This is a genomic window from Kitasatospora sp. NPDC088548 (assembly GCF_044753005.1).
In the GTDB taxonomy this organism is placed as follows: domain Bacteria; phylum Actinomycetota; class Actinomycetes; order Streptomycetales; family Streptomycetaceae; genus Kitasatospora.
Map to the genome: position 1 here is coordinate 1 of NZ_JBIVMI010000023.1, position 89406 is coordinate 89406.

An 89406-nucleotide genomic window follows, 5' to 3' on the forward strand; every position below is an offset into this window, starting at 1 on the left:
CCGCCCCCCCGGGCCCCGCCGCCGTGGGCCGCCTACCCGGGCCAATTTGCGCCTGGGGGCCGGGCCCCCCCCCCCCGGGTGTCATATGGCGGCGGGGCCGACTTCTCACTCCGGGGCAGGAGGGTGGGGCAGGTGGTCTGGTGTGCCGTGCGGCGGAGGCGGGCTGGTCCAGCCTCCGCCGCACGGCGGCTTGGGGCCCGTGGCACGTCCGGTTCCGAGCGGACGGGCCACGGGCGGTCCGGTGGGGCGCACCCGGCGAGGGGCGCCCGGGCGCCAAGCCGAGCCGAGCGGAGCCGCCCCAGGGGGCTACTCCCCCAGGGCCGCCCGGGCGTCGATGAAGGCGGCGACGGCGCGCTCGACGTCCTCGGTGGAGTGGGCGGCGGACAGCTGCACCCGGATCCGGGCCTGGCCGTGCGGGACGACCGGGAACGAGAACCCGATCACGTACACGCCGCGCTCCAGCAGCAGCTCGGCGAGCCGGCCGGCCCTGGCGGCGTCGCCGATCATCACCGGGGCGATCGGGTGGTCGCCGGGCAGGATCTCGAAGCCGGCCTCGGTCATCCTGGACCGGAACAGCGCCGTGTTGGCGGCCAGCTGCTCGCGCAGCTCCGTCGAACGCTCGACCAGGTCGAGCACCTTCAGCGAGGCGGCGGCGATCACCGGGGCGAGCGAGTTCGAGAACAGGTACGGCCGCGAACGCTGGCGCAGCAGGGCGACGATCTCCCGGCGGGCGGCGACGTAGCCGCCGGAGGCACCGCCGAGGGCCTTGCCGAGGGTGCCGGTGATGATGTCGACGCGGTCCAGCACGCCGTGCAGCTCGGGGGTGCCGCGCCCGTTGGGGCCGACGAAGCCGACGGCGTGCGAGTCGTCCACCATGACCATGGCGTCGTAGCGCTCGGCCAGGTCGCAGATCTCGCGCAGCGGGGCGACGTAGCCGTCCATCGAGAAGACGCCGTCGGTGACGATCAGCCGGCGCCGGGCGTCGGCGGTCTCCTTGAGCTGCTGTTCGAGGTCGGCCAGGTCGCGGTTGGCGTAGCGGTGGCGGCGGGCCTTGCAGAGGCGGATGCCGTCGATGATGCTCGCGTGGTTGAGCGCGTCGGAGATGACGGCGTCCCGTTCGTCGAGCAGGGTCTCGAAGACGCCGCCGTTGGCGTCGAAGCAGGAGGAGTACAGGATGGTGTCCTCCTGGCCGAGGAAGGCCGAGAGGCGGTCCTCCAGCTCCTTGTGGACGTCCTGGGTGCCGCAGATGAAGCGCACCGAGGCCATGCCGTAGCCCCAGCGGTCCAGCGCCTCCTTGGCAGCGCCGATCACCTCGGGGTGGTCGGCCAGGCCGAGGTAGTTGTTGGCGCAGAAGTTGAGCACCTCCCCGGGGCGCCCGCCGGTGGTGACGGTGACGGCGGCGCTCTGCGGGCTGCCGATCACCCGCTCGGGCTTGAAGAGGCCGGCCTCGCGGATCTCGTCGAGGGTGGCGGCCAGGTCGTCGCGCACGTTGTCGAACACGGTGTCTCCCTACAGAGTGTCAGACGGTCCAGTCGAGGATGACCTTGCCGCAGCGGCCGCCGGCGGCGTCGTCGAAGGCGGCTTCGAAGTCGGTGGCGGCGTACCGGCCGGTGATCACGGGGTTGAGGTCGAGGCCGCCCTCCAGCAGGACGGACATCGCGTACCAGGTCTCGAACATCTCGCGGCCGTAGATGCCCTTGATGGTGATCATCGAGGTGACGATCGAGGCCCAGTCCACCGGGAACTGCTCGGCGGGCAGGCCGAGCATGGCGATCTTCCCGCCGTGCGTCATGTTGGCGATCATCGACTGCATCGCCTCGGGGCGGCCGGACATCTCCAGGCCGACGTCGAAGCCCTCGCGCAGGCCGAGCTGCCGCTGGCCCTCCTCGATGGTGTGCTCGGCGACGTTCAGCGCCAGCGTGACGCCGACCTTGCGGGCGAGGTCGAGGCGGTACGGGGAGACGTCGGTGATCATCACATTGCGGGCGCCGGCGTGCTTGGCAACGGCGGCGGCCATGATGCCGATCGGGCCCGCGCCGGTGATCAGCACGTCCTCGCCGACCAGCGGGAACGTCAGCGCGGTGTGCACGGCGTTGCCGAACGGGTCGAAGATCGCGGCGACGTCGAGGTCCACCGGCACCCGGTGCACCCAGACGTTGGCGGCGGGCAGGGCGACGTACTCGGCGAACGCGCCGTCCCGGCCGACGCCCAGGCCGACGGTGTTGCGGCACAGGTGGCGGCGGCCGGCCAGGCAGTTGCGGCACTTGCCGCAGACCAGGTGGCCCTCGCCGCTGACCAGGTCGCCGACGGCGATGTCCGCGACGGCCGCGCCGACCTCGGCGACCTCGCCGACGAACTCGTGGCCGAGGACGAGCGGGGTGGTGATGGTCTGCTGCGCCCAGCCGTCCCAGTTGCGGATGTGCAGATCGGTGCCGCAGATGCCGGTGCGCAGCACCTTGATCAGCACCTCGCCGGGGCCGATGGCAGGCGTGGGTACGTCCATCAGCCAGAGCCCGGGCTCGGCCTTCTGCTTGACGAGTGCCTTCACTGCGGCGGCTCCTGACGCACGAGGGGGCGGCCTGGTGTGGGCAGGCCGGCGGGGCCCGGCGGGGTGGCTGCTCCTGCCTCCGTCGCACCGGGCATGGAGCAATCTGCCTGGTGGGAGGGGGTGCGGTCCATCGAGGAATTCTTAAGGGCCGCCACAGCTGGGCTAAACGATCGTGCCCGAGCCCGGCCCGGTGGGCGGTGCGGCGTGCCGGGCGGCACCCGTTCGGCGGAGCGCCCGACGGCGCGCCCAAGGGAGCGCCCAATGGGCGAGCGACGAGTGGGCGGCGGGCGCCCGGAACCGTCCGGGGGCGAACTTCCTTGGCCGTGAAGATCCTTGACGATGTGTAGTGAGGTGTAGCGCACGGCTTCACGGCTCCGCTACGGTCTGGACCAGTCGGCGACCCGGGAGGCCCGCGGTCGCACCGCCCCGCAGCCGGCCATCCCGGGAGTCGTCATCAACGCCCAGAGCACCGCCCGCACCGCGCACCCGCCGCTCACCCTCCCCGATCTGCTGGACCACCGGGCAGCCCGGCATCCCGAGCGGGTGGCCCTGCTGGTGCCGGGCGGCGGCTCCCTCACCTACGGGCGGTGGCGGGAGCGGGCGGTACGGACGGCACACGGGCTGGCCCGGGCCGGGGTGCGGCCGGGCGACCGGATCGCCCTGCTGTTCGCCAACCGGGAGTGGGACGGGTACGCCGTCGCGTTCCTGGCCGCCCACTACGCCGGGGCGGCGGCGCTGGTGATCCGCGAGGACCTGTCGCAGGGCGACACCGACCGGCTGGTCGCGGCCGCCGGGGCGCGCTGGGCGATATCCGGCGACTCGCCCGGGGAGGGCCGCGGCGCCGCCGCCGGGCTCGCCTCGTTCCGGCTGGACGCGCTGACGGCCGCCGGTGGTCCCGGCGGGGAGCCGCCGCACCGGCCGGCGCCCGGGGACGTCGCCCAGGTGATCGGCACCTCCGGCACGACCGGCGCGCCCAAGGGCGTGCGTGCCGCGCACGCCAGCCTCACCGCCGGGCTGGTGGCCGACCCGCGGCCGCGCCCGTACGCCCACTCCCGGTTCGCGGTGCACGCCTTTCCGATCGGGACCAACGCCGCCCAGGTGGTGCTGGTGAACGCGCTCACCGCGCAGCCGGCCACGATCTGCCTGCCCCGCTTCGACGCGGAGGAGTTCGGACGGGTGGTGGAGGAGTACCGGGCGGGCACCGTCTTCCTGGTTCCGTCGATGGCCGTGGAGCTGCTGAACTCGGGTGTCGCCGGGCGGCGCGACCTGGGCGGCGTGCTGCTGGTCAGCTGTTCTGCCGCGGCGCTGCCGGGGGCGGTGGCCGCCGGGCTGGCCGCCGCGCTGCCGAAGGCCACCCTGGTCAACACCTACACCTCCGCCGAGGCCTCGCCCGCCCAGATCTCGGCCATCGTCGACACCCGCAGGCCCGGCTCGGTGGGCCGCCCGGCCGATCCGGCCGACCTGCGCGTCCTCGGCGCCGACGGCGAGCCGGTGCCACCGGGCGGCACCGGGGAGATCTGGCTGCGCCAGCCAGGACCGCCGCGCGGGTACGTGGGCGCGGCCGAGCGGTCGGAGGCGGTCTTCCGGGACGGCTGGGTGCGGATGGGCGATCTCGGCCGGCTGGACCAGGACGGTTTCCTGTACCTGGTGGACCGGGAGAGCGACATCATCAAGTCGGGTGCGCTGAAGGTCTCCACGCTGCGGATCGAGGAGGCGCTGCACGAGCACCCTCAGGTCGCGGACGCGGCGGCGCTGGGCGTACCGCACCCGGTGATGGGCAGTGTGCCGGTGGCCGCCGTGGTACCGGCGGCGGGCGGGCTGGACGTGGACGCGCTGCGGCTCTTCCTGGGGGCCCGGCTGGCCCGGCCCGAGCTGCCGGTGCGGATCCTGGTGACGGACGGGCTGCCGCGCAACCCCAGCGGCAAGGTGGTGAAGCACGAGCTGCGGGCCCGGTTCACGGAGCCCGCGGCGGACGACGGCGCCGGAACCGCGCCCGCGACGGACCGGGAGGTGGCGCTGGCCGCGCTCTGGCGGCGGGTGCTGGGGCGGCCGGTGCGCGCGGTCGAGGAGGAGTTCTTCGCGCTCGGCGGCGACTCCTTCCGGGCGGTGCAGCTGGCCGCCGCGATCTCCGCCGAGTTCGGCGTGACGGCCGGCACGGCGCTGGTCTTCGAGCGGCCCTCGCTGCGGGCCCAGGCCGCCTGGCTCGGCGAGGCGGGGGCGGCCGGACCGGTGGAGCCGGTACGGGAGCACACCGAGGTGTCACCGTTCCTGCGCGCGCTGCGGGCGCGGCCCCACGAGGTGCCGCTCACCGCGCAGCAGGAGAACTTCCTGCGCTGGATGGCCGAGGCGCAGGGCCGCAACGTCGGCTCGGTGGCCGTGGTGTTCCGGGTGACGGAGGCGCTGCGGACGGATGTGCTGGCCGAGGCGCTGCGCGAGGCGGTCCGGCGGCATCCGGCGCTGCGTACCCGGTTCGTGCCGGTGCCGGACGCCGGGGAGGGCGTGGTGCGGACGGTGGTGGACGAGGAGCCGCGGGCGGACGTGCTGCTGGTGGAGGCGCCCGGGGAGAGCGACGAGCAGGTCTCGGCGCGGCTGATCGCCGAGCGGGACCGGCTGACGGACCTGGCCGAGGGGGCGATGACCCGGCTGGCGGTGGTGAGCCGGGGACCGGAGGAGCACATCGTGCTCCTCGCGGTGCACCACATCGTCGCCGACGGCTGGTCGGTGGGGGTGCTGCTGCGCGAGCTGGGTGTGCTGTACTCGGCGCTGCGGCGGGGCCGTCCGGTGCCGGCGCCCCGGCCGGGCCCGGCGTACCGCGAGCTGGTGGAGTGGTCGAACGGGCACTGGCCGGTCTCGCGGGCGTACTTCGGGCGGACGCTGGCGGGGGCGCCGGAGGCGATCGACCCGTTCCCGGGCCGTCGGGTGACCGAGACGGTGCTCAGTGACGCGCACCGGTTCACGGTGCCGGCCGACCGGGCGGAGGCGCTGCGGGCGCGGGCGGCGGAGCTGGGCGCGACGCCGTTCCTGGCGGTGGCGGCGGTGTGGAGCGGGCTGCTGGCGGCGCGCAGCGGGCAGCCGGACCTGGTGCTGATGACGCCGGTGCCGGGGCGGCCGCGGCCGGAGGCCGAGCGGGCGGTGGGGTGCTTCGTGCAGTCGCTGCTGGTGCGGGTGGACGCGAGCGGTTCCCCCGGTTTCGCCGAGCTGCTGGACCGGGTGCGGGCGGCCTCGACGGGCGCGCTGGACCACCAGCTGTACCCGTTCGCCGAGTTCAGCCCGCGGGCCCCGTTCGCCGCCTGGCTGCGGTACGAGAGCTGGAACGCGCCGGCGCAGCTGCCGGGGGTGGCGTGCGAGGAGTGGGAGCTGCCGCGCAACACGACGGTGCCGTGGCCGCTGCCCGGCGGGGACCTGCACGTGCCGGAGCTGATGGCGGCCGAGCAGCCGGACGGGAGCCTGCGGTGCTGGCTGCGGTACAACGAGTACGCGTTCCCGGCGGCGGCGATCGCGGAGCTGGCCGGGGAGTTCGAGGCGGCGCTGGCCTCGGCGGCGGGCTGCTGACCGGCGGTCCGGGCGGGGTGCGGCGGGGCCCGCCCGGGGGTGGGACAGGGGACTCTGGGGGAGAACGGCGCGGGGCGCCAGCGGGGTTGGGGCACTCGGCTGAGCGGTGGGTCCGTTCGGGCCAGCGGGTCGGCGGCCGCCGCGCGGGGCGGTCGTGGCGCGCATACGGTGGCGATCGCTCCCCCACGGCCTCGTGGAGCGCCGCTCCGGGGCCGTCCGGCCAGAGAGGCGCCTCGAACATGACGACGAAGAAACGACGGCCGCACTCCGCCGCTCCCCGCCCCGGCGGGCGGGTGACCGCCGCCGCGCTGGCCCTGACCGGGCTGCTGGCGGGTGCCGGCTGCTCCGGTGACCCGCAGGCGGCCGCCCCGGGCGGGCCGGTGGTGACGGCCGTTCCGGCGGCGGTCAGCCCGACGGCGCCGAGTCCGACGGCGGTGAGCCCGTCGGTGTCGTACCCCGCCGGCTCCCCCGGTTCCCCCGGCAGCGGTTCCCCCGGTGGCACGGGCTCTCCCGGTGCCACCGGCTCCCCCAGTGCCACGGGTTCGGCGAGCCCGTCCGGTTCTGCCAGCCCGTCCGGCAGCGCCGGCCCGTCCGGTTCGGCCTCCGCGTCGGGCGGCGGCGTGGTGGCGCTCACCCCCGACGTCACCGCGAAACTGGACGACGCGGTCAAGCAGGTGCTCAGCCAGGCGTCCGTGCCCGGTGTGATCGTCGGTCTCACCACCCCCGGCGGCAGCTATCAGCGGGCCTTCGGGGTCTCCGACAAGGTCGCGGGCACGCCGATGGTCACCGGGCTGAACATGCGGATCGGCAGTGTGACCAAGACGTTCACGGTGACCGGCCTGCTGCGGCTGGTGGACGCGGGCAAGGCGGGGCTGGACGACCCGGTCTCCGCGTACGTCCCGGACGTGCCGAACGGGGACGCCATCACCCTGCGGCAGCTGGCCGGGATGCGCAGCGGCCTCTTCCCGTACACCTCGGACCCGGACTTCACGCAGGCCGTGATCGGCGATCCGAACCGGGTCTTCACGCCACAGCAGTTGCTGGCGTACAGCTTCAAGCACCCGGCGAACTTCGCGCCGGGCGCGCGGTTCGAGTACTCCAACACCAATACGGTGCTGCTCGGCCTGGTGGTGGAGAAGCTCAGCGGGCAGTCGCTCGGCGACTACCTGAAGCAGCAGGTGTTCGACCCGGCCGGGCTGAACCGGACGGTGTTCCCGACGGACGCGTCGTTCCCGCAGCCGCACGCGCGCGGCTACACCAACCAGACGCCGGACGGGTCGGTCACGGACGCCACGGACTGGAACCCGTCCTGGGCGTGGGCGGCGGGGGCGGTCATCTCCGACCTGTCCGATCTGCAGGCCTGGGCGAAGGAGTTGGCCACCGGTTCGCTGCTGAGCCCGGCGACGCAGGCCGAGCGGCTGAAGTCGCTGCCGACCTCGTCGGCGGACATCGGGTACGGCCTGGGCGTGTTCTCCAACCACGGGTGGATCGGGCACAACGGCTCGCTGCCGGGGTACCAGAGCCTGACGGTGTATCTGCCGCAGGCGCAGGCCACGCTGGTGGTCCTGCTGAACACCGACATCTCGTACCAGGGCGAGGAGCCGTCGACCCTGTTCGGGCAGGCGATCACGAAGATCGTCTCACCGGGGAACGTCTACTCCTTCCCGCCGGCCACCGCCTCCAACTCGCCGTCGCCCGAGGTGGATTGAGTCTGGTCGTGAAACTTCGGCCCGGCCCCCCGGTACCGAGGGGCCGGGCCGCAGTACGCCGGGCCGGCTACCCGGCGAGCCGGCCGGCCGCCTCGGCCTCGGTGAGGGCGTCGATCTCGGCGATCAGCAGGGCCTCGATCCGGGCGGCGAGGGCCGCCGCGACGGGGCTCTCGAAGACGTCGCGGATCGGCACGTCCAGGCCGACCCCGGCCCGGATGCGGGCGGCGACCCGGGTGACCAGCAGCGAGTCGCCGCCGAGTTCGAAGAAGTCGTCCAGCACGCCTACCCTGGGCACCCCGAGCACCTCCTGCCACAGCTCGGTGACCAGTTGCTCGGCGTCGGTGCGCGGTGCCAGGTACTCGCGGCCCGTCCCGGCGGCCGGGTCGGGCTCGGGCAGTGCGGCGGTGTCGAGTTTGCCGTTGGCGGTCAGCGGCAGCCGGTCGAGCGGGACGACGGTGTCGGGGACCATGTAGGCGGGCAGCCGCAGGGCGAGGTGCTCGCGCAGTTCGGCGGGCCGGAGCGCGGCACCCGGGCGGGGGACGGCGTAGCCGAGCAGCCGGCGCCCGTCGCGGACCACGACGGCGGCGCGGGCGACCGCCGGGTGGGCGGTCAGGGCGGCCTCGATCTCGGCGGGTTCGATCCGGTAGCCGCGGATCTTCAGCTGGTCGTCGGCGCGGCCGAGGTACTCCAGCTGCCCGTCGGCCCGCCAGCGGGCCCGGTCGCCGGTGCGGTACATGCGGGCGCCGGGCGCCGGGTCGGGGGCGTAGCGGTCCGGCGGGAACGAGGCCGCGGTCAGCTCGGGCCGGTTCAGGTAGCCGCGGGCGAGGCCGGTGCCGGCGATGTACAGCTCGCCCTCGGAGCCGGCCGGGAGCAGGGCGCCGCGCTCGTCGAGCACGTAAAGGCGGACGCCGGGCAGCGGGCGGCCGAGCGGGGGCCGGCGGGTCTCGTCGGGTGCGCCGAGTTCGGCGGCGGTGACGATGACGGTGGCCTCGGTGGGGCCGTAGGTGTTGACCAGCCGGACGGTGTCGCCGTGCCGGTCGCGCCAGCGGGCGACGGTGTCGGCGCGGGCCTCGGAGCCGCCGAGCACCAGCAGGCGCAGGGCGGCCGGCCAGGGTGCCTGGTCGTCGAGCGAGACCAGCTCCTGCCAGTAGGCGGTGGGCAGGTCGAGCACGGTGACGGAGGCGCCCTGGGGGCCGCGCAGCAGGTCGGGCAGGGTCCGGCCGCCGCCGGGGAGCAGCACGACGCAGGCGCCGGCGGAGAGGGCGGGCCAGAGTTCCTCGGCGTGGGTGTCGAAGCCGATGGAAGCGAACTGGACGATCCGGTCGGCGGGTTGGAGCGCGTAGCCGTCCGGGCCCGCCATCCAGTCGACGCGGGCGGCGAGCGCGGCGTGTTCGACGGCGACGCCCTTGGGGGTGCCGGTGGAGCCCGAGGTGTAGAGGACGTAGGCGAGGCCGGCCGGGTCGGACGGGGCGAACGGCGCGGGCGGCCCGGCGGTCCCGTGGGCGGTCCAGTCGGCGGGCGGCGCGAGGGTCGGCACGCCCAGGTCCGGCCGCGGTCCGCCGGTGGTGAGGAGGAGGGCGGCGTCCGCCTCGTGGAGCATCAGGCGCTGCCGCTCCTCGGGGTGGGCGGGGTCGAGCGGGAGGTAGCCGGCGCCGGCCTTCCAGATCGCCAGCAGCGCGGTGACCAAGTCGAAGGAGGGCGCCATCCGGACCGCCACCGCCCGGCCGGCCACCGGTCCGAGCAGGCCGGCCAGCACGGTGGAGCGGTGGTCGAGTTCGGCGTACGTAAGGTGCTCTCCCTCGCACTCCAGGGCGGGCGCCGAGGGCCGGGCCGCGACCTGCTCGGCGAACCGCGTCAGCACCGGCCGGGCCGCGTCGGGTGCCTCGGGCGCCGCCGGCACGGTGGGCCCGGCGCCGAGGGCGAGCAGGGTGGCACGCTCCTCCGAACCGATCAGCCAGTCGCCGTGCAGCGGGAGTTCCGGATCGCCGACGACCCGCGACAACAGGGTGCGGCAGCGCCGGCCGAGCGCCTCGACGGTGTCGCGTTCGAAGACCTCCCGGTCGAAGCAGAAGGAGAGCGCCATCCCGCCGTCGGCGGTGCGCCAGCTGTCCAGCAGCAGATCGGTCTTGGCCTGCTCGAAGCCCGAGTCCATGCTCGCCGTGCGGACGCCGGCGGGCAGCGACGGCTCGCCGCTGCCGTCGGCCAGTTCGTACTGGCTCTGGTGGACGAAGACGGCCTGGTAGAGCGGCCCGGCGCCGGCCTCGGCGGGCAGGCCGAGGTGGGCCGCGACCCGCTCGACGGGCACGTCCTGGTGGCCGAGCGCGGCGAGCGTGGCGGAGCGGACGCGGCGCAGGACGGTCCGGAAGTCCGGCTCGCCGGTGAGATCGGCGCGGATCACCGCGGTCCTGCTGAAGTAGCCGAGCAGCGGCTCGTACGCGGTCTCGTTGCGGCCGGCCAGCGGGGTGCCGACGACGAAGTCGTGGCTGCCGGTCCAGCGGGCCAGCACGCTCTGGTAGGCGGCGAGCAGCACCATGAACGGGGTGCAGCGCTGTTCGCGGGCCAGCCGGTCGAGTCCGGCGGTGAGCGCGGGGTCGAGGTCCACGGTGAGGAACCCGGCCGGGTGGGCCGGTTCGGCGGGCCTGGGGTGGTCGAGCGGCATCCGCAGGGTGCCGGTGCCGGCCAGCCGCTCGGTCCAGTAGCGGAACGCCTCCTCGGCGGCCCCGCCGTCCGCCCGGGCCCGTTCGGCGCGGGCGAAGTCGCCGTACTGGAGGTCGAGTGGCGGCAGGCCGGCGGGCGCCTCGCCGATCGCCTCGCGGTAGAGGGCGAGCAGCTCGCGCCACATGGTGCGGAAGGACCAGCCGTCGGAGACGATGTGGTGCAGGACCACGCAGAGGGCGTGCTGCCGCTCTCCGGCGCTGATCAGCGCGGCCCGCAGCGGCGGCCGGGCGGCGAGGTCGAACGGCGCGTTGACGAACGGGCGGCAGGCCTCGGTGAAGTCCTGCTCGGTGGCGCCGTCCGGGAGTTCGACCCGGACGAGGTCGATCTCGGCCGGGGGCTGGACGAGTTGGGCGGGCTCCTCACCGTCGAGCGCGAAGCGGGTACGCAGGATCTCGTGCCGGGTGGTCAGCCGGTGGAGCGCGGTACGCAGGGCGGCCGGGTCGATCGGGCCGGTCCAGCGCCGGTTGAGGTACATGTTGAACCCGGCGTCGTCCGGGTGGAGTTGCTGGAGGAACCAGAGTCGGCGCTGCTCGTCCGTCAGCGGGTGGGTGGCGACGGGGCTCGGCGCGCGGTCGGCGCCGTTGCGGTCAGGGCCGGTCATCGGGCGACCTCGTTCTCGGGGTGGTGCACGGCCGCGACGGTGGCGGCGGCCATGGCGACGGGCTCGGCGGCGGACCGGCCGACGGGCTGGACGGCAGGCTGGGTGGTGGGCTCGACGGTGGGCTGGAGAGTGGACCGGGCGGCGGACTGGGCGGCGGGCCGGGTGGTCTGCCGGACGCGGGCCTGGACGGCCTCCAGGCCCACCAGGTCGTCGGACTCGGCGTCCGGCACCTCCTGGTCGAACCGGGCGAGCACCGGGATGCAGAGGCAGATCAGCGCCAGGGCGGCCATGGCCAGGCCGAACACCAGGTAGAGCAGGCCGATGCCGCGGCCCTCGCCGGTACCGATGACCTGGCCGACGGTGGAGGCGAGCGCGCCGTCCTCGTCCATCAGCGGCTGGAGCAGCTTCGGCCCGAACGGCGCCACCAGCGCGAACCCGACCGGCAGGGTGGACCAGGCGACCATGGTGTTGACGGCGATCACGCGGCCGTGGAAGCGCAGCGGCACCTTGGTCTGGATGATCGTCGCGTAGACGCCGTTCACCAGCGCCAGCCCGTACGTCATGCCGAACGCCCCGAGGGCGACCACCAGGATCGACGGGTGCAGGCCGGTGACCAGGCAGGCGGCGGCCAGCGCGAGGGTGGAGAGGAGCACGCCGCGCAGCCGCAGGTGGCGCGGGCCGCCCCAGACCAGCAGGGTGATGCCGCCGAGCACGGCGCCGGCGCCGGCCGCCGTCGAGACCCAGCCGGCCGCCGAGAGCGGGGCGAAGGAGAGCACCAGCGGGGTGGTGAGCAGGAACAGCGGCGAGAGGAAGATGTTCAGCACCGCGAAGAAGAACAGCATCGCCCGGAAGTGGCGGCTGCCGAGGGCCCGGTGGAAGCCGGCCCGGATCTCGGCGCCCACGCTCTCCCGCCGGCTGAAGGCCATCACGTCCGGGAAGCGGACCGCGAGGGTGATGCCGGTGGCGACGACATAGCTGGTCACGTCGAGGGTGAGGATGCCGCCGAGGCCGATCGCGGAGAGCAGGCCGACGGCGAACAGCGGGACGAGGAACTGGGCGAAGCCGAACGCCATCTGGACCACGCCGTTGGCCCGGCCGAGGAAGCGCTTGGGGACGAGTTGCGGCACCGCCGAACCCCAGGCGAGGCGTTGGAAGGTCAGCGCGGTGGAGAGCACGCCGATCAGGACGTAGGAGTGCCAGACCTCCAGGCCTCCGGAGAGGTAGAGCGCGAGCATCACCGCCTGGGTGGCGCCGGCCGCGATGTCGCCGTAGAGCATGATCCGGCGGCGGTCGCCCCGGTCCACGATGGCGCCCGCGATCGGCGCGGCGAGGATGCCGGGGACCAGGCCGAAGGCGGCCAGCAGTCCGAACTGGGCGAGGGAGCCGGTCTTGAGGTAGATCCAGATCGGCAGGGCGAACTCGGTGAGCGCCGAGCCGATCATCGACACCTGCTGCCCGGAGGCGACGGTGAGGAAGCGCCGCATGGTCGGGCGGATCGGCGCGGCCTTCGGTTCGGCCTCGGTCTCGGCCTCGGGCGCCGGGGCCTCGGCGTCCCGCGAGACGCCGGCCAGCCACCAGGTGGAGTCGTCGGCGCGGCGGTGGGCGTCCTCGGTGCCGGCGGCGACGGAGCGGTGGACGGTCGTGATGATGTCGGCCAGCTCGGCCGCGCGGTACTTGAGGTAGAAGTGCCCGGCCTCGTCCAGCACCACCACGGCGGTGGTGCCGGTGATCCGGTGCCACTCGCGGAACCGCTCCTGGTAGAAGTCGGTCGCCGGGTCGCGGTCACCGCAGACGGCGATGACGGGCGCCTTGATGGTGCCGCCCTCGCTCTCGAACAGGCGGGTGAAGTACCGTTCCGCCTCCTTGGTCCCGACCCGGCGGTTGCGCACGATCAGCCGCAGCTGCTCGGCCTCCACCTCGTCGGTGTCCAGACCGGCGGCGGCCAGCGCGTTGATCATGCCCTGGTCGCTGCGCCACTTGTCGGCGAGTTCCGCGAACCACTCGCCCACGGCCGCGCCGCGCCCCTGGGGGCGGGCGAAGGGGAAGATCCCGCCCAGGTGGACGGCCTCGATCTCGCGCCCGGCCGCCTCCACCTGGCGCGCGATCTCCACCGCCAGCCGCACGCCGACGCCGCAGTGGCCGTAGAGGACGACCCTGCCCTCGACGTTCTCGATGATCTCCTGCGCGCAGAGGGCGGCGACCTCGTCGGTGTCCATCGCCTCCTCGCCCAGTTCGTGGCCGGGCACGGCGATCGAGTGCAGCGCCCAGTCCTCGGGCAGCGCGTCCGCCAGCGGCTTGTAGATCAGCGCGCTGCCACCGCCGTACGGTGCGCAGACGACGCTGCCCGCCGTGCGGCGGCGCTCCGGGGTGAGGCGGTGCAGGAGCCGGCGCGGGCCGCGGTCGGCCTGCGGATCGCTCACCAGTGCGGCGAGCTGACGGACCGTCGGGTACTTGAAGAGGTCCATCACGCCGACCGGTGTCGGCAGCTCCGGGAACGCCCGTCTCAGCCGCGCGACCACCTGGGTGGCGAGCAGGGAGTGGCCGCCCAGCTCGAAGAAGTCGTCCAGCGCGCCGACCCGTTCCACGTCCAGCAGGTCGGCCCACATGGCGGCGATCAGCGTCTCGGCCTCGCCGTCCGGCTCGACGAACGCGCCGCTCACCGGGCCGTCCTCGGGTTCGGGCAGCGCCTTGCGGTCCACCTTGCCGTGCGCCTGGAGCGGGAAGCCCTCCAGCGACACGTACCGGGCCGGGACCATGTAGTCCGGCAGCACGTCCAGCAGGCGGGCCCGCAGTTCGGCGGGCACCAGCGGCTCGGGGTCGCCGGGCCGCTCCAGGTAGGCGACCAGGTTCTGCTTGACGCCCTCGCCGCGGGCCAGGACGACGGCCTGGGTGACGCCGGGCAGTTCGGTCAGCGCCGCCTCGATCTCCCCGGGCTCGACCCGGTAGCCGCGCACCTTGATCTGGTCGTCGCTGCGGCCCAGGTAGTCCAGCGCGCCGTCCGCGCGCCAGCGCGCCAGGTCACCGGTGCGGTACATCCGCCCGCCGGGCGGGCCGAACGGGTCGTCGACGAAGCGCTCCCCGGTCAGCTCCGGGCGGCCCAGATACCCGCGCGCCAGCCGGTCACCGCCCAGGAACAGCTCCCCGGTCACCCCCGGCGGCACCGGCTGGAGCGCCTGGTCGAGGACGTAGCAGCGGGCGCCGGCGAGCGGCGTGCCGATCGGCGTGCTCCCGTGCCCGGCCGCCGCGCCGGCCACCACCTCGTGCACGGTGATCCCGACCGTCGCCTCGGTCGGACCGTAGTGGTTGAACACCGCGCACCGGCCGGGCTGCGCCAGTTCCGCGGCCCACGCCCAGGACGACGCCTCCCCGCCCAGCACCAGCGCCCGGCGCGGCAGCAGCCGCTCCACCGGCACGTCCGCCGTCAGCGCCGCCAGGTGCGAGGGCGTCATCTTGAGATAGTCGATCCCCAGCGTCTCGACGGCGTCGGCGAGTTCGACCCCGGCGATCCGGCGCGGCAGCAGATGCACCCGTCCTCCGGTGGACAGCGCCAGGTAGAGCATCGTGATGCTGAAGTCGAACGACAGGGACTGCAGCAGTCCGTAGGAGGCGTCCGGCTCGACCCGCAACCGCTCCCGCACACCCGCCAGGTAGTTCAGGATCTGCCGGTGCTGCACCGCCACGCCCTTGGGCGTCCCGGTCGAGCCCGAGGTGTAGATCACGTACGCCAGGTCGTCCGGCCCCGAGACCTCCGCCAGCGGCCCGTCGTCGCCGGTGAGGTCGTCGACGTCGGTCAGCACCTGGGCACCGGAGTGGTCGCCGAAGCGCTCACGCAGCACCGAGTCCGTGACCAGCACCCGCACACCCGCGTCCGCCACCAGGTGCGCCAGCCGGGCCGGCGGCTGCTCCGGGTCCAGGGGCAGATAGCCGCCACCGGCCTTCAGCACCGCGACCAGCGCCACCGCCAGCTCCGGCGACTGCTCCAGGCAGACCGCCACCCGGTCGTCCCGGCCCACCCCCAGCGACCGCAGCCGCCGGGCCAGCCCGTTGGCCCTGGCCTCCAGCTCCCCGTACGTCACCACCCGGTCCTCGAAGACCAGGGCCGGCGCCGCCGGTGTCCGCGCCGCCGTCCCGGCCAGCAGGGCCGTCAGCGTCGCCGGACCGCCCTCCGGCAGCTCCGGGCCGACGGCCCACCGCTCCAGCACGTCCCGCCGCTCCCCCGCCGTCAGCAGCGGGAGCCGGGAGACCGGCAGGTCGGGGTCGGCGACGGCGGCGGTGACCAGCAGCTCGAAGCGCTCGGCGAGCCGCTGGACGGTGACGTCGTCGAAGAGGTCGGTCCGGTAGGTGAGGAGGCCGTAGAGCCCGCCGTCCTTCTTCTCCCGCATGTAGAGGGCGAGGTCGCCGTGGGTGGTGGTGGCCTCGTACCCGAAGCCCTCGGAGTCGAGCGCCGGGGCGGCGCCTGCGGCCGCGCGGTCGCCGTAGTTCTGGAACGCGAACGTCACCTGGAAGACCGCCGAGCGGCTGACGTCCCGCTCGACCTCCAGGTCCGCCACCATCTGCTCGAACGGCACCTCCTGGTGCGCGTACGCGTTCAGCGTCGTCTCGCGCACCCGGCCGACCAGCCGTCCGAAGCCCAGCTCCTCGTCCAGCCGGGCCCGGATCGGCAGCATGTTGACGAAGGCCCCGACCACGCCTTCCAGTTCGCGGTGGAGCCGGCCGGCCACGGCCGAGCCGATCGCGAAGTCCCGCTGGCCGGAGTGTCTGCCGAGCAGGACCTGGAGCGCGGCCATCAGCACCATGTACGGGGAGGCCCCGTACGCGCGCGACAACTCCCGGACGCCGTTGGCCAGTTCCTCGCCCCAGTGGAACTCCAGCGCGGCGCCGTCGAAGGTGAGCAGCGGCGGGCGGGGCCGGTCGGTGGGCAGTTCCAGCGCGGGGACGCCGTCGAGTTCGGCCCGCCAGTAGTCCCGGGAGGCGGCGAGCGGGCCGTTCTCCAGCCGGTCCCGCTGCCAGCGGGCGTAGTCACCGAACTGGACCTCGAGGGCGGGGAGTTCCGCCAGGGTGCCGTGCGCGTGCTGGGCGTACAGGGCGTCGATCTCGCGGTTCAGGATGTCGATCGACCAGCCGTCGCAGATGATGTGGTGCATCACCAGGGCGAGGACGTGGTCCTCCTCGGCGATCCGCACCAGCAGGACGCGCAGCAGCGGCCCGGCGGCGAGGTCGAAGGGTTCGGTGACCAGGGCGCCGATCTCGTCGGCCGCGCGCCGTTCGGGGGCCGGGTCGGCGGAGGCGTCCAGGAAGCGGGCGGGGAAGGGCGCGGGGTCGGCGATGCGCACCTCGGCGGTGCCGTCCTCGGTGGTCGGGAAGGCCATCCGCAGGCCCTCGTGCCGGGCCGCCAGCCCGGTCAGCGCCGCGTCCAGCGCGGCCCGGTCGAGGGGGCCGCGCAGCCGCCGGGCCGGCGCCAGCGCGTACGCCGTGCTGCCGGGCGCGAACTGCTCCATGAACCAGAGCCGTTCCTGGCCGCTGGAGAGCGGCGGAACCGTCCCGGCGGGCCGGGGGTCGACCGCTCTGGCGGGCGCGGCGGAACCGCGCAGGCGCTGGGCGAGCAGGGCGCGCTTGGTCGCGGACCAGTCGGCAGGCAGGTCCTGGGTATCGGTCATCGGTATTCCATTCGGGCGCACGGCGGGGAAGCGGACCGTGTGAGGCGGGCGGAACGTGCGTCGGGCAGGGGCGGGCGCCCGGGTGGGCGACGGCGGGCCGCGGGGCCGGCCGTCGCCCACCCGGGCCGCCCCGGGATCAGAGGTGCTCGCGGACGGCGGCGGCGATGCCGGCCGGGGTCGGGACGTCGAAGAAGACGTCGAAGGCGAGCTCCACGCCGAGCGCGGCGCGGATCCGGGCGCTGATCTGGATGATCGTCAGTGAGTGGCCGCCGAGGTCGAACAGGTCCTCGTCCGGGCCGAGGTCGGGCAGGTCCAGCACCTCGGACCAGATCCGCAGGACGGTCGCGGTCACCTCGTCGAGGGCGTCGCCCGGGGCCTGCCCGGGGTCGGTGGCGGCCGGTGTCTCGCGGGGCGGGACGGGCAGGGCGCGGCGGTCGAGCTTGCCGTTGGGGGTGAGGGGCAGCCGTTCGAGGGTCAGGAAGCGCTGCGGGATCATGTAGCCGGGCAGGGTGCGGAGCAGGTGCTCGCGCAGTTCGGCGGGGGCCGGCGCGGCGGTGCCGGGGGCGGGGACGAGGTAGCCGGCGAGGAAGGGCTCGCCGGGGTTCTCCTCGTGCACGGCGGTGGCGGCCTCGGCGACGGCCGGGTGTTCCAGCAGCGCCGCCTCGATCTCGCCGAGTTCGATCCGGTGGCCGCGGATCTTCACCTGGTCGTCGATCCGCCCCAGGAAGGCGAGTTCACCCCCGGCCGTCCAGGCCGCCAGGTCGCCCGTCCGGTACAGCCGGTCCCCCGGCCCGCCGAACGGATCCGTCACGAAGCGCTCCGCGGTCAGCTCCGGGCGCCCGAGATAGCCCTCCGCGACGCCGTCACCGCCCAGATACAGCTCACCCGCCACGCCCACCGGCACCGGGCGGCGCCGCCCGTCCAGCACATACGCCCGGGTGTTGGCGATCGGCCGCCCGATCCCCACCGATTCCGGCTCCGCCGCGACCTCCGCGCACGTCGACCACACCGTCGTCTCGGTCGGCCCGTACACATTGAACAACCGGCCCACGGCCGCCCGCAGCTCCCGCGCCAGCGGCAACGGCAGCGCCTCGCCGCCCACCAGGGCCGTCACACCCCCCGGCACCGGCCCGCCCGCCAGCAGCACCCGCCAGCCCGACGGCGTCGCCTGCACATGCGTCACCCCCTCCCCGGCCACCAGCGCCCGCAGCCCCGCACCGTCCACCGCCAGCCCCCCGGCCGCCACCACCAGCCGGCCGCCCGTCACCAGCGGAAGCCACAGCTCCAGACCCGAGATGTCGAACGACAACGACGTCAGACCCAGCCACACGTCCCCCGCCCCCGACCCCAGCCGGTCCGCGAACGACGTCAGCAGGTTCACCAACGCCCGGTGCCCCACCGCCACCCCCTTCGGCCGCCCCGTCGACCCCGAGGTGTACAGCACATAGGCGACGTTCCCCGGCTCGGTGCGTACGGCCTCGCCGCCGCCCCGGGCGTCCGCGAGGCGCAGCACGGCCGGGGCGGCGGCGGCCACCTCGGGTGCGGGCTCGCCGTCGGTGAGCAGCAGGGCGGCGCCGGAGTCGGCGAGGACGAACGCCAGCCGCTCGGCGGGGTAGCCGGGGTCGAGCGGCAGGTAGGCGGCGCCCGCGGCGTGGACGGCGAGCAGCGCGGCCGGCAGGTCGGCGGTGCGGTCGAGGTGCAGGCCGACCAGGTCGCCGGGCCGGATCCCGGCGGCGGTCAGCGCCTGCGCCAGGTCGTCGGCGCGGGCGATCAGCCGGCGGTAGGTGAGGTGGGTCCCGCCGGCGGTGACGGCGACGGCCTCCGGGGTGGCGGCGGCCTGGGCGCGTACCAGGTCGAGGGCGGTGCGGTCGGCCGGGTAGGCCCGGGCGGTGTCGTTCCAGGCCTCGGTGACCAGGTGGTGCTCGGCGGCGTCCAGCAGCGGCAGCGCGTCGACCGCGGTGTCCGGGTCGGCGACGGCGGCGGCCAGCAGGGTGGTGTAGTGGCCGGCGATGCGCTGAGCGGTCTCGGGGGCGAGCACCGACGGGTCGTACTGGAGGGAGAAGTCGATGCCGTCGGTGGTTTCGACGGCCTGGAGGTGCAGGGTGTTGCGGGCGGTGCGGTTGTACACGGCCCAGTCGGTCCGCGCGTCGGTGCCGGCGAACCGGGGCTCCCGGTCGGTCCTTCTCCGGTAGCCGAGGGAGACGGGGGCCAGGCCGATCCGGGGGGTGAGCCCGCCTACGGCCGTACCGAACGGCACGGTGCGGAAGGGGTAGCCGCCGCGCAGTTCGGCGCGGACGGCCCGGGCGTGGTCGGCGAAGGGTGCTTCGGCGGGCAGGCCGGTCGGGGCGTGCACGGGCAGCTCGTTGACGAACGGCCCCAGCTCACCGGCCTGTTCGGGGGTGCGGGTGGAGAGCGGGACGGAGACCGGCACGGCCTCGCCGCCGTACCGGCGCAGCAGGGCGTGCAGGGCGGCGAGGACGAACTCGAAGACGGTGACGCCGGTTTCCCGGGCGGCCGCGTCCAGGGCCGCGCGCCCGGCGGCGTCCAGCCGGTGGCCGACGGCCTCGCCCGGGCCGGCGGCGGTGGTCGCGCGCGGGGCTCCGGGGAGCACGGGTTCGGTGGCGGCGGCCCAGCGCGGGCCGTACCGGTCGGCGGCGCGCCGGACGAGGTCCGGTGCGGCCGGTGCCGGTATCAGTGCTGGTGCCGGTGGGCCGGGGAGGGTGGGGGTGGCGCCGGACAGGGCCTCGCCGTAGGCGGTCGCGAGGTCGGCGACCAGGATGTCCTTGGAGTTGCCGTCGAAGACCGCGTGGTGGGCGACGACCAGCAACTCGGCGGCCCCGCCGGGCCCGTGGTAGAGGGTGAACCGCGCGAGCGGGCCGGTCTCCAGGCCGAAGGGGCGGGCGGTCTCCTCGGCCAGGCGCTTCTCCAGGCCGCCGATGGCGTCCGCGGAGGCGTCCACCAGCTCCAACCGGGCTTCCCGGTCGGCCGGTTCGAGCACGACCTGTCCATCGCGCTCCACCAGCCGGGCCGAAAGCGTCCGGTGACGTCGCGTCACGGCGTCGACCGCGCGGGCGAGCGCCTCGGCGTCGATCCGGTCGAAGGAGATCCGGACGGGCATGTGGAACGCCTCGCGGGCGAGGCCCAGCCGCTCGGTCAGCCAGATCCCCTGCTGGGCGGGCGAAGCCGGCACAGCGGGCGATACGGGCGGTGCCGGAGCGACAGGGTCGGACGCGGGGAGGAGTTCAGGCATCTGCGGCTCGCTTCGACAGTCGGAGAACGGTGCGGGGCGCGCACCCGGACGGCGACAACGATGGCGACCCCGGGCTTGTTGACGGCACGGCCGCCGGGTGGTGTCCGGCCCGCCCCCGGGACCGGCCGACAGGCCGCTGCGGCCCGGCCCGCCCGGCATCCCAGGATCACCCCCCTGATGCGCCGAAACGGATCCGGTCTTCCCCCCGTGAAAGACCAATGGCCCAGACCTGCCGAGAGATTCGCATAGACCCCATGCCCCGTCAAGGGTTGTCCACGCACCCGCCACAGGCCGTCATGTACGCGCCCAACCTGCGGGGATGCCCGTTCGGGCCACCCGAACGGGCGGCTTCACTGACAAGCCGTCAACTCCTCAGCACCTGGGCGAGATCGTAGGAAACCGGCTCCTCCAGCTGCTCGTAGGTGCAGCTCTCCGGCCGCCGGTCCGGGCGCCATCGGCGGAACTGCGCGGTATGCCGGAAACGTGCCCCCTCCATGTGGTCGTACGCCACCTCGACCACCCGCTCGGGCCGCAGCGCCACCCAGGAGAGGTCCTTGCCGCCGGTCCAGCGGCTCTGCGCACCCGGCAGCCGGGCGCCGGCGTGCGCCGCCTCCTCCGCCCAGGCTCCCCAGGGGTGGGCGGAGACATCGGTCATCCGCAGCGGTGCCAGCTCCTCGGCCAGCTCCCGGCGGCGCGCCATCGGGAACGCCGCACAGACGCCGACGTGCTGCAGGCGCCCCTGCGCGTCGTTGATGCCGAGCAGCAGCGAGCCGACCACCGGGCCGCTCTTGTGCTCTCGGTAACCGGCCACCACGCAGTCGGCGGTGCGCTCGTGCTTGATCTTGAACATGGTCCGCTCCCCCGGCCGGTACGGCTGGTCCAGCGGCTTGGCCACCACCCCGTCCAGCCCGGCCCCCTCGTACTGCGCGAACCAGGTCCGCGCCACCTCGCGGTCCAGGGAGGCGGGCGCGGTGAACACCGGGTCGGTGGCGCCGGCCAGCGCCGCCTCCAGCGCCGGACGCCGCCGCGACAACGGCTCGTCCAGCAGCGCGGCATCACCGAGCGCGAGCAGGTCGAAGGCGACGAAGGAGGCCGGCGTCCGCTCGGCCAGCAGCCGCACCCGGCTCGCCGCCGGGTGGATGCGCTCCAGCAGCTCCTCGAACCGCAACCGCCCCTCCCGGGCGATCACCACCTCGCCGTCCAGCACGCAGCGCGGCGGCAGCTCCCGCCGCAGCGCCTCCACCAGTTCGGGAAAGTACCTGGTCAGCGGCTTTCCGGTACGGCTGCCGAGCTCCACCTCGTCGCCGTCGCGGAACACGACGGTGCGGAAGCCGTCCCATTTGGCCTCGTACTGCATCCCCGGCGGGATCTCGGCCACGGACTTGGCGAGCATCGGCGCCACCGGCGGCATCACGGGCAGGTCCATGGCTCCGATCCTCGCGCGCACGGCCACCGGGCGCGCGTCGGGCGGACCCCGCCTAGCGTGAGAGGCATGGGCTCAGCCGTGGAACTGGATGTCGCCGGGCGCAGCGTCCGGCTGTCGAACCCGGACAAGGTGTACTACCCGGAGCGCGGGTTCACCAAGCTGGACGTCGCGGAGTACTACCTGGCGGTCGCCGACGGCGTGCTGCGCGGGCTGCGCGACCGGCCGACCACGCTGCAGCGGTTCCCGGACGGTGTGGAGGGCGAGTTCTTCTACCAGAAGCGCGCGCCCAAGAGCCTGCCCGAGTGGCTGCCGACGGCCCGGATCAGCTTCCCGAGCGGGCGGTCGGCCGACGAGATCTGCCCGACCGAGCCGGCCGCCGTCCTCTGGGCGGCCAACCTGGGCTGTCTCACCTTCCACCCCTGGCCGGTGCGGCGCTCCGACACCGACCACCCGGACGAGCTGCGGATCGACCTCGACCCGCAGCCCGGCACCGACTTCCGCGACGCCGTCCGGGCCGCGCACGAGCTGCGCGCGCTGCTGGAGGAGTACGGGCTGCGCGGCTGGCCGAAGACGTCCGGCGGCCGCGGCCTGCACGTGTACGTGCCGCTGGAGCCGCGGTGGACGTTCACCGACGGCCGGCACGCGGTGATCGCGCTCGGCCGGGTGCTGGAGCAGCGGATGCCGGGGCGGGTGACCACCGCGTGGTGGAAGGAGGAGCGCGGCGAGCGGATCTTCGTGGACTACAACCAGATGGCCCGGGACCGGACCATCGCGTCCGCGTACTCGCTGCGCGCCCGGCCGCGTGCGACGGCCTCCACGCCGTTGCGCTGGGAGGAGCTGGACGACGCCGTACCGGAGGACTTCGACCTGCGGACGGTGCCCGCCCGGTTCGCCGAGGCCGGCGATCCGCAGGCCGGGATGGACGGCGAGGCGTACCGGCTGGACGCGCTGCTGGAGCTTTACGAGCGGCAGCTGCGGGACGACGGCCTCGGCGAGCTGCCGTATCCGCCGGACCACCCCAAGGCGGCCGGGGAGCCGCCCCGGGTGCAGCCGAGCCGGGCCAGGAAGCGGTGAGCCCGGCGCCGGCCCGGCGGTGATCACGTAGGCTGACGCCCTTCGGGGGCCGGTGGTGGCGGAGGGGTGCGGGAATGGGCGGGCGCGGGCTGCGGGAGATCCTGGCCGACGCGGCGAACGGGGCGTTCCCGCCGCCGGACGGCGGGGTGACGGTGGTGCCGCAGCCGTCGCCGCGCGAGGCCGGGGTGCTGTCGTTCTCCGCCCATGCGGTGGTGTTCACCGACGAGGACCCGGCCTGGGTGCGGGGCGTGCTCGCCGCCGTGCCGGGCGATCCGCTGGCCGCCCCGCTCTGTCCGCCCTTTCTGACGGCGTTCACCGAGCGCACCGGCCGGGTGGCGGGCAGCATCGACCTGCTGACGGTGGCCGGCCGGCTGCCCGGTGTGCCGCCGCTGCCGCTGGAGCCGGTCACGGACCGGGAGCACCCCAGGGTGGTGCGCGCCCTGCGCTACCGGGAGGACGTGCGGGTGTTCACGGTGGACGGCGGGGTGCTGGTCCTGGGGCGCGGGGTGGCCGGGCGGTGGGAGGGCGCGATCGAGGTCGGGCCGCGGGCGCGCGGCCGGGGTCTCGGGCGGGCGCTGGCGCTGAGCGCCCGGCACCTGCTGCCGGAGGGCGAGTGGATCTGGGCGCAGCAGGCGCCCGGCAACGCGGCGAGCGTCCGGGCGTTCCAGGCGGCCGGCTACCGCCCGGTCGGCGCGGAGACGCTGCTGGTGGCGGGGCGCCCGTGAGCGCGGAGCGGTTGTCCGTGGTCCCGGACGGGGTGCGGGCCCGGCTGGCGGTCCGGTTCGGGCCGTCCGCCGAGGCGTGGTGCGAGGCGCTGCCGGCGCTGGTGGACGGGCTGGCCCGGCGCTGGGGCCTGACGGTCCGGGCGGCCGGCGGGGGCGGGACGGCCCGGGTCTTCCGCTGCGGGCGGGCGGCCGGGGACACCGTCTGGCTGAAGCTCACCCCCGACCCCTCGGTGGCCGCGCAGGAGGCCGCCGCGCTGCGGGCGTGGGCGGGGCTGCCCTCGGTGGTGCGGCTGCTGGAGTACGACGCGGCGTCGAGCGCGCTGCTGCTGGCGGACGTCAGGCCGGGTTCGACGCTGCGGGAGCGCGCCTGGCGGCCGGCGGAGGTCGCGCCGCTGCTGGCCGCGCTGCGGTCGGTTCCCGTGGCGGGACCGGCGGGCGGGTCGGTGCTGTCGCCGTTGGCCGGGCGGGTGGACTTCCTGTTCGACCTCACCGAGCGGCGGGCCCCGGGCGCGGTGCCGGCCCGGGCGCGGGCGTCGGCGCTGGACCTGGCGGCGGGCGGTCCGCTCGCGCTGGTCCACGGCGATCTGCACCCGGGCAACGTCCTGGACGGCCCGGCCGGCCCGGTGGCGATCGACCCGCGGCCGTCCCTCGGGGATCCGGACTTCGACCTGGTGGACTGGGTGATCGACGGTGTCACCGACCGGCCCGCCCTGGAGGAACGGATCACCGGCCTGACCGCCCTCGTCCCCGGCTCCGACCCGGAGCGGGTGCTCGCCTGGTGCCGCGCCACCGCCGTGCTCATCGCCGCTCCGCGGGCGGCGGCGGGCCGGCGCGACGCGGGGACGGCGTTCCTGCTGGAGCTGGCCGGGGTCTGACCGGGCCGGCGGGCTACCGGGTGGGTGCGGTGGCCGCGACGATCCGCACCGCGTCGGCGATCTGGGCGTCCGTCAGATCGCCCCGCGCGGTGAGGCGCAGCCGGGAGACGCCGTCCGGGACGGAGGGCGGGCGGAAGCACCCGACGGCGAGTCCGGCCCGGCGGCAGTCGGCGGCCCAGGTGACGGCGGCCTCGGGGCCGGGGGCGCGGACCGACACGACGGCGGCGTCCGGGGTGGAGGCGTGCAGGCCCGCGGCGGCGAGCCGGGTGGCGAGCGTGCGGGCGACCTCGCGGGCGCGGTCGGCCCGGTGCGGTTCGGCGCGCAGCAGGCGCAGCGCGCCGAGGGCGGCGCCGGCGGCGGCCGGGGCGAGGCCGGTGTCGAAGATGAAGGTGCGGGCCGTCTCGGTGAGATGGCGGATCACCCGGCGCGGGCCGAGCACCGCGCCGCCCTGCGCGCCGAGCGACTTGGAGAGGGTGACGGTGGCGACGGTGTCCGGCTCCCCCGCGAGGCCGGCGGCCGCCAGCGCCCCGGCGCCGCCGGGGCCGAGAACGCCGAGCCCGTGCGCGTCGTCCACCAGCAGCGCGGCGCCGTGCGCGCGGGCGGCGGCGGAGAGTTCGGGCAGCGGGGCGGCGTTGCCGTCCACGGAGAACACGGAGTCGGTGACCACCAGGGCCCGCCGCCGGGCGCGTCCGGCGAGGACGGCGCGGACGGCGTCCGGGTCGCTGTGCGGGGCGCGGTGGACGTCGCCGCGGGCGAGCCGGCAGCCGTCGATCAGCGAGGCGTGGTTGTAGGCGTCCGAGACGATCAGGGTGTCGGGGTCGGTGAGCGCGGTGAGCGCGGCGAGGTTGGCGGTGTAGCCGGAGGAGAACACCAGCGCGGCCTCCGCCCCGCAGAACTCGGCCAGCTCGGTTTCGAGTTCGGTGTGCAGGGCGGTGGTGCCGGTGACCAGCCGGGAGCCGGTGGCGCCGCCGCCCCAGCGCAGGGCGGCGTCGGCGGCGGCCCGGGTGACGGCCGGGTGGCGGGTCAGCCCGAGGTAGTCGTTGCCCGCGAGGTCGAGCACCCGGTCCTCGGCCGGCCGGCTGCGCAGGGTGCGGGTGAGGCCCGCCGCGGCGCGCAGGCCGGCCGCCTCGTCGAGCCAGTCGAAGACGGCGGCGGGGGCGGCGAGGTGCGGTTCGGACACGGTGCGGTGAGCCATGGCGGCACTCTGGCACGCGCGCCACGGGCCGGGCAACGTGCGCCGGGGTACACGCCGGACCGGCCGTTCCGTCCGCGGGTGGGGGGGTCCTGGCCGCCGTCGGCCGGCGGACCGTACGGAGGGCGATCGCCGGTGAGCGCCGCGAGGGCCTCGGTCCGGTGGACGCCCCGCCCGCCGTTCCCGCCCGGTGAGCGGCGCCGGGCTTTGCCGGGGACTACGGCGACCAGGCAAGATAGCGGGGTGACCCTCCTTGATCTGATGCCGAAGCCCGCCACACCCGACGCGCTGTACGAGACGTTCGCCGTCTGGGCGCAGGAGCGGGGGATCGCGCTGTACCCGGCCCAGGAGGAGGCGCTGATCGAGCTGGTGTCGGGGAACAACGTGATCCTCGCGACGCCGACCGGGTCGGGCAAGAGCCTGGTCGCGGCCGGGGCGCACTTCGCGGCGCTGGCCGAGGGCAAGCGGACCTTCTACACGGCGCCGATCAAGGCGCTGGTGTCGGAGAAGTTCTTCGACCTGTGCAAGATCTTCGGCACCGAGCAGGTCGGCATGATGACCGGCGACGCGAGCGTGAACCCGACCGCGCCGATCATCTGCTGCACGGCCGAGGTGCTGGCGCAGATCGCGCTGCGCGACGGGCGGCGGGCCGACGTCGGCCAGGTGGTCATGGACGAGTTCCACTTCTACGCCGAGCCGGACCGCGGCTGGGCCTGGCAGATCCCGATCCTCGAACTCCCGCAGGCGCAGTTCCTGCTGATGTCCGCGACGCTCGGTGACGTGCGCCGCTTCGAGGAGGACCTGACCCGCCGCACCGGCCGGCCGACCACCGTGGTCCGCTCCGTCACCCGGCCCGTCCCGCTGTTCTACGAGTACCGCCGCACCACCCTGCACGACACCCTGGAGGATTTGCTGAAGACCGGTCAGGCCCCGGTCTACGTCGTGCACTTCACCCAGAAGGAGGCCGTCGACCGGGCGCAGTCGCTGATGAGCATCAACATGTGCTCGAAGGCGGAGAAGGACGCCATCGCCTCCCTCATCGGCAACTTCCGCTTCACCACCAAGTTCGGCCGCAACCTGTCCCGGTTCGTGCGCCACGGCATCGGCGTGCACCACGCGGGGATGCTGCCCAAGTACCGCCGGCTGGTCGAACGGCTCGCGCAGGCGGGCCTGTTGAAGGTGATCTGCGGAACGGACACCCTCGGTGTGGGCGTCAACGTGCCGATCCGCACGGTGCTGTTCACCGCGCTCTCCAAGTACGACGGTGTGCGGGTCCGGATGCTGCGCGCCCGGGAGTTCCACCAGATCGCGGGCCGCGCCGGACGGGCCGGGTTCGACACCGTCGGACAGGTGGTCGCCCAGGCGCCGGAGCACGTGATCGAGAACGACAAGGCGATCGCCAAGGCGGGCGACGACCCCAAGAAGAAGCGCAAGGTCGTCCGGAAGAAGGCCCCCGAGGGCTTCGTCGGCTGGACCGAGGAGACCTTCGACCGGCTGATCGGCGCCGATCCCGAGCCGCTGGTCTCCCGCTTCAAGGTGAGCCACGCGATGCTGCTGTCGGTGATCGGCCGGCCCGGCAACGCCTTCGAGGCGATGCGCCACCTGCTCACCGACAACCACGAGGACCGCACCGCCCAGCGCCGACACATCCGCACCGCGATCGCCATCTACCGCTCGCTGCTGGAGGGCGGCGTGGTCGAGCGGCTGCCGGAGCCGGACGCCGAGGGCCGGATCGTCCGCCTCACCCTGGACCTCCAGGAGAACTTCGCGCTCAACCAGCCGCTCTCCACCTTCGCGCTGGCCGCCTTCGAACTGCTCGACCCGACCTCGCCCTCGTACGCGATGGACGTCGTCTCGGTCGTCGAGGCGACCCTCGACGACCCGCGCCAGATCCTCGCCTCGCAGCAGAACAAGGCGCGCGGCGAGGCCATCGGCGAGATGAAGCGCGACGGCATCGAGTACGAGGAGCGGATGGAGCGCCTCCAGGAGATCACCTACCCGAAGCCGCTGGAGGAGCTGCTCACCCACGCCTACGAGGTGTACCGGCGGGCGCACCCGTGGATCGGCGACCACCAGCTCCAGCCGAAGTCGGTGGTCCGCGACCTGTACGAGCGGGCGATGACCTTCACCGACTACGTCGGCCACTACGAGCTGGCCCGTACCGAGGGCATCGTGCTGCGCTACCTCGCCGGCGCGTACAAGGCGCTGGAGCAGACCGTCCCCGACGACCTCAAGACGGACGACCTCAAGGACGTCATCGCCTGGCTCGGCGAGCTGGTCCGCCAGGTCGACTCCAGCCTGCTGGACGAGTGGGAGCAGCTGGCCAACCCGACCGAGCCGCAGGCGGCGGAGGTCACCCTGGACGACAAGCCGGCGCCGGTGACGGCGAACGCGCGGGCGTTCCGGGTGCTGGTGCGCAACGAGATGTTCCGCCGGGTGGAGCTGGCGGCGCTGGAGCACTACGACGCGCTCGGCGAGCTGGACGGCGAGAACGGCTGGGACGGGGACCGCTGGGCGGACGCCATGGACGGGTACTGGGAGGAGTACGACGACCTCGGCACCGGACCGGACGCGCGTGGCCCGAAGATGCTGCTGATCGAGGAGGAGGACTCCGCCTGGCGGGTCCGGCAGATCTTCGACGACCCGGAGGACGACCACGACTGGGGCATCAGCGCCGAGGTCGACCTGTACGGCTCGGACGAGGAGGGCCGGGCGGTGGTCCGGATCACCGCCGTGGACCGGCTGGGCGGCTGACGCCCGGAGGACGGAACGGAAGCGGGGGCTCGCGCACAGGCGCGGCCCCCGCTGTTGTCGGATCATCAGCCCTGTTCATCGGCGCCGCTCATCGGCGCTGCCCGGATCACGGCCCCAGGACGCGGCCACCGTCACATCCAGATGAACGGCAGGCCCACCGAGTAGGAGATCGCCCGGGTCGCCTCTTCCAGCGCCTGCTCCGAGCCGGCCGCGGCGGTGGACGCCGCACCGGACGGGGTGGCGCCGCCGGAGGCGGTGGCCGTCGCGGTGCGGCCCTCGCCGGGGCGCGAACTGGTGACGGTCACGTAGTGCCCGACGGCCTCGACGCGGGGCTCCGAGCCGGGCTTGGCGGTACCGGCCGGCTGCGCGGGGGCGGTGGTGGCGTCCTGCAGGATGAAGGCGAGCGCGCCCGGCTTGGCCCGCAGGGCCTCGGTGGCCCTGGTGGCGGTGGCCTGGTCGGGGAAGCGCAGCACGGTGACGCTGCTGAGCACCGCCTTCTCCTGGCCGACGAAGCTGACGGTGAGATAGCCCTGGCAGCCGCTGTCGCGCAGCGGGTCCTGGGTCCGGTCCTGGAGCGCCTCGGCGCAGTCGACACCCTGCCGGACGCCGGAGCGCTTGCCCTTGTAGGCGCCGACCTCGACCAGCCGCTGGGCGGGGAAGTAGGTGTCGACGTTGAGGCCCTCGGGGTCGGTCACGGTGCGCGGCGGCGGTGCGCCGACCACCCGCGGCGTCTTGCTCGCGTCCTTGCTGGACGGGCCGAGGCCGGGTATGAAGTCGCCGGGCGTCGGGCGGGTGATGATCCAGCCGCCGGCCGCCACCACACCGACCACGACGATCCAGCCCACGGCCCGGCGGGCACTGATCCTTCTCCCCCGGTACGCTCCGGCCGGCGTGCCGGATCCGTGCTCTTCCTGCTCTCCCGATGACGGGGTGCGCTCCCCCTGCGTGGTCATGGCGCAGATTCTAAGCAGTGCGCGGGTGGCGCAGATCACGGGGGCGGCCGTTGACGATCATCATCCGCTACCGACGGGTAACGGGCCGCACCGGCCGCGGCTCGCCGACGTGACCAGCGCCACTACCGTGAGCTGCGACACTGTGACAACTCGCACATCCTCCCCTGGATCTTCTGGTGGGTTTGCTCTGGCGTCGCTCACGGACCAGCAGGCAGGATCAGGCCCATGGATCTGCTCGATACCCTCACCGCCAAGGGCCTGCGCGGCGAAACCCCCACCCGGGAAGAGGCCCTGGCCGTCCTCGCCACCACCGACGACGAGCTGCTCGACGTGGTCGCGGCCGCCGGCCGGGTGCGCCGGCGGTGGTTCGGCCGCCGGGTGAAGCTCAACTACCTGGTGAACCTGAAGAGCGGGCTCTGCCCGGAGGACTGCTCGTACTGTTCCCAGCGTCTGGGCTCCAAGGCCGAGATCCTCAAGTACACCTGGCTGAAGCCGGACCAGGCCGCCGACGCGGCCAGGGCCGGGGTCTCCGGCGGCGCCAAGCGGGTCTGCCTGGTGGCCAGCGGCCGCGGCCCGACGGACCGTGACATCGACCGGGTCACCGACACCATCGCCGCCATCAAGGGCGCCGACCCGGCGGTCGAGATCTGCGCCTGCCTGGGCCTGCTCTCCGACAACCAGGCCGAGCGGCTCAAGGCGGCCGGCGCCGACGCCTACAACCACAACCTCAACACCTCCGAGGGCACCTACGGCGACATCGCCACCACCCACACCTACGCGGACCGGGTGGACACCGTGCGGAAGGCGCACGGCGCGGGCCTGTCCGCCTGCTCCGGCCTGATCGCGGGCATGGGCGAGACGGACGCGGACCTGGTGGACGTGGTCTTCGCGCTGCGCGAGCTGGGCTCGGACTCGGTGCCGGTCAACTTCCTGATCCCGTTCGAGGGCACCCCGCTGGCCAAGGAGTGGAACCTCACCCCGCAGCGCTGCCTGCGCATCCTGGCGATGGTCCGCTTCGTCTGCCCGGACGTCGAGGTCCGGATCGCCGGCGGGCGCGAGGTGCACCTGCGCTCGATGCAGCCGCTGGGCCTGCACATCGCCAACTCGATCTTCCTCGGCGACTACCTGACCAGCGAGGGCCAGGCCGGGCAGGCCGACCTCGACATGATCAAGGACGCGGGCTTCGAGGTCGAGGGCGCCGGCGAGGCCACCCTGCCCCGGCACCGCGCGGACGTCACGGCCCCGGCCGGCTCCTGCGGCACCGCCCCCGGCGCCGCCGTCTCCCCCTGCGGCACCGGCGGCGGCTGCGGGCCCTGCGGCGGCCACGGCGACGAGCCCGCCGCCGAGGAGGACCAGAACGACGAGCCGCGCAACGGCCTCGTCCGGGTCCGCCGACGCGGCGCCGGCACCGAACTCGCGCCCAACGCCTGACGATCCGGGGGAACCCTCATCATGACCCAGCTGTCCGCGGACACCCTCCTCGCGCTCGACCGGGCGCACGTCTGGCACCCGTACGGGCCGATGCCAGGCACCGCCACCCCGTACGTGGTCGAGTCCGCGTCCGGCGTCCGGCTGCGGCTCGCCGAGCCCGTCGCGGGCGGCCGGCGCGAGCTGATCGACGGGATGTCGTCCTGGTGGGCGGCGATCCACGGCTACGGACACCCGGTGCTGGACGAGGCGGTGCGCGAGCAGCTGGGCCGGATGAGCCATGTGATGTTCGGCGGGCTCACCCACGAGCCCGCCGTCCGGCTGGCCGCCCGGCTGGTGGAGATCACGCCGGAGCCGCTGCGGCACGTCTTCCTGGCCGACTCCGGGTCGGTGGCCGTCGAGGTCGCGATGAAGATGTGCCTGCAGTACTGGCAGTCCGTCGGCCGCCCGGAGAAGCGGCGGCTGCTCACCTGGCGCGGCGGCTACCACGGGGACACCTTCCACCCGATGTCGGTCTGCGACCCGCAGGGCGGCATGCACCACCTGTGGGGCGGCGTACTGCCCGACCAGCTCTTCGCGCCGCAGCCGCCGGCCGGCTTCGACGCCCCGCTGGACACCGAATACGCCGACCGGTTCGACGAACTGATGGAGCGTCACGCCGGTGAGCTGGCCGCGGTGATCGTCGAACCGGTGGTGCAGGGCGCCGGCGGGATGCGGTTCCACTCCCCGGCCTATCTGCGGATGCTCCGCGAACTCTGCGACCGCCACGGCGTGCTGCTCGTCTTCGACGAGATCGCCACCGGGTTCGGGCGCAGCGGCGCCCTGTTCGCCGCCGACCACGCGGGCGTCTCGCCGGACGTGATGTGCCTGGGCAAGGCGCTGACCGGCGGCTATCTGACCATGGCCGCGGCTCTGTGCACGAGCGAGGTCGCGGACGGGATCAGCCGGGGCGAGATGCCGGTGCTGGCGCACGGCCCGACGTTCATGGGCAATCCGCTGGCCGCCGCCGTCGCCAACGCGTCGATCGACCTGCTGCTCGGGCAGGACTGGCAGCTGGAGGTGAAGCGGATCGAAGTCGCCCTGCGGGACGGCCTGGCGGGCGCGGCGGACGCGCCCGGGGTGCGGGACGTCCGGGTGCGGGGGGCGATCGGCGTCGTACAGCTGGACCACCCGGTGGACGTGGCGGCGGCCACCGAGGCGGCGGCGCGGGAGGGCGTCTGGCTGCGCCCCTTCCGGGACCTGATCTACACCATGCCGCCCTATGTGACGGGGGACGAGGACGTGGCGCGGATCTGCGCCGCCGTGACGGCCGCGGCGGTGGCCGGATGAGCGCCCGGATCCTGTTCGTCACGGGCACCAACACCGAGGTCGGCAAGACGGTGGCCACGGCCGCCGTCGCCTCCGCCGCCCTCCAGGCGGGCCTGCGGGTCGCGGTGCTCAAGCCCGGGCAGACCGGCGTCGGCCCGGGCGAGCCCGGGGACGCCGAGGAGGTGGCCCGGCTGGCCGGCCGGCTGACCACCCGCGAACTCGGCCGCTACCCGGAGCCGTTGGCCCCGGACACGGCGGCCCGCCGGGCCGGGCTGCCCCGCGTCTCGCCCGAGCGGGTGGCGGCCACCGTCGCGGAGCTCGCCGAGGGCCACGACCTCGTCCTGGTCGAGGGCGCGGGCGGCCTGCTGGTCCGCTACGACGACGAGGGCCGCACCCTGGCCGACCAGGCCCGGGCCACCCGCGACCGCGGCCTGCCGGTGGCGGTGCTGCTGGTGGCCACGGCCGGTCTGGGCACGCTCAACATCGTCGCCCTCTCGGCCGAGGCGCTGGCCGCCCGCGGCCTCGACCTGCTCGGGGTGGTCATCGGCGCCTGGCCGGACGCGCCCGGCCTCGCCGACCGGTGCAACCTCGCCGACCTGCCGCGCTCGGCGGGCGCGCCCCTGCTCGGCGCGCTGCCCGAACGGGCCGCCGGCGCCGGGGACTTCGCCGCCCTGGCGCTCGCCTCGCTGGCCCCGGAGCTGGGCGGCCGGTGGGACGCCGAGGAGTTCGGCCGGGCGCACCGGCCGGCCTAGGGCTTGTCCGACAGTTCCCGCCGCGCGGGCCACCGGCGGCGCGCGGCAGCCTTCGGGGTTCGAGTGCGCTCGAACCCCGAGGCTTCTCACCTGCGATGCAACTGCCTCCGTACGCCCGGGAGATGATCCTTCGTCAGCGCGCAGGAGGACGCCGGGCTCCCCCTGTGAGGCGATGCCGGGCCCGGTCCGGCCGCCTAGCGTGATCGTCATGACCAGAATCCGCCGTACCGCCCTGGCCGTCGTCGTCGCGCTCGCCCTCCCCCTGCCGCTGATCGGCGCGAGCGCCGCCTTCGCCGCCCCCGCGCCCGCCGCCCCGGTCACGTCCGCCACCGTGTCCGCTGCCTCGGAGGTGTCCGGCCCCTCCGCCGCGCAGGCCCGGCTGCCCCGCCCGACAGGCCCGCACGCCGTCGGCCGCGGCACCCTGCACCTCGTCGACGAGCAGCGCCAGGACCCGTGGGTGCCCGCGGCCGGGGCCCGGGAGCTGATGGTGTCGATGTACTACCCGGCCCGGCCCGGCACCGGCGGGCCGCCCGCCCCCTATCTGACCACCGAGGAGGCGCGGCTCCTGCTCCAGGAGAAGGTCCCCGGCTCGGCCTTCCCGCCCGAGCGGCTCGCCGCCGTCCGCACCTGGGCGCACCCCGACGCCCGCCCGGCGCCGGGCAGGTTCCCGCTGGTGGTGCTCTCCCCCGGCTTCACCCTGCCCCGGGCCACGCTCACCGGCCTCGCCGAGGATCTGGCCAGCCGCGGGTACGTCGTGGCGCTGGTCGACCACACCTACGAGGCCGCCGGCATCAGCTTCCCGGACGGGCGGACGCTCACCTGCGCGATCTGCGAACAGCCGCCGGCCGGCGGAGAGGCCGCCATCACCGGGAGCCGGGCCAAGGACGTCTCCTTCGTGCTCGACCGGCTCACCGGCCGCCACCCGGGCTGGCAGTACGCGCGGATGATCGACACCACCCGGATCGGCATGGCCGGCCACTCGGCCGGCGGGGCCGCCACGCTCACCACCATGGCGGCCGACAACCGGGTGCGGGCCGGGGTGAACATGGACGGCACCTTCTGGGACGAGGTCCCCGCCCAGGGCCTGAACGGCCGCCCCTTCCTGATGCTCGGCGAGGAGACCAGCGGCCAGGACCAGTCCTGGCAGCACACCTGGACGAGCCTGGACGGCTGGCGGCGCTGGCTCTCCGTCAACGGCACCAACCACGGCAGCTTCACCGACCTGCCGGTCCTCGCCGCGCTGGTGGGCGTGGGCGACCCGGACGAGATCTCCCCGGAGCGTGCGGAGCAGCTCACCCGGACCTGTGTCGCGGCCTTCTTCGACCAGTCCCTGAAGGGCATCGCCCAGCCGCTCCTCGACGGCCCGTCCCCGGCCAACCCGGAGGTCGTCGTCCGGCTGCCCTGACCGCCCCCGTGGAGGCGGGGCCCCGCCGCGAGCCGCCGCCGCGCGGCGGGGCCCGCACACAACATCATGTCCGTCCGTGAACAGTTGATTTCATCGGTTGCCCCGCCCCTCCCCCGCTTGCAGGATTGGCGAGTCCTCACAGCCCTGCTGACAGGAGGCGCTCAACCGTCATGCCCGGCAAGCAGATTCACCTCGCCGCGTTCTTTCCCGGGATCGGCACCACCACCGTCTGGTCCGATCCACGCTCGCGGAGCCAGATCGAGTTCGACTCCTTCCTGCACCTGGCACGCACCGCCGAGCGGGGGAAGTTCGACTTCTTCTTCCTCGCCGAGGGGCTGCGGCTGCGCGAGCACAAGGGCGCGATCTACGACCTCGACGTGGCCGGCCGGCCGGAGTCGCTGACCGTGCTGAGCGCGCTGGCGGCCGTCACCACCCGGCTCGGGCTCGCCGCGACCGTCAACTCCACCTTCAACGAGCCGTACGAGGTGGCGCGGCGGCTGGCCAGCCTGGACCACCTCAGCGACGGGCGGGCCGCGTGGAACGTGGTGACCAGCTTCGACACCTTCACCGGCGAGAACTTCCGCCGGGGCGGCTTCCTCGCGGAGTCGGACCGGTACACCCGGGCCGCGGAGTTCCTGCACACCGCACGCGAGTTGTGGGACAGCTGGGCGGCGGACGACCTCCGGGCGGACGCCGCGGCCGGCCGGTTCGTCGTTCCGGGCGCCGGCGAATTCTCCCACCGGGGAAAGCACTTCGACATCGCCGGGCGGTTCAACACGCCGCGCCCGCCACAGGGCCACCCGGTGATCATCCAGGCCGGCGACTCCCCGGAGGGCCGGGAGTTCGCCGCCGCCGACGCCGACGTCATCTTCAGCCGGTACAGCAGGCCCGAGGAGTCCCGCGCCTTCTACCGGGACGTCAAGGGCCGGCTCGCCGCTCACGGCCGCGCACCGGAGGACCTGACGATCCTGCCCGCCGTGACGTACGTGCTCGGCGACACCACGGAGGAGGCGCACGAGCGCGCCGCCGAACTGCGCCGGGCCCAGATCGGCCCGCAGACGGCGCTGGCCTATCTGGAGGCGGTCTGGGGCCGCGATCTCTCCTCCTACGATCCGGACGGGCCGCTGCCCGCCGTCGAGCCCGACCCGGAGAGCCTCCTCCTCAAGGGCCACGCGCTGTTCCGCACCGACCGCGTCGCGACCGCCAGGCAGTGGCGGGAGCTGGCCGAGTCCCGCGGGCTGAGCATCCGGGAGCTGGTCACCGAGGTCACCGGGCGTCAGACGTTCATCGGCACGGCCCGCGAAGTCGCCGACGCGATGGACGAGTTCGTACAGAACGACGGCTCCGACGGCTTCGTCTTCACCCCGCACCTCACCCCGGGCGGGCTGGACGAACTCGTCGACCGGGTCGTCCCGCTGCTCCAGGAGAAGGGCGTGTACCGCACCGACTACACCGGCACCACGCTCCGCGACCACCTCGGGCTGAAGCCGCCGCGCACCGCCGACACCCGGGAGACGACCTCGTGACCCCGCCCCCGCACCTCGCCGTGGCCCTGGACGGCGCCGGCTGGCACCCGGCCGCGTGGCGCGCACCGGACGCCGACCCGGGCGGGCTGTTCACCGCCCGGTACTGGGCCGGTCTGGCCGCCGAGGCCGAGCACGGCCTGCTCGACTTCGTCACCTTCGAGGACACCCTCGCCCTGCAGTCCGGCAGCCCGATCGGCCCGGACGACCGGACCGACCAGGTCCGGGGCCGGCTGGACGCCGTGCTCGTGGCGGCCCGGGTCGCCCCGCTCACCTCGCGGATCGGGCTGGTCCCGACCACCAACGTCACCCACACCGAGCCGTTCCACCTCTCCGCCGGCATCGCCACCCTCGACTTCGCCAGCCGGGGCCGGGCCGGGTGGCGGCCGCAGCTCTCCTCCCGCGCGGACGACGCCGCGCACTTCGGCCGCCGGACCCTGCCGCAGCTCACCGCCGACGACGTCCGTGACCCGGAGCTGATCGCGGCACGCCTGCGCCCGCTGTTCGACGAGGCGGCGGACGTGGTCGAGGTGGTACGGCGGCTCTGGGACAGCTGGGAGGACGACGCGGAGATCCGGTCCGCCGCCACCGGCCGGTTCCTCGACCGCGACAGGCTGCACTACATCGACTTCACCGGCGAGCACTTCGACGTCCGCGGCCCGTCCGTCACCCCGCGCCCGCCGCAGGGCCAGCCCGTGGTCGCCGTCCTCGCGCACGCGGGGGTGCCGTACCGGCTGGCGGCGACCGGCGCCGACGTCGTCTTCGTCACGCCGCACTCGCGGGCGGGCACGGCGGCGGTCCTCGGCGAGGTCGAGGCGGCGAAGGCCGCCGTCCGGCGGCCCGCCGACCTGCCCCTCAAGGTCTTCGCCGACCTCGTCGTGTTCCTGGACGAGCGGCCGGGCGCCGCCGCCCTGCGCAAGGAGCGGCTGGACGACCTGGACGGCGCGCCGTTCACCTCCGACGCCGAGGTCTTCACCGGCACCCCGTCCGAACTCGCCGACCTGCTCCTCGACCGGCACGAGGCCGGGCTGGACGGCTTCCGGCTCCGCCCGGGCGCGCTCCCCCACGACCTCACCGGCGTCACCCGCGCCCTCGTCCCGGAACTCCGCCGCCGCCGGGCCTTCCGCACCGCCTACGGGACCGACACCCTCCGCGCCCACCTCGGCCTCCCCCGCCCCACCAGCCGCTACGCGAAGCGGGGGTAGGGGGTGCCGGGAGGACGGGCGCCGACCGCACCCCGGTCCTGGCGGCGGGCGGCGGGGGCGGCCGGGGCGTACGCCGACGGCCCGGTCAGCGCTTGACGGCCACTCCGCCGTACATCGCGATGTCCTGGTCCCGCACCGGCGGGGCGTCCTGGTCGGGCCGCCAGTGGTGGACCAGCGTCACCCCGGGGTCGAGCAGGTCGTACCCGTCGAAGAAGGCGAGGGCCTCCTTCTTGTCGCGGATCTGCAGGGGGATGCCGCGCGCGTTGTACTCACGGCCGACGCCGCCGACGCCCACCGGGTCGGTGTCACCGGTGAAGACGGTCAGCGCCAGGACGCTGCCGGGGGCCAGTTGGTCCATGAACCGCCGCACGATGCCCTGCGGGTCGTCCTCGTCGAGCACGAAGTGCACGATCGCGATCAGGGAGAGCGCCACCGGCTGCGTCAGGTCCAGCACCTCGCGCAGCCGAGGCGAGCCGATGATCGAGTCGACGTCGCGGAGGTCGGCGTCGATGTAACAGGTCCTGCCCTGGGGGTTGCTCGACATCAGGGCCCGCGCGTGGGTCAGCACGATCGGGTCGTTGTCGACGTAGGCGACCCGCGACTCGGGGGCGATGCCCTGGGCGATCTCGTGCACGTTGGGCGAGGTGGGGATGCCGGTGCCGATGTCCAGGAACTGGCGGATCCCGTGCTGCTCGGTGAGGTGGCGGACCACGCGCTGCATGAAGGTGCGGGTGGTCCGCATCGAGACCGGGAGGGCCGGCCACGCCTGCACGGAGGCGTGGGCGGCCACCCGGTCCGCCTCGAAGTTGGTCTTGCCGCCGATGAGGTAGTCGTAGACCCGGGCCGAGTGCGGAACATCCATCCGCAGATCGACGGCCGGCCAGTGGTCGTCCTTCGGCGGCTGTGCTGTCGAGCCCGTGTCCGGCATCTTCACGCTCCTGTGTTCCCGGTTGATCCCACAACCAACTGCCGCATCGGCAAGCCGTGCTGGGCATGCTAACGGTCCTTCGGAAACGGTGGTGGAACCACCCCCGACCCAGGACCGAACCAAGGCCGAACCGGGGCGGAACCAGGGCCGGACCGGAGCCGGGACCGGGCTACCGCCCCTTGGCCTCGAACCGCGCGAAGTCCCGCCCGGCGGGCCCCGCCTGGGCGAACAGCGACTGCCCGACCACCGTCTCCGGCGCCCCGACCAGCGCGCAGAGCCGACGCAGAACGTCCTCGGTGCTGGGCCGGGTGCCGTCCGGGCCCGGGTCGTTGCGGACCTCGGCGAGCACGCCGGGCTCGGCCAGACCGGCCTTGCGGGCGATCTTGTCGCACTCCTTGGTCCAGGCGTCCCGGTGGGCGGCGAGCTCCGCCGGGTCGGTGGGCGGGGTCCAGTCGGCGGCCCAGCCGATCTGCTCGAAGCCCCCGCCGGGGAAGCACACCGTGGCGCAGGCGCCCCAGTCGGTCCCTTCCAGCAACCAGACCGCGGTCTTCGTGTCGACCGCGAGCGCCCAGGGGGCGTCGCGCAGACGTCCGCGCGAGATCCGGCCGAACCGGGGCTTCGGCGGGTCGAACAGGACGGCGGTACCCGGGGTACCGGCGTAGAGGTAGCCGCCGGACTTGGAGCGCTTCAGCGCGGTCAGGACCTGGTCGGCGGGAGCGGAGGTGATGGCTGCGTACGTGGGCATGGAGGTTCTCTCGACAAGGGATGCGCGGGCCGCGCGGTAAAGGCCGGCCGGTCGGTCAGTCAGTCGGCGGGACGGAACGCGGACGCGGCGTAGATCAGGTGCGCGGGGACCCGGGCGTCGATGGCCCGGACGGCCGGGCCGAGGTTCGCGAACAGCTCCGGCACCACGGGGACGAAGCAGGTGCTGCGCCCGAAGACCACCCGGCCCGGGCCCCGCATCTCCACCCCCACGACCTCGTCGAACGGCACATGGTGGACCTCACCGTCCGGCTGACGCACCCAGACCCCGGCGTCGTCGACCACCAGCCGGGCCTTGCGCGCCCCGGAGTACCGCAGCCGGTCGGCCAGCGGCGGCCTGAACACCTGGCCGCCGGCGGGGAGTTCGACACCCTGCCCGCAGAGGTACCGCGGCAGCCCGGTGCCGTCCGGCTGCACCAGGTCCACCTCGGTGTCGCACGGGACCACCAGCAGCGCCGTACGCAGCGCGTCCGCCAGCGCCTGCCGCACCTGTCCCGGGGTCACCCCGGCCAGGGTGTCGAGCCTGGCCGCGGCGTCCTGGTAGTCGTCGCCGAGCAGGAGGTCGGCGGCGGCCTCACCGAGTTCGTACGCGGTGGAGCGGGGGTCGTTCCAGGCCTCGCGCGCGCCTTCCAGCTCCTCCGCGAGCTCGTCCTCGGTCACGCCGTCACGGGCGAGGCGCAGCGCCTCCCGCCAGAGCAGTTCGGTGACCCGCTGCTCCTGGCCCTCGCGGGCGTCGAGGCAGATGGTGCGCTCGCCGTGGCCGGGGCCGGCGAAGACGGCGGAGCTGTCGACGTCGTAGGAGAGGCCGTGCTGGTGACGGACGGTCTCCCGCAGGCGGTGGGCGAGGACCTTGACGGCCAGCAGCAGCGCGGGGTCGTTGAGGTCCCCGTGCAGGGCGAGTCCGGGGCCGGGGACGTCCTCCTGACGCCACGAGGGGCCGGTGTGCAGCGCGGTCTGGGCGGGGCCGCGGTCGGGGCGCTCCCCGGCGGGCAGCGGCAGCCTGAGCCCGGCCGGCGGGGGGCCGGTGAGTACGAGGGCCGCGTTTCCGGCGTGGAAGTAGCGGGTGACGGTCTCCCGGACGGCGTCGAGGGGGATCCGGTCGGCACCGGGGCCGCGGTAGGCGGCCAGGCCCAGGCCCTGCACGCCGTAGCGGTGGGAGAGCAGTTCGCCGGTCTGCGGGTCGGCGACCCGGCCGTCCTCGGCCGCCAGGACGCCGGACTCCTGCTCGATCCGTTCCACCGGCAGGGCGGTGAGCGCCTCGCAGACCCGGGCCAGGAACTCGACCACCTGTTCCGGCCGTCCGGAGCAGGTGAACTGGGTGAGCGCCAGGTCGACCGAGGCGTTGTGGTCGTGGTGCAGTCTGGGCAGGGTGCTCATCGCGAGGTGCTCGACCAGGTGGGTCACACCGAGGGTGCGCATGGTCTCGTCCCGCGCGCCGCAGCCGAACATCAGGATGGCCTCGAGCGGCCCGGGGGCTTCCGTCCAGAAGACGGGAATGGTGTCAATGACCTCGCGATTCACCGGTCGATCATATGCGCGATTCAGGCCATTCCCGCCAAGGTTTTCCGCCACGGGCCGGCCCGCTTCCTCCCTCGCCCGCGGAGGCCGCTCCCGGAGGAGAGGTCCACGTCTGACGGGTGTCGGCCGCGCTCCCCTGTTCCGTGCTGCGCACCGCCTGGGCGAGGAAGGCCTCGGTGGCGGGGTGTGTCGGGGTGCGGGGCCGGACCAGGTAGACCGTCACGGGATCCGCGTCGGTGAGCGGGAGATAGCGGATGCCGGGGTGCGGATGGCTGTGCCCGGTGCCCTCCGCGGTGACTCCGACGGCCTCGCCCGTGGCAATGGCGGTGAGCCATTCGGCGACGCCCGGGACCGCGAAGGTGTACGGGCGCCGGGCGGTGGGCCACAGATCCGCGCCGGTGGTCGCGGCCGTGGCGCACAGCACCACCGGCTGGTCCGCGAGGTCGGCCAGCCGCACGCCGTCCCGGCCGGCGAGCGGGTGTCCGTCGTGCACCGCGGCCAGGCGGGCCTCGCGCACCAGCGCCAGAACGGCCAGCCCGGTGTCGGCCGCCGGTTTCGTCCGGAGGAAGGCCGCGTCGGCCTCTCCCCGGCGCAGGGCGGCCTCGGGATCGTCGTGGCTCAGGACCTGGACGGGGGTGTCGGGGTGCTGCTCGCGCCAGGCGCGCAGCAGGGGGACGGTGTGGCGGCCGAGCGCCGCCCAGGCGAACGCGACCCGCAGCGGGCGCGGCCGCGCGGTGGCCTCGGCCAGCGCGTCGTCCAGCTGGTTGAGGATGCGGTGGGCGTGTTCCCACAGGCGCGTTCCGGCCTCGGTGAGAGCCAGCCGGCGGGTGGTGCGTTCGACCAGGCGGGTGCCGAGGCGCCGCTCCAGCTGGTCCAGGGTGCGGGACAGCGCGGGCTGACTGATCCCCAGGGCGATCGCGGCGTCGGTGATGGTCCCCTCGTCACCGATCGCGGCGAGGGCCCGCAGATGGCGCAGCTCCACGTTCGCCACCGCCGCGCCCTTCACCTCCGGCAAGCCGTTCATAACCGCCAAGCATAAGTACCGCGCGGCGGGTATTTCCCTCCCGGGACCGGTGGGACCTAGCGTCACGGGCATGAAGATTCTGCTCATCGGCGCCACCGGAAAGCTCGGCACGGCCGTCCGCGAGACCCTGTCCGGCCGCGGCCACGAGGTCGTCACCGTCGGCCGCACCGGCGGCGATCTGCGCCACGACATCACCGACCCGGCGCAGGTCACGGCCCTGTACCAGGCGGTCGGCCGGGTGGACGCGGTGGTCAGCGCCGCCGGCGAGGTCCCCTACAAGCCCGTCACCGAGATGACGCCCGCCGACTACCAGGCCGCGTTCCGGGGCAAGGTGCTCAGCCAGATCGAGCTGGTCCGCCAGGGCACCTCCCGGATCGCCGAACGGGGCTCCTTCACCCTGATCGCCGGGGTGCTGTCCCGCGAGCCCGTCCCCACGGCGAGCGCCGCATCGATGGCCAACGGCGCGGTGGAGGCGTTCGTCCGGGCGGCCGCCATCGAGATCGCCCCGCAGCGCGTCAACGCCGTCAGCCCGACGGTCTTCACCGAGAGCCTCGCGGACTACGAGTCCTTCTTCCCCGGCATGCCGTCGGTCGATCTCGCCCTGGTCGCCCAGGCGTACGTCCGCTCCGTCGAGGGCGCCCAGACCGGCCAGGTCTACACCCTGCCGTAGCGGGCGGCCCCCGGACACGGCCCCCGGGGTGCGGGCGCGGCGGTGGGGACGTCGCCGTCCGCCCGCCTCCCGGGATCAGCCGGTGAAGGGGGCGATGACGGCCAGGATCTCGGCGAGCCGTTCCCGCAGGGCCTCCCGGTGCGGCAGGGTCACCACCGCCGCCTCCCGGTCCGCGCCGGGTCCACCTCGGCGCACAGCCCGAACGCGCCGAGCGGGTCCGCACCGTGCGCGACGGCGTGCAGCCGGCCGAGAGCCGGTCGGGCAGGCTCGGAACCCACTCGGGCAGCACGGTGAACGCCTTCCCGTCACGCACGAGTCGATCGGGCGACCGCGGCATCCCGGCCAGTTCCCGGCCGAGCCCCTCGACCGCCGGCCCGTCCGCGCCGCCCGGAACCGGGCATCCGTCGTCGGCCATCATCCGCTGCCGGTTCGTCATGGCCGGTCGCGTGGCGCACGCCCGGGCCCGTCCCGTCACCGGTTCGACGGGCCAACCCCCGGGAGGCGTACCGGCGATGGCGGCCGCCGTTATCCTGCGGCCGTGACCGGTTCCACGCGCTCTTCGCAGCCGCTGCTCTTCCTCGATGTCGACGGCCCCCTCATCCCCTTCGGCGCGACGCCGGAGCAACTGCCGGACGGGTACCCCACCTGGCCGACGGAGCCCGACACGCCGCAGCCCAATCCACTGCTGGCCCGGATCAATCCCGCCCACGGCCCCCGGCTCGCGGCGCTGCCCTGCCGATTGATCTGGGCAACGACCTGGCTCGACGACGCGAACGAGTGCGTCGCACCGCGGCTCGGTCTGCCCCGGCTGCCGGTGGTGGAGTGGCCGGAGCCGTCCGCAGCCGACGACCTGGACGAACGGACCGGGCTGCACTGGAAGACCCGCGCCCTCGTCACCCGGGCCGCGGGGCGCCCCTTCGCCTGGGTCGACGACGAGATCACCGACACCGACCGCGCCTGGGTCCGCGCCCACCACCGGGGAGACGCCCTGCTCCACCGCGTCGACCCCCACCGGGGCCTCACCGACGCCGACTTCACCGCTCTCGCCGAGTGGTTGCGCCCCCACGCGGTCCCGATCGGCACCTCGCTCTGACCGCTCCGGACGGAGCCGGGATCCAGCCGACCCGATCCGGGTCGACGACGTGGACTTCCGCGTCGCCCGTTCCCTCCTGCCCTGAGCCCGGACCCTCACCCCGTGAGGGCGTCAGGCGCGAGGGCATCACGCCGGGGCGAGCTGCCAGACGGTCGTGGTCTTGAGGTCGGTGTCCTCCAGATCCGCGACGACCGGTACGTCGTAGGCGGCCAGGGCGGTGAAGCGGTCGCGCGGGAAGCCAGCGGGGGTGCGAGGTGGTCAGTGGCGGTCGAACACACGGATGTCGAGGGTCAGCCGGCGCCGCCAGACCTCGAACCCGGTCGATTCCGGGCTGTAGATGCGTTGGAGGGCGGTGGCGTCGTCCGGGGTCAGCTCCCGCAGTTCGATCACGCGTCCACCGCTTGAACGAGGTCGGCCAGTTGGGCGGCGGTCGGCCTGTCGTCGGGCTCGGCCAGCAGGACGTACCGCAGCCGGGCCTGGAGGGCGGGCCAGGGCATCACGGCGGACATCGGGACGGCTCTGGTGGCGATGGCCTTGCGCATCTCCTCCACCGGCGCCCTCTGGCCGAGTCCGGCGGCCTCGTAGTCCAGCGGCCACTTGCCCGTGACACACGTCCACAGGGTGCCGGCGAGGGCGTACACGTCGGCGGCCTGTGTCGTGTCGACCGGCTGGGGGCCGGTGATGATCCGGGCGGCCAGCTCGGGGGCGGTGAGGTGGACCATCGTCCCGTCGAACGTCGTCCACGGAGTGATGCCGACCCGCCGGGACCAGGCGAAGTCGAGGAGGCGCACCGTCCCGTCCTCGCTGTGGATGCCGTGCTGGGGCTGGAGGTCGCCGTGCACCCACCCCTCGGCGTGGAGGGCGGCCACGGCTCGGCAAAGCCCTACCGCAGCGGCAAGGGCCTCGGGCCGCCCGCCATCGCCCTTGCGCATGGGGCGGAAGACGTCCCAGGTGGACGGCCCGGCCAGCCACGGGGTGACGTACCAGACGCCGTTGTCGAAGCGACCGGCGGTCACGGTGTAACCGGGAAGCCGGTCCAGCACGGAGGCTTCGCGCGCCGTGACCTCGGCGGCCTCGCCAGTGCCGAGCTTGATGCTCGCCACGCCCTGCGGACCGGTCGCCTTCCAGACCGCTGAGCCCCGCCGGTTGCTGATCTCCTCCAACTCCAGCGGCCCGTAGACGGCCTCCGCGGCCTTCAGCGCTTCAGCGGCCTCGGAAGTGAACTCGCCCATTCTCTCACTGCCTTCCAATCGCAAGGGATGTGCTCGAACACGTCGCGGCCATCGTCCACGGGCCCCGGCCACCGCCGCCGCGAGGTCGGGTGTGTTCGTCAGGAACTTCGGGTCCAGGGGCCGGACGGCCGCTCGTACGGGGAGAAACGAGAACGGGGCCGCCGGGATGTCGTGCCCGACACGGCTGGTCTCGACAGCCCCCTTGACGAACTTGCCGAACATCACGCCGACCGGCCCGTAGAGGTTCTTCAACGCCCAATGGGGCCACGCCGGCAACTCGCGGTGGTCGGCGTCCGCGCACTGCCCGAGCAGCACCACGTTCTCGCACGGAGCCGGGATCCAGCCGACCCGATAGGATCACCTGCTCATGAGCGCGCGCGCAGAAGCCGAGATGATCTCCGTCCCACCGGGGCGGGTGACACTGTCCGACCGGCGGACGGAACGCAGTTGGAGCGTCGACCTCGCACCCTACGAGCTCTCGGCGGTCCAGGTCACCCAGGCCCGGTACGCCGAGATCACCGGCCTGCGGCCGGGCACCGCCCGGGGCGACCGGCTGCCCGTCGAGGGTGTCTCCTGGTGGGACGCGCTCCGGTTCTGCAACGCCCTGTCCCGGCGCGACGCGCTGACGCCCGCCTACCTCCTGGGCCCCGACGGCGGGGGCGGCGAGAGCGACGGCAGCGGTGACGTTGTCGAATGGGACGCGTCCGCCGACGGCTACCGGCTGCCGACCGAGGCCGAATGGGAGCACGCCTGCCGCGCCGGTACGGCGGGACCGCGCTACGGGCCGCTCGACGACATCGCCTGGTACCGCGGCAACTCGGACGAGCGGATCCACGACGTGGGCGGCAAGCGGCCCAACCCGTGGGGCTTCCACGACATGCTCGGCAACGCCTGGGACTGGTGCTGGGACGTCTACGACGCCGAGGTCTACGGCGCCTACCGGGTGCTGCGCGGCGGCGGCTGGTTCGACGAGCACTGGAGCTGCCGGGCCTCCGTGCGGCGCCGCAGCCACCCCACCTTCCGGGTCGACGACGTGGGATTCCGCGTCGCCCGTTCCCTCCTGCCCTGAGCCCGGCCCTCACCCCCGCGAGGGCGTCAGGCGCGCGGGCATCACACCGGGGCGAGCTGCCAGACGGTCGTGGTCTTGAGGTCGGCGTCCTCCAGGTCCGCGACGACCGGTACGTCGTAGGCGGCCAGGGCGGTGAAGCGGTCGCGCGGGAGGTACGCCCGGCCCGGGTCGCCGACGATGACGCGGGCGCCCCTGGCCCGGGCCCGTTCCAGGAACGGAAGGAAGCGCGCGGCCATCGCCCGCTCGTAGAAGACGTCCCCCGCGAGGACCACCTCGGCCGGGCCGCCGTCACCGTCGAGGAGGTCCTCGACCGCCGCGTCGATCCGGACGCCGTTCGCCTCGGCGTTGATCCCGATGGCGGCCACCGCGTAGGCGTCGATCTCGGCGGCCCGGACGGCCGTCGCGCCGCGCATCGCGGCCGCGATGCCGACCAGACCGGACCCCGCCGCCAGGTCGAGCACCGTCTTCCCGGCCACCGATTCGGGATGGTCCAGGACATACCGGGCGACGGCCACGCCGCCGGCCCACGCGAACGCCCAGAACGGCGGCGGCAGGCCGATCTCACCTCGCGCAGCCTCCGTCGTCTCCCAGAGGGCGATGGCGTCGTCGGCCATGTGCAGACGGACCTCGGGAACGAAGGGAACGGCCGTCAGACCGGTCTCCCGTCGCACGAAGCCGCTGTCCGACTCCAGGGTCGTGCCTGGCTGGAGGGTGCGGATCTCGTTCGGCATGCCCGCAGCATAGGACCTCGCCGGGCCACCCGAGGTGACGGAGTGCCAGCTCCCGGAGCCCGCCTCCCGCTCGGGCACCCGGCGGGAATCGTCAGACACGCCCTAGGATCGACCCCATGCCGCAACTCCCCAAGCTCTCCGAGCTCTCCGCGTTCTCCGCCTGCTCCGGAACCTCGTCGGCGCCGTGCGCCACGGACTCCTTGCTGTCGATCGGTTCGATCGGCTCGGCCCTCTCGATCGGTTCGGTCGGCTCGACCCTCTCGATCGGATCGGTCGGGTCCGTCCTGTCGGTGGGCTCGGTCGGCAGCGTGCTGTCGGTCGGCTCCGTCGGTTCGGCGCTCTCCCTGCTGTCGGCCGGGTCCTGGCTCAGCCTCGGCTCGCTGCTGTCCGCCCGGTCCCGGTGGTCGGTGCTGTCCTGCGGCTCCCGGCGCGGCGTGCTGGCCGGCGGTGTGCTGACGGCGGTGGCCGCCGCCGCTCTGCTCGGCGGGGCCGGCCGCAGCACCCGGTAGCCGTCCCGCCGGGCCTCAGCCCCCCGGGGCCAGCAGACGCGGGTCGGTGATCCCGCCCGGGCAGGCCAGGGCGGCGACGTCCCAGCCCGCGCGGCGGGCCCCGGCCTGGTACGCGCTCTCGTAGAAGGCGAGCACCGCCGCCCTCGGATCGCGTTCGGCGCGGGCGTCCTCGTAGCTCAGGACGGCCAGATGGCTGCCGTTGCGCGGTACCCAGCGGGCGGCCGGGGGGCTGAGCGGCTCGGCGTCCAGCCCGGGCGGCTCGGGCGCGGTGTACGCGTAGAAGGCGGGCTCGGCGAAGCTGTCGTCCCCGAACCAGAACCCGAAGCTGATCACCTCCCGCGAGTACGCCTCGCGGGTCACCGGGTCGGCCTGCGGCGGCGGCTCGACGTGGCGCTCGGAGAACCGGGTGTGGGCGACGTCGAAGGTGTGCCAGAAGTGGTGCACCGGGCTGGACTTCCCGGAGAAGCCCGCCGCGAACTCCTCCAGGACCAGCGCCACCTGACTGAGCACCCGCCAGTAGCGGTTGGCGTGCGTCGGGTCGTACGTCGCGTGCTCGGTGTCCTCGGCGAACGGCCGGCCCGCGTCGGGCAGGCCGAAGGGCCGGGGCCGCGCGATCTCCACCCGGGCGCCCAGCGCGTCGAGGGCCGCCAGCGTGTTCCGGTGGAACGAGGCCACGGACTGGCCCGGCAGCGGGAAGGACACCTCCCGCCCGTCCGGCGCGGTGGCCACCAGCCGGTGGCCGACGAAGTCGAAGTCGAGCGTGAAGACCGGGCCGCCGTCGGCCCGCCCGGTCGGCCGGGTGGTGAGCCCCCGGCCGGTCAGATGGAACGGTACGTTCCACCAGTGGTTGCGGCGCACACTGGCGGCCAGCCGGATCTTGCCCACCACTTGCGCGAAGCGGTGCAAGGTCTCCTTGGTGTCCTGCCACTCGGCCAGCGGAATCGGCGGGAACAGCTCCATCGCACAGCCCTTTCCTGTCCGCCCCGTCCCATGATGGCCCCGGCGTCCCGCCCACGCGCCGCGGGGCTCACCCGCCCGGGTCCTGCCCGGGTGCCGCCCGCCTCCCGGTGGGCCTGGTCCTGGTTGAAAGCTGGATTACGCGCTGCCACCCGATGCGTACCATTTCGATACCGAAGCCCGGGTGAGCTGCGAAGATGCTCGCCCACCCGGCCCGGGCCCGGGTAGCATCCGGCACATGCCCTCCGGCCCTGGCGCAGGCGGCCCAGCGCTGTCGTGCCCGCGTTCCGGGCGGCGGACTCACGCGGGCCATCAGGGTGGTCACCGCGCACTCGACAACGCGCGCCAGGGCTGTCGCGCGCACGGCGAAGGGCATCGTCTTGGCGGATCGGCTCACCGGAGGAGACTCCTCACTGCTGCGACGGATCAACGCGGCGGTCACGCTCCGGGCGTTGCGGACCGGCCACGCGGTGACCCTCACTCAGCTGGTCGGGGACACCGGACTGTCCCGGCCGACGGTGGAGGGAGTGATCGAGGGACTGGTCGAGACCGGCCTGGTGGCCGAGGTCGACCAGCCGCAGAACGGCGGCCAGCCCGGCGGCGGCCGCCGGGGGCGGCCGGCCCGCTGGTTCCGGTTCCGCGCCGAGGCCGGGCACATCCTCGGCATCGAGATCGGTGTCCACGACATCCGCGTCATCCTCGCCGACCTCACCGGCGAGGTGGTGGGCAGCCATTTCAGACCCGTCGACGAGACCCTGGAGGCGGAGGACCGGCTGACCGCCGTCCGCAGCGTGGTCGCCGAGGTGCTGCGCAAGGCCGGGATCTCCCGGGACAACCTGTGGGCCGTCGGTGTCGGCACCCCGGGCATCCTCGACCGGGACGGCACCGTCCGGCTGGGCACCGCGATGCCGGGCTGGACCGGCCTGGACCTGGGCGCGCGGCTGCGCCGCTCGTTCCGCTGCCCGGTCCTCATCGAGAACGACGCCAACCTGGCCGCCATCGCCGAGCACTGGCAGGGCGCCGCGGTCGGCATGGGTGACGTCGTCTTCGTGATGGCCGGGCTGAGCCCGGGCGCCGGCTCGCTGATCAACGGCAAGCTGCACCGCGGTTTCGGCGGCGCCGCGGGCGAGATCGGCGCGCTGCACCTGCTCGGACAGGAGGTCACGCCCGAACGGCTGCTCTCCACCACCGGCAAGCCGCTCAACCCGCTGGACGAGGCGGCCGTCGCCCGGGTGCTGCGGCTGGCCCGGGAGGGCGACGAGGTCGCGCAGGTCGCGATGGACCGCTTCCTGACCAGGCTGGTGCAGAGCGTCGCGGCCCTGGTGCTGGCGATCGACCCGCAGCTGGTGGTGGTCGGCGGCTGGGCCGCCGGTCTGGACGGCGTCCTGGAGCCCCTGCGCGAACGCCTCGCCCAGTTCACCCTGCGCGCCCCCGAGGTGGCCCTGGCCGCCCTGGGCTCCGAGGTGGTCGCCATGGGCGCCCTCCGGGTGGGCCTGGACCACGTCGAGGAACAGCTCTTCGCCGTGGACCCGCCCAGCAGCGGCGGCGGCCGGAGCTGATCAGCGGCCCACCGCATGGTCGGGGCCGGTGAGGTCGATGGTGATCGAGTTGCCCAGATTGTTGGTGAAGCTCGCCACCGGCCAGTCGACGGTGATCCGGACGAACTCGTTGGACTCGCCGAGGTGCAGCAGCCAGACCAGCTTCTGGTCCACATCGAACCGGGCGAAGAGGCCCTCCGACCCGTGCGACCCCCCTCCACCGCAGAGGGAGCCCGAGCCGTCCGGCAACACAGCCTCGACGAAGACACTGACCGAGGTCAGGGCTTCGGGGTCTTCCTCCATCAGCTCCTCCAGGTCGACCTCCTCGCCGAGTTGGAAGCCGTCCAGGTCCGGGCCTGCGACGTCGGCGTCCCTCGACCGCCCGTCCGCCCGGAACAACCCCTCCCAGGCCGGTGCCCAACCCTCGGCCCACAGGTCGTCAAGTCGGCTCATCGCCACCCCCTCTCCCCGCGGCCATTGTCGTCCCGGCGCCTTCGCCCGCACAAACGGCCCAGGCCCGGGCGCTCGAGGAGCGTCCGGGCCTGGGCCTGAGGGTGTTCGGAAAAGTGGTTCAGGAAGCGGTGCGGACCTCGGCGGTCGCACCGACGGGGGTGACCTCGACGAGGCCGGTCTCGCCGAAGGTCAGCTTGCAGGTGTCTGCGCGGTAGGTGGAGACCGCGAGCGCCACCAGCCGGCCGGCCGAGGCGTACTGGGTGGTCATCACCAGGACCGGCGAGCCCGGCGGGCGCTCCAGCAGGGCGGCCTGCTCGGCCTCGGCGACGCCGAGCTCGACCGAGCGGGACTCGCCGTCCACCTCCAGGCGCTCCAGCTGGCGCAGCACCGAGCGGGCGCGGTCGCTCTCGGCACGGAAACCGGGCAGGTGCGGCAGCACGGCGGCGGGGACGTGCAGCGACTCGGTGGCCATGTTCTGGCCCTGGACGATGCGCACCCGGCGGACGGTGTGCACGGTGGCGCCCTCGGCGATACCCAGGCTCCTGGCGAGCTGGGCGGAGGCGGGGGCGGTGGTGCAGTCCACGCTGCGCCAGGCCTGGCTGCGGGCGGTGCCGGGCCAGCCCTCCTCGTGCCGGTTGACCGGGACGCCGACCCGGGGGGCGGCGATCAGGGTGCCGATGCCGCGGCGGCGGACCAGCCGGCCCTCCAGCTCCAGCTGGTCGAGCGCCTGGCGCAGGGTGGCCCGGGCCACGCCGAAGCGGGCGGAGAGCTCACGCTCGTTGGGAAGGACCTGGCCGGTGGAGAACTCCGTGCCGATGGCGCGGAGCAGCACCGTGCGCAGGTGCCAGTACTTCGGTTCCGGAACTGCCGTGAGCTGCCCTGTCGTCCCCACCGTGTCCTCCACCCTGATTCTTTCGCCCTGCCGCAGGAGGGCGGACCCGACCCGCTGTCCGCTGTTGCGGCAGGTGGGAGAGCGGGCTTTATCCGTCCTTCTTTATTAAAGGTCCTTGCAGTAAGCGACCCTAGGGGCTGCGTCCGGAGATGGTCAAGACCAATGGCCGGGTTGGTGCCGTTGTCGCGCAGATTCATGCCGCGTTCACGACAGCTCCACATCCGACGCGTCGGTCGTCGGACGGGGCCGTGGCGCTCGATAGGCTGCTCGGGTGATCGTGGTGACGAGTGTGAATGTGAACGGAATCCGGGCGGCGGCCAAGAAGGGCTTCACCGAGTGGCTGTCGGCCACCGAGGCGGACGTGGTCTGCCTGCAGGAAGTGCGCTCCGAGCCCGGGCAGCTGCCCGCCGAACTGCGCGACCTGGACGGCTGGCACGCGCTGTGGGCGCCGGCCGCCGCCAAGGGCCGGGCCGGAGTGGCGGTGCTGTCACGGCGGGAGCCGGAGCGTACGGCGATCGGCTTCGAGTCGGCGGAATTCGACAATTCGGGCAGGTATGCCGAAATCGACCTGCCAGGGCTGACCGTCGCCAGCCTCTACCTCCCCTCCGGCGAGGTCGGCACCGAACGCCAGGAGGAGAAGGAACGCTTCATGGCGGAGTTCCTGGTCCACCTCGGCAAGCTGCGCACCCGGGCGGCCGCAGCCGGCCGCGAGGTCGTGGTCTGCGGCGACTGGAACATCGCCCACCGCCCCGAGGACCTGAAGAACTGGAAGGCCAACCAGAAGTCGGCCGGCTTCCTCCCCGAGGAACGCGCCTGGCTCAGCCGGGTCTACGACGAGGCCGGCTACGTCGACGTGGTCCGCGCCCTGCACCCCGACCGCACCGGCCCGTACTCCTGGTGGTCCTACCGCGGCCGTGCCTTCGACAACGACTCCGGCTGGAGAATTGACCTAGTTGTCTCTACTAGAAACCTCGCTGAGAAATGCGTCGAGGCCTACGTCGAACGAGCAGCCTCCCATGCCGAACGCTGGTCCGACCACGCACCCGTCACAGCGGTATTCAAGCTGAACAACTACTAGAACTTGAATGGGTGATGTCGGTCAGCCGTCCATGATCAGGCCGGTGCCGGCGAGGCACCCGTCGACCAGGTCCGGGCGGTACTGGATCTGCTTGAGGCGGTGTTTCACGGCCCTGGTGATCTGGCCGAGGTCGGCGGCGGCGAGGTTGCCGATGTCGCGCTTGACCAGCGACCAGATGCCCTCCTGCGGGTTCAGGTCCGGTGCGTAGGTGGGCAGCTGGAACACGGTGAGCCACTCGGCGTTCGCCTCGATGAAGTCCCGCAGCGGCTTGGTCAGGTGGAGGCGGGCGTTGTCCCGCACGAGGACGATCGGGCCGCCAAGCTGGGTGCGGGCGCGGATGATCAGGTCGCGGAAGTCGCGCCAGCCGAGGCCCTTCGGCTGGCCCTTGCGGCCCCGGTACTCGCGGATCGCGTAGATCAGCCGGGACCGCTCGCCCGGCTTGTAGCAGGTCATGCCCGCCATCGAGACCCGGCCCGAGCCCCGGCCGCGAACCCGCACCGCGGGCGTCTGCCCGATCCGGCCCCATGTCCTGGCGCGCGGCGGCGTCATCGACTGCCCGGCTTCGTCCTCGAAGACCAGCCAGGCTCCGAGCTCCGCCGCAATGCTCTTACCCGCGGCCAGGTCTCCTTCTTCCACACCTCGACCGCCGCATCGTCACGCTCGATCGCCCGACGGGCGGGCTAGGACGCGCCCGGCGCCCCGGCCGCACTGGCCACCGATCAGCAGGTCACGGCGGTGTCCCAGCAGGGCCACCTGCTGGCCGAGAGCGTCGAACCGGCCTGGGTCAACCGGGTTGCCGCGCACGGCGAACCGCTCGACGCGGCCGCGCAGCAGATCAGGGCGAGCGTGCGCGCGGTGCACAGCGGCGCCCGGTCCGACGGGACCGTGACCACCGACCCCGCCGCACCGACCCTGCTGACCGGCGACGCCGCCGGCACGACGGCGAGCACCGAGGGGCAGGCCGCACCGGAGGACAGGACGGTCGGCGGCGCTCCCGGGAGCGTCGCCGCGCTCACCTCGGAGGACGGCTCCACCTGGGGTGACGTCACCGGCGGCCTGGTGAGCACGGATCCGGCCACCGAGGCCAAGTGGGCCACCCCCAAGTGTGCCGTGAAGCGGAACGACCCGAACGCCCAGGCCATGCAGCCGACCCCGGCCATGGTCCAGTGGGCGGTCGACCGGGCCGTCACCAACAGCCTGAACGTCCAGCGGCCGGCGAACTACCTGGGCGCCGGCCAGCCGGCGTACACACCCCAGGGGATGTTCCCCGAGCCCGGCCTGGGCCCGCAGAAGGAGAAGGGCCTGGTCCCCGCGCAGGTGCTGCTCGGCCTGATCGCGCAGGAGAGCAACCTGTCCCAGGCGACCTTTCACGCGGTGGCCGGCGACGCGGGGAACCCAGCGACCGGCGTTTACTACGGCAACGACAACCTGCTTCGGAGCAGCGCCGACGCCGCCGCGGGCCGGACCGTCCCGGTCGCCATCAACTACAGCAAAGCGGACTGCGGCTACGGCATCGGCCAGATCACCACCGGCATGACCGCCACCGACACGACGACCTGGAGCCCGGCGCAGAAGTCCGCGATCGTGACGGACTACGCCGCCAACATCGCGGCGGCCCTGCAGATGCTCGAGGGCAAGTGGGAGCAGGTGCGCACGGCCGGCCTGGGCACAGGCGACAACTACTCCCACGCCGCCTACCTGGCCCAGATCGACCTCCACCAGTTCGGCGCCGGCTACGGCGGCCGGATGTACTTCACCCACACCTACGACAACGGGACCGTCACGCAGCCGCAGTACGCGAACTACGGCTGGTACAAGTCGCCGCCCCAGATCCCGAAGAACATCTCGCACAAGGTCGTGGCGACCTGGACTCCCGAGCTGACGCTGCCCGCCTACAAGATCTTCATCCACCTCCCCACCCACGGGGCCCAGGCGACCAACGTGCCGTACTACATCTACTCGGGCTGCGGCACGATGGGACAGGGCCTCATCCCGAGCACCTACTACCTGGACCAGTCGCAGACCAAGACGGCGGGGCAGGGCTGGTACCAACTCGGCACCGGAAACATGCTGTTGTGCTCCGGCGCTCGAGTCCAGATGAGCAACCTGGTCGACACGGGCGGCTTCAGCGGGCCGGACATCGCGATCGACGCGGTCGCCTTCACCCCCTGACCCGACACGTCCCGACCGGACACGAGGGCTCCGCCCTCGCCGACCGGCAACCCCGCCGCCGGATCGATGCCCTTCCCGGCCAGCATCCGAAAGGCTGATCACGTGACGTACCGAAGGCGCCGGTCCCCGGTGGCGCTGTCAACCCTGCTCCTGGTGGTGGCGCTCCCGATCGCCGGGTGCTCCTCCGGCCCGAAGCCGCCGAACGCGGCGACCGGGGAATCCCGACAGGCGTCAGGCACAGTGTCGTCACCGGCGCACGGCGCCTCCGGTCCGGCCTCGTCGGCGGCCAGTCCGGCGGCCGGCTCGGCGGCCGATCCGGGAGCCGCGCCGACCGCACCGGCCGGCGAGCGGCCGACCGCCGTTCCCACCCCGTCCGTGCCCCTGCCGGGGACCGGGGCCCAGCCGACGGCTGTCCAGCCGCCGGAAGCGGTGCCGATGGCTGAGCAGACGCCGTACTGGCGGGGTTCGGCCCTCCCGGGCCCCAAGGCCGACACCGTGGCCGAACGGCTGAAGCAGCGGTGGGGGCTGGAGTTCCACGTCCAGCAGATCCGAGCCGTCAGCGCCGGGCTGCCCGGCCACGTCCGGTACGAGGCGCTGAAGGAGTTCCCCGAGGCGTACAGCCTGATCGTCATGATCCAGGCCGACGGGGACGGCCGGCCCAGGAACATCGTCCTCGCCGGTGACGAGCGGAAGTCCTGGGTCCAGAGCCAGTTCGCGGCGTACGGGCAGTCCGCCCAGGTCTCGCCCATGGTCCCGCGCCGGACGGACGGGGAGGTGACCACCTCCCTGAGTGTGGCGTCCGACCACACGACCCTCCAGCTCAGCGGCTCACTCGCCCCGTAGCGGATCCGGGCCCGGATGCCATGGGCCCGGCACGCGAGGGCGGCCGCGTACCGTACGCTCCATCCGCGCCCTGCTCCTGCGCCTGGCCGCAGAGAATCCGGGGTGGGGGTACCGCCGCCTTCACGGCGAGCTTCTCGTCCTCGGCGTGAAGGTGGCCGCGTCCACAGTGTGGGAGATCCTCCAGAAGGCCCGGATCCCGCCGTCACCCGAGCGGACCTCCACCACGTGCGCGGACTTTCTGCGCTCCCAGGCCGACGCGCTCCTCGCATGCGACTTCTTCGAGACAGTCACCCTGTCCGGGGCCCGGTTGTACGTGTTCGCGGTGATCGAACACGCCAGCCGCCGTATCCGGGTCCTGGGCGTGACCGCGCATCCGACCGCAGCCTGGGTGGCCCAGACGGCGAGGAATCTCGCCATGGATCTTGAGGACGCCGGCTGCCGGGCCCGCTTTCTGATCCGGGACCGGGACGGGAAGCTCCCGCAGCTGTTCGACGAGGTACTCGAGGACGCGGGCATCGAGGTGGTACTCGGCGGCGTCCGGATGCCGAGAATGAACTCCATCATGGAGCGCCGGGTACAAACCTGCAGGCGAGAACTACTGGACCGGACACTGATCTGGGACCAGCGCCATCTCCCGCACTCCCTGCGCGAGTTCGAGACGTTCTACAACGGGCACCGGCCACACCAGGGCATCGCCAACGCCCGCTCACCCCACCCACTCCCCCAACCGATCACCGATCCAGGGCAAATCGCCCGCCTCGACATACGCCGACGCGACCGACTCGGCGGCCTCCTCCATGAGTACCAACATGCTGCCTGATCAGAGCGGATGACGTTTTCGGCAAGGGCAGCGTTCTGGCCGGTCCGTGCGGCGGCGGCCCTTCGCGCTCCAGGCCGGCGGCCCTTGCCGGCCGCCGATGGCCGTCACCCCCGCTGGGTGACGGCCACCGAACAGGGCTCACACCGTGGTCACTAGCACGACCACGGCGTGGTGACGTGGCCCGTCACGGTGTCCACCGCCACCGTCCTGCCCTCGCTGGGAATGCAGAAGTAGTAGGTGGGATGCGGGTTCTGCACGACCGGCTCATTGAGGTACAGGGGCTTGAACGCGCCGGTGTGCCCGGCCTTGACGGCCAGATCGTGGGCCTGGACCTCCGTCATGGTGAACGGGGAGATGGCCTGGATCCCGATCGGGACGCTCCACGGCTGCGTGCTCTGGTACTGACCGGTGGTCGAGTACTTGTACTGGAAGGACGGCTCCGAGCCCTTGGCCCGGAAGCGGATCCACCAGGCCTGGACGTCATTGGGGTTGGTCGTGGGTGTCAGCAGGACGGCGTCCGCGTCGTAGAACTGCGAGCCGGGGTGCTCCTGCTGCGCCTTCACCTTGGCCTCCCGCACGATCTGTGTGAGCGGGAGGTGGGGTGCCGCGCTGGCGGTGGACGGGGCGATCGGCAGCAGCGACAGGGCCGTGGCGGTCGCGGCGAGCCCGATCCGTGCCCGAAGGCGGCGGCGTGATGTCCGGCACCCGTTCAGTGCGGGTGTCGCGGGCGTGCGGGCGGTGCGCGTGGTGTTCATGTCCTTCATCTCCTTCGACCCGGACCCTGCGTGGTCACGGTGGAAGTCGACTGCCGGGTTCGGCGTGAGCGGTGGCCGACGGGCGAGAGGTCCTCGGCCGGGCTCCGCGGGGGATGCAGCCTCCCGGGGTCCAACGTTAGGAAGGTCTCCGGGCGCCGTCTCCTGGCCGTCATCCTCGCTGAGCCGAACGGGCGAACCTCTCACACGGAGCGATGTCCGTCCGGGGTTTCGCCGCGCGGTCCCGGCCGGTGGGCCCGATCCTGTGCCGCTCCTTGACCATCGCCGACTGTTATGCGGTGGTGACAATCCGCGCACAACCGATACGCGAACCAACCACCGCCCGAACCGGCGCCGAAACCGTCATGATGCCCATGGGCCTCCCCCTACCTCCAAGGCCAGCAGGCACCCTCGAACAAGCTGCACTCGAACGGGTGGACCTTTTTCGAAAAGGTGTCGTTCCGCTGGCCCATCGACCTCCAGGTCGCCACCCCCGGCCTCGCCGCCAAGGCGGTCGAGGCCTACGTCGAGCGCGCCGACACGCACGCCGAACGCTGGTCCGACCACGCCCCCGTCACCGTGGCCTACGACCTCAAGTCCTGACCACAATCAGGAAGCCGGGCTGCCCGTCCTTGATCAGCAGCCCGGCCGGGACCGACGCGCGCAGCGGCAATCCGGCGGCCCGTCAGCATCCGTTGCAGTCGGCGACCACAGTCGGCGACCACAGCCGGGGCCGCAGGCCTCTGGCCGCCCAGATCGCCGCAGGCTGATCGAGGCCGCCTACTCACCACCCGCGAAGCGTGCTCTGAAAGCGGCGTGCCGTCTTGAACATGTCTTCCCCGGTCGACCTCGTCGATGGTGAGCCGCGGGGTGTATGAAGTCAGTCGTACCCCCGTGACGAGTTGCCTGCGGGAGTGGCTGGCGGCGAAGAAGAAGGTGCTCGCGCCGAACGCCTGTGCCAGGTACGAGGACTGTGTCGAGCGGGACCTGATCCCGGCCTTCGGCCGCTGCCGACTCCTGGACCTGCGCCCGAGGCAGATCGACGACTGGGTCACCGTCCAGCAGAAAACCAGCCGGGGCGCGTCACCGTCTACCGGGTCGTGGCCACCCCGCGCAACGCGCTGAACGCCGCGGTCCGCTCCTGGCAGATGCGCCACAACCCGGCCAAGCACTCGGTCCCGCCCAAGCCGCGCGCCCAGGCCAGTGAGCCGAGTACGCGACCACAACACCGTGCTGGCCGGCGCCTTCTATCGGGCCTCGTTCGCCGCAGCCCCAGCAGGGAGTCGGTTGCGCCGATACAGCGATGGGCAACCGGCGCAACTCACCAACTTCCCTTGCATGGTTGGCTATTGTCTTGGGGCATGACGCGACAGTTGCCACCCGGCTCCCACAGCGCATCCGACGAGCTGTGGGCGGCGGTTCCGCCCGTCGGCCGCGACACGAGCCAGGATGCCGTGATCGTGGTTCCCGGGATCATGGGCAGCACGCTGCAGGACACGGTGACAGGTGCTCGGATTTGGGGCTTGGGCGTCAAGTCAATGGCGGATACCTGGCTAGGACCCGATGGGATGCTCCCCCTGCACCTCACGCCCGACGAACAGGACGGCCGGTTCGGCCGGGTGCGGGCTACTGGGCTGCTGGAGCGGGTTGGTTGGGCACCGTTTCTGCAGGGTTTCGAGCCGTATACCGATCTGGTGCGCGGTGTGGGTGAGGTCGTCGCACATCCCAAGGCGGTACTGGCGTTCGCCTACGACTGGAGACTGCCGGTCGGCGTCAACGCGGCGCTCCTCGCCGAGGCCGCCCGCCGCCACCTCAGCGCATGGCGTGCGCATCCGGCCCACGACCGGATCCGGCGGCTTCGGGCCGACGAACGCCCGGCCCAGCTGGTCTTCGTCGCTCACTCCATGGGCGGCCTGGTGACCCGTGCTGCGTTGACTCACACCCCTGATCTTGAACCGGACACCCGCGCGGTCATCACCCTCGGCACTCCCTTCCACGGCGCGGTCAAAGCTGCCGTGATACTCAACGGTCACCGCGGCAAAGGCGGTCGCGCCGCGCGGGGGCCTGGCGCGCTTCTCCGACGCCGCATGCAGGCACTGGCAACCACGCTGCCCGGTATACATGACCTGCTCCCGGGCTTCCGGTGCGTCGACGACAGCCGGGAGGTACGCCGCCTCACCCCGAGCGATATCGAGGCACTCGGCGGCGACAGGGAGCTCGCCGCCCGGTCACAGGAGTTCCAGCAGTGGATGCGCCTCAACGGACGCTCGCTGCCCGGTCACCGGGCCGTCGTCGGAGTGGCTCAGCCGACCGTGCAGAGCATGAGGTTGAAGGAGGGGGTGGTCCACGCGCAGTACGTTACTTTCCGGACGCACTCCGACGGTCAACTGGTTCGTGACGCCGTTGGTGTGCCGCAACGCGTTGACCTAGCGGGGGACGGGACCGTGTATCGCGACTCCGGTTCCCTCGGCGGCCCCGCGGTCACCCATCTCCCGCTGCAGCACGGTCCGATGTCCAGGGACAGTGACGTCATCCGTCACGTGCGGAATGTGATCACCTCTCCGGACGAGCCTCTCGGTCCGCCCATGGGCGAGAGTCAGATCGGTCTCGATGTGCCGGATGCCGTAGAAGCCGGGGCCGGCTGGAACGTGCGGCTGACGGGTACGGACACGCACGCGGGCGTCACCTGTAGCGTCCACGACGCCGAGACCGACCGGCGGATTGCCACGCCCCGTTTCGGCTGGCAGGACGATACGATCGGCGCTCGGGTGACCCTGCCCGCGCCGGGGCTGTACCGGCTGCGGGTCGAGAGCGGAGGCAATGCCCCGGTCACCCAGCTCGTCCTGGCGGCCGAGCCGGACGACAGCTGACGCGCACCGTGGAACACCGCAGCATGAATGCCGCCATCGGCGGGAACGCCGAAAGACCGCTGCAATTCTTCCCGGTCGCCATCGGCCAGTACCGCGATCACCCCCCGCTCGACACCAAGACCGAGGTCGCCGGCATCGCTGAACTGCTCGCACCGTTCGGCGCCGAGACCCGTGACTGGGAAGTCGAGGAGATCGACCGGGGCTTGGACGCGGTCGACGGGCGGCTGCGGGAGTGGTCCGAGCCGCAGAACGCCGGGGACACCATCCTGTACTGGACCGGGCACGGGGAGAGCGACGGGGACCAAAGGGCACTGCTCGCTCATGCCCTCAGCCCCCGCCCCCTCGCCACGAGCGGCATCACCCCGCAACAGCTGGTGAGCTACCTGACCGCCCGCGAGGCGCATCGTAAGGGAAAGACGGATGGGCGATCGTCATCATCGACGCCTGCAAATCCGCCCGATTCGTCGAGCTGATGAGTGCGGACGTGAACCGGGACCCCGCCGGCGCGCGCAACTTCCTGCTGGTGGCCACGTCCGGGCAAGGTACCGCGAACCTGGGTACGTTCCGCAAGGTCCTGTCCACGGTCCTCACCGTGACCTTCCGTGCCGACGACAGCATCGACCTGTGGCACCTTGCCACAGAGCTCCGCCGGAATCTCGACGGATGTCCGGTGGAGGTGAAAACCGTTCCGGGCCGTGCCATGCTCCACCGCAGAGTGCCCGTGCTCACTCAGACGTCGCTGGACCAGCTGGCCGAGATCGAAACCGTCCTGGACAAGCTTTCCGACGACGAACGACGCCACTTCGTCCCCAAAGCCAGCGGTGCCGAACTCGGCGAACAAACCTGGTACTTCGAGGGTCGGCAAGAAGAACGCCACCAGATTCTTACCTGGCTCGACACTGTGCACAGGGGCCTGCTCGTGATCACCGGAGCAGCGGGCTCGGGCAAGTCCGCACTGCTCGGACACATTCTCGTACACACCCAGCCCGAACTGCGGCGAGTCCTTGAAGCGGCCGGCCAGCTGACCCCGCTCCCGGCCGCCTCGCCCCAGCCGTGCGACCCGTTCCACGCCGTTGTCCACCTCACCGGCGCCACTCCTCGGGACCTGGTGGCACGGATCGCCCGAGCGGCCGGACTTGAGACCCCGCCCGCCAGTGAGGAACTGAACGTTCAGAGCGACTGGTTGATCAACGGCATGCGCGGACGCGGCCAGCCGTTCACGCTGCTGGTGGACGCCCTCGACGAAGCGTACTCACCTCTGGCGACAGCAGACCGGATCCTGCGCCGGCTCGCCGCACTGCCGATGACCCGCGTCATCGTGGGGACCCGCCGGTCACCGCATGAAGGCCCTGACCCGTCGCAGCCCGACGACCGGTATCTCCTGGACGCTCTGGGCGCCGTAGCGGACACGGCCACCGTCGTCCGCGTAGGACGTGACAGCGACGCGATGACCCGATACGTACGTCGACGCCTGACCGCCGCCGCACGCCACGGAGTTCTTCAGGCGGAGCAGCGGCAGATCGACCACGCGGCGCACGCCATCGGCGCGCTCGACCGGGAATAACCCCAAGCGCACCGCCTCCTCATCAGGTATCGGGACAGCTCGCCCGGCCGTGATCGGAACGATCCGATTTCTACGCTGCAGACGTCTGTCGGCAACGGCTCAGAACGGGTTCTGGATCATTTTCCGTGCCGGAGCCACGGAGCGTCACCGGAACCGCGATCATGAACGGTCGTGACTGACGCTCTCCACGGGCGCTGATGGGGTGCTGCGTCCTACCCTGTGCCCGAGTCACCGCAGGTAGGTGCGGATCTTGCGGGAGCTGTAGCCCCCCCTGCACGCGAGCCGATCCGCGCATTGCCCTCGGTCGCCGCGCACCACCGATGCGCGGACCGCATCCTCGGACCCCGCCCGGCGAGCCCTGCCGAAGTCCGTGCGAGGGCAGGGGCGCTTGCCCGATCGGGCAGTGTCGGCGTGCGCCGCCCGATCCCTGAAAGCATCCCGTTGACACCAAAGTTGGTCTAGTCCACCTTGGTGAAGCAAGGTCGTCCACATGAGTCCGGCGGAGCCGCGCGACCCGGCACTGACACCGCTCGGGACTCATCGACTCCCTTGACTCAACTACTTCACCGCGGCCTTGAGTGAGCCATGTGGCATTGCCGTGCCTTGGTCCCCGGACGGGCACATGGATCTGACGATCGATTGGAGACGCCCGCATGCGCAGAACCTGCTTGGCCCTGCCGACCAGCCGGGCCCGTCCCGCCTCGATCGCGGCCATGGGCAAGGAGGCCGTATACGCGGCGGGGAACTTCGGCGTGGAGGTCCGCCTCCTGCCCCTGGACTCCTCGGACGACACCACCTTCACCGACCACGCCAAGACCGTCGGCGAGCTTCTCCCCGCACCGAACGTGTACGAGCGCGTGCCGCCGCCACCGGCCACCGAGACCGTCGGCAGCGACCACTTCCTCCCGTACGTCGTCCTCGATGCCGCCCTGACCGGCGTCGCGCACAATCGACCTATCGTCAACTACTGCACGCCGAGGCGCTGTTCAGGTAGCGGCTTCATCGCCCACCAGGTGCGGTTGACGAGGCTCCCGTTCTCGATGCTCTACTTCCACCCCGTCTACGGCGAGACGACGGGCATCGGCGGCGACCGGGCGCGGAACGTCCGCCGACTCGACGCCCTCGACGCGTCTACCGCAAACCGGGCGGCAAGTACGCCGGGTTCGCCGGCCATCCGGCGCCGCCGCGGGAGCGCCTGCCCGACGAGGCCCAGGCCGACGCCGAAGAATGCGCCCACCCGATCCAGGCCCGGGGACCTCTGGCGGAGGCGGCCTGCCCCGACCTCGGCGAGGGTGGAAGAGTCTGCGGCCGATCGTGCGGAGGGGGCGCATTCCACCCCTGCCGGGCCCCGCTGTGGATCTCTGACATCACAAGCGGCCTGGTCCATGGTGGCACGACGGGCCGGCCAGAGCCGCCGTCCAGTGCGCCATCCTGCACTCAACTAGCAACTGCTGTAACGAATCTGACGATCAGACGGAGAATCCCACACCATGCAACGAGTCTGCCTCGCCCTGCCCACCATGCGTTCCTGCCCCGGCACCATCGTGGACCTCGCCGAGGAGGCGGCCTACGCCGTCGCGAACTTCGGGGTCGAGGTGCACCTCCTCGTCCTCGACACCACCGACGCCGCCGAATTCGCGAAGAACGCGGACGCCGTGGCCTCACTGGCCCCCACTCCCGGCGTGTTCGTCCACCACCTCGGCGAGGCGCAGCAGCGGGAGTTCCTGCGCCGGGTGGCCGAGCGCTCCGGCGCCGCCGACCCCGAGCTGCTGCTCGACCTGATGCTCCCGCAGGCCGTCGCGTACGGTTCCTGCGTCAACCGGCTCTTCCTGGGCGCGGCCGCCCTGGGGTGCACCTCGGCGCACCTGCGCAACGACGACGCCGACTTCCAGGTCGTCGACGGTCAGAAGATCTTCCCGATCCACCACGAGCTGCTCTCGATCGGCCGGCCGGCCGGCGACGCGGTGGCCGGCGTGTCCCGCTCCGAGCTCGACCCGGCCGACGCGGACAAGCCGGTGATGCTGGTCAGCGGCTCCTTCATCGGCGAACTCAACGTGGACATAGGCGAGATCCACGAGATGGACCCGGCCGTCTACCGCGACTTGGTGCGCCTGTGGACCCCGCCGGTGTGGTCGGAGGAGGAGAGGGACGCGATGGTGGACGTCTCCTTCAAGGGAACCGGCTCCGAGCCGTTCAGCACCGACGAATCCGTCCTCGGCGTGCCCGACATCTGGGACGTCTACATGTGCAATATCGCCCTGGACCACCGGGCCTACGAGGTGCTGCCGCTGCTGCCCTCGATCGAGACCATCGGCTGCGACTACGCCCTGCTGCACGCCATGGTCCACGCCCGGCTGCCCGGCGTCGTCCACAACCGCCACATCGTCAACTACTACACGCCCGAGCGCCGCATCGGCGCCGGCTTCATCTCCTACCAGATGCGGTTCGTCAAGTTCCTGCTCTCGATGCTGTACCTCTACCCGGTCTACGGCGGAATGATCGACCTCGGCCGCGGGCTGCTGGACGAGCGGCACGGGCTGAAGGTCGAGCCGATCCTCGACCTGGTGCGGGGCAGCGTCGACTGGGACCGGGCCGGAAACGAGCACTGCCTGGACGTCCTGGACCGCTCCTACCGCAAGCTGGGCGGCAAGTACGCCGAGCTCGCGGACGTGGTGGCCGGACAGCGGCAGCAACTCCTGGACGAGGCCCAGGAGGACGCCGAGCGCTGGGCGGTGCTGATCGACGCCTGGGCGGGGATGGCGGCCGCCGCCCGCGCCGAGGGACTCCGCCCCGGCGTGGACGGGGCGGCCGGGTGAACGAGGACATCCTGATACGGCAGCTGACCGACAACGACTGGGACGCCGTGGTCGCGCTGGAACACGACGCCTACGCGGCCGACGGCCTGTCGGAGGGCCGGGAGGCACTGCAGTCCCGCGCCCTCGGCTCGCCGGAGACCTGCTTCGTGCTGGAGCAACGCGGCACGGTCCGCGGCTACCTGCTGAGCCTGCCGTACCCGCCGCTGCGCTGCCCGGACCTCGCCCAGGCGGAGGACGCCGTGTTCGAGTCGGGCAACCTGCACGTGCACGACCTGGTGATCGCCGAGGACCTGCGCGGCCGGGACGTCGCGCTGGGGTTCATGCGGTACTTCCGGGCGCGGGCGGAGGAGCTGGGCTTCGAGCGGATCTCGATGGTCGCGGTGCGCGGGGCGGACATCCTGCTGCGGCTCATCGGCTACCGCGCGCACCGGGAGGTGGCCGTCCCCGCGTCCTACGGGCGGCGTGCGGTCTACATGTCGATGCCGGTGCACTGACCTGCGGGTCGCCGCCCCCGGCCTCGCCGCCAAGGCGGTCGAGGCCCACGTCGAGCGCGCCAGTACGCACGCTGAACGCTGGTCCGACCACGCCCCCGTCACAGTCGCCTACGACCAAACCGTCTGATGTGGTGGGGCGACCGGGCCGCCTTGAGTCAGTCGGCTGCTCCCACTGTTCGTCGAGTTGATCTTGAGGGGCCGGACCGGTCGCCGGGGGTAGTTCTGCGACGACACCCCTGGAAGGTGCGGGCCTCCCGGAGGCCCCGCCCGGCACGAGCCGGGCGAGGGCGTCCGGGAGGCAGCACAACGCCGATCGCGGCGTGATCCAGCTCTCCGGCGATGTTTCGGCCTCACGGGTCGGCGGCGCCCGGGCCGACTCCGACGAAGTGGACGGTCACGAGGATTCAGACCACCGTATCGCGACGCTGGACCAGGCTCTTGCCGCTCACGGAGAAAGGTCTGGACCGAGCGAGTTCCCGACCCATCGGGGAATCCGAGGGCTGCGATTCAGGCCTTCTGAAGAAAGCCTGGATCAGTAGTCCTCGTAGCCGCCTTCGTAGCCGCCCTCGTAGCCGCCCTCGCGGCCACGCTCGCGGCCGCCCTCGTGGCCCCGGACGACCCGGAAGCTGGCCACCACTCCGTTCTCGACGAAGACGCCCTCGGCGCAACGCGGGTCCACACCGTCGTTGGAGCTGCGGGGCCCAACGGTGGCGATGGGAGCGCCTCCGTCACAGACCGCCCCGCGGAAGACCTCGACGGTCCTGTGGCTTTCGTTGCGGATGTTCAGGCTCCTGGCACCCAGGCCACTGACCACAGTGATGCAGCCGTCCCAGCGAGCGGAGTACGTCCGCTCGTTGATGTGGATCCGGCCCTCCTCACGGTGCCCCCGGTGCCCCCTGCCCTCGCCACCCCTGCCTTCCCCACCCCTGCCTTCCCCGCCCCTGCCCTCGCCGCCCCTGCCTTCCCCGCCCCTGCCCTCGCCGCCCTTCCCCTCGCCGCCCCTGCCCTCGCCGCTCTTCCCCTCGTCGACGAAGGACGCCTGTGCGGGAGCGGCCTCCCGCTGGACGGCCGGGACTGCCTGCTGGACAGCCGGGACTGCCTGCTGGACGGCCGGGGCCGCCTGCTGGACGGCCGGGGCCGCCTGGGTCGTCGACTGGGGGGCGCCCGAGGCGTAAGTGAGGCCGGTCACGGCCAGGGCCGCGGCGGAGCTTACGGCCGCGGTGATGACGGTGGTGCGGGTGATCTGCATGGAACTTCTCCTGGTCCTTGAGCGGCCGGTTGAGCCGCCGACGCGTGATTTGAACGTACGGACGGCGGTCATATCGGGCATATGGAAGGGTCGCCACTGGGGGGCCGAACGGGTGGCAGAGCAAGGATTTGGAGAACTGACAGATAGTCATATTATTTACAAGACACGAGAATTGACTTGCGGTTGATCCTTCTGAGTGATACGTGGCGCCTACTCACTCCTCCGGCGGCGGGGCGCCTGAAACTGCCGACGCGATGAGGTGAGTGGCCTCCGGGGAATGGGACGCCTCAAGGAGATCGGACCCGCGTCGTGCTCGCCGGCCCACTCCACCCGCAGGTCAACCCGTCGGGCATGGCGGTGGGCTCGCTCGCGCCCGTTCCCTTTTCGGCGCGCGCGATCGGGTCGAAGCTGATCTGCTGGATTGAGGGGGCCGTCGCGCTCTTCCGGGAGAGAGCCAGATGAGTACATACCGAGTTGCACAGGTCGCCACCGCCGGCGGGCCATTCGAGATCGTTGAGCGCGAGGTACCGGAGCCGGGCCCCGGCCACGTACGGGTTGCCGTGGATGCCTGCGGGATCTGCCACAGCGACGTCCTTTTCGTGGAGGCCGGGTTACCTGGCGTCCGATTTCCGCTGGTACCCGGCCATGAGATCGCCGGGCGCATCGAGGCGCTGGGCGAACTGAGACACCACCCCGACTGGAAGGTCGGCGACCGAGTGGCCGTTGGCTGGTTCGGCGGCAGCTGCCACCACTGCACACCCTGCAGACAGGGCGACTTCATCGTGTGCGAGAACCTCAAGGTCCCCGGATGGGCATACGACGGGGGCTTCGCCGAGACGGTGATCGCACCGGTCGATGCCCTGGCTCGGATCCCCGACGCGCTGGCGGCGACCGATGCGGCGCCCATGGCGTGCGCGGGGGTGACCACGTACAACGGGCTGCGGCGCAGCTCCGCCCGGCCGGGCGACCTGGTCGCCGTCCTCGGCATCGGCGGCCTCGGCCACCTGGGGGTGCAGTACGCGGCCGCGATGGGTTTCGAGACCGTGGCCATCGCCCGCGGAGCCGACAAGGCCGACTTCGCCAAGCGGCTCGGCGCTCACCACTACATCGACAGCACGGCGGACACCACCGTCGCCGACGCGCTGCAGTCCCTCGGTGGCGCCAAAGTCGTCCTGGCCACCGCTGCCAACTCCAGCGCCATCACCGCGACCGTGGACGGGCTGTCACACCGGGGCGAGCTGGTGGTGATCGGCGCGGACCCCGACCCGCTGGGAATCAGCCCGGTCCAGCTGCTCATGAGCGGCAAGATCGTGCGCGGCCATCCGTCCGGCACCGCGCAGGATGTGCAGGACACCATGGCGTTCAGCGCTCTGCACGGCATCCGCCCGACGGTCGAGGTCGTGCCGCTGGACCAGGCCGCTGCGGCGTACCAGAAGATGCTCTCGGGCGCCGCCCGTTTCCGGATGGTGCTCGCCACCCGCTGACCTCGCCACCCGCTGACGCATCCGCCCCTTCGGGTGTCACCGGCCGGCCGTTGCTCGTCGGGGAACGCGCGCACCGGCCGTGGCCGGGGAACGGCATGCGGGCCGGGTGCGCGCGGTGGGGCGAGTCACCGATGACGGCGCTCGCCACGCCGCGCCACTCGGGCTCGGAGCATCGTGGCTCCCACTCCCCCTGCCCGAGTGGCTCCCGTTCACCGTTCACCCTGTCGAAAACACCCTGGCACGGTTCAGGAGTACTGCGTCTTCCGTCCCTGGAAACCCGCCCGGGCAAGGGCCGGTACCGGCTACCTACCGGTGCGCGGTCAACTGCGCCGCTCCGCACCCCACCAGGTCCGATCGTCGGTGCCCGCGGTTGTCTCCGAGTCGCTGAGGCCCAGCCTGTGCCCGAGGCTGACTCCCTGGCTGTGGATGGCGGTTCCCTCTGCGAGGCGGAGCCGTTCCCATGCCTGCAGGGCGGTGTCCGCGGACGGCGCCTGCTGCAGGGCGTGGAGGAGGGTGATGGCCTCGGCGGCGGCTTTCTCCGTACTGGCGGCGGTGTGGGGCCGGACCACGAAGGCGGCGTCCCCGGTCAGCAGGATCCGGTGGTTGCGCATCCTGGTGGCGCGTGCGTCGAGGATCGCCTGCAGGAAGGGCTCCGTGGTGTGTTCCACCAGCTGGCGCAGGGGCTGTGGCAGTGTCGAGCGTGCGCGGGCCAGGAGGTCCGTGCGGACCTGGGGTGCGAGCAGTCCCGGCGGCAGTGACAGTCCGTGGCGGGTGCCGTTTCGGTCGGTGGTGATGCGTGCGAGTTCGGGCGGGTCCGCCCGTGTGTACCAGACCCAGTTCATCCGGCGGTGGCCCGTTGCGGTCGTGCCGAAGTCACCCGGGATGAAGTAGCACAGGAACTGGCCGCGCTCCCCGTCCCAGAAGCTGAACCGGTCGCCGAAGCGCGTCACCAGCTCCTGGGGGAGGTCGGCTTCGTCGATGACACCGCGGTAGGCGACGTAGCCGGCGTAGCGCGGCGCACCGTCCGGTGCGACGAGTCCACGATGCCGGGAGGCGGATCCGTCCGCGATGATCGCCAGGTCGACCGCCCGTGCCGCCTCGCCGACGTGGACGGTGGCCCCTGCGGGGCCGGGCACGAGGGCGGTCACCGGCTGCCCGTCGTGGTAGCGCTCGGCGGGCAGCGTGTCCCGTAGGGCCTTGTAGATCGTTCCCCAGGAGATCATCTGCTGCCGCATGGGCACGATCCGGACGTTCCCGTCCCCGGTGAAGAACTGTCTGTGGGTGACGGGGACGCTGACGCGGTCGGGGTCGACGCCGCAGAACCCGCGCAGCAACCAGGCGACGCCCGGTTGCAGCACGATGCCGGCGCCGCGGTCGTCGGGGCGGCCCGTGGAGCGTTCCCAGACGTCGACGTCCAGGCCGAGCTCCGTGAGCGCGACCGCGTGGAACAGGCCTGCGAGCGACCCGCCCTCGATACCGACCGACGTGATGTCGGGCGTCGCGGTCACTGCGAGCACGCCCCCTCATCGCACACGGCTCCGGCCTGTGGCCTGGTCGCCCGCCGTTCCAGGGCTTCGATGAGTCGCTCGATCTCGACCGCGCCGTTGATCGCACGCTCGCCCAGGATGAACAGCGGCACGCCTCGCAACCCCAGCTGCTCGGCGATTTCCTCGTCCGCACGCACGGCCCTCTCCAGTGCCGGGTCGTCCAGGCGCTGCGCCACGCCGACGGCGAGGCCGTCGTCTTCGCCCAGCCGGGCCAGCACGGCCGGGTCGCCGATGTCCCGTCCCTCGGCGAAGTAGGCGGCGAACAACCGGTCCGCCATCACGGCACCCAGCCCTGCCTCTCGCTGCGCCAGGGCGATCAGGCGGTGTCCGGCCCGGGTGTTCGGTGTCCTGGTGATCTTCTCGTAGTCGAAGGCGGTGCCTTCGCTGCGGCCGGCCAGGACGGTGCCCTGGTCGAGTTGCCGCGACCGTTCCCAGCTGCCGAACTTCGCGCTCCGGTAGGCGCGCCGGTCCATCCCTGCCAGGGGCATGGTCGGGTTCAGCTCGAACGCGCGGTGGTGGATCCGGAACTCGGCGCCGGTGCGTCCTTCGACGATGTCGACCGCCCGCTTCAAGCGGCGTCCGCCGATGTAGCACCAGGGGCAGATCAGATCGCTGAACACGTCGATCGTGAACATGTGCCCTCCTCATCGAACCGACTAGTCTGTTCGATCCGAACAGCAGTCGAGCTGTACCCATTCCCGCGCCCGTCGGAGGCAACCGATGACCACTCCTGAAACGACACGTGCCAGGATCGTCGAGGCCGCTGCCGATCTGTTCACCCGCTGCGGAGTGCGTGCGGTGGGGATCAACGAGATCTGGCGTGCGGCAGAGGTCGCCAAGTCGACGCTCTACCAGCACTTCCGGTCGAAGGACGAGTTGGTGGCGGCGGTCTTGCGCCGGCGCAACGACGCGTGGTGCGCGCGGCTGCGCGCGCTCGCCGAGAGCCGCGAGGCGCCGGCCGACCGGCTCCTCGCCATCCTCGACCTGCTCGGCGAGGAGTTCGCCGATCCCGCCTACCGAGGCAACGACCTGGTGAACGTCGCCGCCGAGTACCCCGACCCCGACCACCCCGTGCGGGTCGCCATCCGGGACCACAAGCGGGAGATCCTCCGCTACCTCACCGGCCTCGCCGCCGCCGCGGGAACGGACGCACCTGAGGGTGCCGCCGCCTTGGTACTCATGCTCGCCGATGGAGCCGTATGCGCCCGGGTCGGTCTCGGTGACACCGACGCCGCCCGCACCGCGCGCGGGGCAGCGGCACGACTGTTGTCGGCCGGCCCGGCGGGCACCACCGCCCCGTGACGAGGGGTCAGGCGCAGGCCCGGGCTTCACCCCTGTTTGTGGACACTTCCGAGAAGCGGATCTTCGGGTCCGCGGAGAGGATGTCCTCATGAGTGCTGCGAGGCACTCGGGGGAGTTCAAGCGGGACGCGGTGGCGCCGGTGGAGTCTCGGCAGGAGCAGGTCCGGAGCCGCCCGGTCTGACAACGTTTCGGTTGCGGCGGACGGCAATCCCGCCCTGGGCCTTCCCGACGCTATGCGACATGTGCCATTTTACATGTCACACATCGAGAGGCCGCGTCCCCAACACGCGGTCACAACGGCCCCGGAGGCCCCCACAGATGACGCGTCCCTCCCGGATATCAAAGGTCAATGCGCGTAGACTCCCCGCGCTCGGCGCGGCCTTCTTCATCGCGCTCGGCCTGTTCACGCCGCAGAGCCAGGCCGCCCCCGTCGGCGCCACGGCCCCGGCCGGCGCGAACGCCGCCGGACCCGCCGCGCAGGCGCCGCGGTCGATCCCGGTCCCCAAGTCACCCGACGCCAGGAACAACAGCCCCTTCAAGCTCTTCGCCCAGGACCACGCCGAGGAGGCCACCGCGCCGGGCGCCCAGGTCAGCGAGCCCGCCAAGGCGGCCAAGCAGTTCTCGGCCACCGCCGGGGAGCCCTGTCCGAACCTGTCCGGAGTGATCAACGCCACGGGCAGCGCGTTGGTCCAGCAGCTCAAGGCACTGCCGAACGTCCCCTGCGCCTACCCGCTGTTCAACCTCACCGGCGCCGACGCCGGGAAGGCCTTCAGCGAGTCCCAGATGGTGACCGTCGCCAACGCGCTGCGCGACACCTCCGCCACCTACCCGGGCGACAACAGCACGTCCATCGGGCAGCTGGTGATGTTCCTGCGCGCCGGCTACTACGTGCAGGAGACCCGCCCGAACGAGGTCGGCAGCTACGGCGCCACCCTGGACACCGCGGCCCGCGGCGCGCTGGACGCCTTCTTCGCCGCCCCGCACAGCAAGGACGTCACCGACGCCAACGGCGAGACCCTCAACGAGGTCGTCACGGTGATCGGCCAGACCCACACGCTCGGCCGGTACGCCGGCGTCGCCAAGTGGGTGCTCGCCAACTACAACGGCACCTGGCCCCAGTTGATGACCCTCTCCCTGGACCACTTCGAGTGGGTCATCAAGGACGGCTTCGACTCCAAGACCGACAGCCAGGGCTGGAAGGCCGCCCTCAAGGCCGATCCCGGCATCCTCGACACCTGGGCCGGCTTCATCACCCGCAACGACTCCCAGCTGAACCGCCTGGACATCGTCAGCAACATCGGCCGCTACCTCGGTTACGCCCTCGACGTCCCCGAGCTCAAGGACCGGCTGCGGCCCCTGCTCAAGGACCTGATCAACCGCTACCCGAACGTCGGCCCCACCGCCCCGATCACCATGAACCTGGGCTGGGCCACCCGCCAGTTCGACAAGGGCAACTGCGCGGCCTACGCCATCTGCGACCTGAACGACCGTCTGCTCCCCGTGGTCCTGCCGATCCAGCAGACCTGCAACCCGGGGCTGAAGATCCGCGCCCAGGACATGTCCCCCGGGCAGCTGGCCACCACCTGCACCAGCCTGATCAACCAGGACGCCTACTTCCACAAGGTGATCGGCGACAAGGGCGCGATCCCCGGTGACGTGAACACCAACCTGGAGGTCGTCGTCTTCGACGACTACACCCAGTACGCGCTGTACGCCTGGGCCTTCTACGACATCGACGTGGACAACGGCGGCATGTACGAGGAGGGCGACCCGGCCAAGCCCGGCAACCAGGCCCGCTTCATCGCCCACGAGGCCAGCTGGCTGCGCCCCGACTTCCAGATCTGGAACCTCAACCACGAGTACACCCACTACCTCGACGGCCGCTACAACATGTACGGCGACTTCGACGCCGGCATGGTGACCCCGACCATCTGGTGGGTCGAGGGCATCGCCGAGAACATCTCGTACGGCTACCGCAACGAGCGCAACACCGCCGCGATCAACGAGGCCAGTAAGAACACCTACAAGCTCAGCGAGCTGTTCGACACCGTCTACGGCCAGGAGGCTGACGCCGACGTCAACTCGAACCGGGTCTACCGGTGGGGCTGGCTGGCGGTCCGCTACATGCTCCAGGAGCACCGCGCGGACATCGAGACCGTGCTCACCAAGTACCGCGCCGGCGACTGGAACGGTGCCCGCACCTTCCTGAAGCAGACCATCGGCACCAGCTACGACGCCGGCTTCGCCACCTGGCTGAAGACCACCTGCGCGACCAACGAGTGCGGCCCCCTGCCGGAGGCCCCGGCCCCGGCCGCACCGCTCTGCACCATCGCCGACCCGCGCCAGTTCGACAAGAACTGCCGCCGCGACAACCTCGCGGCCACCACCGGCAACTACAGCTTCCACTTCCTGTACCTGCCGGCCGGCGTCAAGCAGCTGACCATCACCAGCAGCGGCGGCACCGGCAACGCCGACCTGTACTACGGCGGCAGCAGCTGGGCCACCACCAGCAGCTACCAGGCGAAGTCCACCAACGCCGGCAACAACGAGACCCTGACCATCAACAACCCGCCGTCCGGCTGGGTCTACTTCAGCCTCGCCGCCCAGCAGGACTTCACCGGCGCCAGCGTCACCACGCAGTACCAGTAACCGCACACCCACGACCTCGGGCGAGCGGTGAAGGGCCCGGGCGTGTAAGGGTTCCTGTACAAGTAGCCGTTGTCGTACCGATCAAGGGGCCTGCCGATCGAACGGAAGTCTCGATCGGGTGATCGCGGTCGGTAGCGGTATGGAAGCAGGGCCTCCTGGTAGCTCGGAGGGCGTCTACGCCAACGAGCGATCCAGGAGGCCCTGCTTCCGCGGTTTCTCGCAGTCGCGGCCGCGGAGCCCGGCCCGGTCACCCTCGTGTGTGACTGCCTGGCACACCCGGTTCGGAAACGCCGGCGACGACGAGGCCCGCGGGCGGCGACCCGCAAGCACATCGCCCGGGCACGCCGCCGGGTGAGGGAGACGGACGCGGAGGCCCCCGGCAGCGGCGGGTTCAGCCCACGCTGAAGGTCTCGGCGCGGGTCGGGACGACGGACACCTGCGCCGTGACCGGGCCGCCGTTGCGTGAGAGCTCGGCCAGCAGGCAGACCGTCTCCTCGGCGGAGCTCCACCCGCCCGGGTACAGCACGTCCGCCATCACACCGACCTGGACGGAGACTTCCTTCCTGGCCGCGGTGACGACGTGCACCGCCGTGCCCTTGGCGAGCGCCTCCAGCGAATCGACGGTCTGCGGCCCGGATTCGAAGGCCGGGGCGAGCCTGGCCGCGTACGTCCGGGCACTCGCCTCCGCCCCGGCCGCCGCCCGTACCCGGCGCTCCTCGGTCTCGACCCGGTCGCGGTGGACGATCACCACAACGGCCGCGATCGCCAGCGCCACGAGGACGGCGAGCCCGGCCAAGGGCGGGAAGCCCGTGCCCAGCGCACCGGCCACGGACGGGCTGCAGCCGCCCGGCTGGCGAAGCGCTGCGATCACCTCGGTCAAGGACACCGACCTGCTCCAGCGGTTCAAGGACCACTGGGGCCTCGACTTCATCACCCAGCAGATCGAGGGCGTCCCCGGCACCCTGCCCGACCACGTCTGCTACCAGGCGCTCAAGAAGCTCCCCGACGGCCACACCCTCGCCATCGAGATACGCGCCGACCACGAGGGCAACCCGCGCATGATCCTCGCCCTCTCCCGGGGGCAGGCCGACGACGCGTCGGCGGCGGATCTGACGGAGACCCTGGACATCGCCCTCAAGGGTCAGGCGACGGAGGATCAGAAGTCGTGGATGCAAGCCCAGTTCGCAAGCCAGCGGCCCGGCGCCGACCCGGCCCAGCCCCCCGTCCCCCGGCTGATCGCCGGAGGGCTGAACGCCGGCCTCAGCATCACGGCGGAGTACGCGTCGCTGGATATATTCTCCGACGCACCCTGGCCGTGAACCCGCCGCCCGCCGCGCCGGGAGGGAGCGCGACCCCTCTCCCGGCACCGCCGGCCGGCGGTCAGAGGCAGCGCCGCCGCCCCTCGCCGTCCGGCGGCGACCGCCACTGGTCGTAGTTGGTGGCGCCGTCGCCGAAGAAGCCGGCCCGGACCGCAGAGCGCGGCCGGCGGGTGAGCGCGGCAGCACCCGCCTTTCCCGCGCACGCCCGCAACGCCCGCTCCCCCGTCCGGGACCGCCGGCGGGGCGGCCGTGTCAGGTGCGGCGGGGCGGGCCCGAGTCGGCGTTCCCGGCGGCACCGGCGGTGTCGACGCTCCCGGCCGCCCGGCTCGGGGGCGTGGCGTCCTCGGACAGCATCGTGATCCGGACCTGCCGCACGTACCGGTCCACCAGGTGGCACAGCACGCTGACCGTGGCGGCGACGTCCGGCGCCGGAATACCGTCCAGCGCGCCGGTCAGGCTGGCGATGTTGGCCTGTTTCAGACGGTTGAGCATCGCCCGCCCTTCGGCCGTGAGCGCCACCTGGCGGGCTCGGCGGTCCAGCGTGTCCGGGGTGCGTTCCACCAGTTGCTGGCTCTGCAGCCGGTCGATCTGCCGGGTGACGTGGGAGGGCTTGACCATCAGCCGGGCGGCCAGGTCGCCCACCCGGCTGGCCTCCTCGGCCTCGGCGAGCGCGCGCAGCAGGTAGACGTCCGAACGCGCCGCCTTGATGCCGGCCCGCGCCATCTGGCGCTCGTGCTCCTGCGAACGAGTCAGCAGGTAGGCCAGCGAGGCCAGCACCGCCTCCAGCTCAGAGGTGGCGGTCGGATTGTCTGTCGCGTCCGGCATGGGGGAACTGTAGCGACCCCGTTCGGGGCGTGGCTCCCGTGTCGGCCCCCGCCCGGTTTTCGGACAGATTCGGCCGTCACCGGATGGGCTCTTTCGCCGCCACGGAACGCGAGTTAGCGTGACGGTGAGTTAGTTGCTTAGGGCATGTAATGGTCCTGGGCGCTACTCCACGGCACCGCAGGCCCATCCGCTCGGCGCCACCGGCAGATCCCGCTCCGAGAAGGGAGCCCATGATGGCCACCACCGCTCAAACCCCCCGGTTCACCCACCCCGCCGCCCGTGGCGGCTGCCCGTTCGACCCGCCGTCGGCCTACCAGCAGGCCCGGCAGGAGGAACCGATCAGCCGGATCGCGCTCTGGGACGGCGCCCCCAGCTGGCTGGTCACCCGCCACGACGACATCAAGGCGGTGCTCAGCGACGCCCGCTTCAGCTCGGACGCCGACCGGCCCGGCTTCCCGTTCATCAGCGCCGGAGCCCGCCAGTTGAGCACGGGTCAGCGGACCCTCATCCGGATGGACGACCCGGAGCACGCCCAGCTGCGCCGGATGCTCACCAGCGAATTCATGATCAAGAAGGTCGAGGCGCTGCGTCCCGAGGTCCAGCGCATCGCCGACGAGCTCCTCGACGAGATGACCGCCGACCGCTCCTCCGGCGACCTGGTCCGCGGATTCGCACTGCCGCTGCCCTCTCTGGTCATCTGCCTGCTGCTCGGCGTCCCCTACCAGGACCACGGCTTCTTCCAGGAGTGCAGCCGGGTCCTGCTGCGCCACGACTCCTCGGCCGAGGAGGTGCGGATCGCCCAGAAGAACCTGGCCGACTACCTGACCAAACTCACCGACTCCAAGCGCACCGAGCCCGACGACGGCATCCTCAGCCGGCTGGTGGCCCGCGGCGAGCTGAGCACCGAGGAGATCGGCGCCATGGGCCGGCTGCTGCTGGTCGCCGGGCACGAGACCACGGCGAACATGACCGCGCTCTCCGTCCTGGCCCTGCTGCGGAACCCCGACCAGCTCGCCCGCCTGCGCGAGCACCCGGAGTCGGTCACCGGCGCGGTCGAGGAACTGCTGCGCTACCTGACCATCGTGCACTCCGGCCTGACCCGGGTCGCCACCGAGGACGTCACCGTCGGCGGCGTCCGGATCCGGGCGGGCGAGGGCGTGATCTGCATGATCAGCACCGCGAACCGGGACGAGCGGCGGTTCCCGGGCGGCGACGAGCTCGACCTCTCCCGCGACTCGCGCCTGCACCTGGCCTTCGGCTTCGGCGTCCACCAGTGCCTGGGACAGCCGCTGGCCCGGCTGGAACTGCAGATCGCACTGAACACCATCCTGCGCCGACTGCCCGAACTGCGCCTGGCCGTACCGTTCGAGGAGATCCGGTTCCGGGGCGACATGCTCATCTACGGCGTCCACGAGCTGCCGCTCGCCTGGTGACGCGGCATCACCGCGGCCGACCCTGCTGACCGGCCGCCACCCTGCCCCACCGCCCCACCGCCCCGCCGCCCCGGGCCGGTCACCCCGGGCCGGTCGCACACGTCGGCGGGACCAGCCCGGCACCACCGTTCGCACCTACGAGATCCACCCCACCACGGTTCGCCCTCCACGAGGTCCGAACCATTCATGTTCCGAAGGGAAAGCCATGCTCGTCCACATCGACCAGGAAAAGTGCTGCGGCGCCGGACACTGCGTGCTCGCCGCCCCCGAGGTCTTCGACCAGCGGGACGAGGACGGCATCGTCGTCCTGCTCGATGCCGAGCCGCCCACCGACTTCCACCAGGCCGTCCGGGACGCCGCCGCGGTCTGCCCGGCCGCGGCGATCCGGCTGGAACAGCTGTGACCGCTCTGCGGGAGGTGGCCGTCGTCGGGGCCGGCGCGGCCGGGCTGCACGCCGCCGAGGCGCTGCGCCGGGCCGGCTACGACGGCCGCCTCACCCTGATCGGGGCCGAGGACGAGCCGCCCTACGACCGGCCGCCGCTCTCCAAGCACCTGCTCAGCGGGAAGTGGCAGCCGGACCGCCTGGTGCTGCGCGGCCCGGAGGCGCTGCACCAGCTCGCCGTCGATCTGCGCCTGGGGGTGCGGGCCGAGCGCCTGGACCGCCGGGACCGGACCGTGCGGCTGGCCGACGGCGGTCGGGTGCGCTGCGAGGCCGTCATCCTGGCCACCGGGGTCCGCCCGCGTCGGCTGCCCGGCGCCGAAGCGCCGCTGGCCGGGGCCCACGTGCTGCGCACCCTCGCGGACGCCCTCGCCCTGCGCGAGGAACTACGCGCGGGCGTACGGCTGCTGGTGGTCGGCGGCGGGCTGCTCGGGGCCGAGGCCGCGGCCACCGCCGTCGAACTCGGCGCCGAGGTGACCTGGCTGGTCTCCACCGCCACACCACTGGCCGGGGTACTGGGCAGAGAGACGGCCGCGCTGCTGGCAGGCCTGCACCGCGAGCACGGGGTACGGATCCGCCGGGGCGTGGCCGCCGCGGTCACCGAACGGCACGGCCGGGCCTCCGGCGTGCGGCTGGCGGACGGATCCCAACTGGCCGCCGACGCCGTGCTGATGGCCGTCGGATCCGAGCCGGCCACCGAGTGGCTGGCCGGCAGCGGCGTCCTGCTGGACGACGGCGTGGTCTGCGACGCCTACTGCGCCGCCGGCCCCGGCGTCTGGGCGGCCGGTGACGCCGCCTCCTGGCCCGACCCGCGCACCGGCCGTCACCGGCGCCTCGAACAGCGCACCAACGCCAGCGAGCAGGCGCTGTACGCCGCCCGGAACCTGCTGGCCGGTCCGGACGGCGCCCGGCAGGCCTACGAGCCGGTCCCGTACCTGTGGACCGACCAGTACGGCCTGCGGGTCCAGGCCTTCGGCAGGCCGGGCGGCGCCGAGCGGTTCGAGGTGGTCGACGGCAGCCTCGCGGAGCGGCGGTTCGCCACCGTCTGCGTGCGGGACGGGCTGGTCTGCGGGGCGGTGGGCATCGCCTCCGCCAGGGCGATGCGCGGGCTGCGCGCGCGGGTGGCGGCGCACAGCCCGTGGCCGACGGGGCCGGCGTGAGCCGAGCCCGGGGCGATCCGGCCGCGGTGAGCCGACGGTCTGCGGTTTTCGGCCGCCGGACCCTACCGCTGCCGTTCCGTCGCACTGCCGGGGACGATGTCCAGAACCGCCATCATGCCGTTGTCCTCGTGGTTGAGGATGTGGCAGTGCAGCACGGTCCTGCCGGTGAAGTCGGCGAAGCGGATGCGCAGCACGGCGTTTCCCCCGGCCGGGACGTTGATGGTGTCGTACCACCGGTGCCCGCTCCCGGTGGGCCGGCCGTTGACGCTCATCAGCTGGAACTGGTTGGTGTGGACGTGGAAGGAGTGATCTTCGCCGGTGTTGTTGACGACGGTCCACTCCTCGACGGTGTTCAGCCCGGAGGTGATGTCCACCCTGTTCGGGTCGAACTTCTGGCCGTTGATGTAGAACTCGGTGCCTGCCGCGTTCTCCGTGTAGACGATGTCGTGGCGGGCGGCGACGACGGCACCGCTGAGGTCCTCGTTCGGTGCGAAGCGGTCGGGCAGCCGCTCCGGCTGCACCGGACTGCCCTCCGTGACCACGGTCGCCAGATCCACCTGGGGGAACTGGTTCCCGGCGGGCCCGGTGTCGTAGGCCAGCGTCTGCAGCGGGGCCTGGCCGGGCGACCCGCCCTGCACCAGCACGTCGAAGCGGGCACCGGCCGGGACGACCAGGGAGTCCGCGGAGTAGACGTGCTCGACGGGGTAGCCGTCCTGGGCGATCACATGGAACTGCCGGCCCGGCAGGTGCAGCTCGTAGTAGATGTTGGCGCCGATGTTGGCCAGCCGCCACAGTTGGGTCTCGCCCGGCCCGATGCTGATGACGGGTTTCTGCTGACCGTTGATCGTGCGGTTGGTGGGCGCGCCGATGCTCAGGTTCTCGATCTTGACGGAGTCACCCTCGGTCTGGTCGTCCTTGAGCGCGATGACGCGCTCGGTGATGTCCTTCAGGGGGTGGGGCAGGTATTCCCTCAGCCCGTCGACGATGATGATGCCCGACTCGCCGCCGGCCACCTGCGAGGCGGAACGCATGTCGGCGTGGGAGTGGTACCAGTAGGTCCCCGGAGTGATGTCGTGAGGGATCCGGTACGAGTAGTGGAAGGTCCCACCGGGTTTGATCTCGATGAAGATGTCGTCGGACGGGCTCTCGGGTGAGACATGGAGCCCGTGGACGTGGAGGTTGGTGTCCTCGGTCCACTCGTTGACCATGTCCAGCTCCACCCGGTCGCCCGGACGGATGCGGAGGGTGGGCGGCATGTAGGAGCCGTTGTAGGTGAGGGCGAACAGCTCGCTGTCCCCCACGGCCACCTTCCGCCTGGAGACGGTGATCCGCGCCTTGAGGACGCCGTCATGGCTCACCAGCTGCGGAGGGTCCTGCAGCGGTCGGCCGGTACCGGCGGGGGACGCCGCGGGTGAGTGCGGCGGGTCCGCGGACGGCGGCGCCGCGGGTCTGACCGACTGCACGGCCCAGGACGTGCCGGCACCGCCGGTGGCGGCCGCCGTGATGAACACCAGACCGGCGGCGAGCAAGGACAGGGACGCACGGGGCCGCATGGGTTGTCTCCCGTCAGAGCTGGACGCCGGGCCGGTGCTGCGGGCCGCGGGGGCCGTAGTCGACCTCCGCCATACCGTGACCGGAGTCGATGACGAGCTGCGGGGCGTCGTACTTGTCCATGACCGCCTCGATGAAGATCATGCTGTCGTGCGGGGCGGCCAGCGCCTCCTTGAGTTCGGCCGGCGTCTTCACGACGAACGTCCGGGCGGTCGTTCCCGGGTGCAGGACCTTCGGCAGTTCGGCGTAGGCCCAGTTGGCGATGTCGTTGAAGTGCCCCTGCTTGCCGCAGATGGCGCGCTCGACGGTGTAACCGCCGTTGTTGATCAGAAAGATGACGGGCTTGAGGTCGTGCCGGAGGATCGTCGACACCTCCTGCGCCGTGAGCTGGAAGGACCCGTCGCCCACGAAGAGCAGGTGCCGCCGCTTCGGCGCGGCGAGGAGCGTGCCGAGGACCGATCCCACGCTGTAGCCGATCGAGCCCCAGACGGCCTGGGTGACGATGGAGCACTTCGGCGGCAGCCGCAGCCCCCAGCAGCCCGCCTCGGAGGTGCCGTCCTCGGCGATCAGCACGTCGCCCTCGCGGATGAAGTCCTGGACCATGCTCCAGTACGCCGCCTGGGTGAGCGGATCGGACATCACGACCGCGCTCGCCTCCTGCGGCGTCCCGGCCCGCCGGAAGTATCCCGAGGTCCTGGCCGGGGCCTTGTCGGCGACCCGGCGGAGCAGTTCCTTGAGGTAGACGGCCTGGTAGTTGTCCGGGCCGATGTCCACGGCGTCACCGCGGGCGTCGATCCGTCCGGCGGGGAGCGCGTCGCTGAACCCCCCGGACGTCGTGTCCACGCGCCGTACGCCGATCGCCAGCAGGCAGTCGCTGTTCTCCACCGTCTCGCGGATCTCGGGCTTACTGCCCGCTCCCGCGTAGAGGCCGAGGAAGTACGGGCTGGTCTCGTCGATGAGCCCCTTGACAGTGTTGACGGCGGCGATCGGCAGCCGCATCCTGCCTACCAGTTCCAGCAGTTCGCCGGTCACGTCGAAGCGGTCCGCGTCGATGTCGACGAGGATCACGGGCGAGCGCGCGTTGGTGAGCCGGGCGACGATCGCGTCGGCGCACGTGCTCAGCCGTTCGGGATCGCTCGGTGGCATGGCGAGCTCCAGCGGCTCCGGCGGGACCTCGACGTCCAGGTAGGCGATGTCGGAGGGCAGTTCCAGGTAGACGGGGAGCTTGCGCTGCCAGGCGGTGAGGATGAGCCGGTCGATCTCCGTCACGGCGTTCCGCGGCGTCAGCCTGGTCTGTGCCGCCGTGACCTGGGCGTAGCCGCGCATGACGTCGTCGTGGTCGGTGTCGCCCGAGGTGTGGTGCATCAGCAGCTTCCGGTCCAGCGCCTTCAGCGGAAGCGACCCGCAGACGCAGACGACGGGAACGCGCTCGCTGTAGGCGCCGGCGACACCGTTGATGGCGCTCCAGGCGCCGACGCCGTGGGTCACCACGAGCCCCGAGATGCCCTTGAGCCGCGCGTACCCGTCGGCCGCGTAGGCGGCGTTCAGCTCGTTGCAGTTGCCGACCCACGTGAACTCGTCGCGGTCCTCCATCTGCAGGAGGAACTCGAGGTTGTAGTCGCCGGCCACTCCGAACAGGTGCGAGATGCCCGCCTCCCGCAGGCGGCGCAGCAGGAAGTCGCCGATGGTCATGGTCGAACGTGCGGTCGTGATCGTCATGTGGTTCCCTGTCTCGCGGCTTCCCGAGCCCCCTCCTGCCCCTCCCAGGCAAACCCGCCCGGAGCACCCCCGCGACCGGGAGGCAGCCGCCGGAGTGACCAGGTGGGGCGGACGTGGTCCCATCACCGCTTCGAGCCGGGAGGGGCTCTGCGGGACGGACAGGCCGGGACGGGCCGGGACGGTCGGTGTCAGGCACGCCCGGCCACGCGAGGTGCCGAGCACCCGGACAGGTCGGCGGTCGATCGCACCGGACGCACGGGAAGGCGAACAGCCGACCGTGCTTCGGATGCGTGACGGAGCGGCGAGGCCCGCCGCCCGCCCGATCGAGCCGTCTCCGCCCGCGACACGGAGCGGTGCCGGGACAACGACGGGTCGGGTACTGAACGCTGAGACCACCCGGCCCGGGGCCTCACCGCGAGGCTGCCACGGCCGGAGCGACCCGAGACCGGGATGGTGGCATGACCGTTCAGGACACCCCGACCACCGGGACCACCCGGCGCGGCGACTTCGCCGAGTTGTACCGGCGCGTCTCGGAGGCCGGTCTGCTGCGCAGGCGCCCGCTGCACTACGCGTGCCGGAGCGCCGCGCTGTTCACGGCCCTGGCGCTGCTCCTGGCCTGGTTCGTCGTGCTCGGCGCGAGCTGGTGGCAGCTGTGCCTCGCGCCCCTGTTCGCCTTCTTGCTCGGCCAGTTGGCACTGCTCGGCCACGACGTCGCCCACCGCGCGGTGTTCGCCGGCCGCCGGGCGACCGACCTGGCCGGCATCCTGCTGGGAAACCTCGTGGTCGGCATGAGCTACGGGTGGTGGGTGAGCGACCACAACCGGCATCACGCGCATCCGAACCGCGCGGGGTACGACCCGGCCGCCGACTCCATCCTCTTCGTCCGGACCGCCGAACAGGCCGGCCGGGCCAGGGGGTTGAGGCGGCTCGTCGCCAGGTACCAGGCAGAGCTGTTCTTCCCGCTGCTCTCCCTCCAGGCGCTCGGCCTCCTCGTCGCCACCTGGCTGACCCTGACCCGGGGCCCGGTCCGGTACCCGGCCCTGGAACGCACCCTCGCCGCGCTGCACTACATCCTGTCGGCGGCCCTGCTGGCCGTCGTCCTCTCACCGCTCCAGGCCCTGGCCTTCGCCGCGGTGTGCGGATCCGTGCTCGGCGTGTACCTGGGGTGCGTCTTCGCGCCCAACCACAAGGGCATGCCGATGACGGGCCCGGACGCGGAGCGGACGGACTTCCTCCGGCGGCAGGTACTGCCCTCCCGCAATCTGCGGGCCGGCCGGTTCGTCCACCTCGTGTTCGGCGGTCTCGGCTACCAGATCGAGCACCATCTCTTCCCCGCCATGCCGGTGGTGGCGCTGCGCCCCGCCTCGCGCATCGTGCGCGACTACTGCGCGGAGATCGGCGTGGAGTACTGCGAGGCGGGCCTCTCCGACTCGTTCCTGGAGATCCTCCGGGACCTGCGCGCGGTCGGCCGGTCCCTCCCGGCGGGCCCGGCCCGCCCGGCCGTACCGGGAACCGGCGGTGCCGGGTGAGCCGGGTCCTGCGCGGGCCTGCGGCGCGCCCCGCGGACGTCCCGGCTCCCGGTGGTGACCGGCTCCGCGTCGTGATCGTCGCCGAGTCCTTCGCGCCGCAGCTCAACGGTGTCGCCCACAGCGTGCTCAGGGCCGCGGAGCACCTCGTGGCCCGGGGGCACACTCCGGTCGTGGTGGCACCGGCGCCGGGGGCCGCTCGGCGGTACGGGGGCGACGGCCCCGAGCGGGCGTACGGCTACGAGGTGGTCCGCGTCCCTTCCGTGCCGCTGCCCGGCTACCCGGAGGTACGGATCGCGCTCCCGGGGCGGCAGGTGGCCGACGCCATCGCCCGGCACCGCCCCCATCTGGTGCACCTGGCCGGTCCGTTCATGCTCGGGGCGGCCGGAGGGGCCGCTGCCGGGCGGGCGGGGATCCCGGTCGTGGCGGTGTTCCAGACGGACATGGCCGCCTATGCCAGGGCCTATCTGCCGGTGGCGGGAGCTGCCGGCGCCAGGCTGGCCTGGCGGCACCTCCGGCACATCCACGCCCCGGCCGCACGCACGCTGGCGCCGTCCCGGGCGTCGCTCCGCGCCCTGGTGGCGCAGGGCGTTCCCCGGGTCCACCTGTGGCCGCGCGGCGTGGACTGCCTGCGGTTCCACCCCCGCCACCGCGACGAGGCCCTGCGCCGGCACCTCGGCTCCCCCGAGGAGGTCCTGGTGGGATACGTCGGGCGCCTGGCGGCGGAGAAGCAGGTCGACCGGCTGGCGGAGGTGTCCCGGCTCCCGGGCGTACGGCTGGTGGTCGTCGGCGACGGTCCCCTCCGGTCCCGGCTGGAGGCCGCACTGCCGGACGCGGTCTTCCTGGGCCGCCGGACCGGGCACGAACTCGCCCGGCTCTACGCCTCGTTCGACGTGTTCGTCCATGCGGGGCCGTTCGAGACGTTCGGCCAGACCCTCCAGGAGGCCATGGCGAGCGGCCTGCCCGTCGTCGCCCCGGCGGCCGGCGGACCGCTGGACCTCGTACGTCCGGGGCGGACCGGATTCCTCGTCCCGCCCGATGCGCGGAGGGGGTTCCGGGAAGCCGTGGAAAGGCTCGCCCGGAGCAGGGAGCTGCGGGTGGCGCTCGGGCGGGCCGGCCGTGCCGCCGTGGCGGAACGCAGCTGGGAAGCGGTCGGTGACCGGCTCATCGGGCACTACCGGCTCGCCATCGCGGAGACGGCCGGGCCCCTGCGGGAGTGAGCCGGCCGGCAGGAGACGAGGACGGGTTGGGACCATTCCGGAGGAACAGACCATCATGCAGCAGACTCTCGCCGTCGAGTACGTCCGCAGCGCCGCCCCGGCCACCGACACCGCCGTGTTCCTGCACGGGCTGGGCGGGTGGACCCACAACTGGGCCGGCCTGATCGACCTGTTGCGGACCTCGGCGCACTGCCTGGCCCTCGACCTCCCGGGCTTCGGGAGGTCGGCGCCCCCACCCGACGGCGATGTCACCGTCGAACGCCAGGCCGCGGCCGTGGCCGACCACCTCGACCGGACCGGACACCGCCGCGTACACCTGGTCGGCAACTCCCTCGGCGGCCTGATCGCACTCCACCTCGCCACCCGACGACCCGATCTGGTCGGCACGTTGACGCTCATCTCGCCCGTACTGCCGACATTCCCGCCGGCGCAGGCCCTCCGGGTGGCCCTGCTCGGACTGCCGGGCGCCCCGCGACTGTACTCCCGGCTCCTGGCCGCCCAGAGCCCCGACCGCCGGCTGGACGACCTCTACCGCCTCATCTACGCGAACCCCGCCCTCGTCGGCACCGAGCAGCGGGCGGTGGAGGCCCGCGAACGCCGGCGCCGCACGGAACTGCCGTACGCGCAGGACATGCTGGCCGAGGGGGTGCGCGCACTGGCCCGCGCGTTCGTGCGGCAGGGCGAGGCGTCGGCCTGGCGCCAGGCCCGCCGGGTCACCGCCCCCACCCTGCTCGTCTACGGACGGGACGACAACCTCGTCCCCTTCCGCACGGCGCCCCGGGCCTACGCGGCCTTCCGCGACGTCCGCCTCCTCACCCTGCCCGGCGTCGGCCACGTCGCCATGCAGGAGCGGCCGGCCCCCGTGGCCACGGCGATCCGCGCCCTGATCACCGAAGCGAGCCGCGAGCCCCCGCCAGGAAGGGACGGCCGCACGGGGACGGTACCGGGGTAACGGGAGCCCTCTCGCATCACCTGTCCCCGCCCGGGACGGCGGCGAGGTCCGGATGGCCGGCACGCCGCTGGCTCACTCGCCCTGCTCTTGGCGCCGGGCACCCTCTCCGCCTAGCGAGGCCAGGACGCCCAGACATACAGGTTTGTCGTGGCTCCCCGCCCGCTGCCTGGCGGGGAGCTCGACAACATCGGCTTTCGGCCGCCCCGATACGATCTGGAACCGTTCAGTCCGGACGAAGTGCACCGCGTTGCCTGGGGCTGGTTCCACGCCTTCGAGCTGGCCGAACCCAACCGCGTCGCGACCCGGTTCACGCAAGCCTTGGCGCGCAGCCGGCTGTCCGACCTCGCCCGAATCCCCTTGATGATCTCCATGCTCTGCCAGTTGCACGCCATCCGCCCCGGTCGGCCGCTGCCCGCTAGTCGAGGCCGGATCTATCACGACTTCATCGACCTGCTCTACAAGCACCAGCACGTCCGTGGCGCTACTGGTATTCGGCTGCAGACTCGTGCAGCTCTGGAGTGCTACGGCAGCAACGCCCTCGACCAGTCCGAGCGTACGCTCAGCTCTCTTCCGGGCCTCATCGCCCTGATCGCCGCCAAACGCCTCGCCGGGAGTTCCCAGCCGGTGATCGACATCTTGGCCTCCCACCCTGACGCCCAACGACCTGCCGAAGTCCCGACCGACGTGTGGCGGGCTTTCCTCGATGACGCTCTGCGACGCAGCGGCCTGTTGACGGTCCGCTCAGGGGAGTTCGTGTTCCTGCACCAGACCCTCCTGGAGTACCTGGCAGCCCGCCACGTCATCCCGGACGAGCAGGACGGCGCCCGTCTGCTTCGTCGACTGTTCGGACGATGGACCCGGTACGGCCCATCCACCAACGATCCAGGCATCAAGTGCCGCCTGTGGTTCCGCAAGATCTGGAGAGCACCGCTCAATGTGGAGGCGTCCTATCTCGGCTTCCTGCTCGACGTAGCCCAGGAGAAGGACCCCGCTGCTACCGACGTGCTCCCCTGCAACGTCTGGTTCGACGCGGGGGATTCGAAGCCTGCCGGTTCGTCGCCGAGCAGGCGCGCCTTGGCACTCTCGTCCCCGCTGAAATCATCGACGCCACCGCCGACCGCTGCGCAGCGCTGGCCCAGAACACTACGCTGAACAGCGCACTACGGGTGAAGGCCACCGAGTCGCTGGGAGCACTCGGCGACTCGCGAAGTGCCGACCTCTACGCCGAACTGGCGGGCGACGCCGCCCTCAAGAGCAACTGGCGGGTGCAGGCTGCTGAGGCACTTGCCGAACTCGACGATCCACGCGGCTCCGAGCTGTGCGCCATGCTGGCCGTCGACGCCAGCTTCGACGGGATCCGCCGCATGCAGGCTGTCCGGGCCCTGACCCAACTCGACGACCCGCGCAGCGGGGACCTGTATGCCGTGCTGGCCAGTGACCCCACCGTCAGCGGCGGAATCCGGGTCCAAGCTGCGACTGCGCTGGCCGCACTGGACGACCCTCGCGGCCGCGACCTATATGCGGTTCTGGCGGCCGACACCACCCTGGACGACCATTGGCAAATGCGAGCGGCTGCCATGATGGTCAAGCCCAACTCACCTGACGCCCCCTTGAGATTCTGAATGGTTGAGCTGCGGGACGAACTGATATTGGCGCTTGAGGTCGGTTTGCCCCTGAGACGAAATGGTGATTCTTCCCCAGAGGCTGACCTACCCCGTTCGTTCGCCGCCAGCGTCACGCAGCAGGCATACGCTACTGCTTCACCCACGCCTGAACGTCGGAGACCTTGAACTGCAGCTTCGTGTTCTTCCCACTCCCGAACCTGTACGGGATGAGACCCATGCGGGACGCCTCCCGATACACCCACGGAACTGACGTATTCAGATACTCCGCGGTCTCCCTGACGCTCACGGACTGCTGAGCCACGGGACCTCCTCTGTGACGGCTACCAATGCCGGAGAGGTTCGCACGGGAATAGCAGTTTGGCCGAGCCGCGATCACCTGCTAAACGTCGGCTCGGCAATCCCTGATCCCTCCAACCAGCTTGTCGGCAATCGCCGCCCGGCGCTTCCGCGAAAGCAACACCTTGCCTCCCAGCGAGTCGCGCTCGTAGGCACCGGGCCAGCTACGGCACCCCGGCGCCCGAGCACCGTCATCTGCTTCACCTGATCCAGCCCGCGGTTCTGTGAGTAATCTGGCGGCCGGGGAATTTTGGGGAGCTGGCCGAATGGGGGTGCCCGCGGTGCTGGGTGTAGTGATGGTGCACGGCTTCATGTCGGGCCCGGAGGTGTGGGACCGGTTCACCGGCCTGATCGCTGAGGACACGGATCTGGCCGGAGCACAGGTGTTGCGCTTCGGGTACCGAACCAAGCTTTGGAAGCCGTGGAACCCCACGCGGGTGATCCCTTCGCTGGACACGGTGGCGGACAGCCTGAAGGAGTTTCTGCGCACGGAGGCCGAGCGGTTCGAGCGGTTGGTGCTGGCGGGCCACAGCATGGGTGGGTTGGTGATCCAGCGCCATCTGGTGCGGATGCTCGCCGACGGCCAGGGCCTCCAGCTGCACCGCATCAAACGGGTCGTGCTGCTGGCCACCCCGAGCGCCGGCTCCCTGCTGGGTCTGGAGGCCCGCCGGGCGCTGTTGCACGGAAATCCTCAGGAGAGGCAACTGCGTCCGCTGAACGAGCAAGTCAGCGACACGCTGAGCAGGGTGTTGAAGGGCGTCATCAACGCGACCGAGTTGTCCGACTACACCTGCCCGATCCCCTTCTCCGTCTTCGCCGGTGAGGAGGACGGCGTCGTCCCCCGAGCGTCCGCGCAGGCAGTCTTCTCCGACGCCGCGGTTCTGCCCGGAACCCACTTCACCATCGTCCAGCCCGACTCGGCCACGCACCGCAGCTACACCACCGTCAAGCGGTTGCTGTTGGAGGCGAGCACCGACAGCGACCCCCCAGATGGCACCGTAACCATCCTCGGGCCTGCCGCGTTGGAGGTCCACACTGCCACCTATCCCGACAAAGCAACGAGCCCCTCGGTATGGCTGACGCCCTACCTTCCGCGCGACCACGACCGCGAACTGTGCGACGCACTTCGCCCAGCGCTCACCGGCGGACCGTCCCGCCTGGTCGTCCTCATCGGCGAATCCTCCACTGGCAAGACCCGAGCCCTGTACGAGGCCCTGAGCACCCTTGCCCCCCATCACCCCCTGCTCCGCCCGTCCGGCGCTGCCAACCTGCTCGACATGCTCGAGGCCGGCCGCGTTCGGCCAGGCACGGTCCTGTGGCTCAACGAGGCTAAACGCTTCTTGTACGACGCCGACGGCAAGGCCGCAGCCGAACAGCTTCACGCCCTGCTGCAGCGAAGCTCCGGAATCGCTGCCGTTGCGACCCTCTGGCTTGAGCCGTACTGGAACGAACTCACCTCCGAGCAGCCGGGGGCGCCGTACGCAGCCGCGAAAGCCCTGCTCACCCATCCGGCCCTCGCCACTCAAATCAGTGTCCCTCATCGCCTGTTCGAGGCCGACCTTCGGGCTTGGAGGGTCCTCAGCGCCAGACGATCCGATCCGCGGCTTCGGGAAGCTCTGAACGCTGGAGCCTCCGACGGGCGGGTCGTCCAGCACCTCAGCGGCGGACCGGAACTCGTGGACGCCTACACGGCAGGCCCTGGCGCCTACTACACCCACCAGGAGCATGCGCTCCTCACTGCTGCGCTGGACGCACGTCGGCTCGGCCACCGGGCCCCGCTGACCGCCGACTTTCTTGCCCACGCCGCCGACGGCGTCCTCGACGCCCGCCACCGGGCCGCCGACCCCCAATGGGCCCGCGCCCTCCTCGAAGGTCTCGCCGCCGGAGTCCGGGCCGACCGCACTCGTACGGACATCCGCAACACGATCACCCCGCTCATCGCCGTCCGCAGCCGAGCCGGAGAGCCCGCTCGCTACGAACCAGCCGACTACCTGGATCAACACACCGTCCATCACCGTGCTGACCAACCCGGCGCCCCGTCCCTCTGGGAAGCCGTGACTATCCACCCGCTTGAACGGGATGACGTGGTCCGACTCGCGCAGGCAGCGTGGGATCGGGGGTTCCGCCAAACGGCCGTTCGACTATGGGATCGAGCGGTCCGGGCCGGACACCCCACACTGGCCCTGGCAAATCTCGGAAGAGAGCTGGATCCCGATCACACAGGTGGCGCCATAAGCGTCCTTTACTCCGACCCGACCAAAACACCCGCAGTGGCCGATCTGCTGGACGCACTTCACCAGGCCGGCGCCGACGAAGCTGTACAGGCGCTCTTGGCATCCGACCCCGCCACCCAGGCAGACCTCGGCGATCTGCCCGCCGTGGCACAACTAGTGGATGCGCTGCACCGAGCTGGGGCTGACGAAGCCACGAAGGCCTTGGGAGTTCGGGCCGCCAGCCACACCGACCTGACCGATCCGTCCGCGGTGGCCCAGCTGGTCGACGCGCTGCAGCTGGCCGGGCTTCGTGAAGCTGCCAGGACCTTGGGAGTACGGGCCGCCAGCCACACCGACGTGTCCAATCCGCGCTCGGTGGCACTGCTGGTGGACGCACTGTACCTGGCCAGGCTCGATGAAGCCGTCAGGACCCTGGCAGTACGGGCCGCCAGCCACACCGACGTGTCCAAACCGCGCACGGTGGCACAGCTGGTGAAGGCGTTCCACCTGGCCAGGCTCGATGAAGCCGTCAGGACCCTGGGACCGCGAGCCGCCCGCTATGCCAACCTGACTGACCCCTCTGGAGTGCGCGTTCTCCTGCTCTCCCTTGATCGGACCGGGCTCGACGAAGCCGTCAGGACCTTGGGGGTGCGAGCTGCCCGTCATGCCAACCTGACCGATCCTTATGCGGTGGCCCGATTGCTGGAAACCCTGCGCGAGGCCGGGGTTGAGGAGGCCGTGCAGACATTGCTGGCCCTCGACCCCGCCAGCCACGCCAACCCGATCGATCTGCCCGGGGTTTCCTATCTACTGGACGAGCTGCGCGAGGTCAGGGCTGACGAAGCCGCCAGAACCCTCGGAACACGAGCCGCCCACCATACCGACCTGACCGATCCAGGGGCGGTGACGCATCTGCTGGACGCACTACACCAAGCCGAGGCTGACGAAACCGCCAGAACCCTGGGGGCACGAGCTGCCGACCACGCCGATGTAACTAAGTCGTCCACGGTGGCCCAATTGCTGAGTGCCCTGTGCCGGGCCGGAGCTGACGAGGCCGTACAGGCGTTGCTGGCCCTGGACCCCGCCAGCCACGCCGACGTGACCAAACCGCGCGCAGTGGCCGATCTGCTGGACGCACTACACCAAGCCAGGGCTGACGAAGCCGCCAGGGCCCTCGGAACACGAGCCGCCCACCATACCGACCTGACCGAAACAGGGGCGGTGACGCATCTGCTGGACGCACTACAGCGGAACGGGGCTAACGAAGCCGCCAGGACCCTGGGGACACGAGCTGCCACGGACGCCGACGTAACTAAGCCGTCCACGGTGGCCCAATTGCTGAGTGCCCTGTGCCGGGCCGGAGCTGACGAGGCCGTACAGGCGTTGCTGGCCCTGGACCCCGCCAGCCACGCCGACG

At 72.6% G+C, this 89406-nt stretch carries 70 protein-coding genes and 3 pseudogenes; 43 read left to right on the forward strand and 30 right to left on the reverse strand.

Annotated elements, in window-relative coordinates:
• Nucleotides 1-306: 306 nt before the first annotated feature.
• Nucleotides 307-1500: a glycine C-acetyltransferase gene (locus ACIP82_RS26245; protein ID WP_363611520.1), complete on the reverse strand. Its 1194-nt coding sequence runs from the start codon at nt 1498-1500 to the stop codon at nt 307-309.
• Nucleotides 1501-1519: 19 nt separating this feature from the next.
• Entirely contained in the window at nt 1520-2548 is a 1029-nt protein-coding gene (tdh, locus tag ACIP82_RS26250; RefSeq protein ID WP_363611518.1) for an L-threonine 3-dehydrogenase, read from the reverse strand.
• Nucleotides 2549-3058: 510 nt separating this feature from the next.
• Here tdh and ACIP82_RS26255 point away from each other — a divergent pair.
• Both ACIP82_RS26255 and ACIP82_RS26260 read left to right on the forward strand, forming a co-directional pair.
• Complete coding sequence (locus ACIP82_RS26255; protein WP_400656941.1) at nt 3059-6100, forward strand: AMP-binding protein; 3042 nt, start codon at nt 3059-3061, stop codon at nt 6098-6100.
• Between the two features lie 239 nt (nt 6101-6339).
• A complete protein-coding gene (locus ACIP82_RS26260; protein WP_400656744.1) occupies nt 6340-7809 on the forward strand; it encodes a serine hydrolase domain-containing protein in 1470 nt (489 codons plus the stop codon).
• Between the two features lie 67 nt (nt 7810-7876).
• Here ACIP82_RS26260 and ACIP82_RS26265 read toward each other — a convergent pair whose 3' ends face one another.
• The 4 genes from ACIP82_RS26265 to ACIP82_RS26280 form a co-directional block, all read right to left on the reverse strand.
• On the reverse strand, nt 7877-11128 hold the full coding sequence (locus ACIP82_RS26265; protein WP_400656746.1) for an amino acid adenylation domain-containing protein: 3252 nt from the start codon (nt 11126-11128) through the stop codon (nt 7877-7879).
• Nucleotides 11125-16785: an amino acid adenylation domain-containing protein gene (locus ACIP82_RS26270; RefSeq protein WP_400656748.1), complete on the reverse strand. Its 5661-nt coding sequence runs from the start codon at nt 16783-16785 to the stop codon at nt 11125-11127. Before ACIP82_RS26270 ends, ACIP82_RS26265 begins: the two co-directional genes overlap by 4 nt.
• 136 nt (nt 16786-16921) lie before the next feature.
• Nucleotides 16922-19975, reverse strand: a complete 3054-nt coding sequence (locus ACIP82_RS26275) for an amino acid adenylation domain-containing protein (protein WP_400656750.1) — start codon at nt 19973-19975, stop codon at nt 16922-16924.
• Between the two features lie 424 nt (nt 19976-20399).
• The gene (locus ACIP82_RS26280) at nt 20400-21461 is read right to left on the reverse strand and encodes an ATP-dependent DNA ligase (protein ID WP_400656752.1); all 1062 of its coding nucleotides are present in this window, start codon (nt 21459-21461) and stop codon (nt 20400-20402) included.
• A 66-nt stretch (nt 21462-21527) separates the two neighbouring features.
• Here ACIP82_RS26280 and ligD point away from each other — a divergent pair, with 66 nt between their 5' ends.
• The 3 genes from ligD (at nt 21528) to ACIP82_RS26295 (ending at nt 24135) form a co-directional block, all read left to right on the forward strand.
• The gene (ligD, locus tag ACIP82_RS26285; protein WP_363611506.1) at nt 21528-22535 is read left to right on the forward strand and encodes a non-homologous end-joining DNA ligase; all 1008 of its coding nucleotides are present in this window, start codon (nt 21528-21530) and stop codon (nt 22533-22535) included.
• Between the two features lie 74 nt (nt 22536-22609).
• Complete coding sequence (locus ACIP82_RS26290) at nt 22610-23260, forward strand: GNAT family N-acetyltransferase (protein ID WP_363611504.1); 651 nt, start codon at nt 22610-22612, stop codon at nt 23258-23260.
• Complete coding sequence (locus ACIP82_RS26295) at nt 23257-24135, forward strand: aminoglycoside phosphotransferase family protein (protein WP_400656756.1); 879 nt, start codon at nt 23257-23259, stop codon at nt 24133-24135. Before ACIP82_RS26290 ends, ACIP82_RS26295 begins: the two co-directional genes overlap by 4 nt.
• Before the next feature lie 13 nt (nt 24136-24148).
• On the opposite strand, the gene ACIP82_RS26300 is transcribed toward ACIP82_RS26295, so the two are convergent.
• On the reverse strand, nt 24149-25330 hold the full coding sequence (locus tag ACIP82_RS26300) for an 8-amino-7-oxononanoate synthase (protein ID WP_363611500.1): 1182 nt from the start codon (nt 25328-25330) through the stop codon (nt 24149-24151).
• A 258-nt stretch (nt 25331-25588) separates the two neighbouring features.
• Between ACIP82_RS26300 and ACIP82_RS26305 the strand changes: the two genes are divergently transcribed.
• Nucleotides 25589-28081: a DEAD/DEAH box helicase gene (locus ACIP82_RS26305; protein ID WP_400656943.1), complete on the forward strand. Its 2493-nt coding sequence runs from the start codon at nt 25589-25591 to the stop codon at nt 28079-28081.
• Nucleotides 28082-28212: 131 nt separating this feature from the next.
• On the opposite strand, the gene ACIP82_RS26310 is transcribed toward ACIP82_RS26305, so the two are convergent.
• On the reverse strand, nt 28213-29034 hold the full coding sequence (locus tag ACIP82_RS26310) for a hypothetical protein (protein ID WP_363611496.1): 822 nt from the start codon (nt 29032-29034) through the stop codon (nt 28213-28215).
• 225 nt (nt 29035-29259) lie between these two features.
• Between ACIP82_RS26310 and bioB the strand changes: the two genes are divergently transcribed.
• The 6 genes from bioB to ACIP82_RS26340 all read left to right on the forward strand — a co-directional run bounded on the left by bioB (nt 29260) and on the right by ACIP82_RS26340 (nt 36655).
• On the forward strand, nt 29260-30465 hold the full coding sequence (gene bioB / locus ACIP82_RS26315) for a biotin synthase BioB (RefSeq protein ID WP_400656760.1): 1206 nt from the start codon (nt 29260-29262) through the stop codon (nt 30463-30465).
• A 21-nt stretch (nt 30466-30486) separates the two neighbouring features.
• Complete coding sequence (locus tag ACIP82_RS26320) at nt 30487-31791, forward strand: adenosylmethionine--8-amino-7-oxononanoate transaminase (RefSeq protein WP_363611492.1); 1305 nt, start codon at nt 30487-30489, stop codon at nt 31789-31791.
• Nucleotides 31788-32522, forward strand: coding sequence for a dethiobiotin synthase (gene bioD, locus ACIP82_RS26325; RefSeq protein ID WP_363611490.1), 735 nt, complete (start codon nt 31788-31790; stop codon nt 32520-32522). The genes ACIP82_RS26320 and bioD overlap by 4 nt, the downstream gene beginning before the upstream one ends.
• Nucleotides 32523-32730: 208 nt before the next feature.
• The gene (locus tag ACIP82_RS26330; protein WP_400656763.1) at nt 32731-33927 is read left to right on the forward strand and encodes an alpha/beta hydrolase family protein; all 1197 of its coding nucleotides are present in this window, start codon (nt 32731-32733) and stop codon (nt 33925-33927) included.
• 170 nt (nt 33928-34097) lie between these two features.
• On the forward strand, nt 34098-35453 hold the full coding sequence (locus tag ACIP82_RS26335; protein ID WP_400656766.1) for an NtaA/DmoA family FMN-dependent monooxygenase: 1356 nt from the start codon (nt 34098-34100) through the stop codon (nt 35451-35453).
• Nucleotides 35450-36655 (forward strand): LLM class flavin-dependent oxidoreductase, encoded by a 1206-nt coding sequence (locus ACIP82_RS26340; RefSeq protein ID WP_363615050.1) that lies wholly within the window; start codon nt 35450-35452, stop codon nt 36653-36655. Before ACIP82_RS26335 ends, ACIP82_RS26340 begins: the two co-directional genes overlap by 4 nt.
• 85 nt (nt 36656-36740) lie before the next feature.
• Here the strand turns inward: ACIP82_RS26340 and ACIP82_RS26345 are convergent, their stop codons facing one another.
• The 4 genes from ACIP82_RS26345 to ACIP82_RS26360 form a co-directional block, all read right to left on the reverse strand.
• Entirely contained in the window at nt 36741-37583 is an 843-nt protein-coding gene (locus tag ACIP82_RS26345) for an SAM-dependent methyltransferase (RefSeq protein ID WP_400656769.1), read from the reverse strand.
• 169 nt (nt 37584-37752) lie between these two features.
• Entirely contained in the window at nt 37753-38328 is a 576-nt protein-coding gene (locus ACIP82_RS26350; protein WP_363615046.1) for a hypothetical protein, read from the reverse strand.
• 59 nt (nt 38329-38387) lie between these two features.
• The gene (locus tag ACIP82_RS26355; protein ID WP_400656771.1) at nt 38388-39866 is read right to left on the reverse strand and encodes a M16 family metallopeptidase; all 1479 of its coding nucleotides are present in this window, start codon (nt 39864-39866) and stop codon (nt 38388-38390) included.
• A 7-nt stretch (nt 39867-39873) separates the two neighbouring features.
• Nucleotides 39874-40887 carry a LysR family transcriptional regulator gene (locus ACIP82_RS26360; protein WP_400656773.1) on the reverse strand — a complete coding sequence of 338 codons (1014 nt, stop codon included), beginning with the start codon at nt 40885-40887 and terminating at the stop codon, nt 39874-39876.
• 70 nt (nt 40888-40957) lie between these two features.
• On the opposite strand from ACIP82_RS26360, the gene ACIP82_RS26365 reads away from it, so the two are divergent.
• Both ACIP82_RS26365 and ACIP82_RS26370 read left to right on the forward strand, forming a co-directional pair.
• Nucleotides 40958-41557, forward strand: a complete 600-nt coding sequence (locus tag ACIP82_RS26365) for a short chain dehydrogenase (protein ID WP_400656775.1) — start codon at nt 40958-40960, stop codon at nt 41555-41557.
• A 538-nt stretch (nt 41558-42095) separates the two neighbouring features.
• Nucleotides 42096-42650 (forward strand): HAD domain-containing protein, encoded by a 555-nt coding sequence (locus ACIP82_RS26370; protein WP_400656777.1) that lies wholly within the window; start codon nt 42096-42098, stop codon nt 42648-42650.
• A 258-nt stretch (nt 42651-42908) separates the two neighbouring features.
• Here ACIP82_RS26370 and ACIP82_RS26375 read toward each other — a convergent pair whose 3' ends face one another.
• The gene (locus tag ACIP82_RS26375; protein WP_400656779.1) at nt 42909-43040 is read right to left on the reverse strand and encodes a hypothetical protein; all 132 of its coding nucleotides are present in this window, start codon (nt 43038-43040) and stop codon (nt 42909-42911) included.
• On the reverse strand, nt 43037-43882 hold the full coding sequence (locus tag ACIP82_RS26380; RefSeq protein WP_400656781.1) for a protein kinase: 846 nt from the start codon (nt 43880-43882) through the stop codon (nt 43037-43039). The genes ACIP82_RS26375 and ACIP82_RS26380 overlap by 4 nt, the downstream gene beginning before the upstream one ends.
• A 367-nt stretch (nt 43883-44249) precedes the next feature.
• On the opposite strand from ACIP82_RS26380, the gene ACIP82_RS26385 reads away from it, so the two are divergent.
• Nucleotides 44250-44951 carry an SUMF1/EgtB/PvdO family nonheme iron enzyme gene (locus ACIP82_RS26385; RefSeq protein ID WP_363611806.1) on the forward strand — a complete coding sequence of 234 codons (702 nt, stop codon included), beginning with the start codon at nt 44250-44252 and terminating at the stop codon, nt 44949-44951.
• Between the two features lie 41 nt (nt 44952-44992).
• Here the strand turns inward: ACIP82_RS26385 and ACIP82_RS26390 are convergent, their stop codons facing one another.
• On the reverse strand, nt 44993-45682 hold the full coding sequence (locus tag ACIP82_RS26390; protein ID WP_400656784.1) for a class I SAM-dependent methyltransferase: 690 nt from the start codon (nt 45680-45682) through the stop codon (nt 44993-44995).
• A gap of 116 nt (nt 45683-45798) precedes the next feature.
• Between ACIP82_RS26390 and ACIP82_RS26395 the strand changes: the two genes are divergently transcribed.
• On the forward strand, nt 45799-46191 hold the full coding sequence (locus ACIP82_RS26395) for a hypothetical protein (protein WP_400656786.1): 393 nt from the start codon (nt 45799-45801) through the stop codon (nt 46189-46191).
• A 15-nt stretch (nt 46192-46206) separates the two neighbouring features.
• On the opposite strand, the gene ACIP82_RS26400 is transcribed toward ACIP82_RS26395, so the two are convergent.
• Nucleotides 46207-47151: a DUF5996 family protein gene (locus ACIP82_RS26400; protein WP_400656789.1), complete on the reverse strand. Its 945-nt coding sequence runs from the start codon at nt 47149-47151 to the stop codon at nt 46207-46209.
• A 377-nt stretch (nt 47152-47528) separates the two neighbouring features.
• On the opposite strand from ACIP82_RS26400, the gene ACIP82_RS26405 reads away from it, so the two are divergent.
• Entirely contained in the window at nt 47529-48707 is a 1179-nt protein-coding gene (locus ACIP82_RS26405; RefSeq protein WP_363611812.1) for an ROK family protein, read from the forward strand.
• Here the strand turns inward: ACIP82_RS26405 and ACIP82_RS26410 are convergent, their stop codons facing one another.
• Complete coding sequence (locus ACIP82_RS26410) at nt 48708-49139, reverse strand: hypothetical protein (RefSeq protein ID WP_400656792.1); 432 nt, start codon at nt 49137-49139, stop codon at nt 48708-48710. It lies immediately after the preceding gene.
• 118 nt (nt 49140-49257) lie between these two features.
• Complete coding sequence (locus tag ACIP82_RS26415) at nt 49258-50031, reverse strand: GntR family transcriptional regulator (RefSeq protein WP_363611897.1); 774 nt, start codon at nt 50029-50031, stop codon at nt 49258-49260.
• 271 nt (nt 50032-50302) lie between these two features.
• On the opposite strand from ACIP82_RS26415, the gene ACIP82_RS26420 reads away from it, so the two are divergent.
• A complete protein-coding gene (locus ACIP82_RS26420) occupies nt 50303-51109 on the forward strand; it encodes an exodeoxyribonuclease III (protein WP_400656795.1) in 807 nt (268 codons plus the stop codon).
• 21 nt (nt 51110-51130) lie between these two features.
• Here ACIP82_RS26420 and ACIP82_RS26425 read toward each other — a convergent pair whose 3' ends face one another.
• Complete coding sequence (locus tag ACIP82_RS26425) at nt 51131-51658, reverse strand: transposase (RefSeq protein WP_400656946.1); 528 nt, start codon at nt 51656-51658, stop codon at nt 51131-51133.
• Nucleotides 51659-51844: 186 nt separating this feature from the next.
• Between ACIP82_RS26425 and ACIP82_RS26430 the strand changes: the two genes are divergently transcribed.
• A complete protein-coding gene (locus tag ACIP82_RS26430; protein WP_400656798.1) occupies nt 51845-53281 on the forward strand; it encodes a hypothetical protein in 1437 nt (478 codons plus the stop codon).
• Between the two features lie 98 nt (nt 53282-53379).
• Here ACIP82_RS26430 and ACIP82_RS26435 read toward each other — a convergent pair whose 3' ends face one another.
• On the reverse strand, nt 53380-53649 hold the full coding sequence (locus ACIP82_RS26435; protein ID WP_400656800.1) for a hypothetical protein: 270 nt from the start codon (nt 53647-53649) through the stop codon (nt 53380-53382).
• Nucleotides 53650-53716: 67 nt separating this feature from the next.
• On the opposite strand from ACIP82_RS26435, the gene ACIP82_RS26440 reads away from it, so the two are divergent.
• Nucleotides 53717-54124, forward strand: coding sequence for a hypothetical protein (locus ACIP82_RS26440; RefSeq protein WP_400656802.1), 408 nt, complete (start codon nt 53717-53719; stop codon nt 54122-54124).
• Between the two features lie 25 nt (nt 54125-54149).
• Nucleotides 54150-54944: pseudogene (locus ACIP82_RS26445) on the forward strand (integrase core domain-containing protein); the annotation flags it as partial.
• 152 nt (nt 54945-55096) lie between these two features.
• Here ACIP82_RS26445 and ACIP82_RS26450 read toward each other — a convergent pair.
• Complete coding sequence (locus ACIP82_RS26450) at nt 55097-55699, reverse strand: hypothetical protein (RefSeq protein WP_400656804.1); 603 nt, start codon at nt 55697-55699, stop codon at nt 55097-55099.
• Between the two features lie 462 nt (nt 55700-56161).
• On the opposite strand from ACIP82_RS26450, the pseudogene ACIP82_RS26455 reads away from it, so the two are divergent.
• From ACIP82_RS26455 to ACIP82_RS26495, 9 genes and pseudogenes are all read left to right on the forward strand, one after another.
• Nucleotides 56162-56299, forward strand: a pseudogene (locus ACIP82_RS26455) (exodeoxyribonuclease III); the annotation flags it as partial.
• A 291-nt stretch (nt 56300-56590) separates the two neighbouring features.
• Entirely contained in the window at nt 56591-56821 is a 231-nt protein-coding gene (locus tag ACIP82_RS26460) for a hypothetical protein (protein WP_400656806.1), read from the forward strand.
• Nucleotides 56822-57057: 236 nt separating this feature from the next.
• Complete coding sequence (locus ACIP82_RS26465) at nt 57058-58566, forward strand: hypothetical protein (protein ID WP_400656808.1); 1509 nt, start codon at nt 57058-57060, stop codon at nt 58564-58566.
• Nucleotides 58567-58589: 23 nt separating this feature from the next.
• Nucleotides 58590-59039, forward strand: a complete 450-nt coding sequence (locus ACIP82_RS26470) for a hypothetical protein (RefSeq protein ID WP_400656810.1) — start codon at nt 58590-58592, stop codon at nt 59037-59039.
• On the forward strand, nt 59039-60130 hold the full coding sequence (locus tag ACIP82_RS26475; protein WP_400656812.1) for an ATP-binding protein: 1092 nt from the start codon (nt 59039-59041) through the stop codon (nt 60128-60130). The genes ACIP82_RS26470 and ACIP82_RS26475 overlap by 1 nt, the downstream gene beginning before the upstream one ends.
• 713 nt (nt 60131-60843) lie before the next feature.
• A complete protein-coding gene (locus ACIP82_RS26480; protein WP_400656814.1) occupies nt 60844-61575 on the forward strand; it encodes a DUF6271 family protein in 732 nt (243 codons plus the stop codon).
• Nucleotides 61576-61620: 45 nt separating this feature from the next.
• On the forward strand, nt 61621-62946 hold the full coding sequence (locus ACIP82_RS26485) for a DUF6271 family protein (RefSeq protein ID WP_363611826.1): 1326 nt from the start codon (nt 61621-61623) through the stop codon (nt 62944-62946).
• Complete coding sequence (locus ACIP82_RS26490) at nt 62943-63440, forward strand: GNAT family N-acetyltransferase (protein WP_400656816.1); 498 nt, start codon at nt 62943-62945, stop codon at nt 63438-63440. Before ACIP82_RS26485 ends, ACIP82_RS26490 begins: the two co-directional genes overlap by 4 nt.
• A pseudogene (locus tag ACIP82_RS26495) lies at nt 63439-63567 on the forward strand (exodeoxyribonuclease III); the annotation flags it as partial. The gene ACIP82_RS26490 and the pseudogene ACIP82_RS26495, both read left to right, overlap by 2 nt.
• A 405-nt stretch (nt 63568-63972) precedes the next feature.
• Here ACIP82_RS26495 and ACIP82_RS26500 read toward each other — a convergent pair.
• Nucleotides 63973-64689: a hypothetical protein gene (locus tag ACIP82_RS26500; protein ID WP_400656818.1), complete on the reverse strand. Its 717-nt coding sequence runs from the start codon at nt 64687-64689 to the stop codon at nt 63973-63975.
• A gap of 458 nt (nt 64690-65147) precedes the next feature.
• Here ACIP82_RS26500 and ACIP82_RS26505 point away from each other — a divergent pair, with 458 nt between their 5' ends.
• Nucleotides 65148-66173, forward strand: coding sequence for an alcohol dehydrogenase (locus ACIP82_RS26505; RefSeq protein WP_400656820.1), 1026 nt, complete (start codon nt 65148-65150; stop codon nt 66171-66173).
• Nucleotides 66174-66493: 320 nt separating this feature from the next.
• On the opposite strand, the gene ACIP82_RS26510 is transcribed toward ACIP82_RS26505, so the two are convergent.
• Both ACIP82_RS26510 and ACIP82_RS26515 read right to left on the reverse strand, forming a co-directional pair.
• A complete protein-coding gene (locus ACIP82_RS26510) occupies nt 66494-67690 on the reverse strand; it encodes a hypothetical protein (protein ID WP_400656822.1) in 1197 nt (398 codons plus the stop codon).
• Complete coding sequence (locus ACIP82_RS26515) at nt 67678-68355, reverse strand: DsbA family oxidoreductase (protein WP_363611838.1); 678 nt, start codon at nt 68353-68355, stop codon at nt 67678-67680. Before ACIP82_RS26515 ends, ACIP82_RS26510 begins: the two co-directional genes overlap by 13 nt.
• 85 nt (nt 68356-68440) lie before the next feature.
• Here ACIP82_RS26515 and ACIP82_RS26520 point away from each other — a divergent pair, with 85 nt between their 5' ends.
• Nucleotides 68441-69022, forward strand: a complete 582-nt coding sequence (locus tag ACIP82_RS26520; protein ID WP_400656825.1) for a TetR/AcrR family transcriptional regulator — start codon at nt 68441-68443, stop codon at nt 69020-69022.
• A 318-nt stretch (nt 69023-69340) separates the two neighbouring features.
• The gene (locus ACIP82_RS26525) at nt 69341-71671 is read left to right on the forward strand and encodes a collagenase (protein WP_400656827.1); all 2331 of its coding nucleotides are present in this window, start codon (nt 69341-69343) and stop codon (nt 71669-71671) included.
• A gap of 391 nt (nt 71672-72062) precedes the next feature.
• Here the strand turns inward: ACIP82_RS26525 and ACIP82_RS26530 are convergent, their stop codons facing one another.
• Nucleotides 72063-72500, reverse strand: a complete 438-nt coding sequence (locus tag ACIP82_RS26530) for a hypothetical protein (protein WP_400656829.1) — start codon at nt 72498-72500, stop codon at nt 72063-72065.
• Here ACIP82_RS26530 and ACIP82_RS26535 point away from each other — a divergent pair.
• Entirely contained in the window at nt 72481-72990 is a 510-nt protein-coding gene (locus ACIP82_RS26535; protein WP_400656831.1) for a hypothetical protein, read from the forward strand. The genes ACIP82_RS26530 and ACIP82_RS26535 overlap by 20 nt on opposite strands.
• A gap of 61 nt (nt 72991-73051) precedes the next feature.
• Here ACIP82_RS26535 and ACIP82_RS26540 read toward each other — a convergent pair whose 3' ends face one another.
• Together ACIP82_RS26540 and ACIP82_RS26545 are read right to left on the reverse strand one after the other, a co-directional pair.
• Complete coding sequence (locus ACIP82_RS26540) at nt 73052-73201, reverse strand: hypothetical protein (protein WP_400656833.1); 150 nt, start codon at nt 73199-73201, stop codon at nt 73052-73054.
• A 41-nt stretch (nt 73202-73242) separates the two neighbouring features.
• Nucleotides 73243-73815 (reverse strand): MarR family winged helix-turn-helix transcriptional regulator, encoded by a 573-nt coding sequence (locus ACIP82_RS26545; protein WP_400656836.1) that lies wholly within the window; start codon nt 73813-73815, stop codon nt 73243-73245.
• A gap of 233 nt (nt 73816-74048) precedes the next feature.
• Between ACIP82_RS26545 and ACIP82_RS26550 the strand changes: the two genes are divergently transcribed.
• From ACIP82_RS26550 to ACIP82_RS26560, 3 genes are all read left to right on the forward strand, one after another.
• Nucleotides 74049-75248, forward strand: coding sequence for a cytochrome P450 (locus ACIP82_RS26550; RefSeq protein ID WP_400656838.1), 1200 nt, complete (start codon nt 74049-74051; stop codon nt 75246-75248).
• Nucleotides 75249-75453: 205 nt separating this feature from the next.
• On the forward strand, nt 75454-75651 hold the full coding sequence (locus tag ACIP82_RS26555) for a ferredoxin (RefSeq protein ID WP_400656840.1): 198 nt from the start codon (nt 75454-75456) through the stop codon (nt 75649-75651).
• The gene (locus ACIP82_RS26560; protein WP_400656842.1) at nt 75648-76847 is read left to right on the forward strand and encodes an NAD(P)/FAD-dependent oxidoreductase; all 1200 of its coding nucleotides are present in this window, start codon (nt 75648-75650) and stop codon (nt 76845-76847) included. Before ACIP82_RS26555 ends, ACIP82_RS26560 begins: the two co-directional genes overlap by 4 nt.
• Nucleotides 76848-76909: 62 nt before the next feature.
• Here the strand turns inward: ACIP82_RS26560 and ACIP82_RS26565 are convergent, their stop codons facing one another.
• Nucleotides 76910-78400 carry a multicopper oxidase family protein gene (locus ACIP82_RS26565; protein ID WP_400656844.1) on the reverse strand — a complete coding sequence of 497 codons (1491 nt, stop codon included), beginning with the start codon at nt 78398-78400 and terminating at the stop codon, nt 76910-76912.
• Between the two features lie 13 nt (nt 78401-78413).
• Entirely contained in the window at nt 78414-80117 is a 1704-nt protein-coding gene (locus ACIP82_RS26570) for an alpha-keto acid decarboxylase family protein (RefSeq protein ID WP_400656846.1), read from the reverse strand.
• A gap of 458 nt (nt 80118-80575) precedes the next feature.
• Between ACIP82_RS26570 and ACIP82_RS26575 the strand changes: the two genes are divergently transcribed.
• From ACIP82_RS26575 to ACIP82_RS26595, 5 genes are all read left to right on the forward strand, one after another.
• A complete protein-coding gene (locus tag ACIP82_RS26575; protein WP_400656849.1) occupies nt 80576-81646 on the forward strand; it encodes a fatty acid desaturase family protein in 1071 nt (356 codons plus the stop codon).
• A gap of 71 nt (nt 81647-81717) precedes the next feature.
• Nucleotides 81718-82863, forward strand: coding sequence for a glycosyltransferase family 4 protein (locus ACIP82_RS26580; protein ID WP_400656851.1), 1146 nt, complete (start codon nt 81718-81720; stop codon nt 82861-82863).
• A gap of 55 nt (nt 82864-82918) precedes the next feature.
• Nucleotides 82919-83815: an alpha/beta fold hydrolase gene (locus ACIP82_RS26585; RefSeq protein WP_400656853.1), complete on the forward strand. Its 897-nt coding sequence runs from the start codon at nt 82919-82921 to the stop codon at nt 83813-83815.
• 147 nt (nt 83816-83962) lie between these two features.
• Nucleotides 83963-84967: an NACHT domain-containing protein gene (locus tag ACIP82_RS26590; RefSeq protein ID WP_400656856.1), complete on the forward strand. Its 1005-nt coding sequence runs from the start codon at nt 83963-83965 to the stop codon at nt 84965-84967.
• Nucleotides 84968-84981: 14 nt separating this feature from the next.
• Nucleotides 84982-85437: a hypothetical protein gene (locus tag ACIP82_RS26595; protein ID WP_400656858.1), complete on the forward strand. Its 456-nt coding sequence runs from the start codon at nt 84982-84984 to the stop codon at nt 85435-85437.
• A gap of 130 nt (nt 85438-85567) precedes the next feature.
• Here ACIP82_RS26595 and ACIP82_RS26600 read toward each other — a convergent pair whose 3' ends face one another.
• Nucleotides 85568-85741: a helix-turn-helix domain-containing protein gene (locus ACIP82_RS26600; RefSeq protein WP_400656860.1), complete on the reverse strand. Its 174-nt coding sequence runs from the start codon at nt 85739-85741 to the stop codon at nt 85568-85570.
• Nucleotides 85742-86042: 301 nt separating this feature from the next.
• Here ACIP82_RS26600 and ACIP82_RS26605 point away from each other — a divergent pair.
• A partial coding sequence (locus ACIP82_RS26605; protein WP_400656862.1) for an alpha/beta fold hydrolase occupies nt 86043-89406 on the forward strand: 3364 nt, incomplete at its 3' end.

Bases quoted from the DNA above. Each gene is read 5' to 3' on its own strand.
- ACIP82_RS26260 (WP_400656744.1), top strand. From the start codon at position 6,340: ATGACGACGAAGAAACGACGGCCGCACTCCGCCGCTCCCCGCCCCGGC.
- ACIP82_RS26265 (WP_400656746.1), bottom strand. From the start codon at position 11,128: ATGACCGGCCCTGACCGCAACGGCGCCGACCGCGCGCCGAGCCCCGTC.
- ACIP82_RS26270 (WP_400656748.1), bottom strand. From the start codon at position 16,785: ATGACCGATACCCAGGACCTGCCTGCCGACTGGTCCGCGACCAAGCGC.
- ACIP82_RS26280 (WP_400656752.1), bottom strand. From the start codon at position 21,461: ATGGACCTGCCCGTGATGCCGCCGGTGGCGCCGATGCTCGCCAAGTCC.
- ligD (WP_363611506.1), top strand. From the start codon at position 21,528: ATGGGCTCAGCCGTGGAACTGGATGTCGCCGGGCGCAGCGTCCGGCTG.
- ACIP82_RS26290 (WP_363611504.1), top strand. From the start codon at position 22,610: ATGGGCGGGCGCGGGCTGCGGGAGATCCTGGCCGACGCGGCGAACGGG.
- ACIP82_RS26300 (WP_363611500.1), bottom strand. From the start codon at position 25,330: ATGGCTCACCGCACCGTGTCCGAACCGCACCTCGCCGCCCCCGCCGCC.
- ACIP82_RS26305 (WP_400656943.1), top strand. From the start codon at position 25,589: ATGCCGAAGCCCGCCACACCCGACGCGCTGTACGAGACGTTCGCCGTC.
- ACIP82_RS26310 (WP_363611496.1), bottom strand. From the start codon at position 29,034: ATGACCACGCAGGGGGAGCGCACCCCGTCATCGGGAGAGCAGGAAGAG.
- bioB (WP_400656760.1), top strand. From the start codon at position 29,260: ATGGATCTGCTCGATACCCTCACCGCCAAGGGCCTGCGCGGCGAAACC.
- ACIP82_RS26320 (WP_363611492.1), top strand. From the start codon at position 30,487: ATGACCCAGCTGTCCGCGGACACCCTCCTCGCGCTCGACCGGGCGCAC.
- bioD (WP_363611490.1), top strand. From the start codon at position 31,788: ATGAGCGCCCGGATCCTGTTCGTCACGGGCACCAACACCGAGGTCGGC.
- ACIP82_RS26330 (WP_400656763.1), top strand. From the start codon at position 32,731: ATGACCAGAATCCGCCGTACCGCCCTGGCCGTCGTCGTCGCGCTCGCC.
- ACIP82_RS26335 (WP_400656766.1), top strand. From the start codon at position 34,098: ATGCCCGGCAAGCAGATTCACCTCGCCGCGTTCTTTCCCGGGATCGGC.
- ACIP82_RS26345 (WP_400656769.1), bottom strand. From the start codon at position 37,583: ATGCCGGACACGGGCTCGACAGCACAGCCGCCGAAGGACGACCACTGG.
- ACIP82_RS26350 (WP_363615046.1), bottom strand. From the start codon at position 38,328: ATGCCCACGTACGCAGCCATCACCTCCGCTCCCGCCGACCAGGTCCTG.
- ACIP82_RS26360 (WP_400656773.1), bottom strand. From the start codon at position 40,887: ATGAACGGCTTGCCGGAGGTGAAGGGCGCGGCGGTGGCGAACGTGGAG.
- ACIP82_RS26365 (WP_400656775.1), top strand. From the start codon at position 40,958: ATGAAGATTCTGCTCATCGGCGCCACCGGAAAGCTCGGCACGGCCGTC.
- ACIP82_RS26380 (WP_400656781.1), bottom strand. From the start codon at position 43,882: ATGGGCGAGTTCACTTCCGAGGCCGCTGAAGCGCTGAAGGCCGCGGAG.
- ACIP82_RS26385 (WP_363611806.1), top strand. From the start codon at position 44,250: ATGAGCGCGCGCGCAGAAGCCGAGATGATCTCCGTCCCACCGGGGCGG.
- ACIP82_RS26390 (WP_400656784.1), bottom strand. From the start codon at position 45,682: ATGCCGAACGAGATCCGCACCCTCCAGCCAGGCACGACCCTGGAGTCG.
- ACIP82_RS26395 (WP_400656786.1), top strand. From the start codon at position 45,799: ATGCCGCAACTCCCCAAGCTCTCCGAGCTCTCCGCGTTCTCCGCCTGC.
- ACIP82_RS26400 (WP_400656789.1), bottom strand. From the start codon at position 47,151: ATGGAGCTGTTCCCGCCGATTCCGCTGGCCGAGTGGCAGGACACCAAG.
- ACIP82_RS26410 (WP_400656792.1), bottom strand. From the start codon at position 49,139: ATGAGCCGACTTGACGACCTGTGGGCCGAGGGTTGGGCACCGGCCTGG.
- ACIP82_RS26425 (WP_400656946.1), bottom strand. From the start codon at position 51,658: ATGACGCCGCCGCGCGCCAGGACATGGGGCCGGATCGGGCAGACGCCC.
- ACIP82_RS26440 (WP_400656802.1), top strand. From the start codon at position 53,717: ATGGCTGAGCAGACGCCGTACTGGCGGGGTTCGGCCCTCCCGGGCCCC.
- ACIP82_RS26450 (WP_400656804.1), bottom strand. From the start codon at position 55,699: ATGAACACCACGCGCACCGCCCGCACGCCCGCGACACCCGCACTGAAC.
- ACIP82_RS26465 (WP_400656808.1), top strand. From the start codon at position 57,058: ATGACGCGACAGTTGCCACCCGGCTCCCACAGCGCATCCGACGAGCTG.
- ACIP82_RS26470 (WP_400656810.1), top strand. From the start codon at position 58,590: ATGAATGCCGCCATCGGCGGGAACGCCGAAAGACCGCTGCAATTCTTC.
- ACIP82_RS26475 (WP_400656812.1), top strand. From the start codon at position 59,039: ATGAGTGCGGACGTGAACCGGGACCCCGCCGGCGCGCGCAACTTCCTG.
- ACIP82_RS26480 (WP_400656814.1), top strand. From the start codon at position 60,844: ATGGGCAAGGAGGCCGTATACGCGGCGGGGAACTTCGGCGTGGAGGTC.
- ACIP82_RS26485 (WP_363611826.1), top strand. From the start codon at position 61,621: ATGCAACGAGTCTGCCTCGCCCTGCCCACCATGCGTTCCTGCCCCGGC.
- ACIP82_RS26500 (WP_400656818.1), bottom strand. From the start codon at position 64,689: ATGCAGATCACCCGCACCACCGTCATCACCGCGGCCGTAAGCTCCGCC.
- ACIP82_RS26505 (WP_400656820.1), top strand. From the start codon at position 65,148: ATGAGTACATACCGAGTTGCACAGGTCGCCACCGCCGGCGGGCCATTC.
- ACIP82_RS26515 (WP_363611838.1), bottom strand. From the start codon at position 68,355: ATGTTCACGATCGACGTGTTCAGCGATCTGATCTGCCCCTGGTGCTAC.
- ACIP82_RS26520 (WP_400656825.1), top strand. From the start codon at position 68,441: ATGACCACTCCTGAAACGACACGTGCCAGGATCGTCGAGGCCGCTGCC.
- ACIP82_RS26525 (WP_400656827.1), top strand. From the start codon at position 69,341: ATGACGCGTCCCTCCCGGATATCAAAGGTCAATGCGCGTAGACTCCCC.
- ACIP82_RS26545 (WP_400656836.1), bottom strand. From the start codon at position 73,815: ATGCCGGACGCGACAGACAATCCGACCGCCACCTCTGAGCTGGAGGCG.
- ACIP82_RS26550 (WP_400656838.1), top strand. From the start codon at position 74,049: ATGGCCACCACCGCTCAAACCCCCCGGTTCACCCACCCCGCCGCCCGT.
- ACIP82_RS26555 (WP_400656840.1), top strand. From the start codon at position 75,454: ATGCTCGTCCACATCGACCAGGAAAAGTGCTGCGGCGCCGGACACTGC.
- ACIP82_RS26565 (WP_400656844.1), bottom strand. From the start codon at position 78,400: ATGCGGCCCCGTGCGTCCCTGTCCTTGCTCGCCGCCGGTCTGGTGTTC.
- ACIP82_RS26570 (WP_400656846.1), bottom strand. From the start codon at position 80,117: ATGACGATCACGACCGCACGTTCGACCATGACCATCGGCGACTTCCTG.
- ACIP82_RS26575 (WP_400656849.1), top strand. From the start codon at position 80,576: ATGACCGTTCAGGACACCCCGACCACCGGGACCACCCGGCGCGGCGAC.
- ACIP82_RS26585 (WP_400656853.1), top strand. From the start codon at position 82,919: ATGCAGCAGACTCTCGCCGTCGAGTACGTCCGCAGCGCCGCCCCGGCC.